Below are 108,852 nucleotides of genomic sequence, written 5' to 3'. Positions count from 1 at the left end.
GAACTCGGCAAAATGCCCCCGTAACTTCGGGAGAAGGGGGGCCCGCTGACTTGAAGCTCTTTACGGGCTAGGGTTGGTTGGCCGCAGAGACCAGGGAGAAGCGACTGTTTACTAAAAACACAGGTCCGTGCGAAGTCGCAAGACGATGTATACGGACTGACGCCTGCCCGGTGCTGGAACGTTAAGGGGACCGGTTAGTCACACTTGTGTGGCGAAGCTGAGAACTTAAGCGCCAGTAAACGGCGGTGGTAACTATAACCATCCTAAGGTAGCGAAATTCCTTGTCGGGTAAGTTCCGACCTGCACGAATGGCGTAACGACTTCTCCGCTGTCTCAACCACAGGCCCGGTGAAATTGCATTACGAGTAAAGATGCTCGTTACGCGCGGCAGGACGGAAAGACCCCGGGACCTTTACTATAGCTTGGTATTGGTGTTTGGTTCGGCTTGTGTAGGATAGGTGGGAGACTGTGAAGCTGCGACGCTAGTTGTGGTGGAGTCATCGTTGAAATACCACTCTGGTCGTACTGGATATCTAACCTCGGACCGTGATCCGGTTCAGGGACAGTGCCTGGTGGGTAGTTTAACTGGGGCGGTTGCCTCCCAAAGGGTAACGGAGGCGCCCAAAGGTTCCCTCAGCCTGGTTGGCAATCAGGTGTTGAGTGTAAGTGCACAAGGGAGCTTGACTGTGAGACTGACGGGTCGAGCAGGGACGAAAGTCGGGACTAGTGATCCGGCACTGGCTTGTGGAAGCGGTGTCGCTCAACGGATAAAAGGTACCCCGGGGATAACAGGCTGATCTTGCCCAAGAGTCCATATCGACGGCATGGTTTGGCACCTCGATGTCGGCTCGTCGCATCCTGGGGCTGGAGTAGGTCCCAAGGGTTGGGCTGTTCGCCCATTAAAGCGGCACGCGAGCTGGGTTTAGAACGTCGTGAGACAGTTCGGTCCCTATCCGCCGCGCGCGTTGGAGACTTGAGGAAGGCTGTCCCTAGTACGAGAGGACCGGGACGGACGAACCTCTGGTGTGCCAGTTGTTCTGCCAAGGGCATGGCTGGTTGGCTACGTTCGGAAGGGATAACCGCTGAAGGCATCTAAGCGGGAAGCCTGTTTCGAGATGAGGTCTCCCACCCTCTTGAAGGGTTAAGGCCCCCTATAGACGATGGGGTTGATAGGCCCGAGATGGAAGCCTAGTAATAGGTGGAGTTGACGGGTACTAATAGGCCGAGGGCTTGCTCACAAAGTTGCTACGCGTCCACTGTGTGGTTCTGAAAGAACCAACCTGGCACACCTGAGTGTGTGTTGATGGTTTGTGTTTTTTCATAGTGTTTCGGTGGTTATGGCGGAGGGGAAACGCCCGGTCCCATTCCGAACCCGGAAGCTAAGTCCTCCAGCGCCGATGGTACTGCATGCGTGAGCGTGTGGGAGAGTAGGACGCCGCCGAACAATCATTCGAGAGGGGCTTGTCCGCCGGTAAGGTGGGCAAGCCCCTTCTTGTGTTGTTGGTTGTTCGGGAGGATTTGGTGGTTTCAGACAGGCGGCCCGGTGAGGACCGCGGAGACGGTGCTCCTCGGCGCTCCGGTGGTGGAGCGGGCAGGCCGCGTGGCGACAAGCCACCATACGGTCGGTCCGGTGGTTCTTCGAGCGGTGATCGCTCAGGATCCGGTGACAACCGCAGGCAGGGCGGGTATCGCGACGCGCAGTCGGGCGACCGGCGTGAGCGTGGCGGTTCCAGCTGGGGTCGTGGCGGTGACCGCCCGGATCGGAATTCCAGTGGTGACTCGTCTCGTGGCGGGCGCTACGAAGGTGGCGGCTCGCGTGGTGGCTACGGCCAGCGCGATGATCGGCCGCGTCGTTTTGAGCAGGATCGTGATCGACCACAATCTGGCAGTCGCGATGACCGTCCCTCTTCCGGGGACCGGCCGCGCTGGCAGGACAACCGTGGCACTGACCGTGGCGATCGGGGCGGTTTCCGTCGCGACGACCGCGGTGGCCAGGGTGGTTACCGCGGCGCTGACCGCGGTGGTCAGAGCAGTGGTCAGAGCGGCTTCCGGCGTGACGATCGAGGCGGCCAGAGCAGTGGCTTCCGTCGCGATGATCGTGGTGGCCAGGGCGGGTTCCGCCGGGACGACCGCGGTGACCGGGGCGATTTCCGGAGCAACGACCGCGGTGATCGCGGTGGTTACCAGCGGGATGACCGTGGCGACCGGGGTGGTTTCCGCAAGGACGATCGCGGTGACCGTGGCGGATTCCGTAAGGACGACCGCGGCGGCGACCGCGGTGGCCAGAGCGGGTTCCGCCGGGATGACCGTGGCGGTCAGAGCGGTGGTCAGAGCGGCTTCCGGCGTGATGATCGAGGCGGCCAGGGCGGGTTCCGCGGCCGGGACGATCGTGGTGGCCAGGGTGGCTTCCGCCGGGACGACCGCGGTGATCGCGGTGGCTTCCGGTCGGACGACCGTGGTGGTTTCCGCAAGGATGACCGCGGTGATCGCGGTGGGTTCCGTTCTGATGACCGTGGCGGCGACCGGGGTGGATCCCGTTCGGATGACCGGGGTGGGTACCGCGGCAACGACCGTGGCGACCGCGGTGGTCAGGGTGGTTTCCGGCGGGACGACCGGCCTCGGCAGGACCGTCCGTACGGGGACAAACCTTCCTACGGCGACAAGCCGCGGTATGGCGACAAGCCCCGCTATGACAAGCCGAAGTTCGACAAGCCCAAGTTCGACAAGCCGCGGACGGACGGGGAAGACCGTCCCCGCTACCAGAAGCGTGATGACCGGCCCCGTCGGGACGGCAAGCCCGGGTTCCGGGATGGCCGTGTGGTCGAGGAGACCGGTGGCGTCCAGGGTGCGGAGCGTTCGGAGACTGGCGGCTCCCGCCAGGAGGACCGGAGCGAGCACAGCGCGGTAGTCAAGGACGATCGCGGTGGCGCGGACCAGGCTGTTGTCCGCAAGGACGACCGTGGTGACCAGGGCAGTGCCGGCGGCGGCGATGACCGTGGCGGCGCCCAGGGCGAGGACCGTGGCTTCCGCAAGGATGACCAGGGCGGCCAGAGTGGCTACCGGAGTGCGGATCGTGGTGGTCAGGGCGGGTTCCGCCGGGACGACCGCGGTGGGTTCCGGGGTGCTGATCGTGGCGCTGACCGGGGTGGGTACCGCGGCGGCGATCGTGGTGGGTTCCAGCAGCGGGATGACCGCGGTGGGTACCGGGGTAATGACCGGGGCGACCGTGGTGGTTTCCGTAAGGACGACCGTGGTGGGGACCGTGCTGGGTTCCGTTCTGATGACCGCGGCGGCGACCGGGGTGGATCCCGTTCGGATGACCGGGGCGGGTACCGCGGCAACGACCGTGGCGACCGCGGCGGGTTCCAGGGCGATCGGGGTGGGGCTGAGCGGCCTCGTTCCGCCGGCGCTGGGGATCGGCCTCGGTACGAGAAGCCTGCCTATGGCAATCGGGAGGACCGGCCGGCTCGCGAGGTCCGGCATGGTCGTACCGACGCCGACCGGGCGGAGGGCGTCGAGCGTCGTTACCCGGGACAGGACCGGCCGCGTGGGCGGGATGACCGCTTCGACGCGGGCGAACTGCGGCGGGATCAGCTCGAGGAGCTGGTGGAGCCGGAGCTTCCCGAGGACGTCGAACCCGGTCAGCTGGACGCCGGCGTTCGTTCAGACCTGCGGACCCTGTCCAAGAGCCTGGCCGAGCTGGTGGCCAAGCACCTGGTGATGGCCGGACGGCTGATCGACGAGGAGCCGGAGCAGGCGCTGGCGCATGCTCGGTTCGCTCGGCGGAAGGCCTCGCGGGTCGGGCTGGTACGGGAGGCGACCGGACTGGCCGCCTACCACGCCGGCGAATGGTCCGAGGCTCTTGCCGAACTGCGGGCGGCGCGGCGGATGACCGGTAGCTCCGGGCACCTGGCCGTCATGGCCGACTGCGAGCGGGCACTTGGCCGGCCGGAGCGGGCGCTGGAGCTGTCCCGTTCGACCGAGGCCGCCGCGCTGATCGGGGACGAGGCGGTGGAGCTGCGGATCGTGGCTGCCGGCGCGCGTCGGGATCTGGGCGAGCTGGACGCCGCGGTGGTGGCGTTGCAGGGACCGGATCTGGATGAGAAGCGGCGGGATCCGTGGAGTGCGCGGCTGTTCTACGCCTACGCGGACAACCTGGCCGCGGCCGGCCGGACCGATGAGGCCATCCAGTGGTTCATCTCGGCTGCCGAGGCGGACGACGAGGGTGAGACCGACGCGGCTGAGCGGGCCATCGAGCTGGGCGCGGGACCCGTGGTGCCGGTGGAGGCCGAGGAACTGGGCGAAGACCAGGCACTGGAGCAGGACCGGGACGAGGACGAGGCCGGGGAATCGGCTGCGGACTCGGACCGGGCTGACGCTGCGGACCAGGACGACGCTGACCGGGATGACGCTGCGGACCTGAGCGATGCTTCGGGCCGGGGCGAAGCCTCGGACCAGGCGGTTGACTCCGGGGCGGTCGCGGATTCGGGCCAGGGCACGGACGTCGTCGTGGACTCGGTTGAGGCTGCGGGTTCGGATGCGGTCTCGGCTGAGGCGGTTGACTCCGGGGCGGTCGCGGATTCCGGCGAAGCCGCGGATGCGGTCGTGGACTCGGGCGAGGCTGTGGACTCGGATGCGGTCGCGGATTCGGCTGCGGCCGGGGAACCGGTTGCGGAGTCTGTGCCGGTTGTGGGCGAGGCCGCGGGTGAGCCGGAGGCTTCGGTTGAGTCCTCGGGGTCGCGGGAGACCGGTGTTGTGAAGTCTGTTGATGGGACGGTTCGGGACAACTGATGATGACGTTGCTGGATGCGCACGACGCGTTGCTGCTGGATCTCGACGGCACCGTGTACCGCGGTGGGACCGCGGTGCCCGGGGCGCCGGAGGCGATCGCTGAGGCCAAGCGGCGCGGGCGTGCGCTCCGGTACGTCACCAACAACGCCTCGCGGGCGCCGGAGGCGGTAGCTCAGCACCTTCGGGAGCTGGGGTTTCCGGCCAACGTCCGTGAGGTGAGTACCAGTTCCCAGGCCGCGGCGGCGGTGTTGGCCGCGAAGCTGGCGGCCGGGTCGCCGGTGCTGGTGGTGGGGGCTGAGGCGTTGCGGGCCGAGGTTCGGGCGGTGGGGCTTCGGGTGGTCGAGGCCGCGGCGGACGAACCGGTGGCCGTGGTGCAGGGGCATTCGCCGGAGACCGGGTGGGCTCAGCTGGCTGAGGCCTGCATCGCCATCCGGGGCGGTGCCTATTGGCTCGCGTCCAATGTGGACGCCACCTTGCCGACCGAGCGTGGGTTGTTGCCGGGCAACGGGTCGATGGTGGCCGCGTTGCGGACCGCCACCGGGCTTTCGCCGGAGGTGGCCGGGAAGCCGGAGCCGACTCAGTTGGTACTGGCGGCGGAGTCGGCCGGTGCTTCGGCGGCTTTGGTCGTGGGGGATCGGCTGGACACCGATATCGCCGGGGCCAGTGCGGCCGAACTGCCCGCGTTGGTGGTGCTGACGGGGGTGGCCACACCGGCGGGTTTGCTGGCGGCCGTTCCCGAGCAGCGGTGCCGTTATATGTCCGAGGATCTTGGTGGGCTGGTCGCGCCGGTGGAGCACGTCGAGGTCGGCGTGCGGGCCGGGTGGCTGGTCGAGGTTGTGGATGGCGGGCTTCGGCTTGGCGGGGCTGATGAGAGCGGGGAACCGTTGTCGGCGCTGCGGTCGTTGTGCTCGGTGTGGTGGGGTGCGGGCGGTGGGGTCCCTTCGGGGGTGACGCCGGTGGGCGCCGAGGCTGAGGCGGCGTTGCGGAAACTGGGTATAGCGTGGTGAGCATGACGCCCGAACAGCCGGTGGCGGAGATCGACTCCGCCCTTGTCGGTCTGCAGGACCTGGACTCGGTGCCGCTGGCCGAGCACGTGGCCAGGTTCGACGCGGTGCACACCGCGCTGACCTCGGCGCTGTCCACGATCGACCAGGTCTGACCCATGCCTCGGCGGGTACGGCTGGACGCCGAACTGGTGCGCCGCGGGCTCGCCCGCTCCCGGGAACACGCCGTGGAGCTGGTGAACGCGGGCCGGGTCACCGTGCGCGGCACGGTCGCGAGCAAACCGGCGACCTCGGTGGAGACCGACGCGGCTGTGGTGGTGCGCGAGGACGCCGACGATCCGGGCTGGGCCTCGCGCGGCGCGCACAAACTGCTGGGCGCGCTGGAGGTCTTCGGGCCGTTGGGGCTCACCGTGACCGGGCGGCGTTGCCTGGACGCGGGCGCGTCCACGGGTGGGTTCACCGATGTGCTGTTGCGTGGCGGGGCGACCGAGGTGGTCGCAGTGGACGTCGGCTACGGCCAGCTGGTGTGGAAGTTGCAGACCGACGATCGGGTGAAGGTGTTCGACCGCACCAACGTGCGGAATCTGACGCCGGAGCAGATCGGCGGGACCGTTGATCTTGTGGTGGGTGATCTCTCGTTCATCTACCTGCGCCTGGTGCTGCCCGCGCTGGCCGCCTGCATGGCGGACGGCGCGGACCTGGTGCCGATGGTGAAACCGCAGTTCGAGGTGGGCAAGGAGCGTCTGGGCTCCGGTGGCGTGGTGCGTGATCCGGAGCTGCGGGTCGAGGCCGTCACCGGCGTGGTCGCCTCGGCGGCCGAGTCCGGGCTGACCCTGCGCGGGGTCACCGCCAGCCCCCTGCCGGGTCCCTCCGGCAACGTCGAGTATTTTCTCTGGCTTCGCCGGGGCGTGCCGTTGGCCGAGACTGAGGCCGAGCAACTGGTTCGGGCCGCGGTCGCCGCGGGTCCGCAGTAGGCACTGGAGGTAGACCGTTCATGACCCGTGAGCTTTTGCTCGTGGTGCACACCGGCCGTCCGGAGAACCGGCGCACGACCGAATACGTGGCCGGGAAGCTACGGCAGGCCGGGTTGAGGCTGCGGGTCCTGGTGGAGGAGGCCGCCGACATCAACGCGGCCTGCTACGACACCATCGTGGCGCACACCGACGAGGCCGCCGAGGGCACCGAACTCGTGCTGGTGCTCGGCGGCGACGGGACCCTGCTGCGGGCCGCCGAACTGGCCAGGCCCGCCGGGGTGCCGGTGCTCGGGGTCAACCTGGGCCGGGTGGGCTTCCTGGCCGAGGCCGACTCCGAGGAGCTGCACGAGGTGGTGGCCGCGGTCATCGACCGGACCTACCACGTCGAACAGCGGATGACCCTGGACGTGATCGTCCGGCTCAACGGGACCGTGCTGGCCCGCACCTGGGCGCTCAACGAGGCCAGTGTGGAGAAGTCCAGCCGGGAACGGATCCTGGACGCGGTGCTGGAGGTCGACGAGCGCCCGGTGTCCGGCTTCGGCTGCGACGGGGTGCTGGTGGCCACGCCGACCGGGTCCACCGCCTACGCCTTCTCCGCCGGCGGGCCGGTGATCTGGCCCGAGGTGGAGGCACTGCTGGTGGTGCCCAGCAACGCGCACGCGCTGTTCGCCCGGCCGCTGGTGGTCTCGCCGAACTCGCTGGTCGCGGTGGAGGTCGCGCCCGGTGGACACCCCGCGGTGCTGTGCTGCGACGGGCAGCGCACCGTGGAGCTGCCGCCCGGCGCGCGGGTGGAGGTCGTCGGCGGGAAGGTGCCGGTCAACCTGGTGCGGCTGAAGAAGGAACCCTTCGCCGACCGGCTGGTGCGCAAGTTCTCGCTGCCGGTCCAGGGCTGGCGCGGACCAGTTATCCCCAACCGGTAGGCACCCCTGGCGCGAATGTCGGTCCGGCCCAGTAGTGTCTCGTCTGTGCTGGCCGAGATGCGCATCCAGGGCCTCGGCGTGATTGCCGACGCCACCCTCGAACTGCACCCCGGCCTCACCGTGGTCACCGGTGAGACGGGTGCTGGCAAGACAATGGTGGTGACCGGGCTCCACCTGCTCTCTGGCGGTCGCGCGGAAGCCTCCAGGGTTCGGACCGGGGCTGAGCGCGCCACCGTCGAGGGAACCTTCCAACTCCGCGGTGACGACGCGCGTGCCGGGGCCGCCCAGGCGCTGAGCGTGGCCACCGAGGCTGGCGCCGACGTCGACGACGACGGCAGCCTCATCACCGTGCGCTCGGTGAGCGCCGACGGACGCTCCAAGGCCCACCTGGGTGGGCGGAGCGTGCCGGTCGGGCTGCTCTCCGAGCTGACCGAACAACTGCTCGCCGTGCACGGGCAGAACGACCAGCTCCGGCTGATGCGCACCGGCGAGCAGCGGGCCGTGCTGGACCGCTTCGCGGGCGCGGCCATCGCCGAACCGCTGGCCGAGTACCGGGACCTGCGCGGGCAGTGGATCGCGGTGGCCAGGGAGCTGACCGAACGCACCGAACGCGCCCGCGAGATGGTCCGCGAGGCCGAGATGCTGCGGCACGGGCTGGGCGAGATCGAGTCCGTGGCCCCGCAGCCCGGCGAGGACACCCTGCTGGTCGACCGGGCCCGCAGGCTCGCCGACGCCGACCAGCTCCGCGAGACCGCCTCCGGGGCCGCGCACGCGGTGGCCGGCGCCGCCGACGGCGATCCCGACCAGCCCGGCGCGCTCGGCCTGATCGGCGAGGCCCGGCGCAGGCTGGCCGCTGCCGAGGACCCGGCGCTGCGTGAACTGGAACCCCGGCTGGTGGAGGCGGCGGCGCTGCTCACCGACGTGGGCACCGAACTGACCACCTACCTGGAGCAGCTCGACGCCGATCCGGCCGAGCTGGAACGGGTGCTGGCCCGGCAGGCCGAGCTGAAGCAGCTCACCCGCAAGTACGCCGCGGACGTGGACGGCGTGCTGGTCTGGGCCGCCGACGCGCAGGCCAGGCTGACCGGCCTGGACACCTCCGAGGAGACCCTCGGCAAGCTCGCCAAGCAGCGGGACGCGCTGGCCAAGAAGCTGGCCAAGATCGCGGGCACGCTCACCGCGATCCGGCGCACCGCGGCCGAACAGCTGGCCAAGGCGGTCACCGAGGAACTGTCCGGACTGGCCATGGCGCACGCCAGGATCGAACTGACCGTGCAGCACAAGCAGGCAGGCGAGGGCGACGAGCTGTCGCTCAAGGTCGGCAACGAGCTGCTGCAGGCCGGGCCGGACGGGGTGGACGAGGTCGAGCTGCTGCTCGTCGCGCACCCCGGCGCGCCCGCGCTGCCGGTGCACAAGGGCGCCTCCGGCGGTGAGCTGTCCCGGGTGATGCTGGCCATCGAGGTGGTGCTCGCGCACACCGACCCGGTGCCCACCCTGGTCTTCGACGAGGTCGACGCAGGGGTCGGCGGGCGGGCCGCGGTGGAGATCGGGCGGCGGCTGGCCAAACTGGCCCGCAGCCACCAGGTCATCGTGGTCACCCACCTGGCCCAGGTGGCCGCCTACGCCGACCGGCACCTGCTGGTGGACAAGAACATCGGCGCCGAGGGGCTGACCAAGTCCGGGGTGCGGGTGCTCAACCACAACCAGCGGGTGGTGGAGCTGGCCAGGATGCTGGCCGGGCTGGAGTCCACCGAATCCGGCCGCGCGCACGCCGAGGAGCTGCTGGCCACCGCGGAGGCCTACACCCAGGCACTGCGCCCGTAGTTCACCGCCGGTGACGGTTGGTGGCTGTACCGATTTCGTGTCCCCCAAGGGTTGACGTGCGGTGATTCCACGGCGTGCCTAGGCACAGACCCGCCGGGGGTTTGTCACCATCCGCACATGAAGCTCACGGGCCTGCTCAACCGAACCAGTCAGTCCCTGCCTGGAGTCCACGGGCCGGCCAGGGTGGACCGTCGCTCCGGCGACCTCATCCGCAGACTCGGGCCCGGCGACATCGCCGTGCTCGACCAGCTCGACCTGGACCGCCGCACCGCGGACGCCCTGGTGGCCGCCGAGGTCGCCGGGGTGGTCAACGCCTCCGCCTCGATCTCCGGGCGATTCCCCAACCTGGGGCCGGAGATCCTGATCAGCGCGGGCATCCCGCTGATCGACGCGGTCGGCCCCGAGCTGCTGCGCAAGATCAAGGACGGCACCCGGATCCGGCTGTTCGAGGGCGGGATCTTCCAGGGTGAGACCGAACTCGGCCGCGGCACCGAGCAGACCGCCGATTCGGTGGCCGACCAGCTGATCGAGGCCAAGGCCGGTATGGCCGCGCAGCTGGAGGCCTTCTCCGCGAACACCATCGAGTTCCTGCGCCGGGAGCGCACGCTGATCCTGGACGGGGTCGGGGTGCCCGAGCTGTTCGTGCCGATCAAGGACCGGCAGGTGCTCATCGTCGCCCCCGGCTACGGGCACCGCGACGACCTGCGCAAACTCAAGCGCTACATCCGCGAGTACCGGCCGGTGATCATCGGCGTGGAGGGCGCGGCGGACACGCTGAAGGAGGCCGGGTACGCCCTGGACGTGATCGTCGGCGACCCGGACGGGATCAGCACGCTGACCCTCAAGGCGGGCGCCGAGGTGGTGCTGCCCGCGCAGATGGACGGGCACGCGCCCGGCCTGGAACGCATCCAGGACCTCGGCATCGGCGCGGTCACCTTCCCCGCCTCCGGCAATCCGGAGGACCTCGCGCTGCTGCTGGCCGAGGCGCACGGGGCCGATCTGGTGGTCACCATCGGCTTCCAGGCCACCCTGCACGAGTTCCTGGACCGGGGCCGCTCCGGCTCCAACCCCTCCACCTTCCTCACCCGGCTGCGCCTGGGCAGCAAGGTCGTCGACGGCCATGCCGTGGTCAGCCTCTACCGCAGCCGGGTCTCGGTGCTCTCCGTCCTGCTGCTGGTCGTCTCCGCGCTCGCCGTGCTCATCGCCGCCGTCGCGGTGACCAGCGTGGGCAGCGCCTACGTCGATATCGGCGTGGACTACTGGAACGACTTCCTCTCCTGGCTCAAGGGGCTCTTCTCGTGATCACACTGCGGTACCACGTCGTCTCCATCGCGGCGGTGTTCCTCTCGCTCGCGCTGGGCATCATGCTCGGCTCCACCGTGATCAGCGACCGGCTGCTGTCCGGGCTGACCGGGGAGAAGGACTCGCTCGGGCAGAAGGTCGCCGACCTGCAGGCCGAGCGCAACGCGCTCAACGCCCGGCTGACCGACGCGGACCGGTTCGGCACCATGGTCGGCCCGCTGGCGGTGCGCGGGCAGCTGGACAAGCGGACCGTGGTGCTGATCAGCACGCACGACGCCAACCCGGCCGACCGGGACGCGCTGACCGAGCTGATCAAGGCGGCCGGCGGCAGCGTCACCGGTGAGTTGCAGCTCACCGACACCTTCACCGATCCGGCCAAGGCCGATCAGTTGCGGGATCTGGTGCCGCGGCTGGTGCCAGCCGGTGTGCAGCTGCCGACCGCGGCCACCGATCCCGGCACGTTGGCCGGTGGGTTGCTGGGGCCGTTGTTGTTGCTGAACAACCAGAACAGGCCGCAGGCCAGTGGGGACGAGTCGGCGGCTGCGATGAGCGGGCTGGCCAATGGCGGGTTCGTCCGGGTCGGGCGGGGTATCACGCCCGCACAGCTCGCGGTGGTGCTCACCGGTGGGGCGACCGGGGGTGAGGATCCGGGGGATCGGGCGGCGATCCTGGCCCGGTTCGCGACTCAGGTGGATCGGTCCGGGGCGGGGGCGGTGCTCGCGGGGCGATCCGGGTCGGCCGAGGGGAACTCGGCGATCGGCATTGTGCGGGCGGATACGTCGGCGACCTCGATTTTGTCGACGGTGGACAACCTGGACACGGCCGCCGGGCGGGCGGTGACGGTGATGGCGTTGCGGGAGCAGCTGGAGGGGCGGTCCGGGCGGTATGGGAACGCGGGGAACGCACAGGCCCCGGCGCCGCAGGGGCTCGGCTAGGCCCGTGGGCCGTCCATAACGGCCAACGTGGCGTACGAGAACGGCCAACACTGCGTACGACAACGGCCAACACGCGGGAGCTGGGTTGAGAACCTGCCGGCGTGTTGGCCGTTCTTGTACGCCGTGTTGGCCGTTGTCGTACGGCTTGTTGGCTGTTGTCGTACGGGGCATTGGCTGTTGTGGGACAAGGAGGTCAGGGGCTTTGGGCTTCGACCGTCCAGAACGGCCAACGTGGTGTACGAGATCGGCCAACACTGTGTACGAGATCGGCCAACACTGTGTACGAGATCGGCCAACACGTGGGTGGGGGTGGGCTATACATCACCCGTTCGGGGGGACGCGATGGAGGTGGGGGTGCGGTAGCGGGGATTGGACGTGTTACGGTCGCCTCCCGTGGATCGAGGGGGCGCTCGCTCGGTTGGGAGCCCCGACACCACACCCGACCAGCGACGGCGTCGAGTTGATTCACGGGAGTACCCCTTGGTGTTGCAGGCCCGCACGACCAAGCACGTGTTCGTCACCGGAGGCGTGGCCTCCTCTCTCGGCAAGGGGCTCACCGCCTCCAGCCTCGGGCAGCTGCTGACGGCTCGCGGACTGCGCGTGACCATGCAGAAGCTCGACCCCTACCTCAACGTCGATCCCGGGACGATGAACCCGTTCCAGCACGGTGAGGTCTTCATCACCGAGGACGGCGCCGAGACCGACCTGGACATCGGTCACTACGAGCGTTTCCTGGACCGCGACCTGGGTGCGGCGGCCAACGTCACCACCGGGCAGGTCTACTCCGAGGTGATCGCCAAGGAGCGGCGCGGGGAGTACCTCGGCGACACCGTCCAGGTCATCCCGCACATCACCGACGAGATCAAGTCGCGGATCACCGCGATGGCCGCCGCCGGTGAGGACGGCACCTCCCCGGACGTGGTGATCACCGAGGTCGGCGGGACCGTCGGCGACATCGAGTCGCTGCCGTTCCTGGAGGCTGCCCGGCAGGTCCGGCACGACGTGGGCCGGGACAACGTGTTCTTCCTGCACGTCTCCCTGGTGCCCTACCTCGCCCCCTCCGGCGAGCTGAAGACCAAGCCCACCCAGCACTCGGTGGCCGCGCTGCGCAACATCGGCATCCAGCCGGACGCGATCGTGTGCCGGGCCGACCGGGAGATCCCGGACGGGCTCAAGCGCAAGATCGCGCTGATGTGCGACGTGGACGGCGAGGCCGTGGTGGCCGCGCCGGACGCGCCCTCCATCTACGACATCCCGCGGGTGCTGCACGCCGAGGGCCTGGACGCCTACGTGGTGCGCCGCCTCGGGCTGCCGTTCCGGGACGTGGACTGGACGGTGTGGGGCGACCTGCTGGAGCGGGTGCACAAGCCCAGCGACACCACCCGGATCGCGCTGGTCGGCAAGTACGTCGACCTGCCCGATGCCTACCTGTCGGTGACCGAGGCGCTGCGTGCCGGTGGCTTCGCGCACCGGGCCAGGGTGGAGATCCGCTGGGTCCCCTCCGACCGGTGCGAGACCCCCGCCGGCGCCGCGCAGGCGCTGGCCGGGGTGGACGGCGTGCTGATCCCCGGCGGGTTCGGCGTGCGCGGCATCGAGGGCAAGGTCGGCGCCATCCAGCACGCCCGCACCCGCGGCATCCCGGCGCTGGGGCTGTGCCTCGGCCTGCAGTGCATGGTGATCGAGGCGGCCCGCGGGCTGGCCAAGATCGACGGGGCCAACTCGGCGGAGTTCGACGAGACCGCCAAGCACCCGGTCATCTCCACCATGGCCGACCAGCAGGACGTGGTCGCCGGTGAACGGGACATGGGCGGCACCATGCGGCTGGGCTCCTACCCGGCCAAGCTCGTCCCCGGCTCCCAGGTCGCCAAGGCCTACGGCGCCACCGAGGTAACCGAACGGCACCGGCACCGCTACGAGGTCAACAACGCCTACCGGGACAAGCTCGGCAAGGCCGGTCTGGTCTTCTCCGGCACCTCGCCGGACGGGCACCTGGTCGAGTTCGTCGAACTGCCTGCCAAGACGCACCCGTTCTTCGTCGGCACCCAGGCCCACCCCGAGCTGAAGAGCCGTCCGACCCGGCCGCACCCGCTGTTCTCCGCCTTCGTCCGGGCCGCGCTGGACTACCAGGCCGCCGAGCGGCTGCCGGTGGAGCTGCCGGAGACCGCGACCAGTTCGGCGGGTGTCTGATGTCCACTGTGGAGCGTGGCGCGCACGAGTTCAGCGTGGCCAAGTCCCAGGACGTCTACGCCGGGCGGGTGATGGCGCTGCGGGTGGACGACGTGGTGATGCCCGGCGGCAAGGTCGCCACCCGCGAGGTGATCGAGCACCCCGGCGCGGTCGGGGTGATCGCGCTGGACGAGAACGACAACGTGGTGCTCATCCACCAGTACCGGCACCCGGTCGGGCAGCGGCTGTGGGAGCTGCCCGCCGGACTGCTCGACGCCGAGGGCGAGGATCCGGCCATCACGGCGCAGCGCGAGCTGGCCGAGGAGGTCGGGCTGGCCGCCACCGACTGGTCGGTGCTGGTCGACGTCTCCGGCTCGCCGGGGTTCATGGACGAGGTCATCCGGGTCTACCTGGCCCGCGGTCTGTCCACTGTGGAGCAGCTGGCGGACACCGGGGACGAGGAGGCCGACCTCGTGGTGCGGCGGGTGCCGCTGAGCGAGGCCGTGCGGATGGTGCTCTCCGGTGCCATCATCAACGCTGCCACGGTGTCCGGGGTGCTGGCCGCGCACGCGGTGCTCTCCGGCGCGGCGGAGACCAGGCCGGTCGACGCCCCGTGGGAGTCCAGGCCGCACCGGTTCGCGCGGCGCCGCAGCGGCTGAGCGAGAGCTAGGCGGAGGAGGAGTCGACGTGCGAGTCGGTGTCCCTCGTGAGGTCAAGAACCACGAGTACCGGGTGGCCATCACCCCGGCGGGCGTGGTGGAACTGGTGCGCCGCGGCCATCAGGTCCTGATCGAACGGGAGGCCGGCCTCGGCTCCTCCTTCCCCGACTCCGACTACCTCGCGGCCGGGGCGAAGATCCTCAACTCGGCCGAGGACGTGTGGGGCGAGGCGGAGCTGGTGCTCAAGGTCAAGGAGCCCATCGCCGAGGAATATCACCGGATGCGGCGCGGGCAGACCCTGTTCACCTACCTGCACCTGGCCGCCAGCCGGGAATGCACCGAGGCGATCGTGGCCGCCGGGATCGACGCGGTGGCCTACGAGACCGTGCAGCTGCCCGACGGCTCGCTGCCGCTGCTCGCGCCGATGAGCGAGGTGGCCGGGCGGATGGCCCCGCAGGTCGGCGCGCACACCCTGGAACGCGCCGCGGGCGGTCGCGGGGTACTGCTGGGCGGGGTGTCCGGGGTGCCCGCGGGCAAGGTCGCGGTGATCGGCGCGGGTGTGTCCGGGATGAACGCGGCCACCATCGCGCTGGGTCTGCAGGCCGAGGTGGTGGTGCTGGACAACAACATCAACCGGTTGCGGCAGATCGACTTCGTCTACCGCGGCCACCTGCAGACCATCGCCAGCAACGCCTACGAGATCGAACGGGCCTGCCTGTGGGCCGACCTGGTGATCGGCGCGGTGCTGGTGCCCGGCGCCAAGGCGCCCAAGCTGATCGGCAACGACCTGGTGGCCAGGATGCGGCCCGGTTCGGTGCTGGTGGACATCGCCATCGACCAGGGCGGCTGCTTCGAGGACTCCCGGCCGACCACGCACGGCGATCCGGTCTTCGGCGTGCACAACTCGGTCTTCTACTGCGTGGCCAACATGCCCGGCGCGGTCCCGCACACCTCCACCTGGGCACTGACCAACGTGACCCTGCCCTACGCGGTGGCCCTGGCGGACAAGGGTCTGCCCGAGGCGGTGCGCGCCGACCACACCCTGGCCAAGGGCGTCAACGCGGTCGGCGGACAGCTGGTGCAGGCCGAGGTGGCCGCCGCGCACGGGCTCCCGCACACCGAGCTGACCGACGCACTGGCATGATGCGCCCCTGAGAACTCCAGCGGCGGAGGGACCGGCGCACTGAACGGCGATGCGACAACCAGCCCGGTGGCGATCCCCGCCGCGCTCTCGGCCGCCGTTGGCAGGTACCTGGACCACCTCACCGTGGAACGCGGCACCGCCCGCAACACCCTGGACTCCTACGCCCGCGACCTGCGCCGCTACACCGAACACCTGGCCGTGGCCGGGGTCGGCTCGCTGCCGGAGGTCACCGAGCGGCACGTGGCGGAGTTCCTGGCCGGACTGCGCGAGGGCGACGGGCAGCGGCCGCCGCTGGCCGCCTCCTCGGCCGCACGGGCCGTGGTCGCGGTGCGCAGCCTGCACCGCTTCGGCTACCGCGAGGGCCTGCTCAGCGCCGACGTGGCCAGCGGGGTGCACCCGCCGACCCCGCCACGCCGCCTGCCCAAGGCGCTGCCGGTCGACGATGTGCTGCGGCTGCTCGACGGCGCGGGCAGCGAGGACCCGCGCGGCCTGCGGGACCGGGCACTGCTGGAACTGCTCTACTCCACCGGCGCGCGGATCTCCGAGGCGGTCGGGCTGGACGTGGACGACGTGGACCAGACCGAACGCACCGCGCTGCTGGACGGCAAGGGCGGCAAACAGCGCCTGGTGCCGGTGGGACGGCCCGCGCTGGCCGCGCTGGCTGCCTACCTGGTGCGGGCCCGGCCGGTGCTGGCGGCCAAGGGCAGGGGCAGCGCGGCGGTGTTCCTCAACGCCCGCGGCGGGCGGCTGTCCCGGCAGAGCGCGTGGCAGACGCTCAAGGACTCGGCCGAACGGGCCGGCATCGCCGGGGACGTGTCTCCGCACACACTCCGGCACTCCTTCGCCACCCACCTGATCGAGGGCGGGGCCGACGTCCGGGTGGTGCAGGAGCTGCTCGGGCACGCCTCGGTGACCACCACCCAGGTCTACACGCTGGTCACGGTGAACACCCTGCGCGAGGTCTTCGCCACCGCTCATCCACGGGCCAGGGGCTAGCTACTCCGTTGTGCCGAACGGGTGCCGAAGCCTTGATGACCAGGTCGGACGGGTCCCGGCGAGGCGCGTTGCCGCTGTGACCCGCGAAGCCTACGCTCGCCAGCAGGGTCTACCCGCCGACACGAGGAGTCAGGTCAGATGTCCACACCGCAGCCTGCCTTTGGGCGGCCCCGTGGTGAGGCGGCTGACCTCAGCCTGGCGCCCAAGCCCGCTGACCTGTCCGAGGAGCACGTCCCGCACCTGGCCACCGGCGAGATCGGGCCGACCGGGCGGCCGATGCGGCACGTGCCCGAGCCCTCGCTGCTGGCCGGGCACGGACCGGCCAAGGTCCTCGCGATGTGCAACCAGAAGGGCGGGGTGGGCAAGACCACCTCGACCATCAACCTGGGCGCCGCGCTGGCCGAATACGGCCGCCGGGTGCTGCTGGTGGACTTCGACCCGCAGGGCGCGCTCTCGGTGGGCCTCGGCGTACAGCCGCACCACCTGGACCGGACCATCTACAACGTGATCATGGAGCGCTCGGCCACCATCGAGGAGACCGTGCTGCGCACCTGCGTCGAGGACATGGACCTGTTGCCCAGCAACATCGACCTGTCCGCCGCCGAGGTGCAGCTGGTCTCCGAGGTCGGCCGCGAGCACACCCTGCAGCGCGCGCTGCGGCCGGTGCTGGACCACTACGACTACATCCTCATCGACTGCCAGCCCTCCCTCGGCCTGCTCACGGTGAACGCGCTGGCCGCGGCGGACGGGATGATCATCCCGCTGGAGTGCGAGTTCTTCAGCCTGCGCGGGGTGGCGCTGCTCATCGACACCATCGAGAAGGTGCGCGAACGGCTCAACCCCCGGCTGGAGATATCCGGGATTCTCGCCACCATGTACGACCCGCGTACGCTGCACTCCCGAGAAGTCATGGCCCGGGTAGTGGAGGCGTTCGGGGACATCGTGTACGACACCGTGATCAACCGCACCGTGCGGTTCCCCGAGACCACCGTCGCCGGCGAGCCGATCACCCGCTGGGCCCCCCGCTCCGGCGGGGCCAAGGCCTACCGGGCGCTGGCCCGCGAGGTGATCGCCAGGTGAGCTGGCTCGCTGCTGTCGCAGGGCCGGTCGAGTGACCACAGTGGACACGCCGGACACTCCACAAGGGACGGACGAGAACGGCCGCTTCACCGTGCGGCTGGCCAACTTCACCGGCCCGTTCGACCTGCTGCTGCAACTGATCTCGCAGCACCAGATGGACGTCACCGAGGTGGCGCTGCACCAGGTCACCGAGGACTTCATCGCGCACATCCGGGTGCTCGGCGATGCCTGGGACCTGGACGAGACCACCGAGTTCCTGGTCATCGCGGCCACCCTGCTCGACCTCAAGGCGGCCCGGCTGCTGCCAGCCGCCGACGTGGACGACGAGGACGACCTGGCGCTGCTGGAGGCCCGCGACCTGTTGTTCGCGCGGCTGTTGCAGTACCGGGCGTACAAGCAGGTCGCGGCGCTGTTCGGCGAGCTGGAGGCGACCGCGCTGCGGCGCTACCCGCGGTCGGTGGCCATGGAAGACCGGTTCGTCGAACTGATGCCCGAGGTGATGCTCGGCGTCGACCCTCGCCGCTTCGCCGAACTGGCCGCCGCGGTGTTCCGGCCCAAGCCGCCGCCGGTGGTCGGGCTGGCACACCTGCACATGCACCCGGTGTCCGTGCGCGAGCACGCCGGGATCCTGCGGGTGCGGCTGGCCGAACTGGGCGAGGCGAGCTTCGCTGAACTGACCACCGACTGCACCGAGACGGTGGAGGTGGTGGCCCGGTTCCTGGCGCTGCTGGAGCTGTACCGGGAGACCGTGGTGCTCTTCACCCAGGAGGAGCCGCTCGGGGAGCTGCTGGTGCGCTGGGTGGGCGGCAGCAAGGAGCAGGCGGAACTGGCCGCCGCGGCCGCGCTGGCCGTGGCGGATGAGGAGGAGTACGGGTGACCGAGAACGGCACTCCGGTGGCGGACGAGCAGATCGCGGAGCCCGAGGTGGCGCCGGTGATCGCGGCCGAGCCGGAGCCCGAGGTCGCGGACGCGCCGGTGGCGGCGGAAGTGGACGCGCCGGAGGACGAGGAGGAGGCCGTCGTCGGCGGCCTGCCCGACCTCAGCGAGGACGGCGCGCTGGACGCCGCGCTGGAGTCGGTGCTGCTGGTGGTGGACGCGCCCGCGCCGGAGGAGGTCCTGGCCGACGCGCTGGACGTCTCGGTGGCCAGGGTGACCGTGGCGCTGGGGCGGCTGGCCGCCGGGTACACCGAGTCCGGGCGCGGGATCGACCTGCGCCGGGTGAGCGACGGCTGGCGGTTCTACACCCGCGACGTGCACGCGCCGTTCGTGGAGCGGCTGCTGCTCAACGGGCAGCGGGCGAAACTGACCCGCGCCGCGCTGGAGACCCTGGCCGTGATCGCCTACCGCCAGCCGGTCACCAGGGCCAGGGTGGCCGCGGTGCGCGGGGTGAATGTGGACGGGGTTATCCGCAGTCTGCTCGCTCGTGGTCTGATTGAGGAGACTGGTGCGGATCCGGACACCAACGGCCTCCTGTACCGCACCACAGAGCTGTTCCTGGAGCGATTGGGGTTGTCCTCGGTGAAGGAACTGCCCCCGCTCGCGCCGTTGTTGCCGGAAGTGGACTCGATCGACGATGTCGTCTAGTAGTGAGCCGCAGGGTGTGCGGTTGCAGAAGGTGCTCTCCAAGGCCGGGATCGCCTCCCGGCGGGTGGCGGAGGACATGATCGCCGAAGGCCGGGTGGCCGTGGACGGCGAGATCGTCACCGAACAGGGCCGCCGGGTCGACCCGGAGCAGGCGGTGATCCACGTGGACGGGTTGCGCGTGATGGTCACCGGCAACCTGGTGCACCTGGCGTTGAACAAGCCGCGCGGGGTGCACACCACGATGTCGGATGACCGCGGCCGCCCGTGTGTGGGCGACTACGTGGCCGACCACGAGGAACGTCTCTTCCACGTCGGCCGCCTGGACGCCGAGACCGAGGGTCTGCTGCTGCTGACCAACGACGGCGAGCTGGCGCACCGGCTGATGCACCCCTCGTACAACGTGTACAAGACCTACCTGGTGGAGGTCGCCGGGCCGGTTCACCGTGATCTGGGCCGCAAGCTGCTGGCCGGGGTCGAGCTGGAGGACGGGCCGGTGCAGCTGGACAAGTACCACGTCAAGGACGCCAACGGCGGGCGGGTGCTGATCGAGGTGGTGTTGCACGAGGGGCGGAATCGGATCGTGCGGCGGTTGTTCGACGCGGTGGGCCATCCGGTGCTGCGGCTGGTGCGGACCGCGGTGGGAGAGGTCCGGCTCGCCGGGCTGCGCCCCAGCGCCCTGCGCCCGCTCAGCCGGGCCGAGGTGGGGGCCCTGTACAAGAACGTGGGCCTCTGACCCAGCCCCCCGAGCTTCGCCCGGCCGCCCACAACGGCCAAAACCCCGTACAAGAACGGCCAACACGGCGTACCAAAACGGCCAACACGGCGTACCAAAACGGCCAACACGCCGGCGGGTTGAGAACCTGCCGGCGTGTTGGCCGTTCTTGTACGCCGTGTTGGCCGTTGTCGTACGGCGGGTTGGCCGGTCTGGTACGGCGGGGCTACCTGGGTGGGGTTAGTTGTCCAGGTAGTGGAGGACTGCCAGGACTCGGCGGTGGTCGTTGCCGGCTTGGGGGAGGCCCAGTTTGGTGAAGATGCTGCCTACGTACTTCTCCACGGCGCGTTCGGTGATGGTCAGGGCGTCGCCGATGCCCGCGTTGGAGCGGCCTTCGGCCATCAGGCCCAGGACTTCGCGTTCGCGGGGGGTGAGGGTGGCCAGGGGGTCCTGGCGGCGGCTGCGGGCGAGGAGCTGGGCCACTACCTCGGGGTCGAAGACGGTGCCGCCGTCGGCCACCTGGTTGAGGGCGCGCAGGAAGTCCTCGACGTCGGCCACCCGGTCCTTGAGCAGGTAGCCGATGCCGCTGAGGTCGCTGGTGAGCAGGTCCGCCGCGTAACGCTCCTCGACGTACTGGGACAGGATGAGGATCTTGGTGTTCGGCCAGCTGCGGCGGATCACCAGGGCGGCCCGCAGGCCCTCGTCGCGGTGGGTGGGGGGCATGCGGACGTCGATGACGGCGATGTCGGGCTGGTGTTCGCCGACCGCGCGCAGCAGCTGCTCGGCGTCGCCGACCGCCTCGAGGACCTCGTGCCCGCTCTCGGCCAGCAGCAGGATCAGGCCCTGGCGCAGCAGCACGGCGTCCTCGGCGATCACGACTCGCATGGCAGCTCCATGGTCAGGATGGTCGGCCCGCCCTCGGGGCTGTACAGGGTCAGCGTGCCATCGACGCCGCCTGCCCGGTCGGCCAGCCCGGCCAGGCCGGAGCCGGGGCTTGCCTTGGCGCCGCCGATGCCGTCGTCGGTGACCACCACGGTGAGCCGGTCGTCGGTGCGGCGGACCTCGATGCCAGCCTTGCTGGCGTGCGCGTGCTTGGCGATGTTGGTCAGCGCTTCGGAGATCATGAAGTAGGCGATGGCCTCGATGGTCAGCGACGGCCGGGCGTCCACCAGGTACCGGATGCGCACCGGGACCGGGCAGCGGGCCGACAGCGCGGACAGCGCCGCGTCCAGACCCCGGTCCTCCAGCACCGGCGGGTGCAGGCCGCGGGTGAGGTTGCGCAGTTCGTCGATGGCGTCCTTGGCCTCCTGGTGCGCCTCCTCGATCAGCTTGAGCGCGGCGGCGGGGTCCTGGCCGTGTCTGCTGCGGGCCCGGCCCAGCTTCATGGCCAGTGCGACGAGTTGTTGCTGGGCGCCGTCGTGCAGGTCGCGTTCGATCCGCTGCCGTTCGGCCTCGGCCGCCGCCACCGCCACCGCCCGCCGCTCCTCCACCTGCTGCACCCGCTCGGCCAGGTCGGCCGCTGACTTGGGTTCCAGCATGGTGCGGGTCAGCGCCAGGTGCACGCTGACCATGGCGCGCACCAGCACCGGCGCGAGCATCAGCAGCAGAATGCCGGCCAGCAGGAAGACCCCGACCCAGAACGGCCAGGCGGCGTCGCGGAAGACCTCCATGTTGGTGTAGGAGTTGCGCGCGACGCCGCCGCCGGGCAGCTCCACCTGGGGCGAGAAGAAGAACTCGAGGATCGCGATGGTGAGCAGGAAGCCGGGGCCGTACCAGGCGAGGAAGGTGATCAGGCCGGTCGCCGCGGTCAGCACGCCGCGGGCGATCCAGTAGCCGATGGTGCGCCACAGCGTCGGGTTGACCACCAGCTTCGGTGCCACCTTGTAGGGGTTGCGGCCCGGCGGCAGGGCCAGTCCCGGGGTCACCGACTCCCCGGTCACCAGGCGGAACTGCGCGGCCTCGGCCCGGCCGAACCGGACCAGCAGCCACCCGAGCAGCCACACCACCACCGGGCTGCCCAGCAGGGTCGGCAGGTTCCATATCGCCAGGTAGAACTTCTGCGCAAACAGCGCCGCGACCAGCGGGAACAGTGCGCCGATGAAGCCGAAGAAGATCACCGCGAGCGGCAGCAGGGTCCAGAACGCGCCCAGCAGCAGGCTCAGCGTGCCCAGCCAGGTGCGCTTGCTGACCACCTCGTACAGCGGGTTCCGTGGCGGCCGGGGCCGGGTCATCGACGCTCCTTTTCGGACAGTGGTGACCTCAGCGTAGGAGCGCGCCCCCTAGGGGGCCACCGTGTCAGCCGGGGGAACCACCCCCGTGCTAGCACCCCGGTCATTTCAGGAGGTAACCCTGGCGACGCGGCCGCCCGATCGGGCGAGGCTTGCTGACATGATCGCCGAACTGACCAGGCCGCTGCCGAAGCTGCTCGCCCGCGCCGCCATCGAGGACAGCCCCGGGTACCGCATGGTCATCGCGGACACCCAGGCCGAAGTGCTTGCCGCCCAACGACTCCGGCACCGGGTCTTCGCCGGGGAGCTGGGCGCGGCGCTGGCCGGTCCGGCGGGGGTGGACGCGGACGAGCTGGACGCGCACTGCGAGCACCTGCTGATCAAGGACGAGCGCACCGGCGAGGTGGTGGGCACCTACCGCATCCTGCCGCCGGGCGCGGCGGCCCGCCGGGGCGCGCTGTACTCCGACGGGGAGTTCGAGCTGACCGCGCTGGCCGGGCTGCGGTCCTCGCTGGTGGAGGTCGGCCGGTCCTGCGTGGATCCGGCGCACCGCAACGGCGGGGTGATCGGGCTGATGTGGGCCGGGCTGGCCCGGTACGTGAACCTGGTCGGCGGGCGCTGGGTGGCAGGCTGCGGTTCGGTGCCCCTAGCAGACGGCGGGCACCTGGCCGCGGCGGTGCGGGACCGGGTGCTCGACCGCGCGCTGGCGCCCGAGCGGTACCGGGTGCGGCCGCGCAATCCCTGGCCGCACCAGGACATCGAGCGTCCGGCCGGGCGGGTGGTGCTGCCGCCGCTGATGCAGGGCTACCTGCGGCTGGGCGCCTGGGTGGGTGGCGAACCCGCCTACGACGCGGACTTCGGTTGCGCGGACTTCTTCCTGTTGCTGGACATGGATCGGCTGGATCCCCGCTACCTGCGACGGTTCCAGTGACCGCGGCCGGGCGGGCCGGCGTGTTCCGCTGGACGCCGAGTACGCCGTGCGATGACAGCTGTGTGCCGGACCGGGACCGGGAACCCGTGGTGGCACTGGGAGTTCAGCTGCGCAGGTGGCTGGCACTGGCCGGGGTGTTCGTGCTCGCGGTGCCGGTGTCCTGGCTGCTTCCGTTGCTGCCCAAGAGGATCCGCGAGCGGCTGGCGAGCAGTGGGGCGCGCGGGATCCTGTGGGCGCTGGGGATTCGTGTGGTGGCAGCGGATGTGCCGCCGCGGCGGGGTCCGGCGTTGCTGGTGGGCAATCACATCTCCTGGCTGGACGGGCTGGTGCTGCTGGCCAGGGAACCGTTGCATCAGGTGGCCAAGTCCGAGATCCGGGATCTGCCGGTGTTCGGCGGACTGGCCGCGCGGGCCGGGACGGTGTTCATCGAGCGGGACCGGTTGTCCACGCTGCCCGCGACCATCGCGGAGATGCGGGATCGGCTGGCCGCCGGGATCTCGGTCGCGGTGTTCCCGGAGGGCACCACGCGCTGCGCGGTGGCCGGGGTTGTGTTGCGCCCGGCCAGTTTCCAGGCCGCGCTGGACGCGGGTGTGCCGGTGCGGCCGGTGCGGCTGGAGTTCCGTGGCCCGGACGGGCGGCCGTCCGCGGCGGCGGCCTTCCTCGGCGAGGAGGACGTGCTGACCTCGCTGCGCCGGGTGATCCGCGCCGGCGGGCTGTCGGTGCACCTGCGTGAGGGCGCCACGATCTGGCCGCGGACCGTGCGCGACCGGCGGGAGTTCGCCGCCCGCGCGCAGGCGGAGATCCTCGGCGGGGCAACGGTTCCCGTGCCGGAGTTGAAGGTGGCGGCCTGATGCCCGAGTTCCTGCAGGCGTTGCTCGCCTCGCCCTGGCTGTACCTGATCGTGCTGGCCTTCGCCGCACTGGACGCGGTGCTGCCGTTCACCCCCAGTGACAGCACGGTGATCGCGATCAGCGTGGCCGCGGCCACCGGTCCGCCCTCGATCTGGCTGGTGCTGCTGGCCGCGATCGCCGGGGTGCTGCTCGGCGACTACGGCACCTACCTGGCCGGGCGCGGCGCCGGACCCGGGCTGGAACGGCGATTGTCCCGTAGCGGCAAGGGAAAACAGGTCTACGAGTGGGCCCAGCGGGCGATCCGGCGGCAGGGGCCGTGGGTGATCGTGGCGGCCCGGTACATCCCGGCCGGGCGACTGGCCAGCATGCTCGCCGCCGGTGCGGTCGGCTACCCGCGCGGCCGATTCCTGTTGTGGGACACCGTGGCCGGCACGATCTGGGCGGTGGCCTGTGTGGCGATCGGCTACCTCGGCGGGCGGGCGTTCGAGCAGAACCCGTTGCTGGGACTGCTGTCAGCACTCGGGATCGCGGCCGGACTGGCCGGAGCCGTGGCCGGGGTGCGCGCGTTGTCGCGACGACGGCGCGCACCCCGGCAGCGGGAACTCAGCGAAGCAGGTACTGCCAGGTGAGCAGGTCGATCACCCCGGTGGCCGGGATCCGTTGCGCGGCCTGGAGATCCTTCACCGCGGACTGGGTTGCCTCGGTGAACTCGCCGTCGGCGGGGCTGCGCAGCCCCGCCGCGACCAACAAGAGCTGGGCCGCGTGCACCGCGTCGCCCCGATCGCCCTTGCGCAGCGCGGCCGGAACCAGCGCGGGCCAGGACTCGGCGCCGACCAGACCGGTCTCGGCAACGCCGATCCGGACCTCCAGCCGACGGGCCGCCTCATCGGTGCGCTGGTCGAACACGCCGTCCAGCGGCACGCCGCGTTCGCCCGCGTGGTGCAGCAGGCGTTGCGCGGCCAGGACTTTCTCGCCGCGGTCACCGGGCTGCAACAGCGGCCAGGTCACCGGGTCGACGATCTTCTCCCGGCTGCCCATGGCCGCCGCGACCGCGCGCCGCAGTTCCGGCAGCCGCCCGTAGAGCACGTTGCCGGGACAGGCGGTGTTGTTGAAGTCCCGGTGCCCGAAGATCTGGCTGGCCGGGATCCGGTACTGCGCGCACATGTACTTGCACAGCTGGACCAGGGAGTTCCACTGTGCGGTGGTCGGGCCGACGCTGGTGTACAGGCCCTCGTTCTCGATGCCCAGCGCCACGTTGTTCTGCCCGGAGGTGTGCGCGCTGACCACGTGCTGGGTGCCACCGTTGAGCGCGGCCAGACTGCGGTGCCGCCCCTCGGTGATGTGCCCGCCACGGCTGTTGGTGAAGTGCTGTCCGGTGTCTATCCAGCCGTTGGAATCCATGTGGTAGTTCTGGATCGACCTGGACAGCGCGAACGCGCGGGCCAGCGAGTAGTCGGTGACGTTGGCGGTGGCCGTGTGGTGCACGATGATCTTGACCGGCCGCGAGTTGAGCACCGAGATGCCGCCACTGGCCGCGCGTGCGCCCCAGGCTCCGGTGCCGTGGATGGGTGGGGCCGCGCTTTCCGCGGCTCCGGCGAGCAGTGGATCGGCCAGCCCGAGTGCGCCGGCCGCGGTCACGGTGAGTCCGCCGAGCAGGAAAGCGCGGCGGCCGAACGGATTGTGAGCAGGGTTCGACATGACGACGACTCCCTCGTCTTGGGGGCAGGGAACCCCAGAGAAGTGGGTCGTTCGACGGTAAGAGGTGGTTCCGGAACTCGTAAGGGCCGAAGGGGTGAGTAACTTTCGATTACTTGCAGTACATGGTCACCGATTCACTTAATCCGGTGCGCGCCAAGCAGGTCGACGGTACGTGGAGCACGCCGGATGGCGTAGTGCGCGGGCCGTAGAAGTTGAATGGGCGCGCCACCCCGGGAGGTCGGGAATCCGGCCGGACCCCTTGCGCGAGAACGGACCCGGCCGGACCGTAGTGGTCCAGCCGGGCCCGTCAGTCGATCGGTCAGTCGGTCAGCAGGCGCCGTTGTCCTTCCACACGCCCCACTGGCCGGTCGTGCCCGGCTCCTCGCCCCGGGTCCACCACCTGGCGGTCCAGGACTTGCCCTTGTGCGAGACCGAGTTGTCCTTGACGTAGGTCTCGGTGCTCTTCCACGCCGGGGCGCTGCAGGAGCCGCCCGAGGTGGTCGTGGTGCTGGTCGGGTTGGTCGAGGGCCACGGGACCTGCGGGGACTTGTAGTAGTTGATCCCCATGACGCCCCAGCGCGGGCCCTGCGCGGCCAGCCGCTGCTTGAAGGCGTCCCAGTTGTGCGTGGATCGCGGCGACCAGCCCAGTTCGGCGATCGCGGGCAGGCGCGGGAAGGCCATGAACTCGATGTCCGCGGTCTTGACCAGCGTCTCCGACCACAGCGGGGCCTCCACGCCGAAGACCGCGCTCTCGTTCACGCCGTTGAGGTAGCCGCCCGGGTTCCAGTTGTAGGCGTCCTGGACCTCGATGAAGCCTGCCCAGCTCAGGCCGAGCGGGGTGCTGGCGTTGTACTTCATGTCCAGGTAGGCCTTGTTGGCCGGGGACAGCAGCACCTTGCCGCCGCGAGCGGCGTGCGCGGCCACGTTGTTGTCGGTGGTCGTGGTGCCCCAGAACTGCGGGATGGCCGAGACCGGCGGGGCCGGGTTGACCTTCACGAACTCGTGCCAGCCCAGGATCTTCTTGCCGTACTTGCCGACCAGGGGCATGACCTTCTGCATGAAGGTGTTGTAGTCGGCGTCGCTGGTCGCGTGCGCCTCGTCGCCGCCGAGGTGGAAGTACTCGCCGGGGGTGATCGCGGCCAGCTCCCGGATGACGTCCTCGACGAACTTGTAGGTGATGTCCTTGCCGATGCACAGCGAGCTGTAGCCGACCTCGGTGTCGGTGCGCAGCGGCGGGGCCACGCCGTTGCAGTTCAGCTCGGCGTAGGAGGACAGCGCGGCGTTGGTGTGCCCGGGGATGTCGACCTCGGGGATCACCGTGATGTGCCGGGCCTTGGCGTAGTTGATCACGTCGGCGTACTGCGCCTTGGTGTAGAAGCCGCCGGGGCCGCCGCCGACCTGGGTGCTGGCGCCGTGCTTGGTCAGGTTCGGCCAGCTGTCGATCTGGATCCGCCAGCCCTGGTCGTCGGTCAGGTGCCAGTGGAAGTTATTGATCTTGTACAGCGCGAGCTGGTCGATGTAGCGCTTGACCGTGTCCACGGTGAAGAAGTGCCGGGCGGAGTCCAGGTGCGCGCCGCGGTAGCCGAACCGCGGCTGGTCCACGATCTTGGCGCCGGGCACCGTCCACGGGCCGGGCTTGACCGAGCCGGACTCGATCGCCGCCGGCAGCAGCTGGCGCAGCGTCTGCACGCCGGCGAACAGGCCTGCCGCCTTGTTCGCGCGCACGGTGACCACGCCCGCGGCCACGTCGAGCTGGTAGCCCTGCTCGCCCACACTGGCGGGCGCGCCGGAGAGCAGCAGCGCGATGCCGTCGGCCGGGTTGCCACTGACCGGGGTGATCGGCAGCGGGTAGCCGGTGGAGCGGCGCAGGATGGAGGCCAGGTAGTCCGCGACCTGGGTGGCCTCGGCGGATCCGGCCTGGGTCTGGATGCGGGTGCCCGCGCCCAGGGTGAAGGTGACGCCGGCGGCCGGGGTGACCGAGGCGGGTACCGGCACGATGCTCTGCAACGGGCTCGCGGCCTCCTCGGCGGCCGCGTCACGCTGGGCCGAGGCCCAGCCAAGGGTGGCTCCGCCGAGCACGACGAGGGCGGCGAGACCGCCGGCCAACCGCGACCGCATTGGCCGCGCGCTGAGGGTTTTCACGGGGATGTCCTCCCGGAGAGTTCGGACAGGCGAGCACAGGCGGCGGCGTGTTGCAGCCATCGAATCCCCCGGCAACCCTCGTGTCAAGGTCTAGACCACTGGGTTCATCCCGGTGCCGCTACCTGTGCTCGTCCGTACCTGACCTCCGGCCTAGCCCCCCGCGGGGATTGACAACAGCCCGATCCCGTCCATGGTGCGCACCTCGAAGCTGGCGATGTCGGTCCTGGACAGCGCCACGTTCCCGGTGTTGCGCAGCGGCTCTGGCGAGCCCGCCACGCCGTAGCCCTTCTCCGGCACCACCCAGCTGTTCACCGGGAAGGTCTCCCCGGCCTTGCCGATGGCCACCAGCTGGCAGCGGCGCGGCCCGGAGATGCCCTTCAGCTCCATCCGGACCTCGACGCCGGAGCCCTTCTCCGTCAGCGCCAGGATCGCGGACACGTTGTTCGCCGGGTTGCTGCCGGTCAGCGTCTCCTCGTTGAGTGTGCTCGCGTCCGCGCTCGGGCCGACCGGCCCGGTCGAGACGGGTGCCCTGGTGGTGCTCGGCTGACTGGGCAGGCTCAGGATCGGACTGGGCAGCGCGACGCCGTCCCGGCCGTCGCCGGTCGTCGCCGAGACCACCAGCGGGGTCAGCACCAGCGCCAGGCAGGCCGCCGCGGCCAGCGACCACAGCACGGCCTTGCGCCGGTCGCGCTTGCGCGCGCCGACCTGGTCGAGCAGCTGGGCCAGCACCCGTTCGTCCGGTCCCTCCGGCGCCGGGGCCGGGGTGGCCGGGGCGAAAGCGGGCGGACGCGGTTGCGCCGGCGGCGGCCCCTGGCGCGGCCGGGGCGCCTGCGGACCAGGCTGTGGCCTGGCCAGTGGCGGCACACTGCGCAGCGGACGGCCCGGTGGGGCCTGCGGCCGCGGCTGGTTCGGCCGGACCTGCGGCGGCGGCACCGCGCCGTTGCGCTGCTGCTGGTGTTGTCCCAGCGCGCGGGCGGTGTCGAGCAGGTCCGGCAGGTCGAGCAGCTCCTGCAGCTCGTCCTGGCAGCGCGAGCAGTGCGTCAGGTGCTCCTCGAAGGCGATGGTGTCCGCCTCGTTGAGCACGCCGAGCAGGTAGGCGCCGACGTCGGAGTGGTCAGGTGGGGACGACATCCCCGCTCACCCCCGATCCTGGAGTGACCGTCGTAGGGCACGCAACGCGTAGTAGACCCTGGACTTGACGGTACCCGGTGGCACGCCCAGAACGGCGGCCGCTTCGTTGATGGTGCGGTCTCGTAGGTAGGTCTGGGTGATGGCCTCCCTGTGCTCCTCACTCAACTGCTGCAACGCCTCGGTGATCACCAGTGCGGAGAGGGTCGCGTCGGCGCTGTCGGGCACCGGCACTGCCTCCAACGGACTCGCCTCGACCTCGTGCGGCCGCGCACTGCGGCTCCGCCTTCCGTCGATCACGATCCGCCTCGCCACGGTGAACAACCAGGCCCGCATCAGCCCGGGTTCCCGGTCCAGCTTCTCGGCGTTACGCCAGGCCCGGAACAAGGTTTCCTGCACCACGTCCTCGGCCCACTGGCGATCGTTGCCGGTGAGCTTGCACGCGTGCCCGAACAGCGCGCCACCGTACTCACGGTAGAGCGCCCTGACCAGATCGTCGTCCCGGCCGGAAACCTCGGCGGTGCCGGTTGACTCTGCTCTGGTGACCCGATGTCGGCCCACGGCGCACATCCTGTCCCCAGCAACGGGTTTCGTACAGGGTTGCGGCCGATCTTTTTGTGCTCGCGACGGATTTGGATCGATTTTCCGGCCTGGTTGAACCACCCGCGGCGGGGATCCGTAATCGTTGGCGCGTCGTCACGAAGGGACTGTCCACAATGGACTATTGAGTTCGCTGCCCGCGAAGCTTCCGGTTTTCCCTGGCGGAACACCGGAAACGCCCGGGTAGACCGGGCCGCACCCCCTGGTCTACCCGGGTTCCCCGCCGCCCGCCCACCCCGGAGGCGCACATGCCGCACCATCCGGTCCTGCAACTCGTCGTGAGCGCCCAGGACGACGGGGTGCGCGCGGCGGCCGCGCTGTCGGGCTGGCTGGCCTACGGGCTGATGTGCCTGACCCTGTGCTGGGGCGTGTTCACCAGCGCGGGCTGGGTGCGCCGGGCGACCGGGCGGCAGGTGGTGCGCTCGGGGCACCTGGTGCTGGCCACGGTCACGCTGGCCTTCGTGTGCAGTCACGGCCTGGCCCTGTTGTTCTTGCGGGAGGAGCGTTTCGGCCTGGTCAACCTGCTGTTCCCGGTGCTGGCGGGTGCCCCGCTGCGGCACACCCTTGGCGCGCTGGCCTTCGAGTTGATGCTGCTGGTGGCCTTTTCGGTGGGGTTGCGCCGATTGCTGGGCTACCGGCGGTGGTTGTGGTTGCACCGGTTGGCCTATCCGGCCGCGGCACTCGGCGTGGCGCACGCCCTGCTGGGCGCCCACTCCGGCGGGCGGTTCGGCCTGCTGTGGCTGGCCGGGGTGACCCTGCTGGTGCCGGTGCTGACCCTGGCGGTGCTGCGGTTCCTGCCGGCCAGGGTGCTGGTCTCGGCGCGGATCATCGAGGAGGCGCCGTGAGATGGCCCTGACCGGGCGGGCCGAACGGATCGTGGTGGTCGGCACGGGTCCGGCCGGACTGAACGCGGCGGAACGCTTGCGAGAGCAGGGATTCTCCGGCGAGGTCCTGGTGGTGGGTGAGGAACCCCGGCTGCCGTACCACCGTCCGGCCCTTGCGCAGCAGCTGTTGCTGGGGCAAGCGGGCCCGGAGGAGCTGACCCTGCCCGGCTTGCCCGAGCTGGATGTGGTGTGGCGGCTGGGATCCAGGGCGGCCGCGCTGGACGTGGACCGCAGGCTGCTGCTGTTGCCGCGCGGTGAGGAGCTGCGCTACGACGGCCTGGTCGTGGCCACCGGGGCCCAGGCCAGGCACCTGCCCGGCGCACCCCGGCACGACCGCCGGGTGCAGGTGCTGCGCACCATGAACGACGGTCTTGCGCTGCAACGGAATGTGACCGCCGGCCAGGGCCCGGTGGTGATCGTGGGCGGCGGGTTCCTCGGCTGTGAACTGGCCGCGAGCCTGCGCGCCATGGACATCCCGGTGCTGCTGGTGGACCGCGGCGGCGACCTGCTCGGGGACGTGCTCGGCGAACGGATGGGCGCCGCCGTCACCCAACTGCACCAGGACGCGGGCGTCCGGCTGGCCCTGGGCGTGACGGTGTGGCGATTCGCCCCGCACCCCGGTGGTATCGCGGTCCAGCTCACCGACGGCAGCCAGGTCTCCGCCCGCTGCGTGGTCCTGGCCGTCGGCGCCATCCCGGCCAGCTACTGGCTACGCGGCTCCGGCCTGGTCCTGGAAGACGGCGTCCTGTGCGACACCACCTGCCACGCCATCGGCGCCCAGGACGTGGTGGTGGCAGGCGACCTGGCCCGCTGGCCCAACCTGCGCTTCGACGAGACCCCCCGCCGGGTCGAGCACTGGATCAACGCGGTGGAGATGGGCCGAGCCGCCGCCGACAGCCTCCTGGCCGGCGCGGGCGCCCGGCCGTTCACCCCACTGCCCCGGTTCTGGTCGGCCCAGCATGGGGTGCGGATCCAGGCGGCGGGTGCGCCCGCGCTGGCCGGGGACACCATCGCGCTGGCGGGGGCGCGGTCGCTGGGGCATCAGGTGTGTGGGTATGTGCGGCGGGGGTGGTTGGTGGGGGTGGCGGCTTGGGACAGCCCGCGGGGGATGCGGCAGTGGACGGCGGAGCTGGATCGGCAGTCGGCGGTGGGGGCGCCGCGGCCTTCGCCGGGGGAGACGGAGGCGCCTCGGGGGATGCCGTCGGTTCATGGGCGGGCGCGGCGGGGGTGGCGGTGTGGGCGGCGGGGGGAGCGGGGTGGGGAGGTGGGGTGAGGGGGAGGTGGGGCTGGTGCGGTGGGTGGGGGAGGAACGGCGGGGGTGAGGTGAGCGGTGAGGGAGGTGGTGGGTTGGGGAGGGCGGCGGTGAGGGAGGCGGGGGTGAGGGAGGTGAGTGGTGAGACGGCTTGAGCGCGGGGCGTGGCGGGTGGTGAGGGGAGCTGGGCGGTGCGGCGGATTGAGCGGTGGTTGGGCTGGCGCGATGTCCGGGATGGGGCGGCTCGGCGTACGAGAACGGCCAACATGGCGTACAACAACGGCCAACACGCCGTACGAGAACGGCCAACACGCCGGGGAGGGGGGCGGGGGTTTCGGACTTCCGCGCGTGTTGGCCGTTATGGGACGGTGTGTTGGCCGTTGTGGGCGGGCAAGCGGGCGGAGCCCGAGGTCAGGGGGCCGGGCGGTTCGGGGCGGAGGTCGGGCGAAGCCCGGAGCTAGGCGGCCAGGCGGTTCTGACGCGAAGGTCGGGCGAAGCCCGGGAACGCTGCGGCTAGGCGGTTCACACGCGCCGCGTGCGGGCGGAGCCCGCACACAAGCAGACGGGGTGGCTTTTCAAACCCCACCTGAGCGGTTCCCCCATCCCCGTCAGCCTGGAGAGGACACACCACATCCCGGGTGCGCAGACCGCAACCTGCCGCCGCCCTAGCTTCCCAACCGCAACGGTCTGCGTGCCCGGGATGTGGTTTGGTATCGGAAGGCTGACGGGGATGGGGGAACCGTACGAGCACTGCTCTTGCTCTTCGTCTTTGCTCTTGTCTTTGACTTTCCCCCCATCCTTTGATTTCTGCCCGTCCGGCGAGGACGCCCTTGATCTTGACCTTCGCTCGTGCACCAACCCGCCCACACCGGCCAACACCCCGTACAACAACGGCCAACACGCCGTACGAGAACGGCCAACACGCTGGGTGGGGTTAGGGGTTGTGGGTGGTGGTGGTTTCGTCGCGGAGGGCGATTAGTTGGGCTACGAGTTGGCGGTTGCCGCCGGGGAGGACGGTCACCCAGACCACGCCGCCGGGCTCCACTCGGCGTAGTACCAGGTAGCGGCCGCGGCCGGGGACGTCGTGGAAGGCGACCACCCTGGTGGCGCGGCGGGTGGAGCCGAAGCGGTCTCGTACCGTGCAGCCGAACTGACCCCACCAGCCCGCGCCGGCGCAGCGCCGGGCCAGTTCGCGGGCCGCCGGTGGGGTCTCGCCGCGCTGGATGAGCACCTCGGCGAAGGCGACCGGGTCCGCGCCGGCGGCGCGGGCGGCGGCGTCCAGTGCGTCGCCGCGCACGCTCAGGGCCTCGCCCGGTCCGCACGGGGTGCCGCCTGCCAGGGTGGCCAGGTCGGTGGGGAGCAGGTAGTCGGGTAGTCGGGTCAGGTGCACGGTGTCGCCGATGCGCACCGCCAGGGTGCCGCCCTCGCCGCGGGCGGCGCCGAAGGCGCGCAGCAGCTCGCCTGCCCACAGCCGGGCGTCCAGCGACCAGTCGTAGTGGGTCAGGCCAAGACAGGTGTCGGTGAGGCCGGAGGTGGGGCCGATCCGGTCGGCCAGGCCGCGCTGCCGCAGGGAGTCCATGGCCAGCGAGGTCAGCATGCCGCGTTCGGAGTCGGTGGCCCCGAAGCTCGGCAGTTCCAGCGCGAGGGGTGGTTCACCGAGCGCGAGTTGCGCCCACACCACCTCGAACTCGGTCGCGGTGAGCACCATCGTGGTCATGGCGTGCGGTTCCCCGCCCATCGTTGCGCCCCCTTGTGCACCGAGAGCCGGTCTCGGTCAAGGGGGGCAAACTAACCCGGGCCTGTGACTATGTGTGTAAACAATGTCACATTCGGTGCGCTGACTTCGTCGGGCGGTGCTGAGGAGCGGCCGGCCGGTGGGTTGCCGCCGTCGCCACCGGCCGGCCGCGGGTCTGGCTAACTGGTCGCGAAGGTGAACCAGTTGACGTTGACGAAGTCCGCGGGCTGGCCGCTGGCGAAGGTCAGGTACACGTCGTGCACGCCGGTGGTCGCGGTGACGTTGGCCGGAACGGTCCGCCAGCTCTGCCAGCCGCCGGTGTTGCCCACCGCGAACGAGCCGATCACCGGCCCGCTCCGGCTGTCCAGCCGCACCTCGACCAGCCCGCTCACCCCGCCGCCCGCGCCCGAGGCCACCCTGGCCTGGAACTGCCGCGCGCCGGAGCCGCCGAAGTCCACCCCGCGGTACTGCACCCAGTCGCCGTTGCCAGCCCCGCCGATGTTCTGCCCGCCACCACTGTCCGAAGTGGACTCGGTGATCACGCCGGACTGCGCGGCGAACCGCTCGGCCTCCCACCGGGAGTACGCGCTGCCACCCGCGGGCGGCGGACCGGTGGTGCTGGTCGTCGTGCTGGTCGTCGGGTTGCCGCCGCCCCCGCCGCGCTGCTGCACCGAGACGTAGTCGACCACCATCGGCCGCCCGGGAACCGTGGCCGCCACCGGGGTCACGCCGCCGTGCAGGGCGTTGGGGAAGGCGCCGCCGATGGCCACGTTGAGGATGACGAAGTAGCCGTGGTTGGTCATGTTCGCCCAGGTCGCCGCGTCGAAGCGGTCCTGGCTGACGCTGTGGAACTGCTGGCCGTCGACGTACCAGCGCAGCTGGTTCGGTGAGACCGAGCGGTCCCACTCGAAGCGGTAGGTGTGGAAGGCCGACTGGCAGCTCGCCCCCGGGCAGGGCCGGTTCGCGCCGATGCCGGTGGTCTCGTTGCACGGGCCGCCGGGGTTGACCCCGCAGTGCAGCACGCCCCACACCGAGTTGATCCCGTTGACGTTCTCCATGATGTCGAACTCGCCGATACCCGGCCAGTTCCAGTAGTTGCCGCGATACGGCGTGCCCAGCGCCCAGAACGCCGGCCAGTACCCGATCGCCGCCTGCCCGGTGACGTTGGGCATCTGCAGCCGGCTCTCGATGGCGAGCACGCCACCGGCCGGGGCCTGGAAGTCACCGCGGTGGGTCTCGATCCGGGCCGAGGTCCAGTTCCCGGCGCCGTCCCGCAGCGGGGTGATGCGCAGGTTGCCGCCGCCGTCCAGGCTGATGTTGGCCGGATTGTTGGTGTGCGCGGCGATCTCGCCGGTGCCCCAGTTCGCCGGGCCGCCGGGGTAGCCGTGGCCGAGGTCGAAGATCCAGTTGTTGCCCGATGGCAGGGAGCCGGCCGGGCCGTTGAAATCGTCGGCCCAGACCTGGGTCCAGCCGGGGGCGGGTGGTGGCACGGACGCGCCCGCGGGGGCGAACAGCGCCAGTGGGACGACGACGGCCGCGGCCGCGGTGGCGGCGGCGAGGGCCCAGCGCCGGGAGCGGCGGGCAGGGGGAGTGGTGGTGGAGATCTGCGCAGCGGACATGTGCGAGCGCCTCCTCGGTCCGTGGCGGCGGATCACAGCGGGGGGAAGGGAATCATGCGGGCCCGGCCACGGTCGGTGCGTCTCCGGCCGCTTTGCCGTGCAGTGATGAGAGCGCTCTCAGGCGTGGATTGTCAACGATTGGGTGGGATTTCGGGGGAGAAACAACAAATGGCCCCGGGCAGCGGGCTCGCCGCCGCCCGGGGCCGGTGATCAGGAGTGGGACCAGCGCAGGGTTTGCTCCGGGTAGGCCGGGGACGGCGCGTCCAGCAGCGGGTTGGGCACCCCGTAGAGGTGCTGCTGGAAGAAGGCCCGGGTGTAGGCGCGGTTGATCTCGGTGGTCCGGACGCCTGGGGTGTCGCCGAACAGGGTGGTGTACAGCGCCGGGCGGTCGCGGAGGAGTTCGCGGGCGCCGGAGATGTCCGGGAACTGGGTCAGGTCGGTGGCGCTGTAGTGCGCCGCGCCGGTGAGCGCGAAGTGCCGGCCCCAGGCCCGGTGGTTGGCCTTCCACGCGGTGAAGGTCGGGTAGTCGGGAGCCCCGGTGCTCAGCAGCAGGAAGGGGCCGGGGACGCCGTTGTTCGCGGCGCCGTCCCAGAAACCGCCGTCCAGGTTCACCCCGGCGCGGAACCTGGGGTCGGTGCGGATGGCCTCGGCGGCCGTCGCGCCGCCCATGGAGTGGCCGAGGGCGCCGACCTTGGACAGGTCAAGGCGGCCGCGGAACTGGGTCGCGGCGGTGCTGACGTGGTTGAGGGTGCTGCGCAGGTCGGCGACCCGGACCCGGAGTTCCTCGGCCCGCTCGGCCTCGGTGGGCACCTGCGGGCGGTTGCCGCGGATGACCCGCCCGTCCGGGAACCGCACCGCGCCCGCGTCGTAGGTGTGATCCACCGACAGCACCACGTACCCGTGGCTGGCCAGGTCCTCGGCCAGGGTGGTGGACAGGGTGCGCATGCTGCCGCGGCCCTGGCTGTACAGCAGCACCGGCCAGCCCGCGCCGAACACCGGGGCGTTCTGCCGGGCGTGCGGGCGGACCCGGTCCAGGAACGGGCTCACCCCGCCGCCGATGAAGTTGTTCAGGAACGCGGCGACTGTGGCGCTGGTGGCGTCGTCGCTGTAGCGGGCCCGCGGGGTGACCGCGATGGCCGGGTACCAGGCGCGGACCATCAGCTCGCGCACCGAGGGGGTGGGCGACCACGGGTCCGGCCGGGACGGATCGGTCAGGTGCAGGTCGGTGACGCCCACGGCCAGCCTGCCGGTCGGGGCGGGCAGGTCCAGGGTGGTCGCCGAGCCGGAATCCGGGCTGGTCGCCACCGCCGCGGTCGCGGCCGGGGCGGTGGCGACCAGGGTGGCGGACAGGGTCAGGAGCACGGCGAGCAGCCGTGTTGGGCGCATGGATGTTCCCCCTCGGGTGACGGCGGGATGCCGTGATTTCACCCTGCCAGCGACCCACCGCCGGTGATCGGGTGCGCGCGTGGTCTGCCCTTTGGGGCTCTCAGCAAGCTCTCAGCCGACCGAGAAGAGCAGCTTCTGTTCCGGCCACCGCTCCGAATCCCGGTCCAGCAGTGGGGACGGGCGGCCGAGCAGGTGCCGGTCGAACAGCGCGGTGAGGTAGGCGCGGTAGAGCTGGGTGGTGCGCACGCCGTCCAGGCTGCCGAAGATCTGCTTGTACACCTCGGGGTGGTCCTTCAGCAGCTCCTTCAGGCCGGAGACCTCGGGGAACAGCACCAGGTCGGTGGCGGAGCTGTGAATGCCCTCGCCCAGGTTGAACTGTCGGCCCCAGGCCTTCTGGTTGGTGCGCCAGTTGGCCCAGCTCGGGTGGTCCGCCGGACCCGCGCTGAACAGGGCGAACGGACCGGGCACGCCCTGGCGCTGGGCCTCGCCCCAGAACGCGCCGTCCAGGTTGGCGCCGACCCGGAACCGGCGGTCGGCGCGCATGGCCTCGGCCGCGGTGTCCCCGCCGATGGAGTGGCCGAAGACGCCGACCCGGCCAAGGTCCAGCCGGTGCCGGAACGGGGTGGCCGCGCCGCTGAGCTGGTCGAGCACGAACCGCAGGTCGGCGACCCGGACCCGCACCTCGGCCGCGAGTTCCGGCTCGGTCGGCTCCTGGGTGCGGTTGGCCTTCACGGTGCGGCCGTCCGGGAAGGTGGTGACCGCGGCGTCGTAGGTGTGGTCGACGGCGGCCACGATGTAGCCGCGGGCGGCCAGCCCCTCGGCGATGCTGGTGGTGGCGGCACGCACGGTGCCACGCCCGTGGCTCTGCAGGATCAGCGGCCACCGCCCCGGCAACACTGGCGCGGCGTTGCGGGAAGTCGGGTGCACGCGGTGCAGGAACGGCTCGCCCTGGCCCATGCCGACCGCGGTGACCAGGTCGGCGAAGTGCTGGGACACCGCGGGATCGCCGTACTCGGCGCGCTTGCCAACGGGCACGGCCGGATACCAGACCTGGACCATCAGCTCGCGTGGTCCGGGAGTCGGCGCCCACGGGTCGACCCTGGCGCGGTCGACCAGGTGTAAGGCGGTGGTGCCGACCGGGAACGGACCGCCGGTGGCCGGCAGGTCCAGGGTCGGTTTCGCGGCCGCGGCCGCGGCCGCGGCCGCGGTGGCGGTGCCGGTGAACAGCAGTGCGGTCAGCAGCACGAAGGCGGCTGTCAGCAGTGTGGTGACGCGGGTGCGAAGCACCTTTCTCTCCCCCAGGGTGGTTGACGGTGGTGTGGTGGGCGGGCAGCTGCCTCCACACTGCCCGGTGACCGGGTGGCACGGGACGGCAATTCCGCCCGAAGCGAACGCGGATCACTCGATGGGTCCTTGAGGGGGTGGCGTACCGGGTCGTCGGCGTTCCGTGGCCGATCCGTGTTTTCCGCCGCACACAATGGGACCGACCTGATCGACCACGACCACGCGGAGGTGCGGAGGTGACCAAGACGCCTCGGGACGCGGCCCGCCCGCCGGTGCGCGCGCACCTGAACTACCTGGCCCTGGCCGGGCAGCTGGACGGGCTGAGCACCCAGGAGGTGTTCGCGCACATCTTCCGCAGCAACATGTGGGGCTGCCCGGACTCGGTCTCCGGCGACGGCTCCGCGCTCACCGAGACCGCCGTGCTGCGTGCCGAGCTGCCGAAGTTGTTGCGGCGCTTCGGGGTGCGCAGTCTGCTGGACATCCCGTGCGGGGACTTCGGCTGGCTGGCCACCTGCGAGCTGGGCCTGGAGACCTACCTGGGCGCGGACATCGTGGAGGAGCTGATCGCGGCCAACCTGGCCAAGTACTTCCGGCACGGCGGCAACCGCCGCTTCTACACCCTGGACCTGACCAGGGACCCGTTGCCGCGCACCGACGCCGTGCTCTGCCGGGACTGCCTGGTGCACCTGAGCTTCGCCCACATCTGGGACGCGCTGGACAACCTGCGCCGCAGCGGTTCCCGCTACCTGCTGGCCACCACGTTCCTGGAGCTGGAGCGCAACACCGACATCGCCACCGGCGACTGGCGCCCGCTCAACCTGCAGCGCCCGCCGTTCAACCTGCCCGATCCGGTCGCCGTCCTGGTGGAGAACTGCACCGAGGAGGACGGGGCGTTCGCGGACAAGGCGCTGGGGCTGTGGGAGATCGAGTCGCTACCGGTGCGCCCGTGAGCCCGGTGGCTTCATGAACTCCGCGGCGGGCAGCCCGAAGATCTCCTCCCTGGCGATCGCGTAGGCCGAGTGCAGCGCGCCCGCGCGCACCGCGTTGCCGGTCACCGAACCCAGCTCCACCGGCGTCTTCGGGATCACCAGCTCGTGCAGTTCCCGCTGCACCAGCTCGCACAGCAGTTCGCCGCCGGTCTCGGCGGTCTCGCCGGAGAGCAGCACCAGTTCCGGGTCCAGCACGGAGACCAGGTTGGCCACCCCGGTCGCTATCCGCCGCGCCAGGTCGGTGAGGAAGGCGATGCCCGGATCGCCGCCGGTCACCGCGGCGCGCACGGCCGCGATCCCGGTCTCGGCGTGCACCCCGTGCGCCGCGGCCAGGCTCACGATGGAGTCCGAGCTGACCAGGTCGCCGAACCGGATCCCGTCCCGGCCGACCGCGCTGCCCGCCTTGGCCAGGTCCGGCACCCGCATCCAGTCGATCTCGCCGGCGCCGCCGGTGGCCCCGCGCAGCAGCACCCGGTTGACCACCACCGCGCTGCCCACCGCGTCGGCCGGCCAGACCAGCACCATGTCCCGCACGTCCACCGCCTTGCCGGAGATCATCTCCTCCAGCGCGACCAGGTTGACGTCGTTCTCCACCGTGACCGTGGCGTTGAGCAGTTCGCTGAGCCGTCCCGGCAGGTCGAAGCCCTCCCAGCCGGGCAGGTGCGGGGCGAAGCCGAGTTGTCCGGTGGCCCGGTCCACCGCGCCGGGGCTGCCCACCACGACGTGCCGCAGCGTGCCCTCGGGCAGTCCGGCCAGGCCGACCGCGGCGGTCAGCGCCGTGTCGAAGGCGGCCAGCACCGCCTCGGTGGGGCCGGCCGGCATCACCGCGCGGTGCTCGGCGAGCACCCGGCCGGAGATGTCGGCGATGGCGATGTCCACCGATTCCGCGGTCAGGTCCACCGCGGCCACGAAGCACAGCGCCCCGTTGACCGCCCAGAGCTGCGCCCTCGGCCCTCGGGCGCCGCCGCGCAGGCCCTCGCGGCGCACCACGTCGTCCTCCTCCAGCCTGGCCAGCAGCTGGGCGGTGGCCGGCTTGGACAGCCCGATCGCGGTCTCCAGCTCGGACCTGGTCATCGGCCCGTTGTCCAGGAGGATCTCGATGGCCGCCCGATCGTTGATCTCCCGCAGCAGACGCGGACTTCCGGCTCGCACCACCACTCCCCCTTCACGCGTGCGGCACTGGACGCGGCAGCGCGTACGGCCATCCAGGTGTCACCCGGCTGCGGGTGCCTGCCGAATCGTATGACCTATTGCCAGTCCGGTAGCGCATATCGGCGCGCGCCGCCCGGCGACGACCTGCTTCGCCGGGGCTGGCCACGCTCAGTAGGGTGTCCGCTACCTGTCCATCTCCACGAGGTGTGCCGTGACCGGAGACCCCAGCGCGGGTCCGCAGTCGACCGAGCGGGACTGGGCACAACCACGGTCCGCGCGGGTCTATGACTACCTGCTCGGCGGCGGGCACAACTTCGCGGTGGACCGGGAACTGGCCGACCGGATGGTCGCCGAACTGCCGGGGGTGGCGCACTCCGCGCTGGTCAACCGGGCCTTCGTGCGCCGGGTCGTGCACTTCATGCTCTCCGCCGGCGTGCGCCAGTTCCTGGACCTGGGCTGCGGCATCCCAGGGGTGGACCCGGTGCACCTGATCGCCCGCAGGGCCGCGCCGGAGTGCCGGGTGGTCTACGTCGACCACGACGAGCTGGCGGTGGCGCACGCCGAGCTGCTGCTGGAGGGCGATGAGCACGCGACCGTGCTGCGCGCCGACGCGGTGGACGCGCGCCAGGTGCTGGCCGAGCCCCGGGTACGCCGGATGCTCGACTTCGCGGCCCCGATCGGCCTGCTCGCGATAGCCCTGCTGCACTACGTGCCCAACGAGCGAGATCCCTGGGGGATGCTCGCCGGGTACCGGGATCGGCTGGCGGTGGGCAGTTATCTCGCACTCAGCCATGTGACCCGTGATGTGTCACCCGAATTGGTGACACGGGCGCAGGAGCTGATGGTGGGCAGTGACCCGGTGTATCCGCGGTCGCGGGTCGGGATCGAGCGTCTCTTCACCGGGTTCGACCTGGTCGACCCCGGACTGGTACACCCCGGTCGGTGGCGGAACCCGGTGCGCCCGGGGCCCACCGCCCTCGGCGACTGGTACTTCGCCGGCGTCGGCCGCAAGTTTTCGTCCACGGAAGGGACTGCGTGACGTGTCGAACGAACTGAGCTGGGTGCCCGACGGGGTCAACATGGAGCTGCCCAGCTCCGCGCGCATCTACGACTACCTGCTGGGCGGCGGCCACAACTTCGAGATGGACCGGACCCTGGCCGACCGGCTGCTGACCGTGGTGCCCGCCAGGGACATGGCCCGGCTCAACCGCGCCTTCCTCGGCCGCTCCACCCAGTTCCTGGTGGACCAGGGCATCCGGCAGTTCCTGGACCTGGGCTCGGGCGTGCCGACGGTGGGCAACGTGCACGAGGTGGCCCAGGCGGCCGCGCCGGACTCGCGGGTGGTCTACGTGGACATCGAGCCGGTCGCGGTGGCGCACAGCGAACTGCTGTTGCAGGACAACCCGAACGCGGCCGCGATCCAGGCCGACCTGCGCGATCCTGAGGCGATCCTGAACCACCCCGAGACCAAGCGGCTGCTGGACTTCAGCCAGCCGGTGGCGCTGCTGCTGGTCGGCGTGCTGCAGTTCATCCCGGACGACTCCGACCCGTGGTCGGTCATCCAGCGCTACCGGGACGCCCTGCCCGAGGGCAGCTACCTCGCCTTCTCCGCCTTCACCTGGGACGGCAACCGGGAGGCGATGACCAAGGCGGTGGAGGTCTTCAAGCACACCCAGGAGCCCATCCACCCGCGCACCAGGGCGGACATCCTGCGCTTCGCCGAGGGCTTCGAGCTGGTCGAGCCGGGCCTGGTCTACACGCCGAACTGGCGGCCGGAGACCGAGGCGGTGCACGAGGAGGACGTGCGGCACTCCAACCTGTTCGCCGCGGTGGGCCGCAAGGTCTAGGTATTCGGCCGGGCGGACGCACAGGTCCAGCCTGCCGGGTGACCCGTTGGGCCATCCGGGTACCGATCGGGCGACGATCGGTCCGCCCGCGGGCTCGCCGCCCTGCCCTGGTGGGGATCGGCGCAATATGGTGGTGGGATTCGGATCGCGCGCTCGTGCCGGATCCCGCCACAGCCCCGAGAACTCGACGAGGTGTTCGCCGTGCCGCTGCCACCGCCGGTCGCCCTGGTGGGTGCCGCCGTGGCCGGGGAACGGGCGTGAACCGGGCGGAGCTGGCCGAGCGCTGGCTGGCCGAGATCACCCGGACGGTCTACGTGCCGATGTCCCGCACCGAGATCGGCGAGTTCCTGCTGGAGCTGGTGCACGAGCTGGTCGAGGAGCTGCGCGCGCCCGATGGCGAGACCAGCCGGGCGGGCGAGGTCGGGCAGGCGCTGGTCGGCGGGCAGTTCACCCGCGCGGAAAGCCTGTTGTGCAGCATGCGGGTGCTGGGTTCCGGGCTGCCGGAACTGGACGAGCTGGCCGGGCGGCCCGAACTGACCCAGCGGGTGATCCTGGCGCTGGGCGCGGTGTCGGCCGGGTACGCCGAGGCGATGCGGCAGCGCACCTTCGAGCAGCAGGAGGACGTCAAGCAGGCGTTGTTGCGGGCCAAGGACAACGCCGAGCGGGCCATGCGCGGCAGTGAGGCGCGGCTGCGCGAGGTGTTCACCAGTTCGGTGGTGGGCATCGCGATCACCGAGCTGGACGGCACGTTCGTCAACTTCAACCAGGCGCTGTGCGGGATCCTCGGTCAGGACCCGGCGGACCTGGGCGGGCGCGGGCTGATGGACTTCGTGCACCCGGACACCGCGGGCGAGGTGGCCCGCGCCTACGACGCGTTGTTCGCCGGGCGGCAGGAGCGGTTCCGGGTGCTGGCCCGGCTGCACAAGGGCGAGGAGGAGACCGGGTTCGCCTACCTCGCGGTGTCCCTGCTGCGCGATGAGCAGGGTTCGCCGACGAGTTGCGTGACCATGGTCGAGGACGTCACCGAGCTGAAGATGGTGCAGGACCGCTTGCACCACCAGGCATTGCACGACCGGCTGACCGGACTGGCCAACCGGCAGTTCTTCCTGACCCGGCTGGAGTCGGTGCTCGGCCGGATCGAGCCGAGCACCGGGATGAGCCTGTACCACCTGGACATCGACGGCTTCGGGATGATCAACAGCGGCCTGGGCCACGAGGTCGGCGACCAGGTGCTGCAACTGGTCGCGGCCAAGCTGAAGATGGTGGTGGACAAGGAGAAGGCGCTGGTCGCCCGGTTCGGCGGGGACGAGTTCGCGATCCTGATCGAGCACACCGCGAGCACCCCGGACGTGGCCACCATGGCCGCCCGGATCAACGAGGAACTCGGCGAGCCGGTCTACCTGACCGAGCGCGGGGTGGCGGTATCGGCCAGCATCGGCGTGGTGCAGCAGCAGGCGGGCCGGATCAAACCGGTGGAGCTGCTGCGTTCCGCGGCCGGCACGCTGCGCCGGGTCAAGGCCTCCGGCAGGCGGCAGTGGGGCCTGCACGACCCGGACGCGGACCGCCGGGACCGGGATTGGTTCGCACTGGCCGCGACCATGCCCGGCGCATGGGAGAACGGCGAGCTTCGCCTGCTGTACCAACCGGTCCGGCAGCTGGCCGACGACCGGCTGGCCGGGGTGGAGGTGCTGCTGCACTGGGTACACCCCGACCGTGGCGAGATCGGCCACGACGAATGTGTGCGGCTGGCCGAGGAAACCGGCCTGACCATCCTCATCGGACAGTGGATGCTGCGCACCGCGTGCGAGCAGGTCCGGTTGTGGCAGCAGGAGTTCCAGGCCCCGGTGCCGCCGATCGGCCTGCGCCTTGGCAAGAGCCAGGCGGCCGACCCGGACCTGGTAGGCGATGTCCGCAAGGTCCTCGACGGCTACGGCCTGCTGCCCGACCAGCTCTGGCTCGGCGTGCCCGCCGCGGCCCTGCTCGCCGGGTTCGGCGAGGTCGAGGACAACGTGGAAACCCTGGCGGGCATGGAGATCCCGGTGCTGCTGGACGAGTTCTGCTGCGGCACTGACGAACTCACCCTGCTCGACGAACTCGCGGTCAGCTCGGTCCGCCTCTCCGCGAGACTGGTCCAACGCCTGGGCCACCCCTGCCCACCCACCCTGCTCACCGAAGCCGTCCGCAACCTGGTCCCCCTGGTACACCAACTGGAGGCCGCGGTCCTGATGGACGGCATCACCACCGCCGAACACGCCCACCGCTGCCGGAACCTGGGCGCCGACCTGGCCCAGGGCGCCTACTTCGGCCGCCCAGGCCCACCCGCGGAGATGTCGGCCCTGCTGGCAAGGAGTTTCTCGTGACCGGCCTGGTGATCGTGGACGCGGCCAACGTGGTCGGCTCGGTCCCCGACGGCTGGTGGCGAGACCGCGCCGGCGCCACCACCCGCCTGCTGGACCGGCTGAATCCGTTGCCGGGTCAGGGTTTGCCGCCAGGGTCCGGGGTGCCGGAGTGGGCGTGCGAGCCGGTGGAGATGGTGCTGGTGGTGGAGGGCAAGGCTTCCCGGGTGCGCGAGACCGGTGCGGTGCGGGTGGTCGCGGCGGCCGGGTCAGGGGATGACGCGATCGTGGAGCTGGTGCGGGAGGCGGGGCGGCCTTGCCTGGTGGTGACGGCGGACCGGGGGTTGCGGGAGCGGGTGCTGGCGCTGGGGGCGCTGGTGACCGGGCCGAGCACGGTGCGGCCGGAGGCGGGCGGGCGCTGACCCGGTTGGCCGATGGCCGGTCCGCGGCCTAGCTCGTAGGGTGCTGGGTGGAGGGGGGACACATCATGTTTTGTGCTGTCCGTAAGCGGATCATGCTGCTCGCGGTGAGTGTCGCGCTGGCGGGGACCGGGGTGGTGGCGGTGGCGCCGGTGGCCCTGGGCGAGGCCGCGGCGAGTGCGCTGGCGCGGGAACGCGGCGAGCGGGTGGAGGCGACCGCGTTGCGTGCCGGGGCGGATCGGGTCTTCGCCAATCCCGACGGCACCTTCACCGCGGAGCAGCTGACCACGGTGCGACCGGATCGGTGGGCGGTGGTGTCCAGCCGGACGCCGAAGCAACCGGACCACAACCGGGACGGGCCGGTCACGATCGGGCTGGACGGCGAGCGCTGGGAGGTGACCCGCTCGTTCTTCGGCTTCGACCTGTCCCGGTTGCGGGGCAAGCAGATCTTGGAATCGCGGCTCTACCTGGACCAGACCGGGACCGGGAGCTGCCGGCCGAGCGCGATCGAGTTGTGGCACACCGGGCCGGTCGATCAGGACACCAGCTGGGAGCGGCAGCCCGAGTGGCTGTCCAAAGTGGACAGCAAGGAGGCTTCCTGGGGTGCGCCCGGGTGTCCGGCGCGGCCGTTGGCGCTGGAGGCCGGGGTCGCGGTGACCGCGGCGGCGGAGAGCGGGCGGCTCACGCTGGGATTGCGGGCGGAGCGGGAGTGGAATCGCGGGGCTTGGAAGTCCTTCGGCAACGCGCCGCGGTTGACCACGGACTACAACTCGGTGCCGGGAAAGCCGGTGCGGCAACGAGTTGACATCATGGACTGCCCGGAGCCGCCCGGCGAGCTGATCCTGTTCACCCCGGCGCCGAGGTTGCGGGCGGACATGGTGGACGCGGACGGCGATTGGGTGGATGCCGAGTTCGAGTGGTGGGCCAACGGATCCAAGGTCGGTGGGGTCACGGCCACGAACATCCCGGACGGTTTCCCGGCCGACATTTGCCTGCCGCGTGGCGTGTTCGCGCACGAGTCGGTGTTCTCCTGGCGGGTGCGTGCCAAGGACCGGCTCGCCACCGGGCCGTGGTCGGAGTGGTGCGCGGTCCGGGTGGATTCGCAGAACCCGCACTCGGCCCCGGCGGTCAGTTCGGCGGAGTACCCGGAGGGCAAGTGGCAGCCGTGGCCGCCCAAGACGGGCACGTTCGTGTTCTCGCCCAACGGGGTCACCGATGTGGTGGAGTACAGCTGGCAGGCGCTCACCGGTGAAGGAGGCCGGGTGCCAGCCGGTCCGGACGGCACCGCGTCCATCGTGTACACCCCGACGATGGCCCGGCCGCTGTGGCTTGAGGTGTACAGCCAGGACGCGGCGGGCAATCGGAGCCCGTTGAAGCGCTATGAGTTCGGGGTGCGCCCCGGCTGAGCAGCCGGGACGCACCAGCACGATCAGCGGTTGGCCAGCCGCAACCCGGACTCGATGCTCGCGCCCAGGTTCTCCGTCTCCGCCAAGGACCTGCGCAGGGCCGCGGCATGCTCCTCAGCCGCCGCCCGCAGCCCCTCGTCCACCAGCTCAGCCGCGGCACGCGCCGAATCCGTGCTCGCGTTCAGCTCCCGCCAGTACGACACCAGCTGCGCGCCCAGGGTCAGGTCCTCGGGCAGGTTGGTGGTGGTGGGCAGGGGCCAGGCGAGGTCGGCGGCGGTGGCTGGGTTGGTGACCGTGGCCAGTAGGCCCAGTGCGGTGCGGCCCACGTCGGCGGCGGGGTTGCCGAAGGCCATCCGGACCACCGGGTGGTTGCTCAGCCACCACAGCATCCGGGCCTGGGCCTGCTGCCGTTTGCGGGCCGGGGCCAGCCAGAAGGTCAGGTTGACGTAGTACTCGGCCATCCGGGCGGCCACCGTGGGTTCGCTGACGAAGCCGAACAGGTTGAGGTTGAAGTAGTGGTGCCAGGTGGAGTCGGCCACGATCCGGCCCACGCCGGCCGCGTGGCCGTCGTAGGTGGCGAGCACGCCGTAGACCGAGCCGTTGCGTTTGTCGGTGCCGCGGGCCACGATCTCCGGCTTCGGCTGGCCGAACGGGCCGCTGGGCCAGGTCTGCGCGGGGTGGCTGTCCGGGATGCGCAGCTGGCCCTCGTGCATGTGGTCGGGGAACACCGTGATCGGTCCGGTCCGGCCGCTGAACAACGGGTGCGGGCGGTTGAACGGCGGGTACCGCTTGAGGATCAGCTCCTGCGGGAACCCGTCGGCGTCCATCGGGATCGGGTTGTTGATGTCGCTGCCCCGGCCGTCCGGCTGGTGGGTGTTGTGGCTGAACTGGATGCTGGAGTCCGGCAAGCCCTCCCACACCCGCATCTCGGCGGCCCTGGGCACCCGGTGCGCGATGGCCCGGCCCAGGTTCAGCAGCTCGTCCAGGGCCGGGTCGGCGCCGGGCGGCTTCGGGTTGGAGTGGTCGCCGGTGATCAGCACGCCACCGCCGGCGTCCATCCACGCGCGCAGCGCGGCGACCTCGGGATCGGTCAGCTCGTTCTCCGGCATGCCCTGTGCGGGCAGGTCGCAGGGCAGGATGCCGAAGAACCAGATCTGGTCGTAGCCCGCCAGCAGCGCGGGTGTCAGCTTGTCGCTGGCGTGGCCCTTTCCGTGCCGCTGCACCAGATCCAGCCTGATGTCGGTGTGGAAGGGCGCGTTCTTCTCCAGCAGGTCGCGCAGGATGCCGACGCCGAACCCGGCAACGTTGTTGAGCTGCACGGTGTTGGCCTCGTCGGTGTAGGCCAGGATCCGCAGCACCGGTTTGGCCGCGTACAGCCCGGCCAGCCGGTCGCCGGGTTCGGGTTGGGTTATCGAACCCAGGATCGCGTTGTCAGACATGGTGATTCCCCCTGGGCGGCGGATTCCATCGCCCCCTGCGATGCGCACCGCCCACTTCCAGATATACCGAAACTCCGGCTCCGGCGTGGATCACCAGCCCTTAGGGGCGACCCTGGTTTCGCTCAGGCGGCCTGACCGGTCTGCGGCAGTCCGGGCGGGGTCTCCCCGCGCAGCACGGCCAGCAGTTCCTGCAACCTCAGCAGGACCAGGTCGGTGACCTCCTGCAGCAGTTCCTTGTCCACCGGCCGGGCCCGGAACGCGGACAGGTCAAGGGGTTCGCCGATCAGATACGCCACGGTCCGGCGCGGCAACGGGCGGAACCGGCCCTTGTGCAGGATGGCTTTGGTGCCCCAGCGCACGATCGGGATGATCGGCACGTCGTTGGACAGCGCGAGCCGCACCGCGCCGGTCCGGCCGAGCACCGGCCAGCCGTCCGGGTCGTGGGTGAGCGTGCCCTCCGGGTAGATCACCACGACCCGGTCCTTCTCCAGCGCGGTGTCCGCCGCGCGCAGGCTGTCCCCGGCGGCGGAGGTGCCGCGGTAGACCGGGATCTGGTCGGTGGCCCGGAAAGCGGAGCCGACCAGCGGCAGCCGCCACAGGCTGTGCTTGGCCAGGAACCGCGGCACCCGCCCCCTGCCGTGCACGAACACCGCGTCGAACACCGGGTCCAGCAGCGAGGGGTGGTTCATGATCAGCAGCGCCGGACCCTCGGCCGGGATCTCGCCGCCGCTGACCCGGCGCCGGGCCAGCAACCACGTGATCGGATACAAGATCGTCGCGGTCAGTCCCACCCAGAACCCGCCGCGTTCCCTGCGCTTCATGCCACAACATTATGTTGCCGCGCTGGGAGACCACGGGACGAACCGGCGTTGCGACCCCCGTCACACCTGACCAGCGCAGCGGCCAGGGGCTGCGATCAGGATCGCCGGTGTGCGACAGCACGCGCTCAGGCCTGAGGAATCCTGGTCGCGATCCACTGCCGGCCTCGCCTATCGTCCCGTGACCACAGACCGTCCACAGTGGACCTCTTCCTGGCCTGTCGCCGCACGGCCTGTCCGGCTGGACGCGTCTGGGGCCGGCGATGTTGTTGTGCCGGACTGTCGACGAACGTGTCGCTTTTCCGGGTTGGTCGGTGACTTTTGGGCGTGCTGGAAGGACGTCACGGGAATTACTCTCGAAAAGTCTTTCCGGTGGTCCGCTGGAGTCGGAAAATCAAGTGCCTCAGCCGCAAACCGGCAACAGGTCGAGGTTATTGCTAGGAGTCGAGTCTGAATCGGTTCGCAAGGTTCCGCGTCCGCAGCCGCATGGCCACTTCCGCACGGCTGCCCGGAATCCGCCGCCGTGGGTGTAGAAGGTGTGTCCCGCATCCATCAGATCGTAAACTCGCTGAACAGTGATGTGATCGGCTACTGCATGGTGGCTTCCGAGACCGACCTCGATGATGTGGCCGCGGGCTGTGCATCCAGTTTGCCTGGTGCATGAGATTTGATAGTCCGACATCGTCGCTCCAAGACTGGTCGCGAATAGGGGCACCTCGATCGTTGGTGTGCTGGTTGAATCGGATGGTTTCGCAACTCTGTTACCTGTGTACGAACCTGAAAAGGTAACGATAAGGTCGCTGCCGTTCGTCGGGGCCAGGCTTGTGGATTGATCAGTTTGCGACGCTGTGCCTATTTCGTTCGTCGAGCCTCGCTGTTCCTGCGAGTGGGTTCGGCTTGGTCGGGCTGGGTATTGGCGCGGAGAGGGTCTCCCGCACTGGTCCGGTCGTGGTCCTCCGTTTGCCGTCTGTCCAGTGCGCCAACTGTCCGATTAGCGTCATATGTCCGGTTCATCGGATGACGGGAGCAGGGGATGCGCAAGATCGTGCTCGGGGGAGTGCTGGTGGCCGCGTCGATCACCGGATCCGTGGCGCACGCGAGTCCGCTCGTGTCGGTGGGGGACGTGTCGGTCGGGGATGTCGTTGTCGCGCCGCAGATCCGGACCGGGGACATCGACCTGCTGGAGGACGTGCTGGAGTACGTCAACATCGGGATCCTCGGCCGGGCGTCCTCGGTGGTCTCGGAAGGGTGAGCTGCGCGTCTTTACGCGTTTCGTACGTTCACAAGTTTGTGAAGAGTGTGTAGTTTCTGCCTGGTGACTCCAGTGATCGAGGTGTCCGGCCTGGTCAAGAGCTATGGCCGGACGCGTGCGCTTGACGGGCTGGACCTCGCCGTGGCGGCGGGGGAGGTGCACGGCTTCCTCGGGCCCAACGGCGCGGGCAAGTCGACCACCATCCGGGTGCTGCTCGGGCTCATCCGCGCGGACGCGGGGCGGGCCCGGCTGCTCGGCGGCGACCCCTGGCGGGAGGCCACCACGCTGCACCGGCGGCTGGCCTACGTGCCCGGCGACGTCACCCTGTGGCCCAACCTCACCGGTGGGGAGGCCATCGACCTGCTCGGCCGGTTGCGCGGTGGTCTGGACCCCGCGCGCCGGGCCGAGCTGCTCGACCGGTTCGAGCTGGACCCTCGGGTGCGCGGGCGGGCCTACTCCAAGGGCAACCGGCAGAAGGTCGCCCTGGTCGCCGCGTTCGCCGCCGACGTCGACCTGCTGATCCTGGACGAGCCGACCTCGGGGCTGGATCCGTTGATGGAGGCGGTGTTCCAGCAGTGCGTGGCCGAGGAACGCGAGCGCGGCCGCACCATCCTGCTGTCCAGCCACCTCCTCGCCGAGGTGGAGGCGCTGTGCGACCGGGTCAGCATCGTGCGGGCCGGGCGCACCGTGGAGACCGGCACCCTGGCCGAGTTGCGGCACCTCACCCGCACCTCGATCACCGCCGAGCTGACCGGTCCCGTGCCCGAGTTGCCGGGGGTGCACGAGCTGAGCGTGCAGGGCAACCGGTTGCGCTGCCAGGTCGAACCCGAGCAGCTCGGCCCGGTGCTGGCCAGGCTCGCCCAGGCCGGGATCAGCGCGCTGGCCAGCCATCCACCCACCCTGGAGGAGCTGTTCCTACGGCACTACGAGGCCGGGCGATGACCGGCGCCGGGCTGCTGTTCCGCCTGTTCCTGCGCCGCGACCGGGTGCTGCTGCCCGGCTGGATCGGCCTGATCACGCTGCTGGTGATCGGCACCGCCGTGCAGTACGCGGGCCTGTTCCCCACCGCCGAGCTGCAACGGGCCTTCCTCACCGAGGTCACCGGCAACGCCGCGCTGAGCGCGTTCACCGGCCAGGCGCACGGCAGCGGACTGCCCGCGCTGACCGGCTGGAAGATCAGCGACATCGCCTATGCGCTGACCTCGCTGATGGCCATCCTGATCACCGTCCGGCACACCCGTGCCGAGGAGGAGTCCGGTCGCGCCGAACTCCTGGGCGCCGGGGTGCTCGGCCGCCACGCCGTGCTCGCCGCGGCCCTGGCACTCACCTGGACCGCCGCGCTCGGCGCCGGGCTGCTGATCGCCGTCGGCCTGCTGGTCCTGGGATTCGCCCTGGTCAACGCGGTCGCGTTCGGTATCGCGGTGGCCGCGCCCGGACTGGTCTTCGGCGCGCTGGCCGGGCTCACCGCGCAGCTCACCCCGCGCGCCCGCACCGCCACCGCACTGGCCGCCACCGGCTTCGGCCTGGCCTACCTGCTGCGCTTCCTGGCGGATGGCAGCGGCGTGCTGTGGCTGCGCTGGCTCAGTCCCACCGGCTGGAGCCACCTCCTGCAACCCACCGGCGACCCGCGCTGGGCCGTCCTGCTGCTGCCGCTGACCACCACCGCGCTGCTCACCGCGCTGGCCGCGAACCTGGTGTCCCGCCGCGACCATGGCGCGGGCGTGCTGGCCACCCGCACCGGACCGGCGGTCGCCGCACCCGGACTCAGCTCGGCGTTCGGCCTGGCCTGGCGGTTGCACCGGGGTCAGCTGCTGGGCTGGACCGCCGGGTTCGCGGTCGCCGGGGCGGCCACCGCCGCGGTGGCCAAGGGCATGCCGGAGATCGCCGGGCGCGGCGGACCGGCCATCCGGGAGTTCTTCCGGCGCTACGCGGCCGGACCGGAGGCGGGCATCGCCGACACCTACCTGTGGCTGATCATGCTCAGCCTTGGCGGGGTGGCCGCGCTCTACCCGATGCTGGTCACGCTGCGGCTGCGTGCCGAGGAGACGGACGGGCGGGCCGAGCTGACCCTGTCCACCACGGTCGGCCGGACCCGCTGGGCGCTGAGCCATCTCGCCTTCGCCCTGCTGGGCACCGCGAGCATGCTGCTGTCCGGCGGCCTGACCGCCGCCACCGTGCACACACTGTCCACTTCGGACGGTGCGCAGTTCGGCCGGGTGCTGCTGGGCGCGCTGGTGCAGGTCCCGGCGGCCTGGACGATCGGCGCGGTCGCGGTGCTGGCCTTCGGTTTCCTGCCGCGCGCGGCGGCGGCCATCTCCTGGACGGTGTGGCTGCTCACCAACCTGGTCGGCGAGCAGCTCGGCCCGGTGCTGGGCGTGGACTACTGGCTGGCCAACCAGATCGTGCCGTTCCACCACATCCCGAAGGTGCTTTCCGGCGGCGAGTTCGCCACAATTCCGCTACTGGCCTTGACCGCGGTCACCTTGCTGCTGGCCGGAACCGGGCTGTTCGGGCTGCGCCGCCGCGATCTGGGCTGAACCCGCCGACCGGGTGAGGTCGTCACCTACTCGGCGGCTACACCCCTTGCGCCAACCCGGTGATACTCCGCCAGTGTCCTGGAAAACCGACCGCCGAACAGGTGGTGTCCACTTCGTCCGAATGGCCGCACTGGTACTGGTAGCCGCGTTGCTGCCGGTGGGTGAACCGGCCATGGCCGCACCGGCCGCGTCACCGGTGGCCACAAAGGACAGTCGGACCGTGACGCTGGTCACCGGCGACCGGGTGCTGCTCAACACCGGCCGGGACGGCGCGGTCACCGTGCTGGTGCAGCCCGCACCCGGCCGGGAACACCTGGGTTTCGTGCGCGAGACCAGCACCGGCAAGCACGGCGTGCATCACCGGGTGGTGCCCGCGGACGCGGTGCCGCTGCTCAACGAGGGCCGCCTGGACCCACGCCTGTTCGACGTCACCGCGCTGGCCGCCCAGCGGAGTGCGGACACCCCGCTCATCCTCACCGGCGCCCGCGCGGCCAGTCCGGTCGGCGCGAAGCCGGTGCGCGCGCTGCCCGCGATCAACGGCGCGGCCGTGCGCGGCCAGGGTGCCGAGTTCTGGAACTGGGTGCGCGGCCGTCCCGCCGGACTGGCCAAGGTGTGGCTGGACGGGGTGGCCAAACCCACCCTGGCCACCAGCGTGCCGCAGATCGGCGCGCCCGCGGCCTGGCAGCGCGGACTCACCGGCGCCGGCGTCACCATCGGCGTGCTCGACTCCGGCGTGGACGGCACGCACCCCGACCTGGCCGGGAAACTCCTGCAACAGCAGGACTTCACCGGCACCCTGCCGCAGGGCGGCGACGACCTGGGCCACGGCACGCACGTGGCCGGGATCATCGCCTCGGGCGACAGCCAGTACCGCGGGGTCGCGCCGGACGCGAAACTGCTCAGTGGCAAGGTGTGTCTGTCCTTCGGGTGCCCGGACTCGATGGTCATCGCCGGGATGGAGTGGATCGCGCCGCGGGCCAAGGTGGTCAACCTCAGCCTCGGCGGGGACACCACCGACGGCACCGATCCGGTGTCGACGGCGCTGAACACGTTGAGCGCCAAGCACGGCACGCTGTTCGTGGTCTCCTCCGGCAACGACCGTTCCCTCGACCCGCCGGATCCCCTGGCCGGGGTCACCGCGCCAGCCGCGGCCGATGCCGCGCTCGCGGTCGGCAGCGTGACCGCAGAGGACAAGCCCAGCCCGTTCACCAGCCACGGCCCCAGATTCGGCGACCACGCGGTGAAACCCGACCTCGCCGCACCCGGCAGCGGCATCGTCTCCGCCCGCGTGCCCGGCACCCCCACCGGCGACGCCGAACCGGTGGGCGAACGGCACGCCAGGGCCAGCGGCACCTCGATGGCCGCCCCGCACGTCACCGGCGCGGCCGCGCTGCTGCTGCAAAAGAATCCACAGTGGACGGTCGACCGGCTCAAGCCGCAACTGATGAGCAGCGCCAAGCCCACCGCCGGGGTGTTCGAGCAGGGCGCCGGGCGGGTGGACGTGGACCGCGCGGTCAGCCAGTCCGTCTGGAGCAGTGGCAGCCTGGGCTTCGGTTTCCTGACCTACCGGCAGTCCGCGACCAAGAAGGTCCGCTACCACAACGACGGCCGCACCCCGGTCACCCTGACCCTCGCCCTGGACCCCAACCCGGCGTTCTCGTTGTCCGCCAACCAGATCACCGTGCCAGCCGGTGGCAGCACCGAGGTGACGATCACCGCCCGCTCCAACGGCGCGGCCGGTCCGCAGTCCACCCGGCTCACCGGCAGCGCACCTGGGATCGCCGTGCGCACCGCGATCGGCGCGGTCCTGGAACCCGAGAGCTACAACCTCACGCTCAAGATCCGCAGCCGCGGTGGCCAGTTCGCCGCCGCGCTGGCCCAGGCCGTGGACACCGCCACCGGCGCGGTCACCGGCCCGCGCTTCGATGCCACCGGCACCGCCGTGCTGCGCCTGCCCAAGGGCCGCTACGACCTCAACGCCCTGGACCTGGCCGCGAACTGGACCGTGGTGACCCTGTTGTCCCGCACCAACCTCACCCTCAACCGGGACACCGAACTCACCTTGGACGGGACCACCGCGACCCCGGTCCGGGCCACCCTGGACCGCCCAGACGCCCGGCACCAGTTCGGCGAGTTCGGCCTGGTCTCGGGCGAGCGGACCGGCGTGCGCACCTCCACCCTGACCTGGAACTCCGGCCCCGGCCAGCAGTTGTTCGCCGCCGCCACCCCCGGCACGGTCACCGACCACGTCTACGCCTACTTCCAGCGCGCCACCTACGGCCCGGCGCACCCGGCCGACGGACCCACCCCGTACCTGTACCACCTCGCCTTCCTGGAACGCGGCCGCATCCCGGCCACCCTGGACCGCCGCGTCCGCGACCACGAACTGGCCAGAGTGGACAGTCGATACCACGACCAGGGCGCGCCCACCTCCGGCCTGCGCGCCGACTACGCCCGGCTGCCGGTCCCCGGCACCACCATCGGCGTGTTCGCCCCCTACCTGTACTCCTTGCCGGCCAAGCGGATCGAGTACTTCACCGCGCACCCCGACGTCACCTGGCAGCAGCTGCTCGGCGTGCGCCCGGCCGACGGCTCCGACGTCGAACTGCACTGGGTGGTCCGCACCCTGCGCCCCGGGTACAGCACGGCCGCCTGGAACCGGGCCCCGCTCGGCCCGGCCTTCGGCGACGCCGAACACGGCTGGGGCACCCAGCGCACCGGCGACAAACTCAGCGTGGGCGTGCCCCTGTTGTCCGGCAACGATCCGGCGGTGGTCACCGAACCACCGCAGCTGGGCATGACCGGGCGCACCACGCTGTCCAGGGACGGCCAGGAACTGGGCGCCGCCGACACCGCGGGCCTGGGTGTGTTCACCGTGCCGACCACCGCGGGCCGCTACACCGTGCACACCACCGCCACCCGGAGTGTGCCCTGGTCGGTGCTCGGCACCCGCGCCGACGTGCGCTGGACCTTCAACGACTCCGGCGTGTCCGGGAAACCGTTGCCACTGCTGGCGATCCGCGCCACCGGGCAGGTCGACGACCACAACCGGGCCCCGGCCGGACTGCCCTACCTGCTGCACCTCACCGCGCACCACCAGCCCGGCGCCCCGGCCGCCCCGCTGACCGCGTTGTCCGCCGAGGTCTCCTACGACGACGGCGCGACCTGGCGCAAGGCCCCGGTGCTGCGCTTCGGCAACAGCGGCTACACCCTGCTCAACCACCCGCCCGGCAACGGTTTCGCCACGCTGCGGCTGGCCGCCACCGACGCCGGCGGCAACTCGGTCACCCAGACCGTGTTCAGGGCGTACGCACTGTCGGATCGCTGAGCAGCAACACCAGCAACGCCAAGGCGAAAGCGCACCACAGCAGCAGGGTCAGGACGCGGCGATGGCCGGTCCACGCCGCGTCCCAGGCCCCGCTCTCGCCGTAGCGCAGGTTCGCCGTGGTCATCAACGCCCGCCCCAGCCCGAAACCCAGTCCGGCGCACAACGCGGCCGGTAAGGACGCCGTGAACAGCACCGCCACCGCGGCCACATAAGGCAATCCGCTCGGCAGGTAGGTGCGCGCCCCGGTGCCCATCTCCAGCCCGAACTGCAACGGCCCGAGGTGCCTGCCCAGCCGGAACACCGTCTCCGGCACCAGCCGCCGGTTCTCCGGCAGGGTGATCCGCAGCAGCCCGAACTCCTTGCCCAGCACCACGATCAGCATCAGCCCGACCAGCAGCCAGGGCACGGGCGCGGGCAGCGGAGCCCGCAACAACGAGCCCACGACCACCAATACGGTCGCGGTGACCACGCCGCCGCCCAGGAGTCCCAGGCAGAAGGCCACCGCCGAAGTTCCTCGCCAGACCGGCGAGCTGAGCACCAGGGCCGAGTTCTTACTTCAGGTGGAGCCGCTGGTGGCGAACCCGGCCGCGGCGCCCATGGCCAGCCAGCCCGCGAGCACGGGCAGACCCGTCGCGGCGGCGGCCATGGCGAGTACGGCGACGGCCCCGGCCAGCGGGTGCCAGCGCCGCCGGATCACTGCACCAGGGCCCGGCAGATCGTCAGGTAGGTCTGTCCATTGTGGCCCGGACCCCAGTAGGTGGAGTGCCCGTCGGAACAGCGCCACACCTTGCCGTCCGGGGTGGTCCACTTCCACGAATTCTTCATGGTGGAGGTGCCGCAGGAGGTGGACATCGGCACGTGCTGGCTCTGCACCGCGCCGTTCTGGTAGGTGCCGTACTTGTGCCAGCCCGCCTCGCAGTACACCGATCCGCGCCAGTAGCCGGACAGGCAGGCGGCGTAGGTGTTGACGTAGGCGCCGGTGGTGTCACCGACCTCGGCGTAACCGTTGGGGTAGGCGTCCTTGCAGTCGTTGCGGTCCCAGCCGGACAGGCCGTACGGACCGGTCTCCGCGGCGGCGGGCCGGGCGCCGAACAGGTTGAGCGCGCTCGCGCCCACGGTCACCGCGCCCAGCGCGATGGCCTTGAACAGGGTGCGGCGGCTGCCGCTGAAGTCCAGGCGCCGCAACGCCGTGGTCGGTCGCGCGTCCGCCGGGGCCTCGTCAACGCCGGGGATGTCGTTGAGATCAAGCGGCATCGGCGTGCCCCCGCACCACGATCTGCTGCCATTCGGCCAGCACGGTGTCGACCTCGGCCACCCGCACCGGCAGGTGCACGCGTTCGGCCCGGCCGGAGCCGTCCACCAGCATCAGCACCGGCGGCGACAGGTGCGAGACCGCGCGCCACACCTCGGGGTCGCTGACGATCTCCAGCTGCCCGGACACCCTGGCCCACAACGCTTCCGGCTCGTGGGTGAGCAGCACCGAGCCGGGCGAGGCGATCAGCAGCCGCTCCAGCACGGCCAGGCAGAGGGGGCAGCCGGAGTCCGCGGCCAGCACGATCCGCCGCCCGCGTCCGATGAACCGGGGCCCGAGCAGCAGTTCCGGCGGCGCGGCCGCGAAGGCGTCCGGACTGCGCCGGACCTCGTTGCGCAGCAACCGGATCTCCCGCAGCACCGCCGCGAGTCCGAGGAACAGCACCAGGATCGCGACCCAGGTGATGATGTTGAAAGCCATGGCCGGTGACATCGGCGGGTACCCGTCTCAGTTCGCGTCGTGCCAGACGACGTTGATCTCGTTCAACCAGTCGAGCCGTTGCCGTTCGGAGGTAACGGTGGTGTCGCTGAGGTGCACCTCGGCCGTGCCTGCCGGGCAGCCCAGCACGAACGCGTGATCACTGGCCCGCGCCGAGCCTTCCGCGCCCGGGTACGGCGTTTTCCACACCTCGCCGTGCTTCGTGCGCGCCCCGGCGAACCGCGGGGTGACCGCGGCGGCCTGGGCGGGCCCGGGAATGGACAGCGAGCCGTGATCGCGCACGGCGAGCATGATCTGCTCGTGCATCAGGTCCAGCATGGTGGCCGTCCGGGTCCGCACGATCATCCCGTCCACGGTGTCCTTGACCCGCAACGAGTTGAACAGCGCGAACACCGCTTCCCGGCGGGGCGCGGGTCCGGAGTAGACGGTCATCAGCTCGTGGTAGACGCCGAACAGGGTGGCCGCGGAGGACTGCCCGTCCACCGCCTCGGCGATCACGACCTCCCTGCCGTGCACCAGGAATCGCTCCCGTTGCCGCATGGGCGCGACCTGGGTGACCGCGAACTCGTGGTAGCCGCGCGGGCCGATCTGGAAGCCGGTGCCGTACACGCCACCGGCGAACCGGACACCGGCGGCGACACTGGACACCGGGGTGTGCGCGGGCAGCGTGACGCTCACCCGGCGCCCGCTGGGCGCGGTCAGCGTCAACTGCTGGGTGGCCATACCTTTCCTCTCACCAGGGCTGGTCAATGAAACACGGCGGGGGAGACGATCAACAGCCGTCATTCGGGTGTCCGGCTACCCTCTTCGAGTGCTCTCCGCCGTGCTCAACGCCGCTGCGCTCGGCGCCGCACTGCTCCTGTTGGTAGCCGGACTCGGCCACCTGCGCGAACGCCGCCTGTTCCTGGCCACGCTCCGTGCCCAGCGCCTGCTGTCACCGCGGCTGCACGTCCCGGTGTCCTTGCTCACGCCCGCGACCGAACTCCTGGCCGGAGCGCTGACCGTCACCACCGTGTTGCTGCCCGCACTGCCCCGTCCGCTGCTGCTCCCGCAGACCACCCTCTACCTGGCCTTCACCGCTTATCTGGCCATCCTGGTGCGCACCAGACCCGGCACGCCCTGCGGTTGTTTCAACGCGCGTTCCCCGGCCACCTGGGCCACGGTGCTGCGTGCCGCACTGGCCGCGCTCGCGACGCTGGCGACCACGTTTGTGCCACCGGTGCCCGGCCCCTGGCTGCTGCCGGCGCTGGCCGCCGGGGTGTTGCTGGCGTTGACCACCTGGCTGGCGCCCAGCCTGCGCTGAGTCAGCTCAGTCGCCGGGTCGAGTCCGGCAGTCGCTCGGTGATCCCGCGCCGGTCCAGCAGTTCCAGCAGCGGCACCGCGACCCGGCGACTGGTGTCCAGGGCCTGCCGCGCCTGGCTGAGCGTGAACGGCGAGGCCAGCCCGGCCAGCATCCCGGCCGCCCTCGGCACCGCGTCCGGCAACAGCACCACGCCGTCGGCGATCCGGATCAACCGCCCGGCCCGCACCGCCGCCGCCAACTCCTTGCCGCCCAGGCCCAACTCGGCCAGCCGCCCGGCATCCGGTGCGGCGAAAGGGTTCGCGGTCAGCTCGGTGGTGAGCTTGGCCAGGGCCTGCTCGATCCGTGCGGGCAACGCCACCGCACCGACCCGCCCGGCCGTTGCCGACAGTCCCGCTGCCCGGAGCAACGGCGTGATCAGCGCGGCGTCGGGCAGGTCCAGGCGCTGCCGCAGCACGTCGACGGGCAGGCCGGGTTCGAGTGGATGCGCCAGCCGCCAGGACTCGACCTCTGTTGGCACGGAACGGATCAGCGCGGCCCAGTGCCCGGGATCGGCGTGCCAGTCCACGATCACCGGTTCCGGCGCCCGCAGTCCGGCCGCCCGCAACTCCGCGGACCGGGCGAAACCCTTGGTACGCAAGTGCAACGTCAACGGGTCGCCGGTCAGTTCGGCCGCCCTGGCGGTGGCCGCGCCCCGGCGGCGCAACGGCCGAGGGTCGAGGTCGGCGACCGTGGCCCCGCCCAGCACCGCACCGCGTCCGGGATCCCTGAGCAGCACCCGATCCCCGATCCGCAGCGGCAGCGGACGGGCCAGCGTCAGCCGGGCCCCGACCGTCCCCAGTGGACGGACATGTGCCGGCACCGCGGCGGATCCCACGTGCACCACCAGTTCCCTGGGCAGCTCGGCCGTCACCAGGACGTCCGCCACCGTCGAGGTGAGCCAGCGGCCGGGGGTGAGCAAGGCGTCCCCGCGGATCAGCTCGGCCCGGTCGATCCCGCGCAGGTTGACCGCGATCCGCGCTACCGCGGCCACCGACTCCGCCTGCCGTCCCAGGGTGTGCAGCCCGCGCACGCGCAGGATCTCGCCGGTGGAGGCGAGCTGGAGTTCCGTGCCCTTGCCGATCGTGCCCGCCGCGAGGGTTCCGGTGACCACCGTGCCCGCGCCACCCACGGTGAACGAGCGATCCAGCCACAGCCGGACATCCGCCGTGGGTTCGGGTTCCGGCAACCGGTCGACCAGCGCGAGGATCGCGGCCCGCAGCTCGTCCATGCCCTGCCCGGTCTTCCCGCTGACCACCACGTGCGGCACCTCGCCGAGCTGCTGTTTCGCCTGGGACAGCGCGGGTTCCGGGTCGGCGAGGTCGGCGCGGGTGAGCACCAGCAGCAGGTGCCGGACATCCAGCGCGCGCAGGGCGGCGAGGTGTTCGGCGGACTGCGGTTTCCAGCCCTCGTCCGCCGCGACCACGAACAGCACCGCGGGCACCGGCCCGATCCCGGCCAGCATGTTCGGCACGAACCGCTGGTGCCCCGGCACGTCCACGAACGCGATCTCCTTGCCGGACAACGTGGTCCAGGCAAAGCCCAGGTCGATGGTCAGGCCGCGGCGGCGTTCCTCGGCCCAGCGGTCCGGTTCCATCCCGGTGAGCAGCCGGACCAGGGTGGACTTGCCGTGGTCGACGTGTCCCGCGGTGGCCACCACCCGCATCAGCGCGGCACCGCCAGCACGGCCGCCAGCAGGGTCGAATCCTGTTGTGGGGCAACGGTACGCAGGTCGAGCAGACACCGCCCGCGTTCCACCCGGCCCACCACCGCCCGCGCCCGCAAGGCCGCCGCGTACCGCTCGGGCAGGCTGACCGCGGCACTCGGCAGCTCCACCCCCGGCGCGCCGCCACCGCCGACCGCGGCGCTGCTCTCCACCGCCACCGCGTCGACCCCGGCCCCGGTCAGCTCGGCCACGAGCTGCTTCGCCCGCGCCAGCAACTCGGCCTGATCGGCGGAAAGTGACTGTGCCACCGGGGTTTCCGGTCCACGCAGGGTGGCTTCCAGCGCGGCCAGGGTGAGTTTGTCCACCCGAAGCGCGCGGGCCGCCGGATGCCTGCGCAGCCGCTCGACGAGGTCCGCCGCGCCAAGTAGCAACCCGGCCTGCGGTCCGCCGAGCAGCTTGTCCCCGCTCGCGGTAACCAGGGTCGCCCCGGCTCGCAACACGGTGGCGGCATCGGGTTCCTCCGGCAGCAGCGGGTGCGGGCGGAGCAACCCGGAACCGATGTCCACCACCACCGGCGCCCCCAGTCCCACCAGCTCGGCGGTGTCCACAGTGGACGTGAACCCGGTGACCTGGAAGTTGGAGGGATGCACCTTGAGGATGAACCCGGTGTCCGGGCCGACGGCCTCGGCGTAGTCGCGCAGATGCACCCGGTTGGTGGTGCCGATCTCGTGCAGCCGGGCGCCGGTGCTGCGCAACAGGTCCGGGATGCGGAAGCCGTCGCCGATCTCCACCAGCTCGCCGCGGCTGATCACGATCTCCCGCCCGGCGGCCATGGCCAGCGCGCACAGCAGCAGGGCGGCGGCGTTGTTGTTGACCACGTGCACGCCACCGGCCTCGGGCACCGCGGCGGCCAGCGCGGCCATCGCGTCCCGGCCGCGACGTGCGCGGGCGCCGGTGACCAGGTCGAACTCCACGTCGGTCGGGCCGGCGGCCGCGGTGATCGCGCTGATCGCGGCGGCGGAGAGCGGGGCGCGGCCGAGGTTGGTGTGCACCAGCACGCCGGTCGCGTTGAGCACCGGGCGCAGGCTGCTCGCGGTGCCCGGCAGCGCGGCCAGGGCGTGCGCGGCCACCTCGCCGGGGCTGATCCGACCGGATCGGGCCAGGTCCTGGGCGCGGGTGATGGCGGCCTTCACCGTGTCCCGGCCGAGGGTGTGCGCGGCGGCGGCCAGCTCCGGGTCGGCCAGCAGGGCGTCGGTGCGCGGGATGTGGCGGCGGGGATCGGTCATCGGGGGAGTCCTCGGTGGCGGAGGCGGACGGGAATCGAACCCGCCAGCGACAGGTGCTGCCGCTCAGCGGTGTTGAAGACCGCGCCGGTCACCAGGCCGGATACGCCTCCCTGAGCCACCCGTCCATCTTGACAGAGCCCCCAATCGTCAACCCAGGGTTGACGGCGCTGGATCGTCAACCTAGAGTTGACGGCATGGAGAACGTACCCCGACTCGACGAATTCATCAGCATGGTGCGCGGGATGTCCCTGGTGCGGAACCAGGACCCCAACCACGACGCCCTGCACCAGTTGGAGGACGCGGTGGTGCTCGGCGAGCGCCTCGGCGAACTCGCCGACCACCTCATCGGCCACTTCGTGGACCAGGCCCGCCGCACCGGCGCGTCCTGGACCGAGATCGGCCGCAGCATGGGCGTGACCAAACAGGCCGCGCAGAAGCGGTTCGTGCCCAAGGAAGGCGGCGAGACTTTGGACCTGAGCATGTTCAGCCGATTCACCGACCGGGCGCGCAAGGTGGTGGTCGCCTCGCAGGAGGAAGCTCGCACCGCGCGCAGTGGCAAGGGCACCCCCGAACACCTGGTGCTCGGACTGCTCAGCGAGCCGGACGGCCTGGCGGCCAAGGCCCTGCTTGCTCAGGGCGCCACCGCGGACCAGGTGCGCACGGCGGTTACCGCGATGCTGCCGGAGCCGGTCGAGGAGGTGACCGAACAGGTCCCGTTCACCCCCGCCGCGATCAAGGTGCTCGAACTGACCGGCCGGGCCGCGCTGCGCCTTGGCCACAACTACATCGGCACCGAACACATCCTGCTCGGCATCCTGGACGAACAGGACTCGCCAGGAGCCCAGGCCCTGTTCACCCTGGGCATCACGGCCGAGGCCACCGAGGCGTGGACCGTGGCCGAGCTGGAGAAGATCATCAAGCGGACCCGCGGCTGAGTCAGAACACCACTCGGACCAGGCCGAGTCCGAACACGATGTCCGCCAGGAACAACACCAGCGGCAGCGCTGCCGCGACCAGCCAGTACGCCCGCGGCGGCACGGCGGTCCACCGCACGATCGGCCGGTTGAGCAGGAACCACACCGGCAGGAACACCACCCAGCTCAACCCGGCCATGAACACCACCAGGTCAACCCCGTCCCGAGCCTCGAACCCGGAGTAATCCCCCAGCCGGAAGGCGATCGCGGACACCAGCAACCGGGTGAACACCAGCGGGAAGAACGCGAACACCCCCAACCCCAGATTCACCGCAACCCCGACAACCCACCCCAGCCCCGCCGCCCGCCGCCCCGCCGAACCACCGCGCCCCGCCCCAACCTCCGCCACCACAGCTCCCCAGCAAGATCAAGCGCGGCCCTCGGCCCCCCGATTTCCAGCGTACCGCCGCCCACCGACACCCCCGATCCCCCAAGCAAATCCCCCCGCGTGTTGGCCGAACTCGTACGCCGTGTTGGCCGTTATGGACGCCGTGTTGGCCGTTCTTGTACGCCGTGTTGGCCGTTCTGGGCGGTGGGTTCGGGAAAGGGGCGCGGGGCGCCCGGGATGGGAGTGGGGAGCGGGGATCCCGAGGTCGTCGGAGTTGCCGCGGCGAGGTACGAGATCGGCCAACGAGGCGTACGAGAACGGCCAACACGGCGTACGAGAACGGCCAACACGCGTGGGGATTGGGCGGGGCGGTGTACGAGAACGGCCAAACCGGCGTACGAGAACGGCCAACACGCGGGGTGGGGTGGGGTGGGGTGGGGGTGGCCGATGGTGGACAGGGGGAGGGGGGTGGGGTTGGGGGTGTGGGAGGGTCGCGGGGTGGTGTGGTGGCGTGGGGTTGTGGTTGGGCTGGTTGGGGTTTTGGTCGCGGGTGGGGTTGGGGAGGCTCGCGAGGGGTGGGTTGGGGAGCCCGCTGGGTTTGTTGATCCGTTGATCGGGTCGGCTCGGGATGGGAACACTTTTCCGGGGGCGCAGCGGCCGTTCGGGATGATCGCGTGGAGTCCGACCAGCACTCGGGGTGATCAGACCGGGACCGGGGCGGCCAATGGGTATTCCTACGACGTGACCCGGGTGCGGGGGTTCTCGCTGACGCATGTCAACGGGGCCGGGTGCAATCCGGGGGCGGCGGGGGATGTGCCGATCTTCCCGCACGCGGGGGCGATGGTCGGCTCGCCGAGTGCCGATGTCAAGGATTCCTTCTACGCCAGCGATTTCTCGCACGCCGACGAGCTGGCCCGGCCGGGGCGGTACTCGGTCGGGCTGGCTTCCGGTGCGCGCGCCGACCTGGCTGTCGCCGATCGGGCCGGGATCGCCGAGTTCACCTTCCCCGCGGACAAGCCGGCGAACCTGCTCTTCCGCACCTCCAACTCGCTCAACGGCAGCGAGGACGCCACCATCCACCTGGACCAGGCCGGGCGGCGGGTCACCGGATCCGTGCTCACCGGCGCATTCTGCGGGCGCCGGGCCAACGGCGGGGTCAACAACCGCAAGAGCTACTACCGCCTGCACTTCACCGCTGAGTTCGACCAGCCGGTGCTGGGCACCGGAGTGTGGCGGGACGGCACGCTCACGCCCGGTGGGACCGAGATCAGCGGCGGCGAGGGTTACGCGACCGGGGCGGACCGGGCCGGACGCGGTTCCGGTGGGTACCTGAGCTTCGCGCCGGGGAGTTCGGTGCGGATGCGGATCGGCATCTCCTACGTGGATCTGCCTGGTGCGGAAGGGAATCTGCGGCGGGAGATCCGCGGTTCGGACACTGTGGACAGTGTGGCGCGGGACGGGTTCCGGGCCTGGGACCGGGAACTCGGGCGGATCCGGATCGCGGGCGGCAGCGCCGATCAGCGGACCGTGTTCTACACCGCGCTCTACCACGCCTTGCAGCAACCCAACCTGGTGTCCGATGTGGACGGTCGCTACCTCGGCATGGACCGGCGGGTGCACCGGCTGGCCGCGGGACAGGACGCGCAGTACGGGAACTTCTCCGGGTGGGACCAGTACCGGGCGCAGATCCAGTTGCTGGCGTTGCTGCAACCCCGGGTGGCCGGGAACTTCGCGCAGTCGCTGTACAACTACGCCCGCCAGAACGACGGCGTCTGGGACCGGTGGGTGCACGTCAACGGCGCCACTCACGTGATGACCGGTGACCCCTCCGCCGCCACCCTGGCCACCTTCCACGCCATGGGTGTACGCGGATTCGACGCCGCGGGCGCGTTCGACTCGCTCTACCGGCAGGCCACCGTGCCCCGGCCCGAGGGCCTGCTGGACGCGGGTTGCCCCGGCCAGTGCGTTGGCCAACGGCCGAATCTCGCGCAATACGTCCAATCCCGGTACAGCGCGCACGACGTCTGCCACTGCTGGGGCGGCGCGGCGGAAACCCTGGAAGCCTCGGTCGCCGACGACGCGCTCAGCCGGTGGGCGGCACAACTGGGGCGGGACAAGGAATCCGCCGAACTCCGGCAGCGCGGCACCTACTGGCGCAACGTGTTCAACCCCGCCACCGGGTACATCCAGGGCCGCAAGCTCGACGGGTCCTGGCTCACCCCCTTCGACCCGGCCAGCCAGCTCGGGTTCGCCCAGGGCAGTGCCGCCACCTACGTGTGGATGGTGCCGCAGGACGTCAGCGGTCTCGCCGAAGCCATGGGAGGCAAGGACATCGCGCTGCGGCGACTCGACGAGTTCTTCCAGCCCGGCGGCGGGCCACTGCGCTACGACCCCACCAACGAACCCGGCATCCACGCGCCCTGGCTGTACAACGAACTGGGTCAGCCCTGGAAAACCCAGGAAACCGTGCGGCGACTCGTGGACACCGTGTACCGCACCGGACCCGGCGGGCTGCCCGGCAACGACGACCTCGGCACCATGTCCGCCTGGTACGTCTTCGGCGCGCTCGGCCTGTTCCCGCGCACCCCGGGCAGCGCCGAACTCCTGCTGGCCACCCCGCTGTTCCCGCGCACCCTGATCACCCCGGACGGCCGAGGGCCGACGCTGATCGACACCAGCGGCAGCGGCAAGTACCTCCACTCGGTCACCGTGGACGGACGCGCGCACCGGGACTGGAAGGTCAGCGCCCTGCCCACGCGGCTGAAAGCCCAGTTGAGCGGCGTCCCGAACCAGGCTGTGGTACCCACAGCACCGTGACCGAGCAGAAAACCGGACCCGCCGCCCTGCGCCCGCGCAGTCAGCGGGCCAGGGCGGCGGTGCTCAAGGCCGCCACCGAACTGATGCGCGAACCGGGGCCCGAGCTGACCGTGGACGCCATCGCCGCCCGCTCCGGGGTGAGCAAGGCGACCATCTACAAGCACTGGCCCAACAAGACCGCGGTGGCCATCGACGCCTTCGCCGAGCACATGGCCACCCAGGTGCCACTGCCCGACACCGGCTCCGCCCACGCCGACCTGCGCGAACTCGTGCACTCGGTGTTCGCCTTCTACAGCTCCGCCGACGGGCAGACCTTCGCCGGCTTGATCGCGGGCGTGCACGGCGACGAGACCGGCAAGCGGATGTTCGTCGAACGCTTCCTGCTCGGCCGCCGCGAAGGCGTGCGCACGGTATGGGCCCGCGGCGTGGACCGGGGCGAACTGCGTGCCGACGTGGACGTCGAGGTGGCCATCGACCTGCTCTTCGGCCCGGCCATCTTCCGGCTGATGACCGGCCACGACACCTTCGGCCCCGACTTCGCCGACGCCGTGACCGAGGCCGCCTTGCGAGGGCTCGCCACCGGCGTATAGTGAACTAGACGTTCAGTTCACTTTTGGGAGGTCGCCTTGGCCACCTGGTTCATCACCGGTGCCGCCCGCGGGTTCGGCTTCGAGATCGCCCGGCAGGCCCTGGACCGCGGCGACGCGGTCGTGGCCACCGCGCGCAACCCCGCCGCCCTCGCCAACACCCTCGGCCCGAGCGAGAAACTGCTGGTCCAGCCCCTGGACGTGACCGAAGCGGGGCAGGCGGAGGCGGCGGTGACCGCGGCCGTCGAACGCTTCGGCGGCATCGACGTGCTGGTCAACAACGCCGGCCGCGGCCTGCTCGGCGCGGTCGAGGAGAGCACCGACGCCGAGGTGCGCGCGGTGTACGAGACCAACGTGTTCGGCCTGCTCACCGTCACCCGCGCGGTGCTGCCGGTACTGCGGCGGCAACGCAGCGGGCACGTGCTCAACATCGGCTCGGTCGGCGGCTTCACCACCGGCGCGGGCTGGGGCGTGTACGGCTCCACCAAGTTCGCCGTCGAGGGCATCACCGAGGGCCTGCGCGCCGAACTCGCCCCGCTCGGTATCCAGGTCACCGTGGTCGAACCCGGCGTCTTCCGCACCGACTTCCTGGACGCCAGCTCGCTGCACACCGCGGCCGCCACCATCCCCGACTACGCCGGATCGGCCGGTCAGGTGCGCGGCTGGGCCACCGAGTCCAACCACGCCCAGCCCGGCGACCCGGCCAAGGCCGCCGCCGCGATCCTGCGGGTCGCCCTGCACCCGGAAGCCCCCGCGCGGCTGCCGCTGGGGGCGGACTGCGTGGCCCGGGTGGTGGGAAAACTGGCGAACGTGGAACAGGAACTGACCCGCTGGCGTTCGTTGGCAATGTCCACCGGATACGACTCCAACTGAAGCAGGGATCTCAGCAGTGACAGAGAACTTCCTCGGCGGCCGGTTCGAGCTGGGTGGCGACCTCCCGGTCGGCAGGCTCGGCTACGGCGCCATGCAGATCACCGGTCCCGGCGTCTGGGACTGGCCGGCCGACCGCGATGGCGCCCTCGCCGTGCTCCGCCGCGCCGTCGAGCTGGGCGTCACCTTCATCGACACCGCCGACTCCTACGGCCCCCTGGTCAGCGAACTCCTGATCGCCGAAGCCCTGCACCCGTATCGCGACGACCTGGTCATCGCCACCAAGGCGGGCTTCACCCGGCAAGGTCCCGGCCAGTGGACCATCACCGGCCGCCCGGAGTACCTGACCCAGCAGGTCGAACTCAGCCTGCGCCACCTGCGCCTTGACCACATCGACCTGATCCAGCTGCACCGCATCGACCCGGCCGTGCCACTGGCCGACCAGCTCGGCGCCTTCGTGGAACTGCGCGAAGCGGGCAAGGTCAAGCACATCGGCCTGTCCGAGGTCAGCGTGGCCGAGCTGGAAGAGGCACGGAAGATCACCCCGATCGTCAGCGTGCAGAACCGCTACAACCTCACCGACCGCGCCAGCGAGGCCCTCCTGGACCACGCCACCCAGGAGAACATCGCCTTCATCCCCTGGTTCCCCATCGCCACCGGCGACCTGACCAAGCCGGACAGCCCGGTCGCCGCGGTCGCCAAGGAACTCGACGCCACCCCGGCCCAGGTCGCCCTGGCCTGGCTGCTGCGCCGCTCCCCGGTGGTACTGCCCATCCCGGGCACCAAGTCGGTGGCGCACCTGGAGGACAACCTCGGCGGGGCCGGGGTGACGCTGTCGGACGAGCAGTTCGCGGCACTGTCCAAACTGGCCGATTAGGGCTGTGGCCGGTGGATCGGGTTGTCCGTCTCGGCGAGACGGCGGCCCGATCCGCCCCAGGTCAACGAGATGATCTCGGCCGCGATCGACACCGCGGTCTCCTCCGGTGTGCGGGCCCCCAGATCCAGCCCGATCGGGGAGGACAGGCGGGACAGCTCCGGCTCGGTCAAACCCAGTTCCCGCAACCGGTTCAGCCGGTCCTCGTGGGTGCGGCGGCTGCCCATCGCGCCGATGTAGGCGGCGTTGGTGCGCAGGGCGAGTTCGAGCAGGGGGACGTCGAATTTCGGGTCGTGGGTGAGGACGCAGATGGCGGTGCGTTCGTCGATCGTGGTTTCCGCGAGGTACTTGTGCGGCCACATCACCACGAGTTCGTCGGCCTCGGGAAAGCGTTTGGCGGTGGCGAAAACGGGGCGGGCGTCGCAGACGGTGACGTGGTAGCCGAGGAATTTGCCGATGCGGGCCACCGCGCCGGCGAAGTCGATGGCGCCGAAGACCAGCATCCGGGGTGGTGGGGCGAAGGACTCCACGAAGATGGACAGGTCGTCGCCGCGTTGTTCGCCGTCGGCGCCGATGTGCAGGAAACCGGTGCTGCCCAGGGCGAGCATGCCGCGGGCGTGGTCGCGGACGGCCTCGTTCAGGCGGGGTGAGCCCAGGGCGCCCGCGGTGTCCTCCGGGGTGATGCGCAGGTGCCTGCCGGGGGTGTTGGCGCCGTCGAGCAGGGTGGCGATGGCCACCGGGGTGCTCGACTGGATGGACTCGGCCAGGGCCGGGAACTCCGGGTAGGTCTGCGGCGTTACCGGCTGGACGAAGACCTGCAGGGTGCCGCCGCAGGTCAGGCCGACGGCGAAGGCGTCGTCGTCGCTGACGCCGAAGCTGGCCAGTTCGGGCACGCCGGTGCGCAGGACCTCCTGGGCCAGCTCGTACACCGCGCCCTCCACGCAGCCGCCGGACACGCTGCCCAGCGCCTCGCCCGCCGCGCTCACCGCCATCACCGCCCCGGGCTGCCGGGGTGCGGACCGCCACGTGCGCACCACCGTGGCCAGGGCGAACGGCTGCCCCTCGCGGTACCAGGCGAGCAGGGGGGCGATCAGTTCGCGCATCGGCCCATTGTGCGCCGGGGGAGGTCAAGAAGTTGTATTTGACTAGACGGTCCAGAATGGGCATTGTGGACCGCATGGTCCATAACGTTGCGAGTCAGGACGGCCTGTCGGGCAAGCGGGTCGTCGTCACCGGGGGTACCAAGGGGATTGGCGCGGGCATCGCCGCGCGACTGGCCGGGGCTGGCGCCTCGGTGCTGGTCGCGGCCCGGTCCGCGCCGGAGCGGGAGTTGCCGGCGAACGTGCGGTTCGTCAAGGCCGATCTGTCCACCGAGTCCGGCGTGGCCGGGCTGGCCGCGGAGGCGCTGGAGATCCTCGGCGGGGTCGATGTGATCGTGGACAACGCCGGTGGCGCGGTGCCGGCCACGAGCGGCATCGCCGACCTGACCGAGGAGCACTGGCACGACGCCTACCAGCTCAACGTGATGGCCGCGGTGCGGCTGGACCGGGCGCTGCTGCCCGGCATGCTGGAGCGCGGCAGTGGCGTGATCATCCACATCAGCTCGATCGCCGCGTTGCGCGCGGAGTCCTCGCTGGTGCACTACGGCGCGGCCAAGGCGGCGCTCAACGCCTACAGCAAATCGCTGGCCACCGAAGTCGCCCCGCGCGGGGTCCGGGTCAACCGGATCGCCCCCGGGCTGATCAAGACCGAGGCGGTGGACAGCTTCGTCCAGCACATCCAGGACACCCAGGGCCTGGACCAGGAAGCCGCCCTGGGCACCCTGCACGAACTGGTCGGCGGCATCCCGGCCGGGCGCGAGGGCAAGCCGGCGGACATCGCCAACGTGGTCGCCTTCCTGGCCTCGGATCAGGCCGAGTGGATCGTCGGTGCGGAGTTCCGGATCGACGGGGGCAGCGTCCGCCAGGTCAGCTGAGGCGCGGGGGAGCCGGCCGCGGAACCCGGGGTGGGACAACGGGTTCCGCGGCCAGGCCCACGTGCTCAGTGCCCGTAGCGCACGCGCTGGATGTGCACCGGGAGCTTGGGCAGGCCGTCCAGCGGGTTGGTCGGGCCGGGGATGATGCCGCCCGCGACGATCTTGTCCAGCACCGCCATGCCGCGGGTCACCTTGCCGAGCACGGTGTAGGCGGGCTTGATGTTGGCGAAGCTGTGCACGATGAAGAACTGGCTGCCGTTGGTGTTCGGGCCGAAGTTGCCCATCGCCACCGTGCCACGCGGGTAGGTCTCCTTGCCGGTGACCTCGTCGTCGAACTTGTAGCCGGGACCGCCCTTCTCCGCCTCCCAGATGTCACCGCACTGCAGCACGCCGAGCCGGGTGGAGTTGGTCAGCCGCCAGCACTGGGTCTTGTCGAAGAAGCGCTGCCGGGCCAGGGACAGGAAGTTGTGCACCGCGCAGGGCGCGTTCGCCCGGTCCAGCTCCATGACCACCTTGCCGTGGTTGGTGGAGATGGTGACCTTGACCGTTCCGCGCGCCTTGGCCTTGGCCCGCGGCGGGTGCACCGGCTTGGCGGCCGGATCCTCCGGGGTCGGGGTGAACGTGCAGCGCACCGAGCGCCCGAGGTCGGTCTCCGGCGCGGCCTGCGCCACCCCGACCGGCAGTGCGGCCAGCAACGCGGCCACCACGACACCAACTGACCAGCGTTTTCTCATGCCGGTCAACCTAGCCCGGCCCCGGGGTCGCCGAAACCCGACGAACAGCCCAGCCTACGATCGTCGGCGACCAGATGGCTCGGGGAGGATGACGGCGGCGATGAGCGGCACCGGAACGGCACGGCCCATTGTTCACTATGGCGACCCGGTTCTTCACCGGTCGTGCACCCCGGTGACCAGCTTCGACGCCGAGCTGAAGACCCTGGTCGAGGACATGTTCGCGTCCATGTACGCGGCCAGCGGCGTGGGTCTGGCGGCCAACCAGATCGGGGTGGACGCCCGGGTCTTCGTGATGGACTGCCCGGACGCCGACGGCAACCCGGTGATCGCCACCCTGGTCAACCCGGTGCTCGTCCTGCCGCCCGCGCCGCGTGAGCTGACCCTGTTCAACGAGGGCTGCCTGTCCGTTCCCGGCCAGTTCGCCGAACTGTCCCGCTCCGAGCACGCCGAGGCCACCGGCTTCGACGCCGAGGGCAACCCGGTCACCGTGCGCACCAACGGGATCGCCGCGCGCTGCCTGCAGCACGAGGTGGACCACCTGGACGGACTGGCCTATGTGGACCGGCTCCCGGTCAAGCAGCGCAAGGAAATCCTCGCCGCGGCCGGTCTGAGCGGATGACCGAGCCCGTCGCCGTGGTGGGCATCGGCGCGGACGGCTGGCCCGGCCTCGCCCCGCCCGCCCAGCTGGAGGTGCGTGCCGCTCAGGTGCTGCTGGGCAGCTCCCGGCAGCTAGACCTGGTGCCGGACAAGGTCACCGCCGAACGCGTTGCCTGGCCGACACCCATGCTGCCCGCCCTGCCCGGCCTGCTGGAACGCCACCGCGGCCGCCGGATCTGCGTGCTGGCCAGCGGGGACCCGATGTTCTTCGGCATCGGCTCCACCCTGGCCAGGCTGCTCGGCCCGCAACGACTGCACGTGCTGCCGCACGCCTCCTCGCTGTCCCTGGCCTGCGCCCGGCTGGGCTGGCCGCTCGAAGCGGTGGACGTGGTCAGCGCGGTCGGGCGGCCGGTCGAACTGCTGCACCCGTTCATCCAGCCGGGGCGGCGGGTGCTGGTGCTCAGCGCGGGTGGCGGCACCCCGGCCGAGGTGGCCGCGCTGCTCACCGTGCGCGGCTACGGCCCGAGCAGGCTGACCGTGCTGGAACGCCTGGGCGGCAAGGACGAACGGGTGGTCACCGGCACCGCGGGGGAGTGGTCGCTGCCGCGCACCGCCGCGCTCAACGTGATCGCGCTGGACTGCGTGGCCGACCCCGGCACCCAGCTGCTGCCCACCGTGCCCGGCCTGCCCGACTCCGCCTTCGACCACGACGGCCAGCTCACCAAACGCGAGGTCCGCGCGCTCACCCTGGCCCGGCTGGCCCCGGTGCCCGGCCAGCTGCTGTGGGACGTCGGCGCGGGCGCGGGCAGCGTGGCCATCGAATGGTCCAGGGTGCACCCGAGCTGCCGGGCCATCGCGGTGGAACGCGAGAGCGAACGGGCCGACCGGATCACCCGCAACGCCTACGCCCTTGGTGTGCCGGGGATCGAGGTCGTGCTCGGCGAGGCACCGTCCGCTTTGGACGGTCTGGAAGCGCCGGCGGCGGTCTTCGTCGGCGGTGGCGCGACCGTGCCCGGGGTGATCGAGACCTGCTGGCAGAGCCTGCTGCCCGGCGGACGGCTGGTGGTCAACGCGGTCACCGTGGAGTCGGAATCCCTGGTGGCGCAATGGTATTCGCGGCTGGGCGGGGACCTGACGCGGGTGGCGATCAGCCGGGCCGCGCCGGTCGGCGGGTTCACCACGCTGCGCCCGATGCTGCCGGTGACCACCTGGGTCGTGACCAAGGAGACGCAGTGACCGTGCACTTCATCGGGGCCGGACCCGGCGCCGCCGACCTGATCACCCTGCGCGGGCAGCGGATCATCGCCGAATCGCCGGTCTGCCTCTACGCCGGATCCCTTGTGCCGCAGGAGATCCTGGGCTGGTGCCCGGACGGCGCGCACCTGGTGGACACCGCCGACCTCAACCTGGACCAGATCACCGAGGAGCTGGTCTCCGCGCACGCCAAGGGATTGGACGTGGCCCGGCTGCACTCCGGCGACCCCTCGGTGTACAGCGCGATGGCCGAGCAGATGCGTCGCCTGGACGCCGCCGGGGTGCCCTACGACGTCACCCCCGGCGTGCCCGCCTTCGCCGCCGCGGCGGCCGCGCTCAACCGGGAACTCACCGTGCCCGGCGTCGGCCAGACCGTGGTGCTCACCCGGACCTCGGCCAGGGCCACCCCGATGCCGCCCGGCGAGGACCTCGCCACCCTTGGTCAGAGCCGCGCCACCATGGTGCTGCACCTGGCCGTGCAGCGGATCGACGCGGTCATCGCCGAGCTGATCCCGAACTACGGCGCGGACTGCCCGGTCGCCGTGGTCGCCATGGCCAGCCGGGCCGAGCAGACCGTGCTGCGCGGCACCCTGGCCGACATCGCCGCCGCCGTGCACGCCGCCGGGATCAAACGCACCGCGGTGATCGTGGTCGGCGCGGTCCTCACCGCCAACGCCTTCCCGGACAGCCACCTGTACTCCGCCACCCGCTGCCGCACCCCCTAGCCCCACCGCCCGTTCCGGACGGTGTGTTGGCCGAACTGGACGGTGTGTTGGCCGTTGTCGTACAGGGTGTTGGCCGTTCCGGACGGTGTGTTGGCCGTTGTGGGCGGTGTGTTGGCCGATTGGGCGTACCAGTTCGGCCAAGACTGTGTACGACAACGGCCAACACTGCGTACGACAACGGCCAACACGCTGGTGAGGGGTGGGCGGGGCTGCTGGCTGGGGGTCTGGACCCCCGGTGGCGGGTCACTGAAGCGGGTGAACTGTGTGCGGTTCGCCGCGGCGCGCGATCGGTGCCAGCCGGCTCGCGTACGCCCACGAGCTGGGTGATCTTGAACGGAGTTCCCGACGGCCGACATTCGATCGGGTGAAGTGTGTCCGATTCCTGTCGCTCCAAGTAGTTCCCCGACGCCGCGCTGTCCCGACCAATCGGACAATTGGTCCATAGTGTTGGTAGGAAAGGGGGAACCGATGAACTGGCTGCGACACGACCTGCGGTACGACCTGCCCGCCTCGATGGTGGTCTTCCTGGTCGCCGTGCCGCTGTCCCTTGGCATCGCGGTGGCCTCCGGCGCGCCGATCGTGGCCGGGCTGGTGGCCGCGGTGGTCGGCGGCATCCTGGCATCGGCCTTCGGCGGGTCCCCGCTGCTGGTCAGCGGGCCCGCGGCCGGGCTGACCGTGGTGGTGGCCGGGTTCATCGACCAGTTCGGCTGGGCGGTCACCTGCGGCATCACCGTGGCCGCCGGGGTGCTGCAACTGATCCTCGGCCTGTGCCGGGTGGCCCGCGCCGCGCTGGCCATCTCCCCCGCGGTGGTGCACGGCATGCTGGCCGGGATCGGCCTGGTCATCGTGCTCGGTCAGTTACACGTGCTGCTCGGCGGCCAGCCCGGCACCAGCGCGCTGACCAACCTGCTCGAACTGCCCGGTCAGCTCCTCGACCTGCACGGGCCCGCCGCGCTGATCGGGTTGCTGGTGCTGGGCGTGCTGCTGCTGTGGGGTTTCCTGCCCGCGCCGGTGCGCCGGGTGCCCGGCCCGCTGGTCGCGGTGCTGCTGGCCACCGTGCTGGCCGAGGTCGCCGGACTCGACCTGGTCCGGGTGGACCTGCCCGGATCACTGCTGGACTCCCTGCGTCTGCCCCAGCTCCCCGGCGGCGACTGGGGCGCGGTGCTGCTCGCGGTGCTCACCCTGACCGTCATCGCGAGCGTGGAGAGCCTGCTCTCCGCGGTGGCCGTGGACAAACTGGCAGGCACCCGCAGCAACCTGGACCGCGAACTCTTCGGGCAGGGCGTGGCCAACACCGCCTCCGGCCTGCTCGGCGGGCTGCCGGTGACCGGGGTGATCGTGCGCGGCTCGACCAACGTGGCCGCCGGCGCCCGCACCAGGGCCTCGGCCATCCTGCACGGGGTGTGGGTGCTGCTGTTCGTGCTGCTGCTGGCCGGGGTGATCGAACGGGTGCCGATGGCCGCGCTGGCCGGGCTGCTGGTGTTCATCGGCCTGCAGCTGGTCCGGATCGAGGACGTGCGCTCGGCCTGGCGGCACCGGGAGGCCCTTGCCTACCTGGCCACCGTGTCCGGCGTGGTGTTCCTGGACCTGTTGCAGGGCGTGCTGATCGGGCTGGCCACCTCGGTGGTGCTGGTGCTGCGCCGGGTGGTCTGGGCCAGGGTCCGGGTCACCGAGTCCGCGCCCGGCCGGTGGCGGGTGCTGGTCGAGGGCACGCTGAGTTTCCTTTCCCTGCCAAGGCTTTCCCGGATGCTCGGGCAGATCCCTGACCGGTCCACTGTGGACATCGAACTGGTCGCGGAGTTCCTGGACCACGCCGCCTACGAGCACCTCTCCGGCTGGCGGCGGCAACACGAGGAACGCGGCGGCACCGTGGTGGTGGCCGAACTCGGCGCCGAGGGCAAACCCGTGCTGCCGCGCTGGTTCGCGCCCTGGTCGAGCTGGCAGGGCGAACTGCCCCGGCCGCGCTCGGGTTCCCCGCTGGAGACCGGCGTGCGCGAGTACCACCGGCACTCCGCGCCGCTGCTGCGCCCGCTCTTCGAGCAGCTCGCGGTGCTGCAACGCCCGCACGGACTGTTCCTGACCTGCGCGGACTCCCGGATCGTACCCAACATGATCACCACCAGCGGGCCCGGCGACCTGTTCACCGTGCGCAACGTCGGCAACCTGGTGCCCCCCGGCGACGACGGCATCGAGGCCTCCGTGCACGTCGCGGTCGAGGTGCTGCGGGTGCCCACCCTGATGGTCTGCGGCCACTCCGCCTGCGCCGGCATGACCAGCCTGCTCTCCGGCCGCGCCGAGCAGGACGACTCGCTGGGCCGCTGGCTGCGCGCCGGACTGCCCAGCCTGCGGGCCTTCCGCGCCGGACATCCGGCGGGCGCGGGCGAGCAGGAGGAGGCCGACCGGCTGGCCAAGGTCAACGTCGCGGTGCAGGCCGAGGCGCTGGCCCGGCTGCCCATGGTGCGCGCCGCGGTCGCCGAGGGCAGGCTCCAGGTGATCGGGCTGTTCTTCGACATCGGCCAGGCCAGACTGTCCATTTTGGACCCCGAAACCCAGCGGTTCAGACCACTTGACCCGGATGGAGCAGTGCCGGCGGTGGGCACCGGTACACGGCGAACAGCGGATTGACGGCCCCCGAAAGGTCTGCATAGTCTCCCCTGCGGGGGAGCGGCGTCCCCTTGGCACGTAACGACTTCGTCGACTCAAGGGGGATCTGCGCTGTGGCGCGTGCAAAGTTGAGCAAGACCGCGGTGGCCGGTGCGCTGGCCGCTTCGGTGGTAACCGGCCTGCTGGGCGCGTTGCCCGCACACGCGATCAGCGGCGGCACACCGGTGCCTAACGGTGGGTACAGCTACAGCGCGTACCTGCGGGTCGGTGCGGAGAAGGCCTGCTCGGGTGTGCTGGTCGACGAGCAGTGGGTGCTGACCGTGGCGAGCTGCTTCGGCACGCCGGGCCAGGTCAGGCCCGGTGCGCCCGCCGAGCGGACGGTGGTCAGCGTCGGCCGCACCAAGCTGTCCCACGGCGGCGGCGCGGTGTCCGAGGCGAGCCAGCTCGTCCCGCACGCCGACCGCAACCTGGTGCTGGTCAAGCTGACCGAGCCGGTGCCGGACACCTGGCCTGCCCGGCTGCCCACGGCCTCCGGCTTCGCCACCGGTGAGCAGCTCACCGTCACCGGCTACGGCGCGCTCGCCGCGGCCAGTGAGGAAGAGGACCGGCTGCACTCGGCCACCTTCCCACTGGGCGGCCAGGCGGGTGCGACGCTGACCCTGGGCTCGGGCGGGGCGGAGATCTGCGGGGGCGACCTCGGCGGCCCGGTGATCCGCCAGCGCGACGGCAACCCGGAACTGGGCGCCATCCTGGCCACCGCGCCGCGGCGCAACTGCCTCGGCGAGACCGAGACCAGCGACGCGACCACCGCGGTCCGGGTGGACGACCTCACCGACTGGATCAAGCAGCAGGTGCTGGCGGGCCGGGCCAACCCGGCGCTGACCGACGGCACCATCGTCGAGCTGAAGAACCAGATCACCGGCTACTGCCTGCGCGGCGCGGTGACCGCGGTCTGCGGCGGCGGCCGGTCCGAGGAGGAGTTCGAGGTCGTCGGCTCCGGCGAGTACCGCGGCCTGCGCAACCTGTACACGCAGAAGTGCCTGGTCCCGGTCGGCAGCGGCGTCGAGTACATGACCTGCGGCAGCGGCGAGCAGCACTGGCTGATCACGCCCGGCAAGAACGGCACCGTGCAGCTGCGCCGGTCGGGCAACCTCGGCGGTCTGGCCGTGCCCAACCTGGAGCTGGGCGCGCGGGTGGTGCAGCGCGACGGCATGCACCCCTACGACTACCAGCTGTGGCAGCTCACCGCCAAGGGCAAGGTCCGGCACGACCTGCCGCAGCGCGCCTCGCTGCGGGCCACCAACGCCGGGCTGCCCGACCACTACCTGCGGCACGCCCGCGGTGAGGGCTGGCTGAGCCTGATCACCGCGAGCAGCCCCGCGCTGGACAAGGCCGACGCCACCTTCGACCTGGTCCCCGGCCTGGCCGACAGCCGCTGCTACTCCCTGCAGTCCCGCGACATCCGCGGCGCCTACCTGCGGCACGCCAACGGCAGGCTGCGCCTGGACGACAACAACGGATCCCCGCTGTACGCCAACGACGCCACCTGGTGCGCCAGGGACAGCGCGGCTGGCAACGGGGTCTCCTTCGCCTCGTTCAACTTCCCGGACAACTACCTCCGGCACATCAACGGCGAGGTGTGGAACGCCTACAAGGGCGGCTCGCAGTGGTACGAGACGCCGAACTCCTTCGAGGCCGACACCAGCTGGGCCGTGGCCCCGCCGCTGAAGCCCTGACACAGCAGCTGAACTGACGGCCGGGGTGGCATCGCGCCGCCCCGGCCGTTCGGCTATCCGGCCACCGGCGCCACCGCGGGCCGCCGGGCCCCGGCCAGCACCACCACCGCGACCCCGGCCAGCAGCAACGCCAGCCCCGGCAGCGACGCGGGCCGAGGGGTCTGGCCCAGCCAGGCCCAGGCCAGCAGTGCCGCCCCCGGCACCTCCAGCAGCGTGACCAGGCTGATCGTGGTGGCCGAGACCGCGTGCAGGGCGTAGTTGAACATCGAGTGCCCGAGCAGCTGCGCGCCCAGCGCGATGGCCAGGATGGCCAGCCAGGTGGTGTCCGGGTAGCCGGTCAGCGGGATGCCCGCGCTCAGGCACACCACCAGCAGCACCAGCGCGCAGGTGGCGTAGCAGATCGTGGTGTAGGTGGTGGTGGTCAGCGCGGTGCGGGCGTGCTCGCCCAGTGCCACGTAACCCGCGGCGGCCATGCCGCCCAGCACCGCCAGCACATCACCCCACAGCGCGGCGCCGGAGACCTGGAAGTCCGCGCCCGTGGTCCACACCGCGCCGGCCACCGCCAGGCCGATGCCCAGCCAGGTGCTCATCGGCAAGCGCTTGCCCTGGCACACCGCGATCAGCCCGGCCCACACCGGTTGCGTGCAGCCCAGCGCGATCGAGGTGGCCACCGTGGTGAGCTGGGCGCTGGACATCCAGGTGCCGAAGTGCAGGGCCAGCATCGCGCCTGCCAGCACGCTGTAGCCGCCGGGGCCGCGTTTGTCCCCGGCCACCGCGGCGCGTAGCTCCGGGCCGCGGCGTGCCGCGACGAACGGGGTGAGCAGGCCGACCGCGATCGTGTTGCGCCAGAACGCGATCGCCAGCGCGGGCGCGGCGGCGAAGGCGATCAGCGGGCCGGAGGTGGACACCGCGAGCACGGCCACGGCCAGGGCGAGCAGTGGGATCAGCGGGACACGATGGGGCACGAACAGCCATCCTCACACTCGGCGTTAAGCGAACTGTCAGAGGCCTGCCCTAGGCTTCGCCCCGTCACTCACCGAGAACTCATAGGGGGGTTCCGCAGTGTCAAAAACCCGTTCGCGGGTGGTCAGTGCTGCCATCATCACGGCCGCGCTCACCCTGCTGGGCACGGCGCAGGCGCACGCGATCAGCAACGGCAACCAGGTGGAGATCGGCACGTACTCCTTCACCGCCGCCTTCGACCAAGGTGACAAGCGCTGCTCCGGCGCGCTGATCGACCCGCAGTGGGTCATCACCTCGGCGGCCTGCTTCGACCCGAACCCGGCCCAGGAGGGCAACCAGCTGGAGTCCGGTCGCCCGGCCCAGCGCACCACGGTCCGCTTCGGGGGGCTGGGACTGGCCAAGGCGCGCACCGCGGTGCGCGAGGTGGCCGAGTTCCGGCTGGACGAGGACCGGGACGTGCTGATGGCCCGGCTCACCGACCCGGTGCACGACATCACCCCGCTGGCCTACCGGGCCGGTCCGGTCGGCGAGGGGGAGGTGGTGCGCGCCGTCGGGTACGGCCGCACCGCGACGCAGGCCCGGCCGGACCGCGCGCACACCGCGCTGTTCACCGCCTCCGCGCTGGGCGCCAACAACTTCAGCCTCGCCGCGCAGAGCCCGGCGAACGCCGCGATCTGCGACGGCGACTTCGGCGGCCCGGCCTTCCGGGAGCGCGCGGGCACGCCCGAACTGCTCGGCGTGCACACCAGCTCCGGCCAGCAGGGCTGCCAGGGCGTCACCGGCGGCACGCCCGGCGCGGCCGTCGCGCGCACCGACGACCTGGAGCCGTGGATCAGCGGCCTGATCAAGCAGGGCAGGCAGACCCCCGGCCTGGTCGACGGCAACATCGTCGAACTGCGCGGCGTGCACTCGCAGAAGTGCCTCGACGTCTACTTCGCGCGCTGGGAACCCAACACCCACACCGTGATCGCGAACTGCCACGCCGGGCCCAACCAGCGCTGGGAGGTCGTGCAGCGGGCGGAGAACACGGTCGCGCTGCGCAGCATGAACAACAAGCACCAGTGCCTGCGCCCGCTCAACGGGCAGAACGCGGCAGGCGTCCAGGTCGTGCAGAGCGCCTGCCTCGACTTCTCCGACCGCTCGCTGTGGTGGGAGGCGCTGCCCGCGCGCGCGGGCTCGATCGAGCTGCGCAACGTCGGCACGGACAAGGTGCTGGAGGCCGCGAACTTCGCCACCGGCGAGGGCAGCCCGGTCAGCCAGGGGACCAGCCGGCATGAGGCGGACCAGCACTGGTTCCTCACCGTGGTCGGCAAGGCCCGGCACGACCTGACCCAGCCGGGCCAGGACCGCAAGTCCCTGCGCGCCACCAACCCCGGCCTCGGCAACCACCACATCCGGCACGCCAACGGCCTGGGCAACCTGTCCCCGGTCACCCAGGGCAGCTCCGAACTGGACCGGGCCGACGCCACCTTCCGGCTGGTGCCGGGCAGGCTCGACGCCCGCTGCTACTCCCTGGAGTCGGTCAACTTCCCCGGCAACTTCCTGCGGCACGCCGGCGGCAGGCTGCGCCTGGACGGCCCCTCTGGCGACCCCGGCCTGTTCAACGCCGACGCCACCTGGTGCGCCCAGGACGGGCTCAGCGGCACCGGGGTCTCGCTGGAGTCGTGGAACTTCCCCGGCAAGTTCATCCGGCACATCAACAGCCAGGTGTGGCTGGCGAAGTTCGACGGGCCGGAGTGGTACGAGACCAAGGCGAACTTCCACCACGACTCGAGCTGGGATGTGGCGGAGCCGCTGAAGCGCTGATCAGCAGGATGTGAACCGCCCCGGGGTGCCCGCGCAGCAGGAATCGCGCGGGTGCACCGGGGTTTTCTGGTTGGCGATGAATACGACCGGTCATCTTGACCCATCGGAGGTGTCCCGGTTCGCGGGTGATCTATTCCGATTTGTTCCGGCGCGACCTGACGGCACAGAAGTGCTGGCAGATGGGCCTTTTTCGGCGTTGCTCTGTTTGGCTGACGCCTACGGACCGTTGACGGTTCTGTTAAGAGATCGTATCTTTCCTGCGCCGCACCACCACATCGAGCCTCGGGTGGACCTTCCGCCACAGCCCATCGAAGGGACTCGACCATGTCCGACTCGCCGTCGCGCCGGGACTTCCTGCGCATCACGGGCGCCGTTGGCGCCGGGATGATGCTGAGCGGGGTCCGGCCGTTCATCGCACAGGCAGAGGAGGTGGCCCGGCCGCAGGGCGTGAGTCTGGTGCCGGAGTCCGAGGCGACCAGTCTGTGGTACCCGGCGCCTGCCGAGGAGAGCCGGATCATCCAGCAGGGGTTGCCGATCGGCAATGGCCGGCTGGGGGCGCTGGTCGGGTCCGATCCGGCCGACGATGTGCTGTACCTGACCGATGCCACCCTGTGGACCGGGCATCGCAACGACGTGCTGCAGGATGACGGGCAGTTCCCGTACGGGCCCAACGACTTCGGGTCGTTCGGGTTGCTGGCCAAGGTGCGGGTGCAGGTCACCGGGCACACCAAGGCCGCGGTCGGCGACTACCGGCGGCGGCTGGACCTGAGCAACGGGCTGGTCACCGCCTCCTACCGGGTCAAGGGCGCGCAGTACCGGCGGGAGACCTACGCGAGTCATCCGGACGACGTGGTCGTGGTGCGGTTGACCCAGCGCGGTGGTGGTGTCCACAGTGGACGGATCCGGCTGGAGCCCACCCGCACGGAGACCGTCGCCGGCGAGGCGGGGACGCGCACGATCTCCCTGCAGGCCCGGTTCGACAACGGACTGCGTTATGCCGCGGTGGTCACCGCGTTCAGCGACACCGGCACGGTCGCGGTCAGCGGCAACGAGCTGACCTTCACCGACTGCCGGGAACTGCTGATCGTGGTCTCCGGCGGCACCGACTACCTGCCGGACGCGGCCAAGGGCTTCCGGAACACCACCGTGGAACCGCTGACGGTGGCCCGGGACCGGGCGCTGGCCAAGGCCAAGGTGGCCGGGACCGCGTTGCTCAACACGCACGTCGCCGACTACCAGTCGCTGTACCGGAAGATGACCGTCGACCTCGGTGAATCCAGCCGCTCGCAACGGAATCTGGACTCCTGGTCGCGGCTGGCCGTGCGGCACACCAATCCCGGGCAGCCGGACCCGGAGCTGGAGGCCAGCTACCTCCAGTTCGGCCGGTACCTGATGATCACCGGGTCCAGGGACAGCCTGCCGATCAACCTGCAAGGGTTGTGGCTGCACAACAACTCGCCGGACTGGTACGCCGACTACCACACCGACATCAACATCCAGATGAACTACTGGCTGACCGACCGCGCCGGTCTCGGCCGCTGTTTCCCCGCGCTGGCCGAGTACTGCCTGGCCCAGCTGCCGGAGTGGTCGAGGCAGACCCAGCGGCTGTACAACGATCCGCGCAACCGGTTCCGGAACTCCACCGGGAAGATCGCCGGGTGGACGGTGGCCTTCTCCACCAACACCAACGGCGGCCTCGGCTGGTGGTGGCATCCGGCCGGCAACGCCTGGCTGTGCCAGTCGCTGTGGGAGCACTACGAGTTCACCCTGGACGCCAAGTACCTGGAGCGGATCTACCCACTGCTCAAGGGCGCGGCCGAGTTCTGGGCCGCGCGGCTGATCACCATCACGCACACCTACCCGGACGGCAGCACCCGGCAGGTGCTGGTCGATGACAAGGACTGGTCGCCGGAGCACGGGCCGCAGGACGCGCTGGGCATCAGCTACGCCCAGGAGATCGTCTGGGAACTGTTCCGCGAACTCCAGCTCGCGGCGGCGAAACTGGGGCGGGACAAGGAGTTCGCCGCGCAGGTCAAGGATCTGCAGGAGCGGTTGTACCTGCCGGAGGTCAGTCCGAAGACCGGGATGCTGCAGGAGTGGATGCATCCGGACGACATCGGCGAGCGCACGCACCGGCATCTGTCGCCGCTGATCGGGTTCTTCCCTGGTGATCATATGAACCATGATGTGTCGCCGAAGGCCACCATCGAGGGCATCCGGAAGCTTCTGGAGGTCCGGGGGATGGAGAGCTTCGGGTGGGCGTGTGCCTGGCGATCTGCTTGCTGGGCACGGCTGCGGGATGCGGATCGGGCGTATCAGCTGTTGCTGACGGTGATGCGGCCGAGCATCGCGAACGAGAACGGGACCTCGGCGAACTTCTTCGACATGTACCGCAACGGGGATCGGGCCATCTTCCAGATCGACGCCAACTTCGGCGCACCCACCGCGATGCTGGAGATGCTGCTGTACTCCCGGCCGGGCGTGATCGAGTTCCTGCCGGCGCTGCCCGGGGCGTGGGCGAAGCAGGGGCGGGTCACCGGGATCGGGGCCAAGGGCGGGTTCGAGGTGGATCTGGCCTGGCGCAACGGGAAGGTGACGAGCGCGGTGGTGCGGAGTGTTGGGGGGACGAGCACGGAGTTGCGGGCTGGGGGGTGGCGGCGGCAGGTGTCTCTTCGGGTTGGGGAGACCTTGACGGTTCGACCGACCTAGCGCCGCGGAGTGTTGGCCGTTGTCGTACGGGGTGTTGGCCGTTGTCGACGGCTTCGCCTATCCACAACGGCCAACACCCCGTACCACAGCGGCCAACACTCCGCCGTTCTGGTCGTAGGCATCTAAGGTGGGGGTGTGGTTGCGCGGGTGGTTTTGGTTCTTGGTGGTACGGGGGAGGCTCGGCGGCTAGCCGTGGCGCTGGGTGAGGTGGACGGGCTTCGGGTGGTTTCCTCGCTGGCGGGGCGGGTTCGGGAGCCGTTGTTGCCTGTGGGGGAGGTGCGGGTCGGTGGGTTTGGTGGGGTGCGGGGGCTGGTGGACTGGTTGCGGGAGCGGGCGGTGGATCTGGTGGTGGACGCCACCCACCCGTTCGCCGCGATCATGACCGGCAACGCCGCCGCCGCGACCGCGGAACTCGGGTTGCCGTTGTTGGTTTTGCGTCGGCCGGGGTGGACCGAGCAGGTGGGGGATCGGTGGCACTGGGTGTCGTCGATTGGCGAGGCGGCCGCGTTGTTGCCCTCGGTGGGGCGGCGGGTGTTGCTCACCACTGGGCGGCGGGATTTGCCTGCCTTTGCCAATCCGGAGCTGTGGTTCTTGAGTCGTTCGGTCGACCCGCCGGAAAATCACCCGGACAACGTGGAGATCCTGCTCGACCGGGGTCCGTACACAGTGGACGGTGAGCTGGAGTTGTTGCGGCGGCAGCGGATCGAGGTGTTGGTGACCAAGGACAGCGGTGGCGAGCAGACCGCGGCCAAGCTCACCGCGGCTCGGCGACTCGGCGTGCCGGTGGTGATCGTGCGGCGGCCGCCGGTGCCCGCCGCCGACACGGTGGCGACCGTGGCGGCGGCGGTGGAGTGGGTCAGGCGGGGTAGCGGCGTGGGGTGAACACCACTGGTTCGCCGGATGGGCCGGTGCGGAACCTGGTGGTGGAGGAGCCGATCAGCAACAGGCAGCGCATGTCCACAGTGGACGGGTCGAGGTCGGCCAGGCGTACGACGCGTACTGACTCCTCGGGGCCGCCGACGTCTCGGCCGATCACCACGGGGGTGTCTGGGGAGCGGTGTTCCAGGAGGGTTTTCCTGGCTGATTCGACCTGCCAGGTGCGGGTGCGTGAGGCTGGGTTGTAGATCGCGATCACCAGGTCGGCGGCGGCCGCGGCGGCCAGGCGGGATTCGATGATCTCCCATGGCTTGAGGCGGTCGGACAGGGAGAGTACGCAGTAGTCGTGGCCGAGGGGGGCGCCGACGCGGCTGGCCACCGCGTGTGCGGCGGTCAGGCCGGGTAGCACTCGCACCGGCACTTCGGCGAACTGCTCCTCCCCGGCGACCTCCAGTACGGCGCTGGCCATCGCGAACACCCCGGGGTCGCCGGAGGAGATGACCGCGACCCGGGAGCCGGATTTGGCCAGGTCCAGGGCGAAGGCGGCGCGTTCGGCCTCGACCCGGTTGTCCGAGGGGTGGCGGCGCTGGCGTGGGTTGGGCGGGATCCGGTCCAGGTAGGGGCCGTAGCCGACGAGTTCGTCGGCGGTGGCGAGGGCGTCCTGGGCCTGTGGGGTCAGCCATTCCCGGCCTGCGGGGCCGAGGCCGACCACGACCACCTCGCCGGGTCCCTTGGCGGATTCGGCGGGGGTGGACTCGATGGTGTCGTGCGCCTGGCTGGGCAGCAGGGCGAGGGAGAAGTAGGGCACGCCCTCGGGGTCCACTTCGGACAGTGGGGCGACCCGCTGCCGTCCGGTGGTGGCCCGCTCCACGTACCAGGCGTCGTCCAGACGGCCGGCCGCGTGCAGGGCCTCGCGCACCGCGCCGAAGGTCCGGCCCAGCTTCATGATCGCCGCCGAGTCGGTGGTGGCCAGCCATTCGGCCAATTCCTCCTGCGGCAGCGTGCCGGGCAGCACGGTGAGCACCTCATCGCGCTCGACGAGGGGCCGTCCGAGCACGGCGGCGGCGCCGCTGACCGAGGTCACCCCTGGCACGACCTCGGTGGGGAACCGGTGGGCCAGCCGCTTGTGCATGTGCATGTAGGAGCCGTAGAAGAACGGATCCCCGGCGGCGAGCACCACCACGTCGCGTCCGGCGGACAGGTGTGTGGCCAGGCGTTCGGCGCTCTCGGCGTAGAACTGGTCGATCTGGCCCTGGTAGTCCTCGGTGTCCTCGGTGGTCACCGGGTAGATCAGCTGTTCCTCGATCTGGCCGGGCCGCAGGTAGGGCTCGGCGATGCCGCGGGCGATGCTGCGCCCGTGCCGCGCGCTGTGGAAGACCACCACGTCCGCCGCGCCGATCAGCCGGGCCGCCTTGACCGTCACCAGCTCCGGGTCGCCAGGGCCGAGCCCGACGCCGTACAGCCGTCCCAGATCACTCACTCTTCGTCACTCGCAATCGCGTTGATCGCGGCGGCGGTCATCGCGCTGCCGCCCCGCCTGCCCCGTACCACCAGGTACTCCAGCCCAAGACCGTTGGCGGCCAAGGCTTCCTTCGACTCGGCCGCGCCGATGAACCCCACCGGGATGCCCAGCACCGCGGCGGGTTTCGGTGCGCCGCCGGCGATCATCTCCAGCAGGTGGAACAACGCGGTCGGCGCGTTGCCGATCGCCACCACCGCCCCGCCGAGCTTGTCCCGCAACAGTTCCAGGGCCGCCACACTGCGCGTGTTGCCCATGGACGCGGCCAGTTCCGGCACCCGTGGATCGCCCAGGAAGCACAGCACCTCGTTGTCCGCGGGCAGCCGTCGGCGGGTCACCCCGGCCGCGACCATGTTGGCATCACACAGGATCGGCGCCCCGGCCGCCAGTGCGGCGCGCGCGGAGGCGACCACACCGGGGGAGTGGCCGAGGTCCGCGACCAGGTCGACCATGCCGCAGGCGTGGATCATCCGCACCGCCACCCGCGCCACATCCGGCGGTAACCCGGCCAGGTCGGCCTCGGCGCGGATGGTGGCGAAGGAGCGGCGGTAGATCTCCTTGCCGTCCTTGATGTACTCGGTCACTGCTGCTTCCTCCGGGCCGCGTCGATCGCCGCTGCCGTGTCCTCGTGCCGTTGTCCGTCGACCAGGTAACCGTCCGCGGTGGCCAGCACGTCGATCGCGCCGCGCGGCCGCCCGCACCGCCGGGCGCAACCCGACCAGTGCACCGGCCCGCCGGGCAAGCCGAGGTGCCGCACCGCGTCGGCGCGCACGTCGGCCAGGGATTTGGCGCAGCCGGGGCGGCCGGTGCAGGCGGTGACCGCGTGCCATGGCGAGTCAGGATCGGTGATCAGCCCGTGTCCCAACGTGATCGTCCGCGGCAGCACCAGACCGCGCCACGGCGTCAGCCGCACCCGCTCCGCCGCGAGCAGCGCGCCGGACTGGTCCGAGTCCAACCGCCCCAGCGGCGCACCCACGACCAGGCGCCCGTCCGGCAGCGGACCAGGGGGCAGCGGTCGCGACGCGCGCACCGGCACCCGATCCGCGGACACCGGCCCGCCGAGCCGTCGAGTGATCTCCGCGACACCGCCGTCGATCTCGGCCAGCCGCCAGGCCGTGCCGCCGTGCTCGGCCCGCACCGCCAGGAACGCCAGGGCCGCCCGCAGCACCGCCTCCACCGGGTCGGCCACCCGCAGCCCCGAATCGGCCCCGGCCAGCAACAACACCCAGGAAGACCCAACCCGGTCCAGGCCGATATCCGCACCCAGCCCGCTCACCACGCCGCCGTCGTCCACGACTACCAGGAACCGGCCGGGCAACCCGGCCAACTCCGCCCGCGAACACAACGCGGCATCGATCGAGTCCACCAGATCCTGGTTGTCCGCCAGCGGCGCGGCCACGATGTTCCGCATCCGCTCATGGGTCAGCGAGGGCAGCAACCCGGCCTCGGCCAGCCGCGCCCCCAACTCGACCTCAGCCCCCGCCGCGAGCCCTCTGAGCTGCACGTTCGCCCGCGAGGTCAGCTCAAGCGACCCGTCCCCCAGCTCGATCGCCGCGGTCCGTAGCACCGCCAGCCGGGCCGCCGACAGCGTGCCGCCCGGTACCCGGACGCGGGCCAGACCGCCATCCGCCGCCGGGTGCACCTCGACCGCGCCGGGACAGGCGTCCGGGCGCTGGCGATGTGGCGAAGCGGGCACTCGCGGGATGCTACGCGGCAGGTAGGGTCGCCTCGAACGGTGAACCACGGAGGAAGCCGGTGTGAGTCCGGCGCGGTCCCGCCACTGTCACCGGGTGCGAGCCCGGGAGCCAGACACTCCGCTCACCGTCCCCGACCGTCATGGGGCGCGGACCCCGAGGGATGTGGAGCCACGCGTGATCCTGCTGCTGTCGACCTCTGACACCGACCTGCTGTCGGCTCGCGCCAGCGAGGCCGACTACCGACTCGGCAACCCGGCCCGGCTGCTCGTGGACGACCTGCCCGCCCTGGTCGAGGGCGTGGACCTGGTCGTGGTGCGCATCCTCGGCGGCCGCCGGATGTGGGAAGAGGGCCTGGACTGGCTGCTCGCCGGACCCCGACCGGTCGTCGTGCTCGGCGGTGAACAGGCCCCGGACGCCCAGCTCATGGAGCTGTCCACGGTGCCGGGTGGCGTCTGCGCCGAGGCGCACGCCTACCTCGCGCACGGCGGCGCGGCCAACCTGGCCGAACTGCACAACTTCCTCTCCGACACCGTGCTGCTCACCGGTCTCGGCTTCGCCGCGCCGCAGCCCACCCCCACCTGGGGCGTGCTGGCGCGCGAGGCCCGGACCACCAGCGGACCGGTGGTCGCGGTGCTCTACTACCGGGCCCACCACGTGGCCGGGAACACCGCCTTCGTCGAGGCGCTCAGCAGTGCGATCGAGGACGCGGGCGGTCAGGCGCTGCCGGTGTTCTGCTCCTCGCTGCGCACCGCCGAACCCGAACTGCTCGCCGAACTCGGCAAGGCCGACGCGCTCGTGGTGACCGTGCTGGCCGCCGGGGGCACCAAACCGGCCGCAGCCTCCGCCGGTGGCGAGGACGACGCCTGGGACGTCGGCGCGCTGGCCGCGCTGGATGTGCCGATCCTGCAAGGGCTCTGCCTCACCTCCAGCCGGGAGAGCTGGGCCGCCAACGACGACGGACTGTCCCCTTTGGACACCGCGACCCAGGTGGCCATCCCCGAGTTCGACGGCCGGATCATCACCGTCCCGTTCTCCTTCAAGGAGATCGACCCGGACGGCCTCACCGTGTACGTGGCAGACCCGGAACGCGCCGCCAGGGTGGCCGGGATCGCGGTCAAGCACGCCCAGCTGCGGCACATCCCGGCCGCCGACCGGCGGATCGCGCTGATGCTCTCGGCCTACCCGACCAAGCACTCCCGGATCGGCAACGCGGTCGGCCTGGACACCCCGGCCAGCGTGGTCAAACTGCTGGCCGCGTTGCGCGACAACGGTTATGACATCGGCCCGGCCGAGGGCGATGGCGCACTGCCCGGGGTGGCCGAGCTGGACGGCGACGCGCTGATCCACGCGCTGATCGCGGCAGGCGGCCAGGACGAGAACTGGCTCACCGAGACCCAGCTCTCCGGCAACCCGGTGCGGATCAGCGCGGCCAAGTACCGCGAGTTCTACGACACCCTGCCCGCCGACTTCCGCGAGGAACTCGAAGGCCACTGGGGTGCCGCGCCCGGCGAACTGTTCGTCGACCGCGGCCAGGACCCCGAGGGCGAGATCGTCCTCGCCGCGCTGACCGCGGGCAACGTGGTCGTCATGGTGCAGCCGCCGCGCGGCTTCGGCGAGAACCCGATCGCCATCTACCACGACCCGGACCTGCCGCCCAGCCACCACTACCTGGCCGCCTACCGCTGGCTGGCCGAGGAGTTCGGCGCGCACGCCATGGTGCACGTCGGCAAGCACGGCAACCTGGAATGGCTGCCCGGCAAGACCGTCGGCATGTCCGCCAGCTGCGGCACCGACGCGGCGCTCGGCGACATCCCGCTGATCTACCCGTTCCTGGTCAACGACCCCGGCGAGGGCACCCAGGCCAAGCGCAGGGCGCACGCCACCCTGGTCGACCACCTGGTGCCGCCGATGACCCGCGCGGACAGCTACGGCGACATCGCCCGCCTGGAACAGCTCCTGGACGAGCACTCCAACATCGCCGCCATGGACCCGGCCAAGCTGCCGGCCATCCGGGCGCAGATCTGGACCCTCATCCAGGCCGCCAAGCTCGACCACGACCTCGGCCTGGACGACCGGCCGCACGACGCGGAGTTCGACGACTTCCTGCTGCACGTCGACGGCTGGCTGTGCGAGGTCAAGGACGTGCAGATCCGGGACGGCCTGCACATCCTGGGCGCCGCGCCGGAGGGTGAGGCCCGGATCAACCTGGTGCTGGCCATGATCCAGGCCCGGCAGATGTGGGCCGGACAGGTCGCCGCGCTGCCCGGCATCCGGGAGGCGTTGGGGCTCAACGAGGACGGCTCCGCCTCCCGCACCGAGACCGACGCCATCGAGGCGCTGGCCCGCGAACTGGTCACCGCGATGGACGCCGGCGGCTGGGTCCAGGGCAGTGCCACCGAGGTGGTGCGTTCGGTGCTGGACAAGGACAACGAGGACGTGGCCAAGGTCCTGGAGTTCGCCGCCGCCGAGGTGGTGCCCAGGCTGGCCCGCACCACCGACGAACTCGGCCACCTGCTGCACGCCCTCGACGGCGGTTACGTGCCGGCCGGGCCGAGCGGATCACCGTTGCGCGGCCTGGTGAACGTGCTGCCCACCGGCCGCAACTTCTACTCCGTCGACCCCAAGGCCGTGCCCAGCCGGCTCGCCTGGGAGACCGGGCAGGCCATGGCCGACTCACTGCTGGACCGCTACCGCAAGGACACCGGCGAATGGCCGCCCTCGGTCGGCCTGTCCGTGTGGGGCACCAGCGCCATGCGCACGGCCGGTGACGACATCGCCGAGGTCCTCGCCCTGCTGGGCGTGCGGCCGGTGTGGGACGACCAGTCCCGCCGGGTCACCGGGCTCGAGGTGATCGACCTGGCCGAACTGGGCCGCCCGCGGATCGACGTCACGGTGCGCATCTCCGGGTTCTTCCGGGACGCCTTCCCGCACGTGGTCGCCCTGCTCGACGACGCCGTCCGGCTGGTCGCCGCCCTGGACGAGCCCGCCGAGCAGAACTTCGTGCGCGCGCACGCCGAGGCGGACAAGGCCGAGCACGGCGACGACCGCCGCGCCACCATGCGCATCTTCGGCTCCAAGCCGGGCGCCTACGGGGCCGGGCTGCTGCCGCTGATCGACAGCAAGAACTGGCGCGACGACGCCGACCTGGCCGAGGTGTACGCGGTCTGGGGCGGCTACGCCTACGGCCGCGAACTCGACGGGCAGCCCGCCCGCGGTGACATGGAATCGGCGTACAAGCGGATCGCGGTGGCCGCCAAGAACGTGGACACCCGTGAGCACGACATCGCCGACTCCGACGACTACTTCCAGTACCACGGCGGCATGGTGGCCACCGTCCGCGCGCTCACCGGCAAGGCCCCCGCCGCCTACATCGGCGACAGCACCCGGCCGGACGCGGTGCGCACCCGGACCCTCAACGAGGAGGTCTCCCGGGTCTTCCGGGCCAGGGTGGTCAACCCGCGCTGGCTGTCCGCGATGCGCCGCCACGGCTACAAGGGCGCCTTCGAGATGGCCGCCACCGTGGACTACCTCTTCGGCTACGACGCCACCACCGGGGTCGTGGCGGACTGGATGTACGAGAAGCTCGCCGAGAGCTACGTGCTCGACGAGGAGAACCACAAGTTCCTCACCGAGGCCAACCCGTGGGCGCTGCACGGCATCGCCGAGCGGTTGCTGGAGGCGGTGGAGCGCAAGCTGTGGGAGAGCCCGGAACAGGCCACCCTGGACGCGCTGCGCGAGGCCTACCTCGCTACTGAAGGCGAACTCGAGGGCGACAGCTAGATTCGGTCGTGTGACAACTGGGGAGAACTTGCGGAGGCCGCGCACGGGTGGACCGTGCGCGGCCGTTGCATTCGGGGGCCACCACCTGCACGTGGTGGCGCATCAGGACGACGACATCCTGTTCATGAACCCGGACCTGGCCAACGCGATCACCGCGCGGCTGCCGGTCACCACCGTGTACCTCACCGCGGGCGAGGGCTACGCGAAACCGAGTCCCGAACCGGACATCCCGGCGCCAACCTGTCGTCCAGGGTACAAATTGGACCGTGAGCAGTACTCGGCCTGCCGCAACGACGGGGCCCGCGCCGCCTACGCGCTGATGCTCGGTTTTCCCGACGCGACCTCGGCGGACTGGCGGACCGAGGCGCTGACCGTCAACGGCCCCAACGGGTTGCGCCGCCAGGTCGAGTTCAGCCGGGCTGAGCGGGACGGCCGGGTGGTCAACCTGATCTTCGTGAACCTGCCCGAATGGGCCGACAAGCACGCCGACACCAAGGCCGATCCGGCCGATCCGACCGGCAACGCGGCCTCGCTGTTCCACCTCTGGCAGGACAACAGCCGCCGGGTCACCGTCCTCCCGGCCGGCAGTCCGGTGCGGACGCGGCAGAGTTACGACCGTGAGGACCTGATCAACCTGCTGATCGGGCTGTGCCAACGGTTCCGGCCCACCGTGGTCCGGGTGCAGGACCCGGAACCCGACCTCCGGCACGGCGCGGCGGACCGGCTGCACGACCATCGCGACCACGTCAGCGGCGCCCGGCTGGCCATCCTGGCGATGCGCCGCCTGCCGGACACCCAGCGCGTTCAGGTGATCACCTACCGCGGCTACAACATCCAGCACGGCCCGGTGAACCTGGACGCCGGTCAGCAGCGGGACAAGGACGAGCAGTTCGCCGCCTACGCCCACTTCGACCAGCAGATCACCAACACCGCCGGGTACCGCGGCTGGCCGCAACGGCTGTATCACCGGTACTGGGGCGGCACGAACTGGGTGGCGCGCACCGCGTCCGGGCGGTTGCAGGCGTTCGCGGTGCACAGCGGCGGCCTGCGCACCTGGTGGCAGGACGGCGGATCCGGCTGGCTTGGCCCGCGCGACCTGGGTGACCCCGGCGGTCCGCTGGCGCCCGCGGTGGCGGTGGCGCGGGACGCGGACGGTCGGCTCCGGGTGTTCGCGCTGCGCCTGGACACCTTCCAGGTGGTCTGCCTGACCCAGCAGCGGCCGGACGGCGACTGGCCGCGGCGGTGGGCGAACCTGGGCAACCCGCACGGGAAGTCCAGGCGGGCCAGGCAGATCGGCCAGCCCGTTGTCGCCAGCGCGGCCGATGGCGGATTCCAGGTGTTCACGCAGAACGGCGACGGCGGCCTCAGCACCCGGACCGTCGACGGCTGGCAGGACCTGGGCGGCGGACCCGGAGTGCAGGACGGCCTGGCCGCGATCACCGATTCGCGCGGCCGGATCGAGGTCTTCGCACTCGCCGTGGAGACCGGGTCCGGGGTGCTCAAACGTTGGCATCAAAGCGAATCCGGCGCCGCCTTCCGGCTCGACCCGGACTTCCCCGGCCTGGAACCCGCCGGACCGCCCACGGTCGCGCGCAGCGCCGACGGCACCCTGGACGTGGTGTACCGCCTGGCGGGCGAGCACGCGGGCAAGATCGGCCACACCTGGCAGACCGGCACCGGCGAGTGGATCGGCAAACCGGAGATCCTGGACGGCCACGGCGGCGTCGGCCCGGTCGCCGCGGCCAGCGCACCGCACCCGAGGCACGGGATCGCCGAGACCCCGTCACCGCGGATCACCTTGTGCGCCACCAATCGCGACGGCGGGGTGAGCGCCACCCGGCAGTCCGCCCCCGACCTGGGCTACCTGGACTGGACCGACCTCGGCGGCCTGGTCGTGCACCAGCCCGCGATCGCGGTCGACCCTGGTGGCCGCACCCACCTGTTCGCCGTGTCCGGAGACGGGAAACTGGTGCACCGCAGTCAGATCGAGCCGGGAGGAGACGCGCCGTACACCGGCTGGACCCGGCTCGGCTGAGTGCTCAGTCCGTGTTGTCCCGCAGCCGCCGCAGCATCAGCGCCAGCCGCAGCCGGAACCGGCCGTCGGGCGTGGTCACCGGGAAGCCCAGTTCGGTCTCGGCCTGCGCCAGCCGGGCGGTGACCGAACTGTGGTGGCGGTGCAGCGCGTACCCGGCCTTGCGCACCGAATCGTGCCCGCACACCGCGGACAGGATCAGCAGCAGGTCCGGCGCGGCCGCCAGCCGGTCCAGCGCGCGCACGTCCGGGATCCGGCCGATCTCCTCGGCCCGCAACCCTTCGGCGACCGCGGCGAGCGAACCCAGCCGCTCCCACCAGCACACCGGCGGATCCCAGGACAGCGCCCCGGCCAGCCGCACCGCGAGCCGTGCCTGCCGCCAGGACTGTCTGGCGTCCATCGCGGCCACCTCGCCACCCACCCCGACCCGGGTCGGCGCCCGCACCGCGGCCAGCTCGGGCGGTCCGGCCAGCAACACCGCCCGGGACCGGCCCAGCGGCGCGGACCAGCCACCCAGTTCCACCGAACCGTCGGCCACCGCCAGCACCCGCACCCTGGCGCCGGGCGTCAGCCCCAGCAGGTGCAGTGCCCTGGACCGCTCGGCCTCCCCGGCCCGCTCCGCCAGCACCAGCTCCACCAGCGCCGGATCACCCAGCTCGGGCAGGGTGCCGCGGGCCAGCGCCAGCTCGGCGGCGATCGCGAACCGTTCGAGGACCATGTCATCCAGGGGCAGTTCCGGCCCGGTCCTGGCCAGCCACACCCTGGCCCCGTCCGGCAGCTCCCGCACCCGCGCGCCCCTGGGTGTGGGCACCCCGGCCCGCACCACCGCCTCGGCGGCCAGGGCCAGCCCGCGATCGGCCGCGTCCAGGCCGACCGGGCATTCGGTGAGCTGCGCGGTGGTGCGCAGCAGGGTGTCCAGGTCGACCCGGCGGGCGATCAGCGAGTCGAAGAAGGCGATCACCCGCACCTCGCTGGCCGCGTCGGCGTCCAGCGCGGACAAGCGCAGCAGCAGGCCCTCCATGTGATCAGCGTAGCCAGGTGGCGGGTCAGCTGGCGGGGAGCACCGGCGGTTGGCGGTGGGCGCGGGCACCGGCCCCCGCGCAGACTTCCGGTATGACTTACGCGATCGACCCGGAACTGGCCACCTGGCTGGCCATGGCCCCGGAACTGCCGATGTCGGACCTGGCCACGGTGCGGGCCCGGATGGTCGAGATGACCGCGCAGAGCCCGCGGCCGACCCCGGTCAACCCGGTCGAGATCCGCGAGCTGACCATCCCCGGTCCCGCGGACGCGCCCGAGGTCACCGTCCGCGTCTACACCCCCACCAGCGAACCCGGCCCTCGGCCGGCGCTGGTCTACATCCACGGCGGCGGGTTCGTGCTCGGCGACCTGGACACCGCCGAGGGCAGCGCGCTGCAGATCGCCGACGAGATCGGCGCGGTCGTGGTCGCCATGGACTACCGCCTCGCCCCGGAACACCCGTTCCCGGCGGGTCTGGAGGACTGCTACGCCACCCTGGAGTGGACCGCGAAGAACGCGGCCGAGCTGGGCGTGGACCCGGACCGGATCGCGGTCGGCGGGGACAGCGCGGGCGGTGGCCTCTCCGCCGCGGTCGCCCTGCTCGCCAGGGACCGCAGTGGCCCCAAACTGGTCTTCCAGCTGCTCAACATCCCCGAACTCGACGACCGGCTGACCACCCCGTCCATGACCGCCTACACCGACACCCCGCTCTGGCACCGCCCCGGCGCGATCATGAGCTGGGACTACTACCTCGGCGAGGGCAAACGCGGCACCGCGGAGGTCTCCCCCTACGCAGCCCCCGCCCGCGCCACCGACCTGTCCGGCCTGCCGCCCGCCTTCGTGGCCACCTGCGAGTTCGACCCGCTCCGGGACGAGGGCATCGACTACGCGCAGCGACTGGTCCAGGCCGGGGTGCACACCGAACTGCACCTCTACCCGGGCACCTTCCACGGCTCCGGGGTGGTCAAGGACGCCGCGGTCACCGTCCGCATGCGCGACGACATGCTCGGCGCGCTCGCTCGTGCGCTGCGCGGGGCCTCTTCGTGAACGATCCTGGATCCCGAACGTTGAACAGGGAGTACGGGTGGCAGGGTTGGCGTTGCGCTAGGTAGCACCAGCCACAGACACGGAACGGTGGGCAGGATGAGCAGCGAGACCTCCAGGACCGCGACGGCACGCATCGGGGTGACCGGGTTGGCGGTGATGGGCCGGAACCTGGCCCGCAACCTCGCCCGCAACGGATACCCGGTCGCCGTGCACAACCGGTCGGTGGAGCGGATGAAGAGCCTGGTCGCCGAGCACGGCGACGAGGGCACCTTCGTCCCGGCGGAGACCCTGGCCGAGTTCGTGGACGCCCTGGAGCGGCCGAGGGTGGCCATCGTCATGGTCAAGGCGGGCGGCCCGACCGACGCGGTCATCGACGAGCTGGCCGAGCTGCTCGAACCCGGCGACATCGTGGTCGACTGCGGCAACGCGCACTTCGCCGACACCCGCCGCCGGGAGGCCGCGCTCAAGGAGAAGGGCCTGCACTTCGTCGGCACCGGCGTCTCCGGCGGCGAGGAGGGCGCGCTGCTCGGGCCGAGCATCATGCCCGGCGGGTCCAAGGAGTCCTACGCGCGGCTCGGGCCGGTCTTCGAGTCCATCGCGGCCAAGGTCGACGGCCAGACCTGCTGCGTGCACGTGGGCCCGGACGGCGCCGGTCACTTCGTCAAGATGGTGCACAACGGCATCGAGTACGCCGACATGCAGCTCATCGCCGAGGCATACGACCTGCTCCGGGCCGGCCTCGGCGCCACCCCGGCGGAGATCGCGGAGATCTTCCGCGGCTGGAACGAGGGCGACCTCGAGTCCTTCCTGATCGAGATCACCGCGGACGTGCTCGCGCACACCGACCACCGCACCGGCAAGCCGTTCGTGGACGTGGTGCAGGACCAGGCCGAGCAGAAGGGCACCGGCCGCTGGACCGTGCAGAGCGCCCTCGACCTGGGCGTGCCGATCACCGGCATCGCCGAGGCCACCTTCGCCCGCTCCCTGTCCGGGCACGCCGACCAGCGCGCGGCCGCGGCCGAGGCATTCGGCGGCGAGGCCGGGGCGGGCTGGGTCAAGGACAGCGACCGGGACGCCTTCATCGAGGACGTGCGCAAGGCGCTCTACGCCTCCAAGGTGGTCGCCTACGCCCAGGGCTTCGACCACATCCGCGCGGGCAGCCAGGAGTACGGCTGGGACATCGACCTGGGCTCCACCGCCACCATCTGGCGCGGTGGCTGCATCATCCGGGCCCGGTTCCTGGACCGCATCCGCGAGTCCTACGACGCCAACCCCGACCTGCCCAGCCTGCTGGTCGCGCCCTACTTCGCCGAGGCCGTGGCCAGTGGCGTGGACAGCTGGCGCCGGGTGGTCGTGGACGCGGTCCGCGAGGGCGTGCCCTCCCCGGCCTTCTCCTCCTCGCTGGCCTACTACGACGGCCTGCGCCGCAACCGCCTGCCCGCCGCGCTGATCCAGGGCCTGCGGGACAACTTCGGCGCGCACACCTACCGCCGGGTGGACGCCGAGGGCTCCTTCCACACCCTGTGGGCCACCCCGGACAAGGCCGAACAGGCCGAGTGATTCCGGTGCCAGGGGCCGGGTGTTGTCCGATTTCCGACAACGCCCGGCCCTTAGCGCGATTGATGGCCTGATTCCCCCGTTGGTCGCTGCCGCGTTATCCGGCCGCGCTGTCATCATGAGGTGCAACCCCCGCCGCCGGAAACATCGCGGAGGTTGCCTTGCGTACCACTCCGATCAAGCGATCAATTCTGGTCGGCATCATGAGCCTGGCACTGATGGCGTTGTCCGTCGTGGTGCCTGCCACGGCAGGCGCGCACGGATACACCAACAACCCGAACAGCAGGGCCCAGTTCTGCAAACTCGGCACCGCGAAGAACTGCGGGCCGATCCAGTGGGAACCGCAAAGTGTCGAGGGACCCAAGGGATTCCCGGCCCGCGGGCCTGCCGACGGCAGCATTTGTTCCGGCGGACTCGGCCAGTTCGCCCAGCTCGACGACCCGCGCGGCGGGAGCTGGCCCACCACCAAGCTGACCAGCGGCGCGAGCCGCACGTTCAGCTGGTGGCTGACCGCGCCGCACGCCACCACCTCGTTCAAGTACTTCATCACCCGCAACGGCTGGAACTCCACCGCGAAACTCACCAGGGCCGCGCTGGATCCCAGCCCGTTCATCACCGTCAACAACGGTGGCGCGCGGCCGCCGAACGCGGTCTCGCACAGCGGCACGGTGCCCGGCGGCAAGTCCGGCAGGCACCTGATCCTCGCGGTGTGGGATATCGCGGACACCGGCAACGCGTTCTACCAGTGCATCGACGTCAATTTCTGATCATTGCGCCAACCGTGCCGCGGCCGCGATCACTTCCAGGGTGAACTCACCGGCCAGTCGCGGTAATCGGCCGGGCTCCGGGAATTCGGGGCCCGGCTCGCCGGTGCGCTGGGCCAGCGCGGCCCGCAACATCGGGTGCCAGCGCGCGTCGAAGGTGTCCATGGCGTACTCGGCCGCGGTTTCCTTGGCGATCACCCCGCCGGTGGCGATGGTGTGGTGCAGCCGCGGCGGACCGAGCACCCTGGCCAGGGCCTGCCGGTGCGCCGGGATCAGCGGCTTGTCCCTTGGCGGATCGGTCACGCACCGGCGCGCCCAGTCCTGCCAGTGACCGCGCAACTGGTCCAGGTTCCAGTCCCGCAGCCGCCCGGGTTCCGGGTCCAGCCCGAGCCGGTCCGGGGAGTCCCCGCGCACCGGGATCCCGCCCTCCAGGAGCACCTTCCACATCACCGGGTTCACGTCGAAACCCGCGCCCCGCTTGAAAGTTCGCCCGCTGTGCGCGGCCAACGGCCGGATCCGGGTGACCGGCTTGTTCATGTCCTCGGCCGCCGCAAAAGCGCCGTTCATGGTGCCGGGGATACTCGGGTCGGCCCGAAGCAGCGCCCGCCCGGCGGTGCGCAGGTTGCCCGCGATGTGCAGCATCCGCAACCGGCGTAACTCGCGTTCACCGCGGTCGCCGTCGAGCACCGCGATGAAGTCGACATCGCTGCGCCCGGCCCGCCAGGCGCCCAGCGCGGCCGAGCCGATCAGGTAGCAGCCGACGATCTTGCCGGGGAGCAGGCGATCGGCGGTGGCCAGGTAACGAGCGGCGATACGGACGGCCTCGGACTGCGGCATCAGCCCAGTCTGCCAGCCAAGCTCACCCGTTCGCGGCTGACCAACACCGGTCAGCGTGATTGTTGCCGCGCACCGGCCTCCCTATCGTCCGTGTCCGGGCGGCACCGGCCCAGCATTGTCCACTGTGGACAAAGCGGTCGGGGTCACGGGAGGCGGGCATGGCCAGGCGGGTGAACCGGCGGAACTTCCTGCGCGGCGCTGGCGCGGGCGCGGCGGCGGTGGCACTGTCGAGTGGCGAGATCGCCGAGGCGGGGGAGGACACGGCCGTGAGCGCGCTGACCGTCGACCGGCTCACCGTGGAGTACGCGACCAACCCCCTGGGCACCGACGTCGACAAGCCCAGGCTGGCCTGGATCTTGCGGGCCGACCGCAACGGCGCCACCCAGACCGCCTACCAGGTCCAGGTGGTCACCGACCCCGGCCGGTTCGAGGACCGCCGCCCGCACTGGGACAGCGGACCCGTGCGCTCATCCCGCACCCTCGGCATCCACTACGACGGCCCCGCGCTCAAACCCCGCACCCGCTACCACTGGCGGGTCCGGGTCTGGGACGGCGACAACCGGCCCTCGGCCTGGAGCACCCCGGCCTGGTGGGAGACCGGACAGCTCGGCAGGCCGTGGGCCGCGGACTGGATCGGCGCGACCGCGCCACCTCCGCCGCCGGGGGCCGACCCGGCGTCCTGGATCGGCGGCCCCGGCTGGACGCTGAGCACCGCGCCCCTGGGTTCCCGCTGGTTCCGCGCCACCCTCGACCTGCCCGACGAGGTCCGCAAGGCCACCCTGGTGGCCACCGCCGACGACAACCTCACCGTGCACCTGCACGGCCGGGAAGTGTTGTCCGCCATGGCCTCCGGTAACTCCTGGGCGGCCGCGCACCTGGTCGACGTCACCGAGGTGGCCCGCACGGCCGGATCCGCGCTGACCCTGGCCGCCGAGGCCGCCAACCGCGGTGGCCCGGCCGGTCTGCTGCTGCGCCTGATCGTCGAACTCGCCGACGGCCGCACCGTCGAACTGCTCACCGGCCCCGGCTGGCGGGCCACCGACACCGCGCACCCCGGCTGGACCAGCCCCGGCTACGACGACAGTGCCTGGCCGGTCGCCACCGTGCTGGCCCGCTACGGCGAGGGCCCCTGGGGCCGCAACGTCACCGTGCCCGCCACCCAGCAACCGGCACCGTTGCTGCGCAAGGACTTCCGCCTCGACCGCCCGGTACTGCGGGCCCGCCTCTACATCAGCGGCCTGGCCTACTACGAGGCCCAGCTCAACGGCGGCCGGATCGGCGACCAGGTCCTGGACCCGGGTTTCACCGGCTACGACAAGACCGTGCTCTACGCCGTGCACGACATCACCGGGCAACTCCGCCAGGGCGACAACCAGCTCGACGTCACCCTGGGCCGCGGGTTCTACGGCCTCACCACGATCAACGTGTGGGACTGGCACCTGGCCAAGTGGCACGGCGAACCCAGACTGCTGGCCCAGCTGGAGATCGAGCACCCCGGCGGCGCCCGCACCACCATCGGCACCGACGGGACCTGGCGGATCACCGACAGCCACACCAGGGTCAACTCCCTGTACTCCGGCGAAACCCACGACGCCCGGCACACCCCCGGCCCGTGGACCGCCGCCCGCACCCTGCCCGCCCCCACCGGCGCCCTGCGCGCCCAGCCCAACGAACCCATCCGGATCACCGAGACCATCCGCCCGGCCAGCATCACCGAGTTGCGGCCCGGCGTGCACGTGGCCGACATGGGCCGCACCATGGCGGGCTGGACCCAGATCACCGTCCGCGCCCCCGCCGGAACCCGGATCTCCCTGCTGCACGGGGAGAAACTCAACCCGGACGGCAGCGTGCAGTCGGTCAACGAACACGTCAAGGACCTGCGCCAGCAACGCGACGAGTACATCACCGCCGGCACCGGCGCGGAGACCTGGGAACCCCGCTTCTCCTACAAGGGCTTCCGCTACGTCGAGATCACCGGCCCGCGACCGGAGCAGGTGCTCGGCAGGCTGGTGCACAGCGATGTGCCCGAGGTCAGCGAATTCCGGTGCAGTGAACCGATGTTCGAGCAACTGGACCGGATGATGCGGCGCACCATCGTGAACAACCTGCACGCACTGCCCACCGACACCCCCAAGTACGAGAAGAACGGCTGGACCGGCGACGCCCAGGTAGGCGCGCCCAGCATGGCCTACGCCTTTGGCATGCAACGATTCTTCGCCAAGTGGGTGGGCGATCTGGCCGATGCCCAGGACGCCGCCGGTCAGGTCCCGGTGATCGTGCCCAACGGCGGCCGCTGGGGCTACCGGCAACTCGCCCCCACCCCCGAGTGGACCACCGTGTTCCCGTTCCTGGCCAGGGAAATGCACCGCTGGTACGGCGATGACCGGCTGGCCGCCGAGCACTGGCCCGCGCTCACCGGCTACCTGGACTGGGAGATCAACCGGATGCGCGACGGCCTCGCGCTGACCGCCCTCGGCGACTTCCTGCCCCCGGACGCGCCCTGGGGCGTGGCCCCCGAGGACAACCGCCTCACCGCCACCGCCTACCTGCACCGCGCCCTGATCGGCGTGGCCGAACTGGGGGAGATGCTGGGGCACAAGGACATCGCGGCCCGCTACCGATCGGTCGCCGACGCGGCCAGGGACACCCTCAACCGCACCTTCCTGCGCGGCGGCCACTACAACAGCGACCGCGACCAGGGCTACCGGCAGACCAGCAACGCCATCCCGCTCGCCTTCGGCCTGGTGCCACCGGAATCAGTGCAGTCCGTTGTGGACAGTCTGGCCGCCGACATCCGCAGGCGCGGCAACCACCTCAACACCGGCTGCCTGGGCACCAGCGTGCTGCTGCCGGTGCTCACCGCACACGGCCACGCCGACCTCGCACACGCCATCGCCGTACAGCGCACCGAACCGAGCTGGGGCTACTGGATCGACCAGGGCGCGGACACCATGTGGGAGATGTGGCACAAGGACTCCCGCTCCCGCAACCACTACTTCCAGGGCACCGTCACCCAGTGGCTGTACGAGAACGTCGGCGGCCTGCGCCCCCTCTCCAACGGCTATGAGCGTTTCCTGATCCGCCCCGACGCCCGCACCGGCGTGGACTGGGCCCGCACCGGCATCAGCACCGTCCGCGGCCAGGCCGGCGTCAGCTGGGCCAAAACCCCCACCGGCCTGACCCTCACCGCCACCGTCCCGGTCGGCGCCACCGCCGAGATCCACCTGCCCCTCGGCGAGACCACCGCCCCACCCGGCGCCACCCGCCTCCGCGCCACCCCACGCCACGCGGAATACGAAGTCGGCTCCGGCACCTGGACCTTCACCACCAAAACCTGACCCCAACCCCAACCCAACCCCAACCCGCGTGTTGGCCGTTCTTGTACGCAGTGTTGGCCGTTGTCGTACGCCGTGTTGGCCGTTGTGGACGGGCGGCTAGCCGAAGACGCTGTGCCCGGGTGGCGGGGGCAGCGCCAGCAGTTGCCTGGCCACGTCCAGGAACTCGCCGCCGTGGTGCCACATCCGCTGGTCCGGGTCCACCGTGAACGGATCCGCCGCGTCCGCGTCGTCCGTGCGCACCCGGTAGGCCAGCGCCTCGGACTCGGAGTAGGCCAGCACGGTCTCGCGCACCCCGCGCCAGACCCGGTTGAACATCACCGCATCAGTCCTGGCCACCTCGTCCCGTACCAGGCTTTGGCGAAAACCCTTGCGCCGCAGTAGTTTCATGCACTCGGCCACCGACTTGGGCACGGTACCCTCATCCTGTCCCATCGTCCTCCCGCCGCCTGGAGCCCACGATTCTGCCTCCGGCGCCCGCAACGAAAGTCGCGCATCGCTCGATCAGGGGAGGACTGCTGGGCAGCTGCACAATCCGGGCGGTCGCCATTGGTGCGGCTGCCTACCTGGGTAGCAGCCGCAGGGTGGATTGCGCTTACCGCAACGGTCGGCAAGGCTCAGGCGGTGGTGGACTTACCCGCGCCCGACCCACGGGCGGCGCTGTACCGGCGGGCCGAGCAGCGGATCCCGCGGATCGCCGAACAGGTGCTGGCCGCCTTCATCGCCAGGGCCGCCGGCTACCAGCAGCTGCCACCACAGCTGGTCAGCCAGGAGATCAGCGCGGCCATCGCCCTCAACCTGCACCTCTACCTGCGCTGCCTGCGCGAACAACGCCCGCCGCGACCCGATGAGCTGACCGAGCAGATCGCCGCCGCCATCCGCCGCGCCCAGCAGGGCGTGCCCCTGGACGTGGTGCTGAGCACCTATCACATCGCCGCCCAGGTCGGCTGGGAGGCGATGGCCGCGCTCGCCGAACCCGAGGAGATCCCGGAGCTGGCGGCCAGCGTGCCCGGCCTGTTCAGCTACCTCAGCGTCGCCGTGCCCGCCGTGGCAGCCTCCTACCTGCACGAACAACAGGCCCTGGACGCCGAACACCGCGAGTCCCGCCGCGCCCTGGTCACCGCGCTGCTCACCGGCGCCCCCGCCGAACCCCTGGCCGAACGCCTCGGCCTGGCCCTGGCACACACCCACCTGGTGCTGCACCTGCGCCTGGGCCCACCCCCGCACACCGACGGCACCGACCTGCAACTCGCGGCCCGTGCCCTGGTCCGCCGCCTGCAGGCCGAACTCCCCGCACACGCCCTGGCCGCCTTCAACCACACCGGCGGCACCCTGCTACTCCCCGCCGACGACCCGGACACCCCCAACCAGGTCGCCGCCGCCCTCACCCTGGCCGACCGCCTGCACCTGGCCGCGGGCACCACCCTGCTCACCGGCGTCGCCACCGCACCCAGCCGGGCCGAGATCCCGCACGCTGTGGACGAGGCCACCGACATCTCCGACCTGGCCACCCGCCTTGGCCGCCCACCCGGCGCCTACCAACTCGACGACGTGCTGCTCGAATACCAGCTCTGCCGACCGGGCCCCGGCCGGGAACGCCTGCACCGCATCCTGGACCAGCTCGCCGCGCACCAGGACCTGCTGTGGACCCTGCGCACCTTCCTGGGCACCGGCCACAACCGGAGCCAGAGCGCGGCCGAACTGCACATCCACCGCAACACGCTGAACTACCGGCTGCGCCGGATCGCCACCCTCACCGGCCACAGCCCGGCCGACCCGGCCGGCGCCCGCATCCTGGCCGCCGCCCTGACCGTCCGCGATTTCGCGCCCAGGTGACACAACCGAATCCCACTATGGGTCGCCTTCGCCGCGGGCGGCGGCAGTGGGACCGGTGGCGGGATCAGCGTCGACTTCAGCGCCCGCTACGTCGACCGCTCCCACGCCGACCAGATCGCGGTGACACTGTGCGACCGCGACCCGAACAACGACAACGAAGCCATGGCCCGGATCTCGGTTCGCCTGCGTGAGGCGAGCGGCGAGGAACGGATCGTGCTCGCGCAGAAGGTCATGAAGATCCAGCGGTACGCCCCGAAGTGCGGCGCGTTCCAGGATCTGGAGATCGGTTACGCCCAGGTCGTGGAGGCCGTCCGAGTGGTGTTCTACGGTGACGAGGACCCGTCGACGGTGTACGCGACCAACTGGTACCGCAACCCCTACGCCGGGTGCGGCGGCTGCTGAGTTCCCCGGTCCGGGAGTCCGGTCGCGCCAGCCTGGCTGGACTCCCGCACCACCAGCTCCGGCGTGAAGAACACCCGCTGATGCTCATGCTGCCCAGGGCTCGACGTCTCCGCGATCACCAGCTGCGCCGCCGTCCGCCCGATCAGGTGCCGCGGCTGCCGCACCGAGGTCAACGGCACCGCCGCGGCCGAGGCGAACTCGATGTCGTCATACCCCACGATCGCCATCTCACCCGGCACCCGCAGCCCCGCCCGCACCATCGCCTGCAACACCCCCAGCGCCAGCAGATCGTTGGCGCAGAACACCGCCCGCGGCCGATCCCGGTCAGCCAGGATCTGCTCCCCGGCCCGCAATCCGGCGGCCACCGTCAGCGCGGGCACCTCCAGCACCCGCAGCGCCGACTCCGGCTGCCCGGCCTTGCGCAACGCGTCGCAGGCGCCCAACCGCCGTTCCGCGGCCTGCCGCACATGCGCCGCCCCGGTGACCATCACGATCCGCTCGAACCCCTGTGCCAGCAGGTGATTGATGGCCAGCGCGCCGCCGGTCCGGTCGTCCACCGCCACCGAGCAGATGTCCCTTGCCGTGGCCGGATGATCCAGCAGCACCACCGACACCCCACGCTGCTGCAACCGCCGGATCTCCGCCAGCGAATCCCGGCTCGGAGTGATCAACACGCCGTGCACCCGTTGCTGGGCAAGGACTTCCAGGTGCCGGTGCTCGCGTTCGGGGTTGGAGTCGCTGTTGCACAGGATGACCGAGTGGCCTGCCTCGGTGGCCGCCTCCTCCACGCCGCGGGCGACGTCGGTGAAGAACGGGTTGCTGACGTCCAGGACCACCAGGCCGATCGTTCGCCCGGTGCCTGCCCGCAGCTGGCGGGCGGACTCGTTGCGCACGAAGCCGAGTTCGCTCATCGCGGCCAGCACCCGTTCCCTGGTGCGCGGGGCCACCCGCTCCGGCGAGTTCAGCACGTTCGACACGGTGCCGAGGGAGACCCCGGCCAGCTCGGCCACCTCACGCACGCTCACCGAATGGCCCATGGTCCGCCTTCGCTCCGTTCGGCTGGCCGGGTGCACCGGATCAAAACCCCTCCGGCTGTCCTTGACAGCGCACTGTAACCCTCCCAAACTGGCTGGCACCGCAGGATTGAAACGTTTCATCCCGATCGGGGGCAGGGCCTAGGAACAAGGGAGCTGCCGGGTGACATCGTCGTCTGTACGGCCGCCGATCCTCGTGTTGCGCGGGGTCGGGAAGAGCTTCGGCGCGGTCCGCGCGCTCAGTGGCGCGGGGCTCGAACTGCACCCCGGCCGCGCGCACGCGCTGCTCGGCGAGAACGGGGCAGGCAAGTCCACGTTGATCAAGGTCCTCGGCGGCGTGCACCGGCCGGACCGCGGTGAACTGCTCGTCGACGGCCAGCTGACCACCCTGTCCGACCCGGCCGCCGCCCGCGCCGCCGGGATCGCGGTGATCCACCAGGAACCCGCGCTGTTCCCGGACCTGTCCCTGGCGGAGAACGTGTTCATGGGCCGCCAGCCACTGCGACGCGGCCGCCGGATCGACCACACCGCCCTGCATCGGGCGACAAAAGACCTGTTCACCCGGCTCGGCGTGACCCTGGACCCGGCCGCGCCCGCGCGGGGCCTGTCCATCGCCGACCAGCAGGTGGTGGAGATCGCCAAGGCGCTCTCCTTCGCCGCCAGGGTGATCGTGATGGACGAGCCGACCGCCGCGCTGTCCCCGGCCGAGGTCGCCCGGCTGTTCGAGGTCACCCGCGCGCTGCTGCGCCAGGACGTGTCGGTGCTGTTCGTCTCGCACCGCCTGGACGAGGTGTTCGCGCTCTGCCAGGACGCCACCGTGCTGCGCGACGGCGGCCTGGTGTGGACCGGCGAACTGGCCGAGGTCACCCCCGCCGAGCTGGTCCGCCGGATGGTCGGCCGTGACCTCGCCGCCCTTTTCCCACAAGCTGACAACGTTGTCGGCGAGGTCCGGCTGCGGGTCGACCGGCTGACCCGCGAGGGCGTGTTCACCGACATCTCCTTCGAGCTGCGCGCCGGCGAGATCCTCGCCCTGGCCGGACTGGTCGGCGCCGGGCGCAGCGAGGTGGCCAGGGCGATCTTCGGCATCGACCGGCCGGACGCGGGCACGGTCCAGATCGAGGGCCGCCGGTTGCGCCAGGGCTCGCCGCGAGCCGCCATGACCGCCGGAATCGGTTTCGTACCAGAGGATCGGCGCGCCCAGGGCCTGGTCCTGGCCGCCTCGATCGAACGCAACATCGCATTGGCCTCCCTACCCGAACTGAGCCGCGGCGGCCTGCTGCGCCGAAGATCCGAGACCAGCCTGGCCACCGACTGGGCGCTGCGGCTGCGGCTGAAGTACGCGCGGCTCGGCGATCCCGTCGGCAGGCTCTCCGGCGGCAACCAGCAGAAGGTGGTGCTCGCGAAGTGGTTGTCCCGCAAGCCCAAGGTGCTCATCGTGGATGAACCCACCCGGGGCGTGGACATCGGCGCCAAGGCCGAGGTGCACCGGCTGCTCGGCGAACTCGCGGCCGAGGGCGTGGCCATCCTGATGATCTCCTCCGAACTGCCCGAGGTGCTCGGCCTGGCCGACCGGGTGCTGGTCATGCACGAGGGCAGGCTGGCCGCCGAACTCCGCGGCGAACGCGCCACCGAGGAGAACATCGCACTCGCCGCCACCGGTCAGGCGGTCCCGGCATGAGCGCACTGGCCCGCTTCCGCGAACTCGGCATCCTCGCCACCCTGCTCGTCGTGGTGCTCGGCACCGCCCTGGTGAACCCGCGTTTCCTTGCCGGGCAAAGCATCCAGGACCTGCTGCTGAACGCCTCGATCATCGCGCTGCTCGCGGTCGGGCAGACCGCGGTGGTGCTCACCCGCAACGTCGACCTGTCCGTCGGCTCGGTACTCGGCCTCTCCGCCTTCCTCACCGCGAGCACCGCCGCCGCCAACCCAGACCTGCCGGTCCCGCTGATCCTGTTGCTGGGACTGGGGATCGGCCTGGTCTGCGGCGCGATCAACGGGGCGGTGGTCGCACTCGGCCGGGTGCCCAGCCTGGTGGTCACCCTGGGCACGCTCTACGTCTTCCGCGGCCTGGACTACCTGATCGCACAAGGACAACAGGTCAACGCGGGCGACCTGCCCGAGGCCCTGCTCGGCTTCGGCGGCGGCACCCTGCTCGGCCTGCCCAACCTGGTCCTGCTCACCCTGCTCGTGGTCCTCGCCGCCGCCCACTACCTGCGCAACCACCGATCCGGCCGCGAGCTGTACGCCATCGGCTCACACCCGGAAGCCGCGATCCTGGCGGGCATCCCGGTGCGGCGCAGGGTGTTCGGCGTCTTCCTGGCCTCCGGCCTGATCGCCGGACTCGCCGGCGCGCTGTGGACCGCCCGCTACGGCACGGTCGACGCCGCCGCGGGCACCGGCCTGGAACTCCAGGTGGTGGCCGCGGTGGTGGTCGGCGGGGTGGCCATCTTCGGCGGCTCCGGCTCCGCGCACGGGGCCGCGCTCGGCGCGCTGCTGCTGGGCACCATCGCCAGTTCCCTCGCGGTGCTGGGCGTGCCCGCGTTCTGGCAGCAGGCGATCACCGGCGCACTGCTGCTGGCCGCGATCACCGTGGACCGGCTGCTCGCCCTGCGACTGGCCGCCGCGCTGCGCCGCGCCGCCCGCCGCCCGACGGAGGTGACCGGGTGAAAGCCCTGCTGCGCTGGGAAACCGCACTCGTCTTCGTGCTGCTGGTCATCGCACTCAGCGCGGGCAGCGGCTTCCGATCAAGCCAGAACCTGTTCTACCTCGGCCTGGACATCGGCGAGATCGCGCTGATCGCGTTGCCGCTCACCATCGTCGTGGTGGCGGGCGAGATCGACCTGTCGGTGGCCTCGGTGCTCGGCTTGTCCAGTGCGCTGATCGGCGTGCTGTGGCAGGCGAACTGGCCCCTGGAAGCCATCCTGCCGGTGGTGATCGTGGTCGGCGCGCTCTGCGGCGCGCTCAACGGATTCCTGGTCACCACACTGGGATTGCCCTCGCTGGCCGTCACCATCGGCACCCTCGCGCTCTACCGCGGCCTGGCCCTGGTCCTGCTCGGCGACACCGCGGTGGCCGATTTCCCGCCCAGCTACACCAGTTTCGGCACCCAGCCGGTGCCAGGCACCGGAATTCCGTGGCCCATGCTGCTGTTCGCACTGCTGGCCGTGGTCTTCGGGGTGCTGCTGCACGCGAGTTCCTACGGCCGCGCGGTCTTCGCCATCGGCGCCAACGCCGAGGCCGCCCGGTTCGCCGGCATCCGGGTGCGCCAGGTCAAGTTCCTCGCCTTCACCCTGGCCGGCGCGGTCGCCGCCCTGGCGGGCATCGTCTACACCCTGCGTTTCTCCAGTGCCCGCGCGGACAACGGCGCCGGCCTGGAACTCGCCGTGGTCGCCGCGGTGCTGCTCGGCGGCGTGTCCATCTTCGGCGGCCGCGGCACCCTGTTCGGCGTGATCGCCGGCGTGCTGGTGCTCGGCGCACTGCGCAACGTGCTCATCCTCAACGACGTCCCCACCGAAGTCCTCACCATCGTCACCGGCCTGCTGCTGCTCGTCAGCGTGCTCGCACCCATTCGCGGAAGGCAGGACCCATGAGACCACTCGGTTTGCTCGCGACCGTCCTCAGTGGAGCGTTGCTGATCAGCGCCTGCGGCGGCACCACCCGGGAGAACTCCACCGGGAACGGCGGCCCCACCGGCAGCGCCACCACCGCCAACCCGCAGGCCCCGCTGCGCACCGGCCTCAAGATCACCTATCTGCCCAAGCAGGTCAACAACCCCTACTTCACCGTGGTCCGCGGCGGCGCGGAGAACGCGGGCAAGGAACTCCAGGCCGAGGTCAAGACCACCGGCCCCTCCGACGCCAGCGCCGCCTCCCAGGTCACCTACATCAACACCGCCGCCCAGCAACGCCAGGACGCCCTGGTGCTGGCCGCCAACGACCCCAACGCGGTCGCACCCGCGCTGAAAACCGCCCGCGCCCAGGGCATGAAGGTGGTCACGCTGGACTCCGACGTGGCCGCGGACGCCCGCGATGTGTTCGTGAACCAGGTCAACTCCACCGACATCGCGGTCAAGCAGATCGAACTGCTCGCCGAAGCCATTGGCGGAGAAGGGGAGTTCGCCATCCTCTCGGCCACCGCCAACGCCACCAACCAGAACACCTGGATCGAAAT

General features: G+C 71.2%; 90 protein-coding genes, 1 tRNA gene, 2 rRNA genes and 1 riboswitch (2 of these 94 cut by a window edge). Of the genes, 60 read left to right on the top strand and 33 right to left on the bottom strand.

Annotated features, from left to right (window positions below; genetic code table 11):
* Nucleotides 1-1,238, top strand: a 23S ribosomal RNA gene (locus tag HNR67_RS38620); it begins 1,874 nt to the left of the window's first position.
* An 89-nt stretch (nucleotides 1,239-1,327) separates the two neighbouring features.
* Nucleotides 1,328-1,444 (top strand): 5S ribosomal RNA (gene rrf / locus HNR67_RS38615).
* A gap of 209 nt (nucleotides 1,445-1,653) precedes the next feature.
* Here rrf and HNR67_RS38610 read toward each other — a convergent pair.
* Entirely contained in the window at nucleotides 1,654-3,483 is a 1,830-nt protein-coding gene (locus tag HNR67_RS38610; RefSeq protein ID WP_185008230.1) for a hypothetical protein, read from the bottom strand.
* Between the two features lie 123 nt (nucleotides 3,484-3,606).
* Between HNR67_RS38610 and HNR67_RS45365 the strand changes: the two genes are divergently transcribed.
* The 16 genes from HNR67_RS45365 to HNR67_RS38530 all read left to right on the top strand — a co-directional run bounded on the left by HNR67_RS45365 (nucleotide 3,607) and on the right by HNR67_RS38530 (nucleotide 20,112).
* Nucleotides 3,607-4,791, top strand: coding sequence for a tetratricopeptide repeat protein (locus HNR67_RS45365; RefSeq protein ID WP_312989068.1), 1,185 nt, complete (start codon nucleotides 3,607-3,609; stop codon nucleotides 4,789-4,791).
* Nucleotides 4,791-5,798, top strand: a complete 1,008-nt coding sequence (locus tag HNR67_RS38600) for an HAD-IIA family hydrolase (RefSeq protein ID WP_185008228.1) — start codon at nucleotides 4,791-4,793, stop codon at nucleotides 5,796-5,798. The genes HNR67_RS45365 and HNR67_RS38600 overlap by 1 nt, the downstream gene beginning before the upstream one ends.
* A 2-nt stretch (nucleotides 5,799-5,800) precedes the next feature.
* Nucleotides 5,801-5,950, top strand: coding sequence for a hypothetical protein (locus tag HNR67_RS38595; protein ID WP_185008226.1), 150 nt, complete (start codon nucleotides 5,801-5,803; stop codon nucleotides 5,948-5,950).
* A gap of 3 nt (nucleotides 5,951-5,953) precedes the next feature.
* Nucleotides 5,954-6,769 (top strand): TlyA family RNA methyltransferase, encoded by an 816-nt coding sequence (locus tag HNR67_RS38590; RefSeq protein WP_185008224.1) that lies wholly within the window; start codon nucleotides 5,954-5,956, stop codon nucleotides 6,767-6,769.
* 20 nt (nucleotides 6,770-6,789) lie between these two features.
* Nucleotides 6,790-7,689: an NAD kinase gene (locus tag HNR67_RS38585; RefSeq protein ID WP_185008222.1), complete on the top strand. Its 900-nt coding sequence runs from the start codon at nucleotides 6,790-6,792 to the stop codon at nucleotides 7,687-7,689.
* A gap of 45 nt (nucleotides 7,690-7,734) precedes the next feature.
* Nucleotides 7,735-9,513, top strand: coding sequence for a DNA repair protein RecN (gene recN / locus HNR67_RS38580; protein ID WP_185008220.1), 1,779 nt, complete (start codon nucleotides 7,735-7,737; stop codon nucleotides 9,511-9,513).
* A 117-nt stretch (nucleotides 9,514-9,630) separates the two neighbouring features.
* Complete coding sequence (gene steA / locus HNR67_RS38575) at nucleotides 9,631-10,815, top strand: putative cytokinetic ring protein SteA (protein ID WP_185008218.1); 1,185 nt, start codon at nucleotides 9,631-9,633, stop codon at nucleotides 10,813-10,815.
* Nucleotides 10,812-11,750, top strand: a complete 939-nt coding sequence (locus HNR67_RS38570; protein WP_185008216.1) for a copper transporter — start codon at nucleotides 10,812-10,814, stop codon at nucleotides 11,748-11,750. Before steA ends, HNR67_RS38570 begins: the two co-directional genes overlap by 4 nt.
* A gap of 480 nt (nucleotides 11,751-12,230) precedes the next feature.
* Entirely contained in the window at nucleotides 12,231-13,937 is a 1,707-nt protein-coding gene (locus tag HNR67_RS38565) for a CTP synthase (protein ID WP_185008214.1), read from the top strand.
* On the top strand, nucleotides 13,937-14,575 hold the full coding sequence (locus HNR67_RS38560) for an NUDIX domain-containing protein (protein WP_185008212.1): 639 nt from the start codon (nucleotides 13,937-13,939) through the stop codon (nucleotides 14,573-14,575). The genes HNR67_RS38565 and HNR67_RS38560 overlap by 1 nt, the downstream gene beginning before the upstream one ends.
* A 28-nt stretch (nucleotides 14,576-14,603) precedes the next feature.
* Nucleotides 14,604-15,719, top strand: coding sequence for an alanine dehydrogenase (gene ald / locus HNR67_RS38555; protein WP_185008210.1), 1,116 nt, complete (start codon nucleotides 14,604-14,606; stop codon nucleotides 15,717-15,719).
* Nucleotides 15,720-15,785: 66 nt separating this feature from the next.
* Nucleotides 15,786-16,715 (top strand): site-specific tyrosine recombinase XerD, encoded by a 930-nt coding sequence (xerD, locus tag HNR67_RS38550; protein ID WP_185008208.1) that lies wholly within the window; start codon nucleotides 15,786-15,788, stop codon nucleotides 16,713-16,715.
* A 138-nt stretch (nucleotides 16,716-16,853) separates the two neighbouring features.
* Nucleotides 16,854-17,795 (top strand): ParA family protein, encoded by a 942-nt coding sequence (locus HNR67_RS38545; RefSeq protein ID WP_185008206.1) that lies wholly within the window; start codon nucleotides 16,854-16,856, stop codon nucleotides 17,793-17,795.
* Nucleotides 17,796-17,826: 31 nt separating this feature from the next.
* Nucleotides 17,827-18,672, top strand: coding sequence for a segregation and condensation protein A (locus HNR67_RS38540; RefSeq protein ID WP_312989059.1), 846 nt, complete (start codon nucleotides 17,827-17,829; stop codon nucleotides 18,670-18,672).
* Nucleotides 18,669-19,379, top strand: coding sequence for an SMC-Scp complex subunit ScpB (locus HNR67_RS38535; protein ID WP_185008204.1), 711 nt, complete (start codon nucleotides 18,669-18,671; stop codon nucleotides 19,377-19,379). Before HNR67_RS38540 ends, HNR67_RS38535 begins: the two co-directional genes overlap by 4 nt.
* The gene (locus HNR67_RS38530; protein WP_185008202.1) at nucleotides 19,369-20,112 is read left to right on the top strand and encodes a pseudouridine synthase; all 744 of its coding nucleotides are present in this window, start codon (nucleotides 19,369-19,371) and stop codon (nucleotides 20,110-20,112) included. The genes HNR67_RS38535 and HNR67_RS38530 overlap by 11 nt, the downstream gene beginning before the upstream one ends.
* A 219-nt stretch (nucleotides 20,113-20,331) precedes the next feature.
* Here HNR67_RS38530 and HNR67_RS38525 read toward each other — a convergent pair whose 3' ends face one another.
* Complete coding sequence (locus HNR67_RS38525) at nucleotides 20,332-20,976, bottom strand: response regulator (protein WP_185008200.1); 645 nt, start codon at nucleotides 20,974-20,976, stop codon at nucleotides 20,332-20,334.
* Nucleotides 20,964-22,322 carry a sensor histidine kinase gene (locus HNR67_RS43935; RefSeq protein WP_221490195.1) on the bottom strand — a complete coding sequence of 453 codons (1,359 nt, stop codon included), beginning with the start codon at nucleotides 22,320-22,322 and terminating at the stop codon, nucleotides 20,964-20,966. Before HNR67_RS43935 ends, HNR67_RS38525 begins: the two co-directional genes overlap by 13 nt.
* Nucleotides 22,323-22,479: 157 nt before the next feature.
* On the opposite strand from HNR67_RS43935, the gene HNR67_RS38515 reads away from it, so the two are divergent.
* The 3 genes from HNR67_RS38515 to HNR67_RS38505 are packed head-to-tail and all read left to right on the top strand — an operon-like array spanning nucleotide 22,480 to nucleotide 24,730.
* Complete coding sequence (locus tag HNR67_RS38515) at nucleotides 22,480-23,250, top strand: GNAT family N-acetyltransferase (RefSeq protein ID WP_185008198.1); 771 nt, start codon at nucleotides 22,480-22,482, stop codon at nucleotides 23,248-23,250.
* A complete protein-coding gene (locus HNR67_RS38510; protein WP_185008196.1) occupies nucleotides 23,247-24,101 on the top strand; it encodes a lysophospholipid acyltransferase family protein in 855 nt (284 codons plus the stop codon). The genes HNR67_RS38515 and HNR67_RS38510 overlap by 4 nt, the downstream gene beginning before the upstream one ends.
* Nucleotides 24,101-24,730, top strand: a complete 630-nt coding sequence (locus HNR67_RS38505; protein WP_185008194.1) for a DedA family protein — start codon at nucleotides 24,101-24,103, stop codon at nucleotides 24,728-24,730. The genes HNR67_RS38510 and HNR67_RS38505 overlap by 1 nt, the downstream gene beginning before the upstream one ends.
* Here HNR67_RS38505 and HNR67_RS38500 read toward each other — a convergent pair.
* The 4 genes from HNR67_RS38500 to HNR67_RS38485 form a co-directional block, all read right to left on the bottom strand.
* Complete coding sequence (locus HNR67_RS38500; RefSeq protein ID WP_185008192.1) at nucleotides 24,705-25,799, bottom strand: peptidoglycan recognition protein family protein; 1,095 nt, start codon at nucleotides 25,797-25,799, stop codon at nucleotides 24,705-24,707. The two genes, HNR67_RS38505 and HNR67_RS38500, sit on opposite strands and share 26 nt — an antisense overlap.
* Nucleotides 25,800-26,126: 327 nt before the next feature.
* Nucleotides 26,127-27,917, bottom strand: a complete 1,791-nt coding sequence (locus tag HNR67_RS38495; protein ID WP_185008190.1) for a family 20 glycosylhydrolase — start codon at nucleotides 27,915-27,917, stop codon at nucleotides 26,127-26,129.
* 174 nt (nucleotides 27,918-28,091) lie between these two features.
* The gene (locus HNR67_RS38490; protein WP_185008188.1) at nucleotides 28,092-29,072 is read right to left on the bottom strand and encodes a zf-HC2 domain-containing protein; all 981 of its coding nucleotides are present in this window, start codon (nucleotides 29,070-29,072) and stop codon (nucleotides 28,092-28,094) included.
* 6 nt (nucleotides 29,073-29,078) lie between these two features.
* Nucleotides 29,079-29,639 (bottom strand): sigma-70 family RNA polymerase sigma factor, encoded by a 561-nt coding sequence (locus tag HNR67_RS38485; RefSeq protein WP_185008186.1) that lies wholly within the window; start codon nucleotides 29,637-29,639, stop codon nucleotides 29,079-29,081.
* A gap of 278 nt (nucleotides 29,640-29,917) precedes the next feature.
* Between HNR67_RS38485 and HNR67_RS38480 the strand changes: the two genes are divergently transcribed.
* On the top strand, nucleotides 29,918-30,514 hold the full coding sequence (locus HNR67_RS38480) for a ferric reductase-like transmembrane domain-containing protein (protein ID WP_185008184.1): 597 nt from the start codon (nucleotides 29,918-29,920) through the stop codon (nucleotides 30,512-30,514).
* Between the two features lies 1 nt (nucleotide 30,515).
* Nucleotides 30,516-31,826 (top strand): NAD(P)/FAD-dependent oxidoreductase, encoded by a 1,311-nt coding sequence (locus HNR67_RS38475; RefSeq protein ID WP_185008182.1) that lies wholly within the window; start codon nucleotides 30,516-30,518, stop codon nucleotides 31,824-31,826.
* Nucleotides 31,827-32,739: 913 nt separating this feature from the next.
* Here the strand turns inward: HNR67_RS38475 and HNR67_RS38470 are convergent.
* The 4 genes from HNR67_RS38470 to HNR67_RS38455 all read right to left on the bottom strand — a co-directional run bounded on the left by HNR67_RS38470 (nucleotide 32,740) and on the right by HNR67_RS38455 (nucleotide 37,832).
* Entirely contained in the window at nucleotides 32,740-33,543 is an 804-nt protein-coding gene (locus tag HNR67_RS38470) for an ESX secretion-associated protein EspG (RefSeq protein WP_185008180.1), read from the bottom strand.
* Nucleotides 33,544-33,719: 176 nt separating this feature from the next.
* Nucleotides 33,720-35,159: a carbohydrate-binding protein gene (locus HNR67_RS38465; protein ID WP_185008179.1), complete on the bottom strand. Its 1,440-nt coding sequence runs from the start codon at nucleotides 35,157-35,159 to the stop codon at nucleotides 33,720-33,722.
* 210 nt (nucleotides 35,160-35,369) lie between these two features.
* Nucleotides 35,370-36,545, bottom strand: a complete 1,176-nt coding sequence (locus HNR67_RS38460; RefSeq protein ID WP_185008177.1) for an alpha/beta hydrolase family protein — start codon at nucleotides 36,543-36,545, stop codon at nucleotides 35,370-35,372.
* A gap of 111 nt (nucleotides 36,546-36,656) precedes the next feature.
* Complete coding sequence (locus tag HNR67_RS38455) at nucleotides 36,657-37,832, bottom strand: alpha/beta hydrolase family protein (protein ID WP_185008175.1); 1,176 nt, start codon at nucleotides 37,830-37,832, stop codon at nucleotides 36,657-36,659.
* A gap of 233 nt (nucleotides 37,833-38,065) precedes the next feature.
* Here HNR67_RS38455 and HNR67_RS38450 point away from each other — a divergent pair, with 233 nt between their 5' ends.
* Complete coding sequence (locus HNR67_RS38450) at nucleotides 38,066-38,779, top strand: class I SAM-dependent methyltransferase (RefSeq protein ID WP_185008172.1); 714 nt, start codon at nucleotides 38,066-38,068, stop codon at nucleotides 38,777-38,779.
* On the opposite strand, the gene HNR67_RS38445 is transcribed toward HNR67_RS38450, so the two are convergent.
* Nucleotides 38,762-39,970, bottom strand: a complete 1,209-nt coding sequence (locus tag HNR67_RS38445) for an ROK family transcriptional regulator (RefSeq protein ID WP_185008170.1) — start codon at nucleotides 39,968-39,970, stop codon at nucleotides 38,762-38,764. The genes HNR67_RS38450 and HNR67_RS38445 overlap by 18 nt on opposite strands.
* A 211-nt stretch (nucleotides 39,971-40,181) precedes the next feature.
* Between HNR67_RS38445 and HNR67_RS38440 the strand changes: the two genes are divergently transcribed.
* From HNR67_RS38440 to HNR67_RS38420, 5 genes are all read left to right on the top strand, one after another.
* Nucleotides 40,182-41,009 (top strand): SAM-dependent methyltransferase, encoded by an 828-nt coding sequence (locus HNR67_RS38440; protein ID WP_185008168.1) that lies wholly within the window; start codon nucleotides 40,182-40,184, stop codon nucleotides 41,007-41,009.
* 1 nt (nucleotide 41,010) lies between these two features.
* Complete coding sequence (locus HNR67_RS38435; protein ID WP_312989049.1) at nucleotides 41,011-41,817, top strand: SAM-dependent methyltransferase; 807 nt, start codon at nucleotides 41,011-41,013, stop codon at nucleotides 41,815-41,817.
* 257 nt (nucleotides 41,818-42,074) lie between these two features.
* Complete coding sequence (locus tag HNR67_RS38430; RefSeq protein ID WP_185008166.1) at nucleotides 42,075-44,177, top strand: putative bifunctional diguanylate cyclase/phosphodiesterase; 2,103 nt, start codon at nucleotides 42,075-42,077, stop codon at nucleotides 44,175-44,177.
* Nucleotides 44,174-44,575: a PIN domain-containing protein gene (locus HNR67_RS38425; RefSeq protein WP_185008165.1), complete on the top strand. Its 402-nt coding sequence runs from the start codon at nucleotides 44,174-44,176 to the stop codon at nucleotides 44,573-44,575. The genes HNR67_RS38430 and HNR67_RS38425 overlap by 4 nt, the downstream gene beginning before the upstream one ends.
* Before the next feature lie 104 nt (nucleotides 44,576-44,679).
* Complete coding sequence (locus tag HNR67_RS38420) at nucleotides 44,680-45,978, top strand: hypothetical protein (RefSeq protein ID WP_185008164.1); 1,299 nt, start codon at nucleotides 44,680-44,682, stop codon at nucleotides 45,976-45,978.
* 23 nt (nucleotides 45,979-46,001) lie between these two features.
* On the opposite strand, the gene HNR67_RS38415 is transcribed toward HNR67_RS38420, so the two are convergent.
* A complete protein-coding gene (locus HNR67_RS38415; protein WP_246492693.1) occupies nucleotides 46,002-47,417 on the bottom strand; it encodes a hypothetical protein in 1,416 nt (471 codons plus the stop codon).
* A 122-nt stretch (nucleotides 47,418-47,539) separates the two neighbouring features.
* Entirely contained in the window at nucleotides 47,540-48,238 is a 699-nt protein-coding gene (locus HNR67_RS38410; protein ID WP_185008163.1) for a lysophospholipid acyltransferase family protein, read from the bottom strand.
* A 1,030-nt stretch (nucleotides 48,239-49,268) separates the two neighbouring features.
* Here HNR67_RS38410 and HNR67_RS38400 point away from each other — a divergent pair.
* From HNR67_RS38400 to HNR67_RS38385, 4 genes are all read left to right on the top strand, one after another.
* Entirely contained in the window at nucleotides 49,269-49,487 is a 219-nt protein-coding gene (locus HNR67_RS38400) for a hypothetical protein (RefSeq protein WP_185008160.1), read from the top strand.
* A 63-nt stretch (nucleotides 49,488-49,550) separates the two neighbouring features.
* Nucleotides 49,551-50,429, top strand: a complete 879-nt coding sequence (locus HNR67_RS38395; protein ID WP_185008158.1) for an ABC transporter ATP-binding protein — start codon at nucleotides 49,551-49,553, stop codon at nucleotides 50,427-50,429.
* Entirely contained in the window at nucleotides 50,426-52,024 is a 1,599-nt protein-coding gene (locus tag HNR67_RS38390; protein WP_185008155.1) for an ABC transporter permease, read from the top strand. Before HNR67_RS38395 ends, HNR67_RS38390 begins: the two co-directional genes overlap by 4 nt.
* 121 nt (nucleotides 52,025-52,145) lie before the next feature.
* Nucleotides 52,146-55,352, top strand: a complete 3,207-nt coding sequence (locus tag HNR67_RS38385) for a S8 family peptidase (protein WP_185008153.1) — start codon at nucleotides 52,146-52,148, stop codon at nucleotides 55,350-55,352.
* On the opposite strand, the gene HNR67_RS38380 is transcribed toward HNR67_RS38385, so the two are convergent.
* The 5 genes from HNR67_RS38380 to HNR67_RS38360 are packed head-to-tail and all read right to left on the bottom strand — an operon-like array spanning nucleotide 55,324 to nucleotide 57,825.
* A complete protein-coding gene (locus tag HNR67_RS38380) occupies nucleotides 55,324-55,854 on the bottom strand; it encodes a hypothetical protein (RefSeq protein WP_312989045.1) in 531 nt (176 codons plus the stop codon). The genes HNR67_RS38385 and HNR67_RS38380 overlap by 29 nt on opposite strands.
* Before the next feature lie 54 nt (nucleotides 55,855-55,908).
* The gene (locus HNR67_RS38375; RefSeq protein ID WP_185008151.1) at nucleotides 55,909-56,049 is read right to left on the bottom strand and encodes a hypothetical protein; all 141 of its coding nucleotides are present in this window, start codon (nucleotides 56,047-56,049) and stop codon (nucleotides 55,909-55,911) included.
* Nucleotides 56,046-56,606 carry a hypothetical protein gene (locus HNR67_RS38370; RefSeq protein WP_185008149.1) on the bottom strand — a complete coding sequence of 187 codons (561 nt, stop codon included), beginning with the start codon at nucleotides 56,604-56,606 and terminating at the stop codon, nucleotides 56,046-56,048. The genes HNR67_RS38375 and HNR67_RS38370 overlap by 4 nt, the downstream gene beginning before the upstream one ends.
* A complete protein-coding gene (locus tag HNR67_RS38365) occupies nucleotides 56,596-57,084 on the bottom strand; it encodes a hypothetical protein (protein WP_246492692.1) in 489 nt (162 codons plus the stop codon). The genes HNR67_RS38370 and HNR67_RS38365 overlap by 11 nt, the downstream gene beginning before the upstream one ends.
* A 27-nt stretch (nucleotides 57,085-57,111) precedes the next feature.
* Nucleotides 57,112-57,825: a hypothetical protein gene (locus HNR67_RS38360; RefSeq protein ID WP_185008145.1), complete on the bottom strand. Its 714-nt coding sequence runs from the start codon at nucleotides 57,823-57,825 to the stop codon at nucleotides 57,112-57,114.
* 88 nt (nucleotides 57,826-57,913) lie between these two features.
* On the opposite strand from HNR67_RS38360, the gene HNR67_RS38355 reads away from it, so the two are divergent.
* Complete coding sequence (locus HNR67_RS38355) at nucleotides 57,914-58,405, top strand: MauE/DoxX family redox-associated membrane protein (protein ID WP_185008143.1); 492 nt, start codon at nucleotides 57,914-57,916, stop codon at nucleotides 58,403-58,405.
* A 1-nt stretch (nucleotide 58,406) separates the two neighbouring features.
* Here HNR67_RS38355 and selB read toward each other — a convergent pair whose 3' ends face one another.
* The 3 genes from selB to HNR67_RS38340 all read right to left on the bottom strand — a co-directional run bounded on the left by selB (nucleotide 58,407) and on the right by HNR67_RS38340 (nucleotide 61,503).
* Nucleotides 58,407-60,107 (bottom strand): selenocysteine-specific translation elongation factor, encoded by a 1,701-nt coding sequence (selB, locus tag HNR67_RS38350; protein WP_185008141.1) that lies wholly within the window; start codon nucleotides 60,105-60,107, stop codon nucleotides 58,407-58,409.
* Nucleotides 60,107-61,393 (bottom strand): L-seryl-tRNA(Sec) selenium transferase, encoded by a 1,287-nt coding sequence (gene selA, locus HNR67_RS38345; protein ID WP_185008139.1) that lies wholly within the window; start codon nucleotides 61,391-61,393, stop codon nucleotides 60,107-60,109. The genes selB and selA overlap by 1 nt, the downstream gene beginning before the upstream one ends.
* A 15-nt stretch (nucleotides 61,394-61,408) precedes the next feature.
* Nucleotides 61,409-61,503: transfer RNA gene (locus HNR67_RS38340), tRNA-Sec, on the bottom strand.
* Between the two features lie 84 nt (nucleotides 61,504-61,587).
* Here HNR67_RS38340 and HNR67_RS38335 point away from each other — a divergent pair.
* Entirely contained in the window at nucleotides 61,588-62,328 is a 741-nt protein-coding gene (locus HNR67_RS38335) for a Clp protease N-terminal domain-containing protein (RefSeq protein ID WP_221490194.1), read from the top strand.
* 1 nt (nucleotide 62,329) lies between these two features.
* On the opposite strand, the gene HNR67_RS38330 is transcribed toward HNR67_RS38335, so the two are convergent.
* Nucleotides 62,330-62,638, bottom strand: a complete 309-nt coding sequence (locus HNR67_RS38330; protein WP_185008137.1) for a hypothetical protein — start codon at nucleotides 62,636-62,638, stop codon at nucleotides 62,330-62,332.
* A gap of 507 nt (nucleotides 62,639-63,145) precedes the next feature.
* On the opposite strand from HNR67_RS38330, the gene HNR67_RS38325 reads away from it, so the two are divergent.
* The 4 genes from HNR67_RS38325 to HNR67_RS38310 are packed head-to-tail and all read left to right on the top strand — an operon-like array spanning nucleotide 63,146 to nucleotide 67,846.
* On the top strand, nucleotides 63,146-65,512 hold the full coding sequence (locus HNR67_RS38325) for a GH92 family glycosyl hydrolase (RefSeq protein ID WP_407645163.1): 2,367 nt from the start codon (nucleotides 63,146-63,148) through the stop codon (nucleotides 65,510-65,512).
* Nucleotides 65,509-66,102, top strand: a complete 594-nt coding sequence (locus HNR67_RS38320; protein ID WP_221490193.1) for a TetR/AcrR family transcriptional regulator — start codon at nucleotides 65,509-65,511, stop codon at nucleotides 66,100-66,102. Before HNR67_RS38325 ends, HNR67_RS38320 begins: the two co-directional genes overlap by 4 nt.
* Before the next feature lie 36 nt (nucleotides 66,103-66,138).
* A complete protein-coding gene (locus HNR67_RS38315; protein WP_185008131.1) occupies nucleotides 66,139-66,972 on the top strand; it encodes an oxidoreductase in 834 nt (277 codons plus the stop codon).
* A gap of 16 nt (nucleotides 66,973-66,988) precedes the next feature.
* A complete protein-coding gene (locus tag HNR67_RS38310; RefSeq protein WP_312989040.1) occupies nucleotides 66,989-67,846 on the top strand; it encodes an aldo/keto reductase in 858 nt (285 codons plus the stop codon).
* On the opposite strand, the gene HNR67_RS38305 is transcribed toward HNR67_RS38310, so the two are convergent.
* On the bottom strand, nucleotides 67,843-68,946 hold the full coding sequence (locus HNR67_RS38305) for an XdhC family protein (protein WP_185008129.1): 1,104 nt from the start codon (nucleotides 68,944-68,946) through the stop codon (nucleotides 67,843-67,845). The two genes, HNR67_RS38310 and HNR67_RS38305, sit on opposite strands and share 4 nt — an antisense overlap.
* Nucleotides 68,947-69,020: 74 nt before the next feature.
* On the opposite strand from HNR67_RS38305, the gene HNR67_RS38300 reads away from it, so the two are divergent.
* Complete coding sequence (locus HNR67_RS38300; RefSeq protein WP_185008127.1) at nucleotides 69,021-69,818, top strand: SDR family oxidoreductase; 798 nt, start codon at nucleotides 69,021-69,023, stop codon at nucleotides 69,816-69,818.
* A 65-nt stretch (nucleotides 69,819-69,883) separates the two neighbouring features.
* Here the strand turns inward: HNR67_RS38300 and HNR67_RS38295 are convergent, their stop codons facing one another.
* The gene (locus tag HNR67_RS38295) at nucleotides 69,884-70,552 is read right to left on the bottom strand and encodes a peptidylprolyl isomerase (RefSeq protein ID WP_185008125.1); all 669 of its coding nucleotides are present in this window, start codon (nucleotides 70,550-70,552) and stop codon (nucleotides 69,884-69,886) included.
* Between HNR67_RS38295 and def the strand changes: the two genes are divergently transcribed.
* From def to HNR67_RS38270, 5 genes are all read left to right on the top strand, one after another.
* Nucleotides 70,551-71,171, top strand: coding sequence for a peptide deformylase (def, locus tag HNR67_RS38290; RefSeq protein ID WP_312989038.1), 621 nt, complete (start codon nucleotides 70,551-70,553; stop codon nucleotides 71,169-71,171). The two genes, HNR67_RS38295 and def, sit on opposite strands and share 2 nt — an antisense overlap.
* On the top strand, nucleotides 71,168-72,385 hold the full coding sequence (cbiE, locus tag HNR67_RS38285; RefSeq protein ID WP_185008121.1) for a precorrin-6y C5,15-methyltransferase (decarboxylating) subunit CbiE: 1,218 nt from the start codon (nucleotides 71,168-71,170) through the stop codon (nucleotides 72,383-72,385). The genes def and cbiE overlap by 4 nt, the downstream gene beginning before the upstream one ends.
* Nucleotides 72,382-73,128 (top strand): precorrin-4 C(11)-methyltransferase, encoded by a 747-nt coding sequence (cobM, locus tag HNR67_RS38280; RefSeq protein ID WP_185008119.1) that lies wholly within the window; start codon nucleotides 72,382-72,384, stop codon nucleotides 73,126-73,128. Before cbiE ends, cobM begins: the two co-directional genes overlap by 4 nt.
* A gap of 468 nt (nucleotides 73,129-73,596) precedes the next feature.
* On the top strand, nucleotides 73,597-75,753 hold the full coding sequence (locus HNR67_RS38275; protein WP_185008117.1) for a SulP family inorganic anion transporter: 2,157 nt from the start codon (nucleotides 73,597-73,599) through the stop codon (nucleotides 75,751-75,753).
* A 92-nt stretch (nucleotides 75,754-75,845) separates the two neighbouring features.
* Nucleotides 75,846-77,468: an AbfB domain-containing protein gene (locus HNR67_RS38270; RefSeq protein WP_185008115.1), complete on the top strand. Its 1,623-nt coding sequence runs from the start codon at nucleotides 75,846-75,848 to the stop codon at nucleotides 77,466-77,468.
* A 53-nt stretch (nucleotides 77,469-77,521) separates the two neighbouring features.
* Here the strand turns inward: HNR67_RS38270 and HNR67_RS38265 are convergent, their stop codons facing one another.
* Nucleotides 77,522-78,433: a DMT family transporter gene (locus tag HNR67_RS38265; RefSeq protein ID WP_221490191.1), complete on the bottom strand. Its 912-nt coding sequence runs from the start codon at nucleotides 78,431-78,433 to the stop codon at nucleotides 77,522-77,524.
* Nucleotides 78,434-78,530: 97 nt separating this feature from the next.
* On the opposite strand from HNR67_RS38265, the gene HNR67_RS38260 reads away from it, so the two are divergent.
* From HNR67_RS38260 to HNR67_RS38250, 3 genes are all read left to right on the top strand, one after another.
* Nucleotides 78,531-80,237, top strand: coding sequence for an AbfB domain-containing protein (locus tag HNR67_RS38260; RefSeq protein WP_185008113.1), 1,707 nt, complete (start codon nucleotides 78,531-78,533; stop codon nucleotides 80,235-80,237).
* Between the two features lie 324 nt (nucleotides 80,238-80,561).
* Nucleotides 80,562-82,946 carry a glycosyl hydrolase family 95 catalytic domain-containing protein gene (locus tag HNR67_RS38255; RefSeq protein ID WP_185008111.1) on the top strand — a complete coding sequence of 795 codons (2,385 nt, stop codon included), beginning with the start codon at nucleotides 80,562-80,564 and terminating at the stop codon, nucleotides 82,944-82,946.
* A gap of 135 nt (nucleotides 82,947-83,081) precedes the next feature.
* The gene (locus HNR67_RS38250) at nucleotides 83,082-83,828 is read left to right on the top strand and encodes a cobalt-precorrin-6A reductase (RefSeq protein WP_185008109.1); all 747 of its coding nucleotides are present in this window, start codon (nucleotides 83,082-83,084) and stop codon (nucleotides 83,826-83,828) included.
* Here the strand turns inward: HNR67_RS38250 and HNR67_RS38245 are convergent.
* The 3 genes from HNR67_RS38245 to HNR67_RS38235 are packed head-to-tail and all read right to left on the bottom strand — an operon-like array spanning nucleotide 83,803 to nucleotide 87,037.
* A complete protein-coding gene (locus HNR67_RS38245) occupies nucleotides 83,803-85,302 on the bottom strand; it encodes a precorrin-2 C(20)-methyltransferase (RefSeq protein ID WP_185008107.1) in 1,500 nt (499 codons plus the stop codon). The two genes, HNR67_RS38250 and HNR67_RS38245, sit on opposite strands and share 26 nt — an antisense overlap.
* Entirely contained in the window at nucleotides 85,299-85,925 is a 627-nt protein-coding gene (locus HNR67_RS38240) for a precorrin-8X methylmutase (RefSeq protein ID WP_185008105.1), read from the bottom strand. The genes HNR67_RS38245 and HNR67_RS38240 overlap by 4 nt, the downstream gene beginning before the upstream one ends.
* Entirely contained in the window at nucleotides 85,922-87,037 is a 1,116-nt protein-coding gene (locus tag HNR67_RS38235) for a hypothetical protein (protein WP_185008103.1), read from the bottom strand. The genes HNR67_RS38240 and HNR67_RS38235 overlap by 4 nt, the downstream gene beginning before the upstream one ends.
* Before the next feature lie 6 nt (nucleotides 87,038-87,043).
* Nucleotides 87,044-87,177, top strand: a riboswitch (cobalamin riboswitch).
* A gap of 35 nt (nucleotides 87,178-87,212) precedes the next feature.
* On the opposite strand from HNR67_RS38235, the gene cobN reads away from it, so the two are divergent.
* Together cobN and HNR67_RS38225 are read left to right on the top strand one after the other, a co-directional pair.
* Entirely contained in the window at nucleotides 87,213-90,818 is a 3,606-nt protein-coding gene (gene cobN, locus HNR67_RS38230) for a cobaltochelatase subunit CobN (protein ID WP_185008101.1), read from the top strand.
* Nucleotides 90,819-90,909: 91 nt separating this feature from the next.
* Complete coding sequence (locus HNR67_RS38225) at nucleotides 90,910-92,853, top strand: PIG-L family deacetylase (protein ID WP_185008099.1); 1,944 nt, start codon at nucleotides 90,910-90,912, stop codon at nucleotides 92,851-92,853.
* A gap of 4 nt (nucleotides 92,854-92,857) precedes the next feature.
* On the opposite strand, the gene HNR67_RS38220 is transcribed toward HNR67_RS38225, so the two are convergent.
* A complete protein-coding gene (locus HNR67_RS38220) occupies nucleotides 92,858-93,871 on the bottom strand; it encodes a helix-turn-helix domain-containing protein (RefSeq protein WP_185008097.1) in 1,014 nt (337 codons plus the stop codon).
* 92 nt (nucleotides 93,872-93,963) lie between these two features.
* Between HNR67_RS38220 and HNR67_RS38215 the strand changes: the two genes are divergently transcribed.
* The 3 genes from HNR67_RS38215 to HNR67_RS38205 all read left to right on the top strand — a co-directional run bounded on the left by HNR67_RS38215 (nucleotide 93,964) and on the right by HNR67_RS38205 (nucleotide 97,241).
* Nucleotides 93,964-94,917: an alpha/beta hydrolase gene (locus HNR67_RS38215; protein ID WP_185008095.1), complete on the top strand. Its 954-nt coding sequence runs from the start codon at nucleotides 93,964-93,966 to the stop codon at nucleotides 94,915-94,917.
* Nucleotides 94,918-95,013: 96 nt separating this feature from the next.
* Nucleotides 95,014-96,477, top strand: coding sequence for an NADP-dependent phosphogluconate dehydrogenase (gndA, locus tag HNR67_RS38210; RefSeq protein WP_185008093.1), 1,464 nt, complete (start codon nucleotides 95,014-95,016; stop codon nucleotides 96,475-96,477).
* Between the two features lie 200 nt (nucleotides 96,478-96,677).
* Nucleotides 96,678-97,241, top strand: coding sequence for a lytic polysaccharide monooxygenase auxiliary activity family 9 protein (locus tag HNR67_RS38205; protein WP_185008091.1), 564 nt, complete (start codon nucleotides 96,678-96,680; stop codon nucleotides 97,239-97,241).
* Here HNR67_RS38205 and HNR67_RS38200 read toward each other — a convergent pair whose 3' ends face one another.
* Complete coding sequence (locus HNR67_RS38200) at nucleotides 97,242-98,075, bottom strand: hypothetical protein (RefSeq protein ID WP_246492691.1); 834 nt, start codon at nucleotides 98,073-98,075, stop codon at nucleotides 97,242-97,244.
* A gap of 158 nt (nucleotides 98,076-98,233) precedes the next feature.
* On the opposite strand from HNR67_RS38200, the gene HNR67_RS38195 reads away from it, so the two are divergent.
* Entirely contained in the window at nucleotides 98,234-101,413 is a 3,180-nt protein-coding gene (locus tag HNR67_RS38195) for an alpha-L-rhamnosidase (protein ID WP_185008089.1), read from the top strand.
* 96 nt (nucleotides 101,414-101,509) lie between these two features.
* Here the strand turns inward: HNR67_RS38195 and HNR67_RS38190 are convergent, their stop codons facing one another.
* Complete coding sequence (locus HNR67_RS38190) at nucleotides 101,510-101,845, bottom strand: hypothetical protein (RefSeq protein ID WP_185008087.1); 336 nt, start codon at nucleotides 101,843-101,845, stop codon at nucleotides 101,510-101,512.
* A gap of 189 nt (nucleotides 101,846-102,034) precedes the next feature.
* On the opposite strand from HNR67_RS38190, the gene HNR67_RS38185 reads away from it, so the two are divergent.
* Nucleotides 102,035-103,246 (top strand): PucR family transcriptional regulator, encoded by a 1,212-nt coding sequence (locus HNR67_RS38185; RefSeq protein WP_185008084.1) that lies wholly within the window; start codon nucleotides 102,035-102,037, stop codon nucleotides 103,244-103,246.
* 120 nt (nucleotides 103,247-103,366) lie between these two features.
* Nucleotides 103,367-103,648 carry a hypothetical protein gene (locus HNR67_RS38180; protein WP_185008081.1) on the top strand — a complete coding sequence of 94 codons (282 nt, stop codon included), beginning with the start codon at nucleotides 103,367-103,369 and terminating at the stop codon, nucleotides 103,646-103,648.
* On the opposite strand, the gene HNR67_RS38175 is transcribed toward HNR67_RS38180, so the two are convergent.
* Complete coding sequence (locus tag HNR67_RS38175) at nucleotides 103,624-104,685, bottom strand: LacI family DNA-binding transcriptional regulator (RefSeq protein WP_185008079.1); 1,062 nt, start codon at nucleotides 104,683-104,685, stop codon at nucleotides 103,624-103,626. The genes HNR67_RS38180 and HNR67_RS38175 overlap by 25 nt on opposite strands.
* 160 nt (nucleotides 104,686-104,845) lie before the next feature.
* Between HNR67_RS38175 and HNR67_RS38170 the strand changes: the two genes are divergently transcribed.
* The 4 genes in view from HNR67_RS38170 to rhaS are tightly spaced (each overlapping or abutting the next) and all read left to right on the top strand, a layout consistent with a single transcriptional unit that may run on beyond the window.
* Complete coding sequence (locus HNR67_RS38170) at nucleotides 104,846-106,360, top strand: sugar ABC transporter ATP-binding protein (RefSeq protein WP_312989026.1); 1,515 nt, start codon at nucleotides 104,846-104,848, stop codon at nucleotides 106,358-106,360.
* Nucleotides 106,357-107,349, top strand: coding sequence for an ABC transporter permease (locus HNR67_RS38165; protein ID WP_185008077.1), 993 nt, complete (start codon nucleotides 106,357-106,359; stop codon nucleotides 107,347-107,349). Before HNR67_RS38170 ends, HNR67_RS38165 begins: the two co-directional genes overlap by 4 nt.
* Nucleotides 107,346-108,272 (top strand): ABC transporter permease, encoded by a 927-nt coding sequence (locus HNR67_RS38160; RefSeq protein ID WP_185008076.1) that lies wholly within the window; start codon nucleotides 107,346-107,348, stop codon nucleotides 108,270-108,272. The genes HNR67_RS38165 and HNR67_RS38160 overlap by 4 nt, the downstream gene beginning before the upstream one ends.
* A protein-coding gene (gene rhaS / locus HNR67_RS38155) for a rhamnose ABC transporter substrate-binding protein (RefSeq protein ID WP_185008073.1) crosses the window boundary here: on the top strand, nucleotides 108,269-108,852 show its 5' portion. The gene runs 478 nt beyond the window's last position; 584 of the gene's 1,062 nt are visible here — the first part of the coding sequence; it begins with the start codon at nucleotides 108,269-108,271; the stop codon falls past the right edge of the window. Before HNR67_RS38160 ends, rhaS begins: the two co-directional genes overlap by 4 nt.

Source organism: Crossiella cryophila (assembly GCF_014204915.1).
GTDB classification, from domain to species: domain Bacteria; phylum Actinomycetota; class Actinomycetes; order Mycobacteriales; family Pseudonocardiaceae; genus Crossiella; species Crossiella cryophila.
This window is presented reverse-complemented; position numbering and strand designations above follow the sequence as displayed.

Excerpts from the sequence above, each read along its gene's own strand:
- HNR67_RS38610 (WP_185008230.1), bottom strand. The coding sequence starts at position 3,483 with ATGCCGGACCTCGCGAGCCGGCCGGTCCTCCCGATTGCCATAGGCAGG.
- HNR67_RS38600 (WP_185008228.1), top strand. The coding sequence starts at position 4,791 with ATGATGACGTTGCTGGATGCGCACGACGCGTTGCTGCTGGATCTCGAC.
- HNR67_RS38595 (WP_185008226.1), top strand. The coding sequence starts at position 5,801 with ATGACGCCCGAACAGCCGGTGGCGGAGATCGACTCCGCCCTTGTCGGT.
- HNR67_RS38590 (WP_185008224.1), top strand. The coding sequence starts at position 5,954 with ATGCCTCGGCGGGTACGGCTGGACGCCGAACTGGTGCGCCGCGGGCTC.
- HNR67_RS38585 (WP_185008222.1), top strand. The coding sequence starts at position 6,790 with ATGACCCGTGAGCTTTTGCTCGTGGTGCACACCGGCCGTCCGGAGAAC.
- steA (WP_185008218.1), top strand. The coding sequence starts at position 9,631 with ATGAAGCTCACGGGCCTGCTCAACCGAACCAGTCAGTCCCTGCCTGGA.
- HNR67_RS38560 (WP_185008212.1), top strand. The coding sequence starts at position 13,937 with ATGTCCACTGTGGAGCGTGGCGCGCACGAGTTCAGCGTGGCCAAGTCC.
- HNR67_RS38545 (WP_185008206.1), top strand. The coding sequence starts at position 16,854 with ATGTCCACACCGCAGCCTGCCTTTGGGCGGCCCCGTGGTGAGGCGGCT.
- HNR67_RS38530 (WP_185008202.1), top strand. The coding sequence starts at position 19,369 with ATGTCGTCTAGTAGTGAGCCGCAGGGTGTGCGGTTGCAGAAGGTGCTC.
- HNR67_RS38525 (WP_185008200.1), bottom strand. The coding sequence starts at position 20,976 with ATGCGAGTCGTGATCGCCGAGGACGCCGTGCTGCTGCGCCAGGGCCTG.
- HNR67_RS43935 (WP_221490195.1), bottom strand. The coding sequence starts at position 22,322 with ATGACCCGGCCCCGGCCGCCACGGAACCCGCTGTACGAGGTGGTCAGC.
- HNR67_RS38515 (WP_185008198.1), top strand. The coding sequence starts at position 22,480 with ATGATCGCCGAACTGACCAGGCCGCTGCCGAAGCTGCTCGCCCGCGCC.
- HNR67_RS38505 (WP_185008194.1), top strand. The coding sequence starts at position 24,101 with ATGCCCGAGTTCCTGCAGGCGTTGCTCGCCTCGCCCTGGCTGTACCTG.
- HNR67_RS38500 (WP_185008192.1), bottom strand. The coding sequence starts at position 25,799 with ATGTCGAACCCTGCTCACAATCCGTTCGGCCGCCGCGCTTTCCTGCTC.
- HNR67_RS38495 (WP_185008190.1), bottom strand. The coding sequence starts at position 27,917 with ATGCGGTCGCGGTTGGCCGGCGGTCTCGCCGCCCTCGTCGTGCTCGGC.
- HNR67_RS38490 (WP_185008188.1), bottom strand. The coding sequence starts at position 29,072 with ATGTCGTCCCCACCTGACCACTCCGACGTCGGCGCCTACCTGCTCGGC.
- HNR67_RS38485 (WP_185008186.1), bottom strand. The coding sequence starts at position 29,639 with ATGTGCGCCGTGGGCCGACATCGGGTCACCAGAGCAGAGTCAACCGGC.
- HNR67_RS38480 (WP_185008184.1), top strand. The coding sequence starts at position 29,918 with ATGCCGCACCATCCGGTCCTGCAACTCGTCGTGAGCGCCCAGGACGAC.
- HNR67_RS38475 (WP_185008182.1), top strand. The coding sequence starts at position 30,516 with ATGGCCCTGACCGGGCGGGCCGAACGGATCGTGGTGGTCGGCACGGGT.
- HNR67_RS38470 (WP_185008180.1), bottom strand. The coding sequence starts at position 33,543 with ATGGGCGGGGAACCGCACGCCATGACCACGATGGTGCTCACCGCGACC.
- HNR67_RS38465 (WP_185008179.1), bottom strand. The coding sequence starts at position 35,159 with ATGTCCGCTGCGCAGATCTCCACCACCACTCCCCCTGCCCGCCGCTCC.
- HNR67_RS38460 (WP_185008177.1), bottom strand. The coding sequence starts at position 36,545 with ATGCGCCCAACACGGCTGCTCGCCGTGCTCCTGACCCTGTCCGCCACC.
- HNR67_RS38415 (WP_246492693.1), bottom strand. The coding sequence starts at position 47,417 with ATGTCTGACAACGCGATCCTGGGTTCGATAACCCAACCCGAACCCGGC.
- HNR67_RS38410 (WP_185008163.1), bottom strand. The coding sequence starts at position 48,238 with ATGAAGCGCAGGGAACGCGGCGGGTTCTGGGTGGGACTGACCGCGACG.
- HNR67_RS38400 (WP_185008160.1), top strand. The coding sequence starts at position 49,269 with ATGCGCAAGATCGTGCTCGGGGGAGTGCTGGTGGCCGCGTCGATCACC.
- HNR67_RS38390 (WP_185008155.1), top strand. The coding sequence starts at position 50,426 with ATGACCGGCGCCGGGCTGCTGTTCCGCCTGTTCCTGCGCCGCGACCGG.
- HNR67_RS38385 (WP_185008153.1), top strand. The coding sequence starts at position 52,146 with ATGGCCGCACTGGTACTGGTAGCCGCGTTGCTGCCGGTGGGTGAACCG.
- HNR67_RS38370 (WP_185008149.1), bottom strand. The coding sequence starts at position 56,606 with ATGCCGCTTGATCTCAACGACATCCCCGGCGTTGACGAGGCCCCGGCG.
- HNR67_RS38365 (WP_246492692.1), bottom strand. The coding sequence starts at position 57,084 with ATGGCTTTCAACATCATCACCTGGGTCGCGATCCTGGTGCTGTTCCTC.
- HNR67_RS38360 (WP_185008145.1), bottom strand. The coding sequence starts at position 57,825 with ATGGCCACCCAGCAGTTGACGCTGACCGCGCCCAGCGGGCGCCGGGTG.
- selB (WP_185008141.1), bottom strand. The coding sequence starts at position 60,107 with ATGCGGGTGGTGGCCACCGCGGGACACGTCGACCACGGCAAGTCCACC.
- selA (WP_185008139.1), bottom strand. The coding sequence starts at position 61,393 with ATGACCGATCCCCGCCGCCACATCCCGCGCACCGACGCCCTGCTGGCC.
- HNR67_RS38335 (WP_221490194.1), top strand. The coding sequence starts at position 61,588 with ATGGAGAACGTACCCCGACTCGACGAATTCATCAGCATGGTGCGCGGG.
- HNR67_RS38305 (WP_185008129.1), bottom strand. The coding sequence starts at position 68,946 with ATGCGCGAACTGATCGCCCCCCTGCTCGCCTGGTACCGCGAGGGGCAG.
- HNR67_RS38300 (WP_185008127.1), top strand. The coding sequence starts at position 69,021 with ATGGTCCATAACGTTGCGAGTCAGGACGGCCTGTCGGGCAAGCGGGTC.
- def (WP_312989038.1), top strand. The coding sequence starts at position 70,551 with ATGCCGGTCAACCTAGCCCGGCCCCGGGGTCGCCGAAACCCGACGAAC.
- HNR67_RS38295 (WP_185008125.1), bottom strand. The coding sequence starts at position 70,552 with ATGAGAAAACGCTGGTCAGTTGGTGTCGTGGTGGCCGCGTTGCTGGCC.
- cbiE (WP_185008121.1), top strand. The coding sequence starts at position 71,168 with ATGACCGAGCCCGTCGCCGTGGTGGGCATCGGCGCGGACGGCTGGCCC.
- HNR67_RS38275 (WP_185008117.1), top strand. The coding sequence starts at position 73,597 with ATGAACTGGCTGCGACACGACCTGCGGTACGACCTGCCCGCCTCGATG.
- HNR67_RS38255 (WP_185008111.1), top strand. The coding sequence starts at position 80,562 with ATGTCCGACTCGCCGTCGCGCCGGGACTTCCTGCGCATCACGGGCGCC.
- HNR67_RS38220 (WP_185008097.1), bottom strand. The coding sequence starts at position 93,871 with ATGGAGGGCCTGCTGCTGCGCTTGTCCGCGCTGGACGCCGACGCGGCC.
- HNR67_RS38215 (WP_185008095.1), top strand. The coding sequence starts at position 93,964 with ATGACTTACGCGATCGACCCGGAACTGGCCACCTGGCTGGCCATGGCC.
- gndA (WP_185008093.1), top strand. The coding sequence starts at position 95,014 with ATGAGCAGCGAGACCTCCAGGACCGCGACGGCACGCATCGGGGTGACC.
- HNR67_RS38205 (WP_185008091.1), top strand. The coding sequence starts at position 96,678 with ATGAGCCTGGCACTGATGGCGTTGTCCGTCGTGGTGCCTGCCACGGCA.
- HNR67_RS38200 (WP_246492691.1), bottom strand. The coding sequence starts at position 98,075 with ATGCCGCAGTCCGAGGCCGTCCGTATCGCCGCTCGTTACCTGGCCACC.
- HNR67_RS38195 (WP_185008089.1), top strand. The coding sequence starts at position 98,234 with ATGGCCAGGCGGGTGAACCGGCGGAACTTCCTGCGCGGCGCTGGCGCG.
- HNR67_RS38190 (WP_185008087.1), bottom strand. The coding sequence starts at position 101,845 with ATGGGACAGGATGAGGGTACCGTGCCCAAGTCGGTGGCCGAGTGCATG.
- HNR67_RS38175 (WP_185008079.1), bottom strand. The coding sequence starts at position 104,685 with ATGGGCCATTCGGTGAGCGTGCGTGAGGTGGCCGAGCTGGCCGGGGTC.
- HNR67_RS38165 (WP_185008077.1), top strand. The coding sequence starts at position 106,357 with ATGAGCGCACTGGCCCGCTTCCGCGAACTCGGCATCCTCGCCACCCTG.